The 104,488-nt window shown below is 60.5% G+C and carries 93 protein-coding genes, 7 tRNA genes and 2 pseudogenes (1 of these 102 running past the window's edge); 35 read left to right on the forward strand and 67 right to left on the reverse strand.

From position 1 onward, the window contains the following. Positions 1-140 carry the final stretch of an ATP-dependent DNA helicase RecG gene (gene recG, locus IB264_RS24075; RefSeq protein WP_025427008.1) on the forward strand. The gene continues 1,966 nt to the left of window position 1, outside the view, so only the last 140 of its 2,106 coding nucleotides appear in the window; its start codon lies off the left edge, out of view; the stop codon is at positions 138-140. A gap of 4 nt (positions 141-144) precedes the next feature. Here recG and IB264_RS24080 read toward each other — a convergent pair whose 3' ends face one another. From IB264_RS24080 to glmU, 4 genes are all read right to left on the reverse strand, one after another. Beyond that, positions 145-837 (reverse strand): DUF502 domain-containing protein, encoded by a 693-nt coding sequence (locus IB264_RS24080; protein WP_025427007.1) that lies wholly within the window; start codon positions 835-837, stop codon positions 145-147. Positions 838-855: 18 nt separating this feature from the next. Then, positions 856-1,353 carry a GNAT family N-acetyltransferase gene (locus tag IB264_RS24085; protein ID WP_025427006.1) on the reverse strand — a complete coding sequence of 166 codons (498 nt, stop codon included), beginning with the start codon at positions 1,351-1,353 and terminating at the stop codon, positions 856-858. Further along, positions 1,353-3,179 carry a glutamine--fructose-6-phosphate transaminase (isomerizing) gene (gene glmS / locus IB264_RS24090; protein ID WP_025427005.1) on the reverse strand — a complete coding sequence of 609 codons (1,827 nt, stop codon included), beginning with the start codon at positions 3,177-3,179 and terminating at the stop codon, positions 1,353-1,355. Before glmS ends, IB264_RS24085 begins: the two co-directional genes overlap by 1 nt. 146 nt (positions 3,180-3,325) lie before the next feature. Beyond that, positions 3,326-4,696: a bifunctional UDP-N-acetylglucosamine diphosphorylase/glucosamine-1-phosphate N-acetyltransferase GlmU gene (gene glmU / locus IB264_RS24095; protein WP_025427004.1), complete on the reverse strand. Its 1,371-nt coding sequence runs from the start codon at positions 4,694-4,696 to the stop codon at positions 3,326-3,328. A gap of 205 nt (positions 4,697-4,901) precedes the next feature. On the opposite strand from glmU, the gene IB264_RS24100 reads away from it, so the two are divergent. Further along, positions 4,902-6,665: a hypothetical protein gene (locus IB264_RS24100; protein ID WP_025427003.1), complete on the forward strand. Its 1,764-nt coding sequence runs from the start codon at positions 4,902-4,904 to the stop codon at positions 6,663-6,665. Positions 6,666-6,668: 3 nt separating this feature from the next. Here IB264_RS24100 and IB264_RS24105 read toward each other — a convergent pair whose 3' ends face one another. Then, positions 6,669-8,315: a Na/Pi cotransporter family protein gene (locus tag IB264_RS24105; RefSeq protein ID WP_025427002.1), complete on the reverse strand. Its 1,647-nt coding sequence runs from the start codon at positions 8,313-8,315 to the stop codon at positions 6,669-6,671. A gap of 23 nt (positions 8,316-8,338) precedes the next feature. Here IB264_RS24105 and IB264_RS24110 point away from each other — a divergent pair, with 23 nt between their 5' ends. Genes IB264_RS24110 through glp form a run of 6 tightly spaced genes read left to right on the forward strand, consistent with a single transcriptional unit; the run spans position 8,339 to position 14,167 of the window. Then, positions 8,339-8,635, forward strand: coding sequence for a hypothetical protein (locus IB264_RS24110; RefSeq protein WP_057209401.1), 297 nt, complete (start codon positions 8,339-8,341; stop codon positions 8,633-8,635). Positions 8,636-8,688: 53 nt separating this feature from the next. Then, entirely contained in the window at positions 8,689-10,581 is a 1,893-nt protein-coding gene (locus tag IB264_RS24115) for a peptidylprolyl isomerase (protein ID WP_025427000.1), read from the forward strand. A gap of 19 nt (positions 10,582-10,600) precedes the next feature. Then, on the forward strand, positions 10,601-11,614 hold the full coding sequence (trpD, locus tag IB264_RS24120; RefSeq protein WP_025426999.1) for an anthranilate phosphoribosyltransferase: 1,014 nt from the start codon (positions 10,601-10,603) through the stop codon (positions 11,612-11,614). 31 nt (positions 11,615-11,645) lie between these two features. Beyond that, the gene (trpC, locus tag IB264_RS24125) at positions 11,646-12,461 is read left to right on the forward strand and encodes an indole-3-glycerol phosphate synthase TrpC (RefSeq protein WP_025426998.1); all 816 of its coding nucleotides are present in this window, start codon (positions 11,646-11,648) and stop codon (positions 12,459-12,461) included. Further along, positions 12,461-12,949, forward strand: coding sequence for a cyclic pyranopterin monophosphate synthase MoaC (gene moaC, locus IB264_RS24130; protein ID WP_025426997.1), 489 nt, complete (start codon positions 12,461-12,463; stop codon positions 12,947-12,949). Before trpC ends, moaC begins: the two co-directional genes overlap by 1 nt. A gap of 6 nt (positions 12,950-12,955) precedes the next feature. After that, positions 12,956-14,167 carry a gephyrin-like molybdotransferase Glp gene (gene glp / locus IB264_RS24135; RefSeq protein WP_038576087.1) on the forward strand — a complete coding sequence of 404 codons (1,212 nt, stop codon included), beginning with the start codon at positions 12,956-12,958 and terminating at the stop codon, positions 14,165-14,167. A 428-nt stretch (positions 14,168-14,595) separates the two neighbouring features. On the opposite strand, the gene IB264_RS24140 is transcribed toward glp, so the two are convergent. From IB264_RS24140 to pcsA, 8 genes are all read right to left on the reverse strand, one after another. Beyond that, positions 14,596-15,888 carry a hemolysin family protein gene (locus tag IB264_RS24140; protein ID WP_025426996.1) on the reverse strand — a complete coding sequence of 431 codons (1,293 nt, stop codon included), beginning with the start codon at positions 15,886-15,888 and terminating at the stop codon, positions 14,596-14,598. A 177-nt stretch (positions 15,889-16,065) separates the two neighbouring features. Then, entirely contained in the window at positions 16,066-16,812 is a 747-nt protein-coding gene (locus IB264_RS24145; protein WP_025426995.1) for a FadR/GntR family transcriptional regulator, read from the reverse strand. A gap of 318 nt (positions 16,813-17,130) precedes the next feature. Continuing rightward, complete coding sequence (locus tag IB264_RS24150) at positions 17,131-18,201, reverse strand: BMP family ABC transporter substrate-binding protein (protein WP_025426994.1); 1,071 nt, start codon at positions 18,199-18,201, stop codon at positions 17,131-17,133. Positions 18,202-18,249: 48 nt separating this feature from the next. Continuing rightward, positions 18,250-19,170 (reverse strand): ABC transporter permease, encoded by a 921-nt coding sequence (locus IB264_RS24155; protein WP_025426993.1) that lies wholly within the window; start codon positions 19,168-19,170, stop codon positions 18,250-18,252. Continuing rightward, positions 19,170-20,264: an ABC transporter permease gene (locus IB264_RS24160; RefSeq protein ID WP_025426992.1), complete on the reverse strand. Its 1,095-nt coding sequence runs from the start codon at positions 20,262-20,264 to the stop codon at positions 19,170-19,172. The genes IB264_RS24155 and IB264_RS24160 overlap by 1 nt, the downstream gene beginning before the upstream one ends. After that, entirely contained in the window at positions 20,254-21,828 is a 1,575-nt protein-coding gene (locus tag IB264_RS24165) for an ABC transporter ATP-binding protein (protein ID WP_025426991.1), read from the reverse strand. The genes IB264_RS24160 and IB264_RS24165 overlap by 11 nt, the downstream gene beginning before the upstream one ends. A 49-nt stretch (positions 21,829-21,877) precedes the next feature. Next, entirely contained in the window at positions 21,878-22,855 is a 978-nt protein-coding gene (locus IB264_RS24170) for a quinone oxidoreductase (protein WP_025426990.1), read from the reverse strand. A 10-nt stretch (positions 22,856-22,865) separates the two neighbouring features. Continuing rightward, positions 22,866-23,591 carry a phosphatidylcholine synthase gene (pcsA, locus tag IB264_RS24175; protein ID WP_025426989.1) on the reverse strand — a complete coding sequence of 242 codons (726 nt, stop codon included), beginning with the start codon at positions 23,589-23,591 and terminating at the stop codon, positions 22,866-22,868. A 279-nt stretch (positions 23,592-23,870) separates the two neighbouring features. Between pcsA and IB264_RS24180 the strand changes: the two genes are divergently transcribed. Next, positions 23,871-25,082, forward strand: a complete 1,212-nt coding sequence (locus IB264_RS24180) for a UbiH/UbiF family hydroxylase (RefSeq protein WP_025426988.1) — start codon at positions 23,871-23,873, stop codon at positions 25,080-25,082. Here IB264_RS24180 and IB264_RS24185 read toward each other — a convergent pair. Beyond that, the gene (locus IB264_RS24185; protein ID WP_025426987.1) at positions 25,050-26,012 is read right to left on the reverse strand and encodes an AEC family transporter; all 963 of its coding nucleotides are present in this window, start codon (positions 26,010-26,012) and stop codon (positions 25,050-25,052) included. The two genes, IB264_RS24180 and IB264_RS24185, sit on opposite strands and share 33 nt — an antisense overlap. A gap of 213 nt (positions 26,013-26,225) precedes the next feature. Continuing rightward, positions 26,226-26,972 carry a cytochrome c biogenesis CcdA family protein gene (locus IB264_RS24190; protein WP_025426986.1) on the reverse strand — a complete coding sequence of 249 codons (747 nt, stop codon included), beginning with the start codon at positions 26,970-26,972 and terminating at the stop codon, positions 26,226-26,228. 191 nt (positions 26,973-27,163) lie between these two features. Here IB264_RS24190 and IB264_RS24195 point away from each other — a divergent pair. Continuing rightward, a tRNA-Lys gene (locus IB264_RS24195) sits at positions 27,164-27,239 on the forward strand. A gap of 500 nt (positions 27,240-27,739) precedes the next feature. Next, a complete protein-coding gene (locus IB264_RS24200) occupies positions 27,740-27,994 on the forward strand; it encodes a YMGG-like glycine zipper-containing protein (protein ID WP_025426985.1) in 255 nt (84 codons plus the stop codon). Positions 27,995-28,069: 75 nt separating this feature from the next. Here IB264_RS24200 and IB264_RS24205 read toward each other — a convergent pair whose 3' ends face one another. Then, positions 28,070-29,074, reverse strand: a complete 1,005-nt coding sequence (locus IB264_RS24205) for a GlxA family transcriptional regulator (protein ID WP_025426984.1) — start codon at positions 29,072-29,074, stop codon at positions 28,070-28,072. A 280-nt stretch (positions 29,075-29,354) separates the two neighbouring features. Beyond that, a pseudogene (locus tag IB264_RS35430) lies at positions 29,355-30,531 on the reverse strand (GGDEF domain-containing protein). A gap of 219 nt (positions 30,532-30,750) precedes the next feature. On the opposite strand from IB264_RS35430, the gene IB264_RS24215 reads away from it, so the two are divergent. The 4 genes and pseudogenes from IB264_RS24215 to IB264_RS34485 all read left to right on the forward strand — a co-directional run. Further along, positions 30,751-30,827: transfer RNA gene (locus IB264_RS24215), tRNA-Pro, on the forward strand. Between the two features lie 282 nt (positions 30,828-31,109). Next, complete coding sequence (locus tag IB264_RS24220) at positions 31,110-31,415, forward strand: ETC complex I subunit (protein ID WP_025426983.1); 306 nt, start codon at positions 31,110-31,112, stop codon at positions 31,413-31,415. A gap of 34 nt (positions 31,416-31,449) precedes the next feature. Then, positions 31,450-31,526: transfer RNA gene (locus IB264_RS24225), tRNA-Arg, on the forward strand. A 155-nt stretch (positions 31,527-31,681) separates the two neighbouring features. Further along, positions 31,682-31,765, forward strand: a pseudogene (locus tag IB264_RS34485) (flavin-dependent oxidoreductase); the annotation flags it as partial. A 40-nt stretch (positions 31,766-31,805) separates the two neighbouring features. Here IB264_RS34485 and IB264_RS24230 read toward each other — a convergent pair. The 4 genes from IB264_RS24230 to IB264_RS24245 form a co-directional block, all read right to left on the reverse strand. Continuing rightward, positions 31,806-32,102, reverse strand: a complete 297-nt coding sequence (locus tag IB264_RS24230) for a hypothetical protein (protein WP_025426897.1) — start codon at positions 32,100-32,102, stop codon at positions 31,806-31,808. 404 nt (positions 32,103-32,506) lie between these two features. Further along, positions 32,507-33,715 carry an arsenite efflux MFS transporter ArsK gene (arsK, locus tag IB264_RS24235; RefSeq protein ID WP_192434232.1) on the reverse strand — a complete coding sequence of 403 codons (1,209 nt, stop codon included), beginning with the start codon at positions 33,713-33,715 and terminating at the stop codon, positions 32,507-32,509. Between the two features lie 2 nt (positions 33,716-33,717). Beyond that, entirely contained in the window at positions 33,718-35,115 is a 1,398-nt protein-coding gene (locus tag IB264_RS24240) for an FAD-dependent oxidoreductase (RefSeq protein WP_025426895.1), read from the reverse strand. A gap of 56 nt (positions 35,116-35,171) precedes the next feature. Continuing rightward, the gene (locus tag IB264_RS24245; protein ID WP_025426894.1) at positions 35,172-35,492 is read right to left on the reverse strand and encodes a helix-turn-helix transcriptional regulator; all 321 of its coding nucleotides are present in this window, start codon (positions 35,490-35,492) and stop codon (positions 35,172-35,174) included. 190 nt (positions 35,493-35,682) lie between these two features. Between IB264_RS24245 and IB264_RS34755 the strand changes: the two genes are divergently transcribed. Then, on the forward strand, positions 35,683-35,907 hold the full coding sequence (locus IB264_RS34755; protein WP_239637575.1) for a GDCCVxC domain-containing (seleno)protein: 225 nt from the start codon (positions 35,683-35,685) through the stop codon (positions 35,905-35,907). Positions 35,908-35,949: 42 nt separating this feature from the next. Here IB264_RS34755 and arsH read toward each other — a convergent pair whose 3' ends face one another. Genes arsH through IB264_RS24270 form a run of 5 tightly spaced genes read right to left on the reverse strand, consistent with a single transcriptional unit; the run spans position 35,950 to position 39,081 of the window. Beyond that, on the reverse strand, positions 35,950-36,678 hold the full coding sequence (gene arsH / locus IB264_RS24250) for an arsenical resistance protein ArsH (protein WP_025426893.1): 729 nt from the start codon (positions 36,676-36,678) through the stop codon (positions 35,950-35,952). After that, positions 36,653-37,081 (reverse strand): arsenate reductase (glutaredoxin), encoded by a 429-nt coding sequence (gene arsC, locus IB264_RS24255; RefSeq protein WP_225906175.1) that lies wholly within the window; start codon positions 37,079-37,081, stop codon positions 36,653-36,655. The genes arsH and arsC overlap by 26 nt, the downstream gene beginning before the upstream one ends. Continuing rightward, a complete protein-coding gene (arsB, locus tag IB264_RS24260; protein ID WP_025426891.1) occupies positions 37,078-38,151 on the reverse strand; it encodes an ACR3 family arsenite efflux transporter in 1,074 nt (357 codons plus the stop codon). The genes arsC and arsB overlap by 4 nt, the downstream gene beginning before the upstream one ends. Beyond that, positions 38,151-38,678 (reverse strand): arsenate reductase ArsC, encoded by a 528-nt coding sequence (locus IB264_RS24265; protein WP_192434234.1) that lies wholly within the window; start codon positions 38,676-38,678, stop codon positions 38,151-38,153. The genes arsB and IB264_RS24265 overlap by 1 nt, the downstream gene beginning before the upstream one ends. A gap of 49 nt (positions 38,679-38,727) precedes the next feature. Then, positions 38,728-39,081: a helix-turn-helix transcriptional regulator gene (locus IB264_RS24270; protein ID WP_025426889.1), complete on the reverse strand. Its 354-nt coding sequence runs from the start codon at positions 39,079-39,081 to the stop codon at positions 38,728-38,730. Positions 39,082-39,615: 534 nt separating this feature from the next. Here IB264_RS24270 and IB264_RS24275 point away from each other — a divergent pair. Next, entirely contained in the window at positions 39,616-40,242 is a 627-nt protein-coding gene (locus IB264_RS24275; RefSeq protein WP_192434236.1) for a DUF1062 domain-containing protein, read from the forward strand. A 106-nt stretch (positions 40,243-40,348) separates the two neighbouring features. Here IB264_RS24275 and IB264_RS24280 read toward each other — a convergent pair whose 3' ends face one another. From IB264_RS24280 to IB264_RS24290, 3 genes are all read right to left on the reverse strand, one after another. Further along, positions 40,349-40,996, reverse strand: a complete 648-nt coding sequence (locus tag IB264_RS24280) for an outer membrane protein (protein ID WP_025426887.1) — start codon at positions 40,994-40,996, stop codon at positions 40,349-40,351. A gap of 159 nt (positions 40,997-41,155) precedes the next feature. After that, on the reverse strand, positions 41,156-41,638 hold the full coding sequence (locus tag IB264_RS24285) for a DUF192 domain-containing protein (protein ID WP_025426886.1): 483 nt from the start codon (positions 41,636-41,638) through the stop codon (positions 41,156-41,158). Beyond that, positions 41,638-42,216, reverse strand: coding sequence for a cold-shock protein (locus IB264_RS24290; RefSeq protein WP_025426885.1), 579 nt, complete (start codon positions 42,214-42,216; stop codon positions 41,638-41,640). Before IB264_RS24290 ends, IB264_RS24285 begins: the two co-directional genes overlap by 1 nt. A gap of 197 nt (positions 42,217-42,413) precedes the next feature. On the opposite strand from IB264_RS24290, the gene IB264_RS24295 reads away from it, so the two are divergent. The 5 genes from IB264_RS24295 (at position 42,414) to IB264_RS24315 (ending at position 45,419) form a co-directional block, all read left to right on the forward strand. Beyond that, positions 42,414-42,854, forward strand: a complete 441-nt coding sequence (locus IB264_RS24295) for a VOC family protein (protein ID WP_025426884.1) — start codon at positions 42,414-42,416, stop codon at positions 42,852-42,854. Positions 42,855-43,254: 400 nt separating this feature from the next. Then, a complete protein-coding gene (locus tag IB264_RS24300) occupies positions 43,255-44,652 on the forward strand; it encodes a YcbK family protein (RefSeq protein WP_025426883.1) in 1,398 nt (465 codons plus the stop codon). A 136-nt stretch (positions 44,653-44,788) separates the two neighbouring features. Beyond that, a tRNA-Glu gene (locus IB264_RS24305) sits at positions 44,789-44,863 on the forward strand. Between the two features lie 209 nt (positions 44,864-45,072). Further along, positions 45,073-45,147 (forward strand) — tRNA-Glu (locus IB264_RS24310). A 197-nt stretch (positions 45,148-45,344) separates the two neighbouring features. After that, a tRNA-Glu gene (locus IB264_RS24315) sits at positions 45,345-45,419 on the forward strand. A 207-nt stretch (positions 45,420-45,626) separates the two neighbouring features. Here IB264_RS24315 and recJ read toward each other — a convergent pair. The 4 genes from recJ to IB264_RS24335 all read right to left on the reverse strand — a co-directional run bounded on the left by recJ (position 45,627) and on the right by IB264_RS24335 (position 50,612). Continuing rightward, positions 45,627-47,429 (reverse strand): single-stranded-DNA-specific exonuclease RecJ, encoded by a 1,803-nt coding sequence (gene recJ / locus IB264_RS24320; protein WP_025426882.1) that lies wholly within the window; start codon positions 47,427-47,429, stop codon positions 45,627-45,629. Between the two features lie 126 nt (positions 47,430-47,555). Beyond that, positions 47,556-48,878, reverse strand: a complete 1,323-nt coding sequence (locus IB264_RS24325) for a homoserine dehydrogenase (protein WP_025426881.1) — start codon at positions 48,876-48,878, stop codon at positions 47,556-47,558. A gap of 83 nt (positions 48,879-48,961) precedes the next feature. Further along, positions 48,962-50,179, reverse strand: coding sequence for an LL-diaminopimelate aminotransferase (locus IB264_RS24330; protein WP_025426880.1), 1,218 nt, complete (start codon positions 50,177-50,179; stop codon positions 48,962-48,964). A 124-nt stretch (positions 50,180-50,303) separates the two neighbouring features. Continuing rightward, complete coding sequence (locus IB264_RS24335; RefSeq protein ID WP_025426879.1) at positions 50,304-50,612, reverse strand: hypothetical protein; 309 nt, start codon at positions 50,610-50,612, stop codon at positions 50,304-50,306. 109 nt (positions 50,613-50,721) lie between these two features. Here IB264_RS24335 and phaC point away from each other — a divergent pair, with 109 nt between their 5' ends. The 4 genes from phaC to radC all read left to right on the forward strand — a co-directional run bounded on the left by phaC (position 50,722) and on the right by radC (position 55,170). Continuing rightward, positions 50,722-52,563: a poly(3-hydroxyalkanoate) polymerase subunit PhaC gene (gene phaC / locus IB264_RS24340; protein ID WP_192434238.1), complete on the forward strand. Its 1,842-nt coding sequence runs from the start codon at positions 50,722-50,724 to the stop codon at positions 52,561-52,563. Between the two features lie 18 nt (positions 52,564-52,581). Beyond that, on the forward strand, positions 52,582-53,313 hold the full coding sequence (gene sfsA / locus IB264_RS24345; protein WP_025426877.1) for a DNA/RNA nuclease SfsA: 732 nt from the start codon (positions 52,582-52,584) through the stop codon (positions 53,311-53,313). Positions 53,314-53,542: 229 nt separating this feature from the next. Beyond that, complete coding sequence (gene map, locus IB264_RS24350) at positions 53,543-54,382, forward strand: type I methionyl aminopeptidase (RefSeq protein ID WP_025426876.1); 840 nt, start codon at positions 53,543-53,545, stop codon at positions 54,380-54,382. Further along, positions 54,379-55,170, forward strand: a complete 792-nt coding sequence (gene radC, locus IB264_RS24355; RefSeq protein WP_025426875.1) for a DNA repair protein RadC — start codon at positions 54,379-54,381, stop codon at positions 55,168-55,170. The genes map and radC overlap by 4 nt, the downstream gene beginning before the upstream one ends. A 107-nt stretch (positions 55,171-55,277) precedes the next feature. On the opposite strand, the gene IB264_RS24360 is transcribed toward radC, so the two are convergent. Then, positions 55,278-56,306, reverse strand: coding sequence for a CorA family divalent cation transporter (locus tag IB264_RS24360; protein ID WP_038576918.1), 1,029 nt, complete (start codon positions 56,304-56,306; stop codon positions 55,278-55,280). A 217-nt stretch (positions 56,307-56,523) separates the two neighbouring features. Here IB264_RS24360 and sthA point away from each other — a divergent pair, with 217 nt between their 5' ends. Beyond that, on the forward strand, positions 56,524-57,930 hold the full coding sequence (gene sthA, locus IB264_RS24365; RefSeq protein WP_025426873.1) for a Si-specific NAD(P)(+) transhydrogenase: 1,407 nt from the start codon (positions 56,524-56,526) through the stop codon (positions 57,928-57,930). A gap of 186 nt (positions 57,931-58,116) precedes the next feature. Beyond that, the gene (locus IB264_RS24370; protein WP_025426872.1) at positions 58,117-58,926 is read left to right on the forward strand and encodes an endonuclease/exonuclease/phosphatase family protein; all 810 of its coding nucleotides are present in this window, start codon (positions 58,117-58,119) and stop codon (positions 58,924-58,926) included. 106 nt (positions 58,927-59,032) lie between these two features. On the opposite strand, the gene tig is transcribed toward IB264_RS24370, so the two are convergent. The 4 genes from tig to IB264_RS24390 all read right to left on the reverse strand — a co-directional run bounded on the left by tig (position 59,033) and on the right by IB264_RS24390 (position 62,661). Beyond that, the gene (tig, locus tag IB264_RS24375; RefSeq protein WP_025426871.1) at positions 59,033-60,511 is read right to left on the reverse strand and encodes a trigger factor; all 1,479 of its coding nucleotides are present in this window, start codon (positions 60,509-60,511) and stop codon (positions 59,033-59,035) included. A 179-nt stretch (positions 60,512-60,690) separates the two neighbouring features. Beyond that, positions 60,691-60,775 (reverse strand) — tRNA-Leu (locus IB264_RS24380). A gap of 186 nt (positions 60,776-60,961) precedes the next feature. Beyond that, on the reverse strand, positions 60,962-61,555 hold the full coding sequence (locus IB264_RS24385; protein ID WP_025426870.1) for a GDYXXLXY domain-containing protein: 594 nt from the start codon (positions 61,553-61,555) through the stop codon (positions 60,962-60,964). Next, entirely contained in the window at positions 61,552-62,661 is a 1,110-nt protein-coding gene (locus IB264_RS24390; RefSeq protein WP_025426869.1) for a DUF2157 domain-containing protein, read from the reverse strand. The genes IB264_RS24385 and IB264_RS24390 overlap by 4 nt, the downstream gene beginning before the upstream one ends. Positions 62,662-63,601: 940 nt before the next feature. Here IB264_RS24390 and IB264_RS24395 point away from each other — a divergent pair. From IB264_RS24395 to trmFO, 3 genes are all read left to right on the forward strand, one after another. Continuing rightward, positions 63,602-63,745, forward strand: coding sequence for a DUF1127 domain-containing protein (locus tag IB264_RS24395; protein WP_067698887.1), 144 nt, complete (start codon positions 63,602-63,604; stop codon positions 63,743-63,745). Between the two features lie 442 nt (positions 63,746-64,187). Next, positions 64,188-64,331: a DUF1127 domain-containing protein gene (locus IB264_RS24400; protein ID WP_065781539.1), complete on the forward strand. Its 144-nt coding sequence runs from the start codon at positions 64,188-64,190 to the stop codon at positions 64,329-64,331. Between the two features lie 109 nt (positions 64,332-64,440). After that, positions 64,441-65,859: a methylenetetrahydrofolate--tRNA-(uracil(54)-C(5))-methyltransferase (FADH(2)-oxidizing) TrmFO gene (gene trmFO, locus IB264_RS24405; RefSeq protein WP_025426868.1), complete on the forward strand. Its 1,419-nt coding sequence runs from the start codon at positions 64,441-64,443 to the stop codon at positions 65,857-65,859. Between the two features lie 111 nt (positions 65,860-65,970). On the opposite strand, the gene IB264_RS24410 is transcribed toward trmFO, so the two are convergent. The 5 genes from IB264_RS24410 to yajC all read right to left on the reverse strand — a co-directional run bounded on the left by IB264_RS24410 (position 65,971) and on the right by yajC (position 70,878). After that, the gene (locus tag IB264_RS24410) at positions 65,971-66,438 is read right to left on the reverse strand and encodes a hypothetical protein (RefSeq protein ID WP_025426867.1); all 468 of its coding nucleotides are present in this window, start codon (positions 66,436-66,438) and stop codon (positions 65,971-65,973) included. A gap of 230 nt (positions 66,439-66,668) precedes the next feature. Beyond that, a complete protein-coding gene (locus IB264_RS24415; RefSeq protein ID WP_025426866.1) occupies positions 66,669-67,511 on the reverse strand; it encodes a phytoene/squalene synthase family protein in 843 nt (280 codons plus the stop codon). A gap of 22 nt (positions 67,512-67,533) precedes the next feature. Next, entirely contained in the window at positions 67,534-67,920 is a 387-nt protein-coding gene (locus IB264_RS24420; protein WP_025426865.1) for an Mth938-like domain-containing protein, read from the reverse strand. A gap of 1 nt (position 67,921) precedes the next feature. Then, positions 67,922-70,492 (reverse strand): protein translocase subunit SecDF, encoded by a 2,571-nt coding sequence (secDF, locus tag IB264_RS24425; RefSeq protein ID WP_057214180.1) that lies wholly within the window; start codon positions 70,490-70,492, stop codon positions 67,922-67,924. A 50-nt stretch (positions 70,493-70,542) separates the two neighbouring features. Next, the gene (gene yajC, locus IB264_RS24430; RefSeq protein ID WP_025426863.1) at positions 70,543-70,878 is read right to left on the reverse strand and encodes a preprotein translocase subunit YajC; all 336 of its coding nucleotides are present in this window, start codon (positions 70,876-70,878) and stop codon (positions 70,543-70,545) included. 239 nt (positions 70,879-71,117) lie between these two features. Here yajC and IB264_RS24435 point away from each other — a divergent pair, with 239 nt between their 5' ends. Further along, positions 71,118-71,987, forward strand: coding sequence for an ATP-binding protein (locus IB264_RS24435; RefSeq protein ID WP_025426862.1), 870 nt, complete (start codon positions 71,118-71,120; stop codon positions 71,985-71,987). A gap of 5 nt (positions 71,988-71,992) precedes the next feature. Here the strand turns inward: IB264_RS24435 and IB264_RS24440 are convergent, their stop codons facing one another. The 13 genes from IB264_RS24440 to IB264_RS24500 all read right to left on the reverse strand — a co-directional run bounded on the left by IB264_RS24440 (position 71,993) and on the right by IB264_RS24500 (position 85,994). Then, positions 71,993-73,540 (reverse strand): peptidoglycan DD-metalloendopeptidase family protein, encoded by a 1,548-nt coding sequence (locus tag IB264_RS24440; protein ID WP_025426861.1) that lies wholly within the window; start codon positions 73,538-73,540, stop codon positions 71,993-71,995. 151 nt (positions 73,541-73,691) lie between these two features. Further along, positions 73,692-74,336, reverse strand: a complete 645-nt coding sequence (locus IB264_RS24445) for a hypothetical protein (RefSeq protein WP_025426860.1) — start codon at positions 74,334-74,336, stop codon at positions 73,692-73,694. Positions 74,337-74,810: 474 nt separating this feature from the next. Beyond that, positions 74,811-75,464 carry a protein-L-isoaspartate(D-aspartate) O-methyltransferase gene (locus IB264_RS24450; RefSeq protein WP_025426859.1) on the reverse strand — a complete coding sequence of 218 codons (654 nt, stop codon included), beginning with the start codon at positions 75,462-75,464 and terminating at the stop codon, positions 74,811-74,813. Then, complete coding sequence (gene surE / locus IB264_RS24455) at positions 75,461-76,231, reverse strand: 5'/3'-nucleotidase SurE (RefSeq protein ID WP_025426858.1); 771 nt, start codon at positions 76,229-76,231, stop codon at positions 75,461-75,463. Before surE ends, IB264_RS24450 begins: the two co-directional genes overlap by 4 nt. Before the next feature lie 16 nt (positions 76,232-76,247). Beyond that, complete coding sequence (gene serS, locus IB264_RS24460) at positions 76,248-77,531, reverse strand: serine--tRNA ligase (protein ID WP_025426857.1); 1,284 nt, start codon at positions 77,529-77,531, stop codon at positions 76,248-76,250. A 47-nt stretch (positions 77,532-77,578) separates the two neighbouring features. Next, positions 77,579-78,421, reverse strand: coding sequence for a twin-arginine translocase subunit TatC (tatC, locus tag IB264_RS24465; protein WP_025426856.1), 843 nt, complete (start codon positions 78,419-78,421; stop codon positions 77,579-77,581). Beyond that, complete coding sequence (tatB, locus tag IB264_RS24470; RefSeq protein ID WP_025426855.1) at positions 78,418-79,077, reverse strand: Sec-independent protein translocase protein TatB; 660 nt, start codon at positions 79,075-79,077, stop codon at positions 78,418-78,420. Before tatB ends, tatC begins: the two co-directional genes overlap by 4 nt. A 74-nt stretch (positions 79,078-79,151) precedes the next feature. Then, on the reverse strand, positions 79,152-79,358 hold the full coding sequence (locus IB264_RS24475) for a twin-arginine translocase TatA/TatE family subunit (protein WP_025426854.1): 207 nt from the start codon (positions 79,356-79,358) through the stop codon (positions 79,152-79,154). Between the two features lie 94 nt (positions 79,359-79,452). Next, positions 79,453-80,565: an ABC transporter ATP-binding protein gene (locus IB264_RS24480; protein ID WP_025426853.1), complete on the reverse strand. Its 1,113-nt coding sequence runs from the start codon at positions 80,563-80,565 to the stop codon at positions 79,453-79,455. Positions 80,566-80,653: 88 nt separating this feature from the next. Beyond that, complete coding sequence (gene scpB / locus IB264_RS24485; protein WP_025426852.1) at positions 80,654-81,382, reverse strand: SMC-Scp complex subunit ScpB; 729 nt, start codon at positions 81,380-81,382, stop codon at positions 80,654-80,656. Next, on the reverse strand, positions 81,375-82,193 hold the full coding sequence (locus tag IB264_RS24490; protein ID WP_051509162.1) for a ScpA family protein: 819 nt from the start codon (positions 82,191-82,193) through the stop codon (positions 81,375-81,377). The genes scpB and IB264_RS24490 overlap by 8 nt, the downstream gene beginning before the upstream one ends. Positions 82,194-82,277: 84 nt before the next feature. Continuing rightward, the gene (nagZ, locus tag IB264_RS24495; RefSeq protein ID WP_025426850.1) at positions 82,278-83,294 is read right to left on the reverse strand and encodes a beta-N-acetylhexosaminidase; all 1,017 of its coding nucleotides are present in this window, start codon (positions 83,292-83,294) and stop codon (positions 82,278-82,280) included. Positions 83,295-83,435: 141 nt separating this feature from the next. Continuing rightward, complete coding sequence (locus IB264_RS24500; protein ID WP_309141670.1) at positions 83,436-85,994, reverse strand: SPOR domain-containing protein; 2,559 nt, start codon at positions 85,992-85,994, stop codon at positions 83,436-83,438. Between the two features lie 63 nt (positions 85,995-86,057). Here IB264_RS24500 and IB264_RS35435 point away from each other — a divergent pair, with 63 nt between their 5' ends. Continuing rightward, a complete protein-coding gene (locus tag IB264_RS35435; protein ID WP_245317818.1) occupies positions 86,058-86,558 on the forward strand; it encodes a hypothetical protein in 501 nt (166 codons plus the stop codon). Between the two features lie 6 nt (positions 86,559-86,564). Here IB264_RS35435 and argS read toward each other — a convergent pair whose 3' ends face one another. Together argS and IB264_RS24510 are read right to left on the reverse strand one after the other, a co-directional pair. Further along, entirely contained in the window at positions 86,565-88,325 is a 1,761-nt protein-coding gene (gene argS, locus IB264_RS24505) for an arginine--tRNA ligase (RefSeq protein ID WP_025426848.1), read from the reverse strand. A 95-nt stretch (positions 88,326-88,420) separates the two neighbouring features. Further along, the gene (locus IB264_RS24510) at positions 88,421-89,638 is read right to left on the reverse strand and encodes a deoxyguanosinetriphosphate triphosphohydrolase (protein WP_025426847.1); all 1,218 of its coding nucleotides are present in this window, start codon (positions 89,636-89,638) and stop codon (positions 88,421-88,423) included. Between the two features lie 213 nt (positions 89,639-89,851). On the opposite strand from IB264_RS24510, the gene erpA reads away from it, so the two are divergent. After that, positions 89,852-90,184 carry an iron-sulfur cluster insertion protein ErpA gene (gene erpA, locus IB264_RS24515; RefSeq protein ID WP_025426846.1) on the forward strand — a complete coding sequence of 111 codons (333 nt, stop codon included), beginning with the start codon at positions 89,852-89,854 and terminating at the stop codon, positions 90,182-90,184. 34 nt (positions 90,185-90,218) lie between these two features. Here the strand turns inward: erpA and IB264_RS24520 are convergent, their stop codons facing one another. Next, positions 90,219-91,682: a phosphatidylserine/phosphatidylglycerophosphate/cardiolipin synthase family protein gene (locus tag IB264_RS24520; RefSeq protein ID WP_025426845.1), complete on the reverse strand. Its 1,464-nt coding sequence runs from the start codon at positions 91,680-91,682 to the stop codon at positions 90,219-90,221. Positions 91,683-91,887: 205 nt separating this feature from the next. Here IB264_RS24520 and xth point away from each other — a divergent pair, with 205 nt between their 5' ends. After that, positions 91,888-92,682 (forward strand): exodeoxyribonuclease III, encoded by a 795-nt coding sequence (gene xth, locus IB264_RS24525; protein WP_025426844.1) that lies wholly within the window; start codon positions 91,888-91,890, stop codon positions 92,680-92,682. Between the two features lie 26 nt (positions 92,683-92,708). On the opposite strand, the gene exoR is transcribed toward xth, so the two are convergent. The 8 genes from exoR to exbB form a co-directional block, all read right to left on the reverse strand. After that, on the reverse strand, positions 92,709-93,515 hold the full coding sequence (gene exoR / locus IB264_RS24530) for an exopolysaccharide production regulator ExoR (protein ID WP_025426843.1): 807 nt from the start codon (positions 93,513-93,515) through the stop codon (positions 92,709-92,711). A gap of 457 nt (positions 93,516-93,972) precedes the next feature. Further along, positions 93,973-95,253: an OmpP1/FadL family transporter gene (locus IB264_RS24535; RefSeq protein ID WP_025426842.1), complete on the reverse strand. Its 1,281-nt coding sequence runs from the start codon at positions 95,251-95,253 to the stop codon at positions 93,973-93,975. Between the two features lie 453 nt (positions 95,254-95,706). Beyond that, positions 95,707-98,547 (reverse strand): valine--tRNA ligase, encoded by a 2,841-nt coding sequence (locus IB264_RS24540; protein WP_025426841.1) that lies wholly within the window; start codon positions 98,545-98,547, stop codon positions 95,707-95,709. 122 nt (positions 98,548-98,669) lie between these two features. Continuing rightward, entirely contained in the window at positions 98,670-99,488 is an 819-nt protein-coding gene (locus tag IB264_RS24545; RefSeq protein ID WP_025426840.1) for a PopZ family protein, read from the reverse strand. A 184-nt stretch (positions 99,489-99,672) separates the two neighbouring features. Continuing rightward, a complete protein-coding gene (tolC, locus tag IB264_RS24550; protein ID WP_025426839.1) occupies positions 99,673-101,043 on the reverse strand; it encodes an outer membrane channel protein TolC in 1,371 nt (456 codons plus the stop codon). A gap of 287 nt (positions 101,044-101,330) precedes the next feature. Beyond that, the gene (locus IB264_RS24555; protein WP_025426838.1) at positions 101,331-101,996 is read right to left on the reverse strand and encodes a protein-L-isoaspartate O-methyltransferase; all 666 of its coding nucleotides are present in this window, start codon (positions 101,994-101,996) and stop codon (positions 101,331-101,333) included. A gap of 234 nt (positions 101,997-102,230) precedes the next feature. After that, positions 102,231-102,656 carry a TonB system transport protein ExbD gene (gene exbD / locus IB264_RS24560; RefSeq protein WP_025426837.1) on the reverse strand — a complete coding sequence of 142 codons (426 nt, stop codon included), beginning with the start codon at positions 102,654-102,656 and terminating at the stop codon, positions 102,231-102,233. Positions 102,657-102,659: 3 nt separating this feature from the next. Then, a complete protein-coding gene (gene exbB / locus IB264_RS24565) occupies positions 102,660-103,709 on the reverse strand; it encodes a tonB-system energizer ExbB (RefSeq protein WP_057205051.1) in 1,050 nt (349 codons plus the stop codon). Positions 103,710-104,488 lie beyond the last annotated feature (779 nt).

Genomic DNA, 104,488 nt, shown 5'->3' on the forward strand with positions numbered 1-104,488 from the left:
TGCTCGAAATCGCCCGCAAGGACGCGGCCTATCTGATCGAGCGGGATCCTGATCTTACATCGCCCCGTGGGGAGGCGCTTCGAACCCTGCTCTATCTCCACCGCCGCGACGAAGCGATCCGCTTCCTGCGCGCCGGCTGAAGCCTCAGGCGCTCTTCTGCTGGGCGATCTGGAGCGGTGGAGCGTTGGCGAGCGGCTTGTAGTCCGGTGCGACGAGACCGCCAGAAATCAAGAGCTTGGCCGCATCCTCGGCGCTCATTTCAAGCGGAATGATCTTGTCGCGGGGTACGAACAAAAGGAAGCCAGCGGTCGGGATCGGTGTCGGTGGCAGGAACACGGTCACCATATCCATGCCACGCTCGGAGAATTTGGCGGCGACTTCGCCTTTGACATCCGTGGCGATGAAGACCAGCGACCAGAGGCCGGGGCTCGGATATTCGATCAAGCCCGCCTTCTTGAACGAGGACGACTGCTCCTGCAGCACCGTCTGGAAGATCTGCTTCAACGACTTGTAGATGGTGCGAACGAGCGGCGTCCGGCTGACGAGCGATTCGCCGAAGGCAACGATCGAGCGACCGACCAGATTGGCTGTGAGGAAGCCCACCAAGGTGATGACGATGAGTGCGACCAGAAGCCCGAATCCGGGAATAGCCACAGGCGAATAGGTATCCGGATTATAGAAATTCGGCAGGTAGGGCTTCACCCATCCATCGGCCCACTCGATGAAGGTGCGCACCAACCAGACGGTGATGGCCAGCGGCGCGCAGATAATCAGCCCCGTCAGGAAATAGTTCCGCAACCGGGTCGCAATATAGCCGCTCTTCGAATTTTCGCCCATGCCTCTTCCGTTTAAACCTCACTCAGTGCCGAAAGCCGGATGATAGGCAACCGTACCTGTCGGTACCGCGCCGGAGAAGGCCAGCGCCATGAAGTATTGCGGCGCACAACCTGGGAATACAAGTGAAGATTCGTGTCGGAATCTGAACTTTTGGTAATAGTCGGGATCGCCCACGACCACACAGCCCAAGGCGCCGTCAGCGGCAAGCATCGCTAGCCCTTCGCGGATGAGCCGACTGCCAATCCCGTTTGCCTGGCGCTCCCGCATGACGGCCACCGGGCCAAGCCCAAACCAGCCTGCTGCCGGCGGCGTAAGGGTCACCGGCGAGAAGGCAACGTGGCCGACGATCTGACCTTCCTCTTCGGCGACGAGCGAGAGCATCAACGCGCCCTCGCCCCGAAGGCGTTCGATGATGAAGGGTTCGCTCTGGTCGCTGTGCGGGTGCCCCTCGAATGCGGCGGCCGTCACGTCGTGGATCGCCTGTTCGTCGCCCGCTCGCTCCGGCCGTATGATGATCATTCGACCGTCACCGATTTTGCCAGGTTGCGCGGCTGGTCGACGTCGGTGCCCATGAACACGGCCGTGTGATAGGCGAGCAGCTGGATCGGCAGCGAGAAGATCATCGGCGCAATGATCTCGTCGACATTCGGCAGAACGATCGTCGCCATCGTCTCGAGCTTCGAGGCGGCCGCCCCCTTTTCGTCGGTGATCAGGATGATGCGTCCACCGCGGGCTGCCACCTCCTGCATGTTCGACACGGTCTTTTCATAGAAGCGGTCGTGCGGGGCGATGACGATAACAGGCATGTTTTCGTCGATGAGCGCGATCGGACCATGCTTCAATTCACCGGCGGCATACCCCTCGGCGTGGATATAGGAGATTTCCTTGAGCTTCAGCGCGCCTTCCATCGCCAGCGGGAAGCTGGTGCCGCGACCGAGATAGAGCACGTCGCGGCACTTCGACAGTTCGCGCGACAGCATCTCGATCTTTGGCTGGATGGCGTTCAGCACCTGGCCCATGATGCGCGGCATTTCCGCGAGGTGGCGAACGAGTGTCTGTTCTTCATCGGCCGAGACAGTGCCACGGGCGCGGCCGGCGCCGATCGAAAGGGCGGCGAGCACCGCCAGCTGGCAGGTAAAGGCCTTGGTCGAGGCAACACCGATCTCAGGACCGGCCAGGATCGGGAACACGGCATCGGATTCGCGCGCAATGGTCGATTCGCGGGTGTTGACGACCGCGCCGATCGTCAGGCCATGGTCCTTGCAGTACCGAAGCGATGCCAACGTATCGGCGGTTTCGCCGGACTGCGAGATGAACAGCGCGGCCGACTGCGGCGACAGCGGGATTTCCCGGTAGCGGAACTCGGAGGCGACGTCGATTTCGACCGGCAGGCGGGCGTAACGCTCGAACCAGTATTTGCCGACGAGGCCGGCGAGATAGGCGGTGCCACAGGCGGAGATCGCCAAACTTGGTACACCGGCAAAATCGATTGAAGCCGTTGTGGCCTTCACCCGGTTTGCGGCAAAATCGATATAGTGGCCGAGCGCATGCGAGATCACCTCCGGCTGCTCATAGATTTCCTTTTCCATGAAGTGCCGGTGGTTGCCCTTGTCGATCATGTAGGCGGCAGCCATCGAGACCTGCCGCGGGCGGTCGACGGCATTGCCGGCGAGATCGAAGATATGGGCGCCGTTGGCGCCGATCACGGCCCAGTCGCCATCGATCAGATAGGTGATCTCATTGGTAAACGGCGAGAGCGCGATGGCGTCGGAACCCAGGAACATCTCGCCCTTGCCGTGGCCGATCGCCAGCGGCGGGCCGTTGCGGGCCGCCATGATGGTAGACGGGTCGTCCTGAAACAGAATGGCAAGCGCATAGGCACCTGTTACACGCTTTAGCATCGCATGCATGGCTTCACGCCGGCCGAGGCCGTCGCGACGGAACTTTGCCAGAAGATGCGCCACGACTTCCGTGTCGGTCTGCGTCTCGAATGTCGCACCGTCGGCGATCAGTTCGTCCTTCAGCTCGGAGAAGTTCTCGATGATGCCGTTGTGGACCACGGCAACGCCATCGGTGAAATGCGGATGGGCATTGCGCTCGGTCGGGGCGCCGTGCGTCGCCCAGCGGGTGTGGGCGATGCCGATCATGCCGGCCAGCGGCTCCTCGCGCAGCCGGGCCTCCAGATTGACCAGCTTGCCTTCCGCCCGGCGGCGCTCAAGCGTACCGGCATTGATGGTCGCAACGCCGGCCGAATCGTAGCCACGGTACTCCAGGCGCTTCAACGCATCGACAAGTCGCTCCGAGACCGGCTGGTTTCCAACGATGCCAACAATTCCGCACATAGTCGTCTCCAAATTCGTCCCGCGCCGTTTCGACGCCCCAATCGACAGCGCGGAAGTCCCGCCCGGCGCGTTGCCTTGGTAACGCATTTGCCGGACGAGGCAATCCGCCCCCGATTTCACTTTCGGTTTCAGTATTTAACGCGAACCTACTCGGCTGCCTTGGCCGCCTTTTTCGCGGCCTTCTGTGCCTCGTAGCGTTCGCGCAGGATACGCGCCCTGCCCGGCTTGATCTCCTGTCGTGCGCGGCCGAAGGCCACGGCATCGGCCGGCACATCCTCGGTGATGACACTGCCGGAAGCAACCAGCGCTCCGTCACCGATCGTCACCGGTGCAACCAGCGAGGAATTCGAGCCGACGAAGGCATTCTCGCCGATGCGGGTCTCGTGCTTGTTCACGCCATCATAATTGCAGGTGATCGTGCCTGCACCGATGTTGGACCCGGCCCCGACGAAGGCATCGCCGATATAGGTCAGATGGTTGACCTTGGCGCCGGCGCCGATTTCCGCCTTCTTGACCTCGCAGAAATTGCCGACCTTCGACTTTTCGCCGAGATCAGCCCCGGGGCGCAGACGTGCATAGGGTCCGACCGTTGCGCCGGCGCGCACCGTCGCTCCCTCGATATGCGAGAACGCATGGATGATGGCGCCGCTCTCGACGCGAACGCCCGGGCCAAACACGACATTCGGCTCGATCAGCACGTCCTGCTGCAGTTCCGTGTCCCAGGCGAGGAAAACGGTCTCCGGCGCGATCATCGACACACCGGACAGCATCAGCTCATGCCGGCGGCGCTGCTGCCAGAGCCGCTCGATATAGGCGAGTTCCGCCCGGGTGTTGCAGCCGGTCAGCTCTTCCTCTGGCGCCTCGACGGCGATGGCGCGGCCGCCGATCGCCCGCACGATCTCGACGAGGTCGGTCAGGTAGTACTCGCCCTTGACGTTGGCATTGCCAATACGATCGAGCAGATCGAGCGCCTTGTGCCCATCGATCGCCATCAGGCCGCCATTGCAATAGGTGATGCGGCGTTCTTCTTCGGTTGCGTCCTTGTGCTCGCGGATCGCGATCAGCGCGCCGTCCTCGACGATCAGCCGGCCATAGCCCGAAGGATCGGCGGCCTCAAAGCCGATGACCACCACATCGTTGCCGGCGGCCAGGCCGTCGCGCGCCGCCTTGAGAGGCTCAGGCGTGATCAGCGGCGTATCGCCAAAAACCACCAGGATGTCATCAAACCCCTTTGATATCGCCTCGCGCGCCGCCAAAACCGCATGTCCCGTTCCGAGCCGCTCCTTTTGCAGGAACGAAGCGATCGATACGCCGTCGATGCCGGCAGCACCTGAAACAGTTTCGGCGTCGCGCCCGACGACGAGAGCGACGTCGGAGATCGATGCACTCGACAGGGCGGCAACCACATGGGCGATCATCGGCCGGCCGGCCACCGGATGCAGCACCTTCGACATCGACGATTTCATCCGCGTGCTTTCACCCGCAGCCAGAACAATCGCCAGGCAACTCCGTTCCATCCAATGATCTCCTTGGTCTTTTTCTTGAGAACCAGATCCGGTCGCCCGATTCGGCCCCTTCCTATCAGCAACATATTGCGGGAAGCATAATTCACACAATCACGTCACGTTAACCCGCTTAAAACCCGATGATGGCATAAGGAGAAGCGGAGCCTGCCTCGGCAACCCATGCGCGTGCCTCGCTCCCCCGGGGAGAGAAGCAGTAATGCATGCCAGCACCGATCTCGACGCAGCGGCAAAGCCGTTCAACATTGCTCGGGCTGCAATCCGGTCGCCGCTTGCAGCGCTCGTTCTGGCGCTCATCCTCCTGTCGCTGCTTCTCACGGTCACGATCCCGCAGCCGATCGGCCCGATGTTCTGGGATCATTATCTTTATCTCGACGCCGCCAATCGCCTTGCTGACGCGCAGATCCCCTCGGTCGACTTCTTCGCACCGGTCGGGGCGCTCGGCTACTATCTCTTTGCAATCTTGCTGTCGGTTTTCCCGAACGGCCATCCCTTGCTGCTGGCCAGCTGGTGCCTTCTCATCGTCACCGGGCCATTGATCGGCCTGGTGGTGCTCGACATCCAAAAGCGTTCGCGCGCGCTGGCCTACACCATCCTGTTGCCGTTCCTTCTCTTTTCCATTCTCCCGTTCAACACCGGCGACTTCTACCCCTATCCGGGATCCGACGGCTTCGGCATCTACAACCGTCAGGTCTGCCAACTGCTTTACGTGCTCGCAGCGGCGCTGATCTATGTCCGCAATCCACGTACCCTCGCTGTTGTTGCCGCGGGAGCGATGATCGCACTTTTTTTCGTGAAGATCACCGGCGCAATCGCCGGTGTCATCCTGTGCTTGATGGCATTCGCGGCCGGACGGCTCGGCCTGCGCTCGGCGGTCACCGCGGCCCTGATCTTCTTCGGCATTCTTGCCGCTATCGAACTGTCGCTCGGCGCGGTATCGGCCTATGTCGCCGACATTCTGGCTTTGGTCGACGTCAATGACGGGATCCTGTTGGCGCGCCTGCTTCAGGCTGCATCGCTCAACGCCGGACTGCTTCTGCCCGCAGGCATTCTCTGCCTCGCCCTCTTCTTTTCCGCGTTGCCGGCCTATTCCATGTCAATGCGGGACGCTTGCCGACGGCCTTCGATCGCTGCCATTCGCAAAGTCTTCGATCAGAATTTCTTGTGGCTCGGTGCCTTTGTCGTTGCCGGCATCCTGTTTGAGAGCCAGAACACCGGCAGCCAGGCCTTCATCTTCCTCTACCCGCTGCTTCTCAAGATCACACTCGATTGTGTCGCGAATGGCTCATCCAGGCGGCAGACCATTGCGGTTTTTATCCTCGCCATCGCGGCGGCGCTGCCACCTATGACAACTGTCGTCCAGAAGAGCGCGCGCGCGTGGATCGGCGCCGTCAACAATATCCGGATCGAGAGCCGCAATCTGAAAACCATGGGGGCTGTCAATGTCCGCCCGATCCTCTCGCTGCGGGCCGAACGGATGCGAGACACCTATCTTGCCGAGCCAGGCGCCTTTGAGGCACTGGCCGACATGGGCGAATTGCCGTCATTCCTGCTTTACAGCGATTTCGACTTCCAGACCGGCTGGCTGACGAATGTCGATGATGCCATCGATGCATTGCGTACCTATGAGCACGCCAATGGCGTTCGCTTCGACACGATCCTCAATATCGATTTCGCCAATCCGTTTCCGTGGCTGATGGATCGCCACGCGCCGAAACGCGTCGCCATCGGCGCAGATCCGTTCCGCGCAATCCCGCCACCGGACTTGGAGGTGCGCGCGGCAGTCGCTGCCGTGGACATCGCACTCGTGCCGACCTGCCCGAGCACAAACGTCAACAGGACGCTGCTGTCGCTCTACCTGCCGAGCCTCGAGGCTGGCCACACGCGCATCACGCTGACGCCATGCTACGACGCATTCGTCCGCAACGGCCTGCGCCCCGGCGAAACGGCCGCCGGTTCATAACGATCACGCCTGCGGCCTCAGTCTGCTCTCGGTCAGAAGCCCGCTTTCCTCCAGGATGGGATAGGCGACCGAGGCTATATGGGCGTTGATGCGCTTCAAATCACGCAGCATGTCGAGATGCAGCGAGCTGGTCTGAAGACTTTCCAGCAGTCCGTCCCGCAGCCGCTCGATATGCCGTTCGGCCGACCGCTTCTCCATGTGGCGGACATTGACCTTTACCTCGATCAATTGCCGGGCGAGATCGGCGTTGCGGGTGACGAAAATGGTCTGAGCAACCCTGAGATTGTCGATCGTCAGGTTGAAGAGGCTCTTCAGCTCCTGATAGCCGTCCTCGGAGAATTTCAGGCCGTTGTTGACCTTCTTGCCGATTTGCTCACAGAGCCCCTTCTCGATGATATCGCCCATATGCTCGAGGTTGATGGCGTAGTCGATGATAACGATCGAGCGGCGGCCATCTTCCGGGCTCAGGCCATCGCGCCCCAGGCGCGATAGGAAAATCTTCACTTCCTGCTGCAGCAGATCGACCTGCTTTTCGAACTTGCCGACATCGCGGATCTCGGACAGATCGTTGTTGTTGAAGGCGGTCTGGGCGCGGATCAGCATCATCTCGATCAGGTCGCCGACCCGCAGCACTTCACGCGTCGCGCCTGAAAGCGCCATGACCGGCGTATGGAGCACGTTCTCGTCGAGGTAGCGCGGCCCGGTTTCGTCCGTTTCGTTATCGGGGATGAAGCGGATCATCAGCCGCGACAGCAGGCCGGCAAACGGCCAGGCAAGGATCGCCACGGCTAGATTGAATGCCAGGTGGATGTCCACCGGCAGGTTCTGCTTCGGCAAAGGCAGGCTTTGCAAGAGCTCGACGCTGACACCGGTCAGAGGCAGCGCGATCAGACATCCGATGGCGCGGACCACGAGATTGCCGAGCGTGACCCGTCGTGCTGACGGCGCCGAAGACAGCGTCGCCATGACAGGCGGGATCGCCCCGCCAAGATTGGCGCCGAGCACCAGCGCAACCGTCAAGCCGACGGAGAGAATGCCGGCCGTAGAAAGGGAAAGCACCAGCATCACCACGGCAAGGCTGGAGGACGAGGCGAAGGCAAGGCCCGCGGAGATGATCAATGCCACAGGCCAGGCGCTATCGAGCATGCCGAGAAACGCGGCCAGCGCCTCGGATTCGCGCATCGGCTCGGTCGCCAGGCCAAGCAGATGCAGCGACAGCAACATCAGGCCAATCCCGACAAAGGCCGCACCAAGACCCTGCCGGGCGTTCGAGCGGCTGACGCGATGCAGCACGACGCCCACCAGAATGATCATCGGCGACAGCCATTCGATGCCGGTGGCGACGATCCAGGCGGTGATCGCCGTGCCGACATTGGCGCCAAGCAACACGATCTGCGCCATGCGCGAGCGAATGAGCCCCTTTTCCACGAAGGATGAGGTCATCAATGCCGTCGCAGTCGAGCTTTGCAGAGCAATCGTGGCGACGAGACCGGTCAGGAACGATCGGGTCGGGCCGCTCGTTCCCTGTGCGAGGCCAGCCCGCAGCTTCGCCCCGAAGGCGCGCGTGACCCCTTCCTTGACCAGGGAAAGGCCGAACAGCAGCAGTGCTACCGCTCCGAACAGGTTGACCATCACGATTGTCGATTGCATGGCATGTCTTTCCGCAGGGCCGCATGAATCGCCTCGCCCCGATACGCGCAACCATAGTTCCTAAGTGTTTTCGATCTCAATCCAACACCGGCAAATTCGTCGTTTTTTCGGTCAAATTTCTGTTGCCGGCTAATAAATCCGACATCCGTTTTGTCAGCAACGTCTTCCCGTCGATGGCCATCGACGTCGCAGACAGCGATCTCGGCTCTCAAATTCGTCAGCGGCCCGAAGTCCCTGCGAATCACATGATTGCCCGCGATCTTCGGCTGGCGCGCAATTTGCGGCATTGCGCCCTTCATTTCCTGTTTCGTTTGTTTTAAGGAACGAACTCGTTTGGCTCACAGCCACCGCACTGCAACGAGGTTTCTGCCCCATGCTCGAATTCCTGAGAAAAGCCGCCCAGACCTGGGTCGTCAAAGGCCTGCTCGTCATTCTCGTGCTGTCTTTCATGGTGTGGGGCGCATCGACATCGATGATCGCGAACCAGTCGGATGCCGTGGTCGTCGTCGGTGACGTCAAGGTCAAGGCTCCGGACTTCCGGCTCGCCTACGAGCGCCAACTTGCGCTCGTTTCCCGCCAGCTCGGCACGCGCCTGACGCCGCAGCAGGCCAAGGCATTCGGCATCGAGCAGCAGGTTTATTCCCAGCTCGTCGCGGGTGCTGCCCTCGATCAGCTAGCCGGCGATATGAACCTTGGCCTTTCGGAAGACCGGCTGGCCAAGCTCATCGCCGAAGACCCGGCTTTCCACAGCGTCAACGGTCAGTTCGACCGCCTGACGTTCTCGAGCGTGCTGCGCAATGCCGGCCTTCGCGAACAGGATTACATCAACAACCGCAGCCAGGTCGCCGTGCGCTCGCAGATCGTCGATGCCCTGTCTGACGGTTATATCGCGCCAAAGGTGCTGAGCGACGCGATCGGCTCCTATCGCCACGAAAAGCGCTCGATCGACTACGTCCTGCTGTCGAACGCCAACATCGATCCGGTAAAGGCACCGGGCGACGACGTTCTCGCCCCCTGGTACGACAGCCGCAAGGCAAACTACCGCGCGCCGGAATACCGCAAGATCACCTACCTGAAGCTTGCACCCGAGGATCTTGCCGATGCGACGGCGGTGGTCGATGCGGACGTTCGTGCCGACTACGACAAGCGCAAGGACAGCTTCCGCACCGAGGCGACGCGCACGATCGAACAGCTCGCCTTCTCCTCGCGTGAGGCGGCAGACGCCGCGGCAGCCAAGCTCGCAGCCGGCACGTCCTACGACGACATCGTGAAAGCCGAAGGCAAGACGTCTGCCGACGTTCTGCTGGGTGACTTCACCACCGCAAGCGCTCCGGACGCAAAGATCGGCGAAGCCGCGTTTGCGATTGCTGCCGATGGCGGCACGTCGCCCGTGATCGATGGTGCCTTCGGACCGGTGATCCTGCGCGTGACGAACATCCGCCCGGAGACGGTTCGCAGCTTCGACGAGGTCAAGGAAGAACTCCGCAAGGAGATTGCCCTCTCCAACGCGCAGAACGAGATCATCGGCCTTCATGACAAGATCGAGGACGAGCGCGCGACCGGTGCTTCGCTCAAGGACATCGCCGAACTGCTCAAGCTGAAGGTCGCGACCGTCGACGGCATCGATGCGACCGGCAAGGACATGAATGGCGATGAAGTCGCCGGCCTGCCGGAGCCGAAGGCTCTGCTGCCGGACGCCTTCAAGGCTGAAGTAGGCGGAGAAACCCTGCCTGTTAACATCGGCCGCGACGGCTACGTCTGGTTCGACCTCGACGAAGTGGTTCCGGCTCGCGACCGCACGCTCGACGAAGCACGTGACGAAGTCGCCGCAGACTGGACTGCAGAACAGCAGCGCACGGCTCTCGCCACCAAGGCGACCGAACTGAAGCAGCGGATCGAAAAAGGCGCGACGCTCGCCGATATCGCAACCGAGCTTGGCCTTGCCGTCGAAACAAAGACGGGATTGACCCGGTCGACGTCTGATGCGGCGCTGAGCCCGGCCGCCGTCGCTGCTGCCTTCAGCGGCCCGGACGGCCACGTCGCCAATGCCGCCGGTATCGGTGGCGATGGTCAGATCCTGCTGCGGGTCACCTCGATCGAGAACAACGGCCCGACCGATGCCCTGGAAGACGACAGCCGTCAGATCCAGGCCATGGCCCGTGCCAGCGGCGACGACATTCTCGACCAAATGGTATCGACCCTGCAGTCGGCCTACGGTGTTTCGATCAATCAGACGCTTGCCGAAACGGCTTTGGCACAGAGATAAGCGGCAAGGAAAGCAACCGATGAGTGATCTGAAACCGTTCGTCGCCAAAGTCGCCGCCGGCGAGGCTCTCAACCGCGAAGACGCACGAGCGGCTTTCGAGATCATCATGTCGGGTGCGGCCACGCCATCGCAGATCGGCGGCTTCCTGATGGCCCTGCGCGTCCGTGGCGAAACTGTCGACGAGATCGTCGGCGCCGTTGCCGCCATGCGCGGCCGCATGCTCCCCGTCGACGCGCCGGCCGATGCTGTCGACATCGTCGGGACCGGCGGTGATGGCGCCGGTACCTACAATATCTCGACACTCGCCTCGCTGATCGTTGCGGGCGCGGGTGTCCCGGTCGCCAAGCATGGCAACCGTGCGCTGAGCTCCAAGTCCGGCACGGCCGATGCCCTGTCCTGCCTCGGCGTCAAGCTCGATATCGGCCCCGAGGCGATTTCACGCTGCATCAGGGAAGCCGGTGTCGGCTTCATGTTCGCCCAGCAGCACCATTCCGCCATGCGCCACGTCGGCCCGACGCGTGTCGAGCTCGGCACCCGCACGATCTTCAACCTGCTCGGCCCGCTATCCAATCCTGCCGGCGTCAAGCGGCAACTTGTCGGCGTCTACGCACCGCAGTGGGTCCAGCCGCTGGCGGAAGTATTGCGCGACCTCGGCTCCGAGAATGTCTGGGTCGTGCATGGCGAAGGCCTCGACGAGATCACGACGACCGGCACGACGCAGGTCGCCGCTCTCGATAACGGCAAGATCACCGCTTTCACCTTGACGCCTGAAGATTTCGGCCTGCCAACGGTCACCCTCGACGCCCTGAAGGGCGGCGATGGCGCACACAATGCCGTTGCGCTCTTGGCCGTCCTCGACGGTGCAGAAAACGCCTACCGGGACATTTCGCTTGCCAATGCGGCTGCATCGCTGATGATTGCCGGCAAGGCCGCAGATCTTGGTCAGGGCATGACGCTCGCCCGCCAGTCGCTTTCCAGCGGTGGCGCCAAGGCGGCACTGCAGCGCCTGATCAGCGTTTCGAACGCTGCCTGAGACAACGCTGCTTGAGACAAGGAACCGCGCCATGACCGATATCCTGCGCAAGATCGAAGCCTACAAGCGCGACGAGATCGCTGCGGCCAAATCGCAAACGTCAATCGATGAGCTGAAGGCTCGCATCGCCGATCAATCCGCTCCGCGCGGTTTCCATGCGGCGTTGGCAGCGCGCCAACAGCAAGGCCGCTTCGGCCTGATCGCCGAGATCAAGAAGGCGAGCCCGTCGAAAGGCCTGATTCGACCCGACTTCGATCCACCGGCGCTGGCCAAGGCCTACGAGGCCGGCGGTGCGGCCTGTCTTTCCGTGCTGACGGATGGACCGAGCTTCCAGGGCGCGCCGGCGTTTCTTGAGGCGGCCCGCGCAGCCTGCGTGCTTCCGGCTTTGCGCAAGGACTTCATGTTCGACACCTACCAGGTGTTCGAGGCCCGCGCCTGGGGTGCAGACTGCATCCTGCTGATCATGGCATCGCTCAGCGACGACGATGCCCGGCGTCTGGAAGATTCTGCCTTTTCTCTCGGAATGGATGTACTGATCGAAGTGCATGACGCTGAAGAGATGGAGCGGGCGCTCAAGCTTGCCTCGCCACTTGTTGGCATCAACAATCGCAACCTGAGAACATTCGACGTCGATCTCGCCGTATCCGAGCAACTGGCGTCGATGGTTCCGTCTGATCGGCTGCTCGTCGGCGAGAGCGGTATCTTTACCCATGACGATTGCCAGCGTCTGGAAAGGAGCGGCATCACCACTTTCCTGGTCGGCGAGAGCCTGATGCGCAAGAGCGATGTCGAGACGGCAACACGTGTGCTCCTCACCGGCTCCGAAAGCGTGCTGGCGGCCGAGTGATGGGCAAGACCACACTCACGCATCTCGACAACAGCGGCGAAGCGAACATGGTCGACGTCGGCGCCAAGACCGAAACCGTCCGCATCGCCACTGCGGAGGGTCATGTCCGCATGCGTCCGGAGACACTTGCGCTGATCCTGGAGGGCGATGCCAAGAAGGGCGACGTTATCGGTACGGCGCGGCTGGCCGGCATCATGGCCGCCAAGCAGACGTCGAATCTGATCCCCCTTTGTCATCCGTTGATGCTGACCAAGGTGTCGGTCGACATCACACCCGATCCAGCATTGCCGGGCTTGCGGGTCGAAGCGCTTGCCAAACTGACCGGCAAGACCGGCGTCGAGATGGAAGCGCTGACGGCCGTCAGCATCGCCTGCCTGACGATCTACGACATGGCGAAGGCTGCGGATCGAGAAATGGAAATCGGCGGCATCCAGCTCGTCAGCAAATCCGGTGGACGCTCCGGCGATTATCGGCGCCAGGGAGACTGACCGACGATGTCGTTGCTTTCCGTTGAAGACGCGCTCAACAGGATCCTCGGCAGCGCCAGACCCCGCCACGCAATCGAACATGTGAGCCTGCATGAAGGCCTCGACCGTGTGCTGGCGCAAGATGTAACTGCACGCGTCACCCATCCCGCCTTCGACAATTCAGCGATGGATGGCTATGCGGTTCGCCATGAGGATGTCCACGCCATCGGTGCCGAACTTACGGTCATCGGCCAGTCCGCGGCCGGGCATGGCTTCGATGGCGAGGTAAAGTCCGGGCAGGCTGTCCGCATCTTTACCGGAGCCCCGCTTCCCGCGGGCGCCGATACCGTCATCATCCAAGAAGACACCGAACGGCTTGCCGACAACAAGATCCGCACCTCGTTCGCGCCGGGCAAAGGGCGGCATATCAGACTTTCCGGCCAGGATTTTGCAGCCGGCGAAACGGTGCTGCGCGCGGGAGACGTTCTGGATGCCGGTCGCCTGACGGTCGCCGCCGGCATGAACCATGCGGTGCTGCCAGTGCTCAAGAAACCGACGGTCGCGATCCTTGCAACCGGCGATGAACTGCTGACACCCGGAAGCATACCCGGTGCTGACCAGATCATTGCCTCCAACACATTCGGTGTTGCTGCCATTGCGCGTGACAACGGTGCCGACATCCTCGACCTCGGCATCGTCCCGGACAACCGCCAGGCGATCTCGGCGGCCGTCGAGCGTGCAAGGGCAGCGAGAGCCGATGTGCTCGTGACGCTCGGTGGCGCCTCGGTCGGCGATCATGACCTTGTGCAGTCGACATTGCTTGCGAGCGGGATGACGCTCGATTTCTGGCGGATCGCCATGCGGCCCGGAAAACCACTCATGGTCGGACAGCTCGGCGACATGGCGGTGCTCGGCCTGCCTGGCAATCCTGTATCGAGCCTCGTCTGTGCACTCTTGTTCCTTGAGCCGCTGGTCCGCAAACTGGCGAGACTACCTGATAGAGATCGGCTGACGACGGCCTGCCTCGCCTCGCCGCTGCCTGCCAACGACAAGCGCCAGGATTATGTGCGTGCACGGCTTTCGAGCGATGCGGACGGTTCGCTCGTCGCCCACCCCTTCCCGCGGCAGGACTCGTCGATGATGAAGGTGTTCGCGCAGTCCGATTGTCTGATCGTTCGCGCGCCGAACGCTGAAGAGGCGCCCGCCGGTACACCCTGCGAAATCGTCCGGCTCAGATAGCTTCCGGCGAAATCATCGGGATAAAACAGGCACCCCTTTTGGTCGACCGGACCCGGCGTCAGCAGAAACAAAGAATATTTGCTGTTCCATTGTCATATGCCCGACATGGAGACCCATTAATAACAGGATCATTCAATCATCGCTCAAGGCGGATGACTACGGATGTACTAGCAGGCGCCGTGATGATTTGAGGGAAAGGTCGGGTATTGCCCGACCTTTTGCTTTTCTACGGTTATTTGCTTTCCGGAACGATCATCGTTGCTGCTGCGACGGTGGCAGAGGGGGCGATCAGCGACGCCTACTGCATGTTTCCTAAATCGTATTCGATTTAAGGATAAAACATGACGCAATTCAAAGTGCTACAGCGACCTTTGCGCGCCTAGTAAGACGCGCGGCCCTGTAGGCAGCGTCGCGTCCCCAGCAAGGTTTCAGGCGGCAGTGTTCTCGCAACGGCTGACGAGGATCTTGTCGATGCGGCGGGAATCCATATCGATGACCTCGAAACGGTAACCGTGGGCGATCGCGATGTCGCCCTCTTCCGGCGTCTTGCGCAACTGCTGAACGAGAAAGCCCGCGATCGTTTCAAAATTTCCGTCGGCATCGATGCCTTCGATACCGATGGTCAGGTGGATCTCATCGATCGGCGTGCGTCCGTCGACCAGGTAGGTTCCATCCTCGCGCTGGCGGATCAGTGCGTGCTCGAGATCGTCATAGTTCGACGGCAGCACGCCGACGATCGCCTCTAGAATATCGGCGATGGTGATGATGCCTTCGGTGCTGCCGTATTCGTCGACGATCATCGCCATGTTGATACTCGACGACTTGAAAGCATCGAGCGCCTTCAGGCAGGACGCGGTTTCCGGCAAGGTATGGATCTCGCGCACATACTTGCGAACGTCGAGCGGAACGGACGTCGGGGCATTGAGGATTTCCTTCGCCAGAACCGCGCCAAGCACATCGCCGCTCGGCCCGTCGACCACGGGATAACGGGAGTGGCCGTATTGGCGGATCTTCTCGCCGATGGTCTCCAGGCTGTCGTTGATATCGATGAAGCTCATTTCGGTACGATGCGTCATGATCGATTTCACGTTGCGGTCACCGAGGCGGATGATGCGACGAAGCATCTCGTGCTCCGACTTTTCGATCGCGCCGCTCTCGACGCCTTCCGCCATGATCGCGTGCACTTCCTCTTCGGTAACATGGTCCGGATCATCCGGACGTATGCCCAGCAGCCGCATCATCAACGCGGCCGAGGTCTCGAAGAGATAGACGACCGGCGCCACGATGCGCGAAAGAAGCGTCATCGGCCGCGCCACGAACATCGCGAAGCCCTCGGAGTTCTTCAACGCCAGCTGCTTGGGGATCAACTCGCCGATAACGACGGAGAGGAAGGTGATGAGCGTTACCACGATCGCCACCGCCACCGGATGACCGTAGGGGCTGATCCAGGCGATGCTGTCGAAGAAGGGGGCGAACTTGGCCGCGATCGTCGCGCCACCATAGGCGCCGGCGAGCGTGCCGACCAGCGTGATGCCAACCTGAACGGTGGAAAGAAACTTGCCGGGGTCTTCCGCCAGCTTCAGTGCCGCTTCGGCGCGGAGATTTCCCTGTCTTGCCATCTGGCGAAGCAATGGCTTGCTTGCCGAGACGATTGCCATTTCCGAAAGAGCAAAAAATGCGTTGATCAAAAGCAGGACGAAAATGACAAAAAATTCGGACATGGTCTCCAAGTCACCGTTGACGAAAAGTCGCCCAATCGAGAGCGACCGTTCACCAGATAAGGCCAGCAGGCGATCCGAGCAAGCGCAGTTCTCGAAATCCGTGTCACCAAATGCGCTTCGCCCGTATTTCGCGAGGCGAGAGCGGACCGAAACTCGGACACGTCCGACGAAGGTGGCTCAGTTTTCGCCCGACCTGAGGGCGCCGCGCACGCGCTCGCGCCCGATCTTGATGACATTTTCCATCGCTGCGCGCGCGCCCGCTTCGTCGCGCCTGCCGATTTCCTCGACGATGCGGATGTGATTGCGGGCGACCTCGTCGACGCCGCCCTTTTCTTCGACGGGTGAACTCAGTTTGAAAATGCCGACCAGCGCCGCCTCGATCAGCCCACCGACCGTCCGCATGAACGGGTTGCCCGAAGCTTCCGCAATCGACAGATGGAATTTCAGATCGGCAAAGGCGAGGCTCTCGGCAGTATGGCCGGCCTCACCCATGGCGACCGCGAGGCGCATCATGCGGCTGATCTCGGCCTCAGAAGCGTTGCGCGCAGCAAGAGCCGCAGCGTGCGGCTCGAAGGCGAGACGCACTTCGGAGAGGTGGTAGAGGAACTCCTCGTCCACACCACATTCAAAATGCCAGGTCAGGATGTCGTTGTCGAAGAGGTTCCAATCATTTCTGGGCGTGACGCGCGTGCCAATGCGAGCCCGTGGCACGACCAGACCCTTTGCGGCAAGCGTCTTCATCGCTTCGCGAAGAACCGTGCGCGACACCTTAAAGCGCGCTGCAAGCTCCGGATCGCCGGGCAGGATCGACCCGATCGGGAACTCGCCTGAAACGATCGCCTTGCCAAGCTGGTCGACCACATGCGCATGACTGGTGCGCTTCCGCGTCCCGGAAAGGACAGTCTCCAGCAAGCTCCTGTTCAACCCACCTCCTCCAGGCACTCCCTTGCCTGACAGCGCCAAATGCAGCGCCTCAAAATGCCATATCTCGCCGGTCCACCCATCCCCACGAACAGGATGAGCAGGCCCAGGAATGGCCAACCGATTCCTCAAGCATTACACGAAATGCCGCCAAGCTGCACTATGGTTGAAACCGGCCCGCACGACCGTTGATTGCATCAATCTCGGCTGATTGGGTCATGCCGCAATAATGCGCCACCAAGCCTCGGCCCAATATATCGATAACGACAAACCCCGCCGTAACGGCGGGGTTTGAACATTTTCTGCGTTCTTCCGTTGTGCTTACTTCGGCAGCTGGTCGTCGACGCCTTCGACGTAGAAGTTCATGCCGAGCAGTGTGCCGTCATCCGACGATGCGCCTGCGGCCAGCCACTCGCTGCCATCCTGCTTCTTCAGCGGACCGGTGAACGGCTTCAGCTCGCCCGACTTGATCTTGGCTTCCGCTTCTTCGGCCAGCTTCTTCACGTCGTCAGGCATGTTGGTGTAGGGCGCCATAGTCAGGATGCCGTCCTTCAGGCCGTCCCAGCTCGACGTTGTTTCCCATTTGCCGTCGAGGAAAGCCTCGGTGCGCTTGATGTAGTAGGCGCCCCAGGTGTCGACGATCGCGGTCAGCTGGGTCTTCGGGCCGGCAGCGATCATGTCGGATGCCTGGCCAAAGGCCTTGATGCCGCGTTCTGCGGCCACCTGCATCGGCGCCGTCGTATCGGTGTGCTGGGTCAGGATATCGACGCCCTGGTCGACGAGCGCCTTGGCGGCATCGGCTTCCTTGCCCGGGTCAAACCAGGTGTTGGCCCATACGACCTTGATCTTGAAGTCCGGGTTGACCGAGCGCGCGCCGACGACGAAAGCGTTGATGCCCATCACCACTTCGGGGATCGGGAACGAGGCGATGTAACCGGCAACCCCCTTCTCGGACATCTTGGCAGCGATCACGCCCTGGATGTAGCGGCCCTCGTAGAAGCGGCTGTTATAGGTCGCCACATTCGGGGCGGTCTTGTAGCCGGTGGCGTGCTCGAACTTCACGTCCGGGAACTTCTGGGCGATCTTGATCGTCGCATCCATAAAGCCGAAGGACGTCGTGAAAATCAGGCCGCAGCCGGAACGTGCCATGCGCTCGATCGCGCGCTCGGCATCCGGGCCTTCCGGCACACTTTCGAGGAATTGCGTCTCGATCTTGTCACCGAGCTTCTTTTCCAGTTCCAGGCGACCGATATCGTGTGCCTGGGTCCAGCCGCCGTCGGTCTTGGAACCGACATAGACGAAGCAGACCTTCGCCTTGTCCTGAGCGGCAGCGGCGCTGGCAAAGCCGATGACGGCAGCGGTACTTGCGAGAGCGAGCAGTAGTTTTTTCATTTTCTTGACCTCTGTCGGTTTGAGAAACGTCCGTCTGGGTTGTTATTGTCACCGATCTGGCACAAACGGCTTACCGAGCGATGCCGGCGTATTGATCAGGGTCGTGCGCCGGTTATGTGAAATGAGGATGAGCACGACGATCGTCGCGAGATAGGGAAGCGACGACAGGAATTGCGACGGAATGCCGATGCCGAAGGCCTGCGCATGAAGCTGGCTGATGGAAACGGCACCGAACAGATAGCCGCCGGCAACGAGACGCCACGGACGCCAGGACGAAAACACCACCAGCGCAAGCGCGATCCAGCCACGGCCGGCAGACATGTTTTCCACCCATTGCGGAGTGTAGACCAGCGACAACTGCGCGCCGGCAAGGCCCGCGCAGGCACCGCCGAACATCACCGCGAGATAGCGCGTCCTGATGACGTTGACGCCAAGGGCATGGGCGGAGGCATGGCTGTCGCCGACCGCGCGCAGCTTCAAACCCGCGCGGCTCCTGAACAGGAACCAGTGAACGCCCGCGACCAGGGCAATCGACAGATAGAAGATGATGTCCTGCCGGAACAACAGCGGCCCGAGGACCGGAATATCAGCCAGCACCGGGATGACGATGGGTTGCAGCTTGATGCCCTGCATGCCGAGAAAGCTCTCTCCGAGCATACCGGAAACGCCAAGACCAAGCAGCGTCAACGCCAGGCCGGTCGCCACCTGGTTGGCAACCAGCGTCAACGTCAGGAATGCGAAGAGCTGTGAGAACACAGCGCCGCAGACGACCCCGGCCAGAATCCCGAGGTAGGGCGACCCGGTGATCCGGGTTGCGGCAAAGGCGCAGACGGCGCCCATGACCAGCATGCCCTCAACACCGAGATTGAGCACGCCAGAGCGCTCCGTCACCAGTTCGCCGAGGGCGGCAATGACAAGCGGTGTTGCGGCGGTGATGACGCTCAACAGTATGGCTTCGACGATCCCCATCAACGGCTCCCGTCCGTGTTTGTCTCGGCAAACCGATACCAGACCAGCCGGATGCGATAATGAATGAGCGTGTCGCAGGAGAGCACGAAGAACAGCAGCAGGCCCTGGAAGACGCGCGTGACCTTGTCCGACACGCCAATCGAGAGCTGCGCCGCTTCGCCGCCGAGATAGGTCAGCGCCAGAACGAGGCCGGCGGCGATGATGCCGAGCGGATTGAGCCGCCCGAGAAACGCGACGATGATCGCGGTGAAGCCATAGCCGGGCGAAATCACCGGGCGCAGCTGCTGGATCGCGCCGCTGACCTCGGAGATCCCGGCCAGACCGGCAAGCGCACCCGAGAGCAGCATCGAAAACCAGATCATCCGCCCCGACGAGAAACCGGCAAAGCGTCCTGCCCGCTCCGACTGACCGAGAACCGCGATCTCGAAGCCCTTCAGCGTATAACGCATCATGAACCAGACGAGGATCGCCGCGATGATGGCGAAGGCAAAACCCCAGTGGGTGCGCCCCGACGCGATCAGTTCCGGCAGGATGGCGTCAGCCGCAAAGCTGCGCGTCTCCGGGAAGTTCATGCCCTGCGGATTGCGCCAGGGGCCGCGCACGATCCAGTCGAGAAAGAGCTGGGCGACGTAGACCAGCATCAAGCTCGTCAGGATCTCGTTGGTGTTCATGTGCGCCTTGAGGAAGGCGGGAATGGCGGCAAACAGCGCGCCACCGAGCATGCCCATCAGCATCATCAGCGGCAGCACGAGCGGCGACTGCCACTCGTAAAACACCACCGGCAGGATCGAGCCGGCGATCGCTCCCATGATGAACTGCCCCTCGGCGCCGATGTTCCAGTTGTTCGAGCGGAAACAGACCGAAAGGCCGACGGCGATCAGGATCAGCGGCGCGGCCTTGATCGCCAGTTCGTGCAGCGACCAGACCTCGCTCAGCGGCTCGACGAAGAAGCTGTAGAGCGCCATGACCGGGTTCTTGCCCAGTAGTGCAAACATGATGCCGCCGAAGATGATCGTCAGTAGAAAGGCGATGAATGGGGACAGGATCGAGAACAGCGCCGATATCTTGGCGCGCTTTTCCAGTTCAATGCGCATGCACAGCCCCCGTGTCTTCCGTCTTGCCGTACATGCCACCCATCAGCAGGCCGATCTTCTCGCGCGAAAGCTCGCGCGCCGGATATGGATCGGAAAGCCGTCCTTCACTGATCACCGCGATCTCGGTCGCCACCTCGAAGATCTCGTCAAGGTCCTGGCTGATCACCAGCACCGCGGAGCCCGCCTTGGCGAGATCGACAAGCGCTTGACGGATCCGGCTCGCAGCGCCCGCGTCGACGCCCCAGGTCGGCTGGTTGACGACCAGGACGGCGGGCTGGCGGTCGAGCTCGCGACCGACGATGAATTTCTGCAAATTTCCGCCGGAAAGCGATCCGGCCGGAGGATCTTCCCCGCTCTTGCGCACGTCCATCGCTTCGGAGATGCGCATGGTCGCCGTGGTCACCGCGTCCCGGCGGATGATCTTGAGAAAGCCGCCGCCGAGGAAGGCCCTGGCGTCGGACCGGCTTCTGGCCAGCACGAGATTGTCCGAGAGCGGCATCGCCGAAACCGCAGCGTGGCCATGGCGCTCTTCCGGAACGAAGCCGGCGCCCATCAGCCGTCGCGCGTTGATGTTCCTGTTGCCGACCGGCCTTTGCCTGATCTGCACCGCAGCATCGTCTGCAACCGGATACTCGCCGGACAGCGCGTCGAAGAGTTCGCCCTGGCCGTTGCCGGCCACACCGGCGATCGCCAGCACTTCGCCGGCACGCACCTTGAGACAGATGTTCTTCAGCGAAACGGCAAACGGCGTGCGTGCGGAAACGGAAAGGTGGCGCGCTTCCAGCTGCACCTCGCCCTTGGTGCTGGTGCCCTCGGCGGTCACCGCCGCAACGTCGCTTCCGACCATCATACGCGCCAGCGACGCCGGCGTTTCCACCTTGGGGTCACAGGCGCCCGTGACCTTGCCGTGGCGCAGCACGGTGGCGCGGTCGCAGATGCGCTGCACTTCCTCCAGCCGGTGGCTGATATAGAGAACCGAACGTCCCTCCGCCTTGAGCTTGTTGAGCGTCTCGAACAGTCGATCGGCCTCCTGCGGCGTCAGCACCGATGTCGGTTCGTCAAGAATGATCAGACGCGGGTTCTGCAAGAGGGCGCGGACGATCTCGATGCGCTGGCGTTCGCCGACGGAAAGGTCGGCCACATGCGCCTTCGGATCGAGCGGCAGGCCATAGGCGTGCGACAGGCGTGAAGCTTCCTCCGCGACCTCGGCCAGCGAAATGTTGCCGTCCATCGACAGCGCTATGTTTTCCGCTACCGTCAGCGCCTCGAACAGCGAAAAGTGCTGGAAAACCATGCCGATGCCGAGCTTGCGGGCCGCGGCCGGGCTGGCGATGCGCACGCTGCGCCCTTGCCACACGATCTCGCCTACCGTCGGCGCGAGAACGCCGAACAGCATTTTCACCAGCGTCGATTTTCCGGCACCGTTTTCGCCGAGAAGGGCGTGGATTTCGCCCTGGTCTATCTGCAGGTTGATTTCATTGCAGGCCGCAAACGAGCCAAACAATTTCGTCAGGTTGCTCACAGTCAACAACGGACCGTTCGCAGTTGCTCCCTCAACAGGCACGCTGCCCTCTTTTCCCCTCTGTCGATCCCCGTCCGCCTTAAGGCTTCGATCAAGGAATCAGCAGTGTTGTTCCACTCGTTTTTCTTGTCTCAAGATCCGTATGCGCGCGACCGGCGTCGGCAAGCGGATAAGTCTGATTGATATTGATACGCACTTTGTTGCTTTGCACAATATCAAAGAGGGAATTTGCACACGCTTCAAGCGCAGGCCGCGTCTGCACATACCCGAAGAGTGTCGGACGCGTCGCAAACAGCGAACCCTTCTGTGCCAGAATGCCGATGCTGAAGGCATCGACAGGACCGGACGAATTGCCGAAGCTCACCCAGAGGCCGCGCGATTTCAGGCAATCGAGCGAGGCCGGATAGGTGTCCTTGCCGACCGAATCATAAACGACATCAACACCCTTGCCGTCGGTCAGTTCCTTGACCCGGGCAACGAAATCGTCCGTGCGGTAGTTGATGACGTGGTCATAGCCATGGGCAAGCGCCAGATCGATCTTGTCCTGCGATCCGGCCGTACCAATGACGGTTGCACCCAGAGCCTTTGCCCATTGGCCGGCAATCAAGCCGACGCCGCCGGCAGCAGCATGGAAGAGCAGCGTCGTTTCAGGCCCAACCTGGAATGTCTGATTGAGCAGATATTGCGCGGTCATACCTTTCAGCATCATCGCCGCCGCCGTCTCAAGCGAGATGCCGTCCGGCACCTTGACCAGTTGCGAGGCTTCGACGTTTCGCTCGCTGGCATAGGCGCCATCCGACGAGGCGTAGGCCACCCGGTCGCCAACACCGAAGAGGCTGACGCCATCACCGACAGCCGTCACGATCCCCGCACCTTCCTTGCCCGGGACAAAGGGCAGGCCCGAGGCGGACTTGTAGAGCCCGGTGCGGAAATAGACGTCGATGAAATTCAACCCGACAGCCACCTGGCGGATCTGCACCTCACCCGGCCCCGGCGGCGAGAGCGTAACGCCCTCCAGCTTCAGGACTTCAGGTCCACCGAGTTCGCGTACGACAATTGCCTGTGCCATCGAAGAGCTCCTAGGTCCGGCCGAGCTTGGGGAGGATCTGCAGGACGAAACCAATCACGTAGAGATAGATGCCTGTTGCAAGAACACCGGTCACCACCCAGGCCGGTGTCACGAAATGCAGAAGCAGGGCGTACATGCTGAGCGCCGACCAGAGGAAAAAGACACCGAGGTTGAGCGGTCTTAACCGCTGGACGCGCACCGGATGCAGGAAGTTGATCGGCAGGAAGGTCAACACTACCGATACGAAGACGACGATCGAGGCGGTCAGCTCGCTCGCCTGGATGACGAACAGCGTAAAGACGACCATGTTCCAGACGACGGGAAAGCCCGAGAAAAAGTATTCGTCGGTCTTCATGCCCATGTCGGCATAGTAGATCGCGCTTGAGACAACGATGGCGCCGGCCGCAACGAAGGACCATGGCTCGCCGATCATGCCGCTCTGGTAGAGCGCAAACGCCGGCAGGAGCACGTAAGTCACATAGTCGATGACGTTGTCGAGCGTGTCGCCCGACCAATTGGGAAGCACTTCCTTGACCCGCACCTTGCGGGCGATCGGACCATCGATGCCATCCACCAGCAAGGCCAGGCCGAGCCACCAGAACATATCGACGAAGCGGTGTTCGGCCGCGGCGACGACGCCAAGAAAAGCGAGGAATGACCCGGAGGCGGTCAATATGTGCACGGAGAAGGCGCGGATCTCGGCGTAGGGGACTCGTTTGTAGTTGAAAAACTTCATCTGCGGACGCCGCCTATCCCCTTCTGCATTTCCCCAGACAGAGTTTTACTCTCTGCCTCAACCGCTGTGGCGGCGCATTGCGCGTAATATGCACCCTTTGCAACGCATCGCCAGCAAAATTCAAGCACGACTTTGTCCGGCGAAGATTGTTCTGTGGACACTTTCAAATTGCTTCTGCGCTGATTCAACCCATTTATTTCGCCTCTGCCCAAGACTAGAAGTAAGATGAGATGAAAGCAGCAGGCGCTTGATGGCGCGAGCGAAAGGGTTCTTTCCATCATGGATCATTACGACATCGCCGTCGTCGGCGCTGGCCTCGCGGGTTCTCTGGCAGCGATCGCTCTCGCGGAGAGCGGCTACCGCGTCGCGCTGATCGGACCGGAACCGGCATCATCAGACGGACGGACGACCGCGTTGATGGACCAGTCGATCGACTATCTGAAGAAATTGAACCTCTGGGAGAAGGTGCAGCCGCTGACGGCGCCGCTATCAACGATGCGCATTCTGGATGGGACAAACCGCCTGCTGCGCGCGCCGACAGTGAACTTCCGCGCGTCGGAAGTCGGCCTTGCGGCCTTCGGCTACAACATTCCGAACGCCCCCTTCCTCGACATTCTGCGGGAGCGGGCATCCGAGACGGAGACGCTCGATCGCATGACGATGTCAGCGTCCGATTTCGACCTCTCCGGCGACAAGGTGCGGATCTCGCTCGATGACGGGCGCGACATCACCGCCGATCTGGTCGTCGGTGCCGACGGCCGTCGGTCGCCGGTGCGGGAAGCCGCCAAGATTTCGGTCAGCACCTGGTCCTATCCGCAGACGGCCGTCGTCCTCAACTTTTCGCACGAGCTTTCCCACCAGGACACCTCGACGGAGTTTCACACCGAGAGCGGGCCCTTCACCCAGGTGCCCCTGCCCGGCAACCGCTCGAGCCTCGTCTGGGTGCGCAAGCCCGACGATGCCGCAGCCACGCTGGCGCTCGATCTCGCCGCACTCTCGCGCGCCGTCGAAGACCGGATGCAGTCGATCCTCGGCAAGGTCACGGTCGAAGGCAGCCCACAGTCCTTCCCGCTGTCGGGCATGAGCGCTCATCGCTTCGGCAAGGGCCGGGTCGCGCTCGTCGGCGAAGCGGCGCACGCCTTTCCGCCAATCGGCGCCCAGGGTCTCAACTTGAGCCTTCGCGACGCGATGACGCTGGTCGATCTGATCGGCGCAAAGACGGACGACAATCTCGCGGGCGACATCGGCGACCGGTTCGACAGTCGGCGCCGCCTCGATATCGTTAGCCGCACGGCGAGCGTCGATCTGTTGAACCGATCGCTGCTGTCGAGTTTCCTGCCGGTTCAGGCGCTGCGCGCCGTCGGCCTGCACATCCTCTCGGCTGCCGGACCGCTGCGCAGCCTGCTGATGCGCGAAGGCGTGCACCCCGGCAGCGCGTTTCACGCGTTGAAGGACAGCTTACGGGAAAAGATCGGCCGGAAGAGCGCCTGAGCGGATCAGATAGAGCAGCCCGGTCACGGTTGCGACCGAAAGCAGCGTCGTGATCAGGATCGTCGCAGAGGCCCGCTCCTGCCAGACGCCATATTGGTGGCCGATGACAAAGACATTGGTCGCTGTCGGCAGCGCCGCCAGCAGCACGGCCGTCTGCACCCACACCGGATCATAGTTGCCCGTCAGGCCGAGCGCCGTGAACACCAGCACCGGATGCAGGATAAGCTTGGCCGGCACGATATAGCCGATCTCGACCGGGATGCGTTTGATCGGCCGGAGCGCCAGCGTCACACCCATCGCAAACAACGCGCAAGGAGCGGCGGCCTGCGCCAGATAGTCGATCAACCGCTGCGCCGGCAGCGGAGGCTGGACCGCGAAAAACGCCGCGATGACGCCGGCAAGGGTCGACAGAATGAACGGATGCAGGATGATCTTGCGGGCGATGCCAAGGGCCAGAACCGCAGGCTTTTCCTTTCGCCCACCGGAAAGCGCCATCATCGCCGGCGCCACGGTAAAGTGCGCCGCATTCTCGAAGCAGAAAATCAGTGCGACCGGCACCGCCGCCGCGTCACCCAGCGCCAGCAAGGCGAGGCCCGGCCCCATATAGCCGATATTGCCATAGGCCGCGGCAAAACCCTGGATCGTCGCTTCGCCAACGGTATTGCGCCGGACGTAGAGCCCGATGATGAAGATCAGCGAAAAGACCACATAGGTCGCACCGACGCTCGTCAGGATAAAATCTGCTCGTGTCAGTTGCTCGATCGGCGTTCGCGACACCAGCTTGAAGAACAGCGCCGGCAAGGCGAGATAGATGATGAAGGTGTTCAGCCACCCCATCGCTTCGCCTGGATGCTCGACGAAGCGGGCGGTGAGATAGCCGAGAAAGATCAACCCGAAGAACGGCAATACCAGGCCAGCAATTTCCGTCATGCCTCTCCCCGACCATGCTCATGCGACACATTGAGCGGGCACGTAATCCCCGCTCATAACCCGGTCGCTGTCGCGGTACCCACGCGTTGGGCACGATGCACACGCCCCTCACGCAATCGGGCCTGTTCAACCCAATATCATCAACCCGATCGATTCCAATAGGTTGAGGCGCACTTGGCTAGGGCCAACCCCGTCCATTGACCCGCTGATGACCTAGCCGATTTTCATCAGAATCGGGAAGGTCTGCTGGAACCAGATGGCGACGGAGCTGATGAAGCCGAAGAGGAAGGCAAGGCCGGCCAGCACCAGAAGCGCGCCCATCAGCTTTTCGACGAGACCGAGATGGCGACGGAACCGCAGGAGAAAGCGCATGAACGCACCGGAAAAACCGGCGGCGATCCAGAACGGGATCGCAAGCCCGAGCGAATAGACGGCCAGAAGCATGGCGCCGTCCGTGACCGTATCGCGCGCAGCTGCAACGCCGAGAATCGTGCCGAGCACCGGACCAATACACGGCGTCCAGCCAAAGGCGAAGGCAAGGCCCATGATATAGGCGCCCGACAGCGTCGCCGGCTTGCCGCCGCCTTGAAACCGCGCCTCGCGGGCAAGCAGGCCGATCTTGAACACGCCAAGGAAATGCAGGCCCATGATGATGATCACCACGCCGCCGATACGCGACAGGAGATCCATGTGCTGGCGCAACAGCAGGCCGATCGAGGATGCGCCGGCACCGAGCGACACGAACACGGTCGCAAAGCCGAGCGTAAACAGAAGCGCCGCCGGCAGAACGGCGCGCCGGGTGCTGCGGGCAGAAACCACCTCGCCGCTGCGGAACTGGTCGACCGACACCCCGGCCATATAGCAGAGATAGGGCGGGACAAGCGGCAGAACACAGGGCGAAAGAAAGGACAGAGCGCCAGCGAGAATGGCGGTCCAGATCGAAATATCGGCAATCGACAACGGCAAGAACTCCGGCATGCGGTATTTGGGCCATTCCTTAGCCGCATGACCGTGACGATACCAATCACCTTTTGGCGATCATTGCGCCATGCACCATTTCTTCACGAAAGCCGTAATTTTTGGGTTGACCGGCGGGAAGCTCAAGTGCATATGTCCGCCCACTTCCGCCGGGCTTCACCGCCGCGGCCAGGGAGCGCGTAGCTCAGCCGGTAGAGCAACTGACTTTTAATCAGTAGGTCCAGGGTTCGAATCCCTGCGCGCTCACCACTTAAATTCAAGCGCTTAGCTAAAAATCACTTGATCGCTGCTCCTTAGTGAGTCGCCACCGTACATCGAAATCCCTCAAAATCGCCGTGCCCTAACTGGAACGCCCTTGCCTTCCGCGTTGCTAAGATATGGGAATGCTTCGCCAGAAACACAGGTCACCGTACCGGCCGGCGCTGCTTGTACAGACGCAGGTGGTGACCGTGCCAGCCATTGGCATTCGGTAGCGGGCAGGAAAGTCGACAACCTCGTGGATCTTCTGAACTGGCTGTACGTCCGCCGACAGGCGGGATCGGTGCATTGGTCAGAAATGCAACTTTCTTGCCGGCGTAGTTGGAGCTTTCCCAGCGGCCGCGCGGATGAGAGGCCAAGCAGCGCGCCGGCCGCCTTTGAGAATCGGCACTATCGACAATTGCAAGCATTGCGTAGATGCTGAACCTCACGCCGTGGATGCAAAGACGTGCACCAGGCCCCGGGTTGATATCGAGCAAAGGGATGAAAGCATGAGAAAGCTTGTCATTGCGGTTGGAATGATTGGTACCCTCGCGTCCTGCACTCAGACAGAGCGAGGGACTGCAATCGGTGCAGGAACCGGCGCAATCATCGGAGGCGTGGTGAGCGACAGCTGGGGCGGCGCGGCTATCGGCGCTGTGGCCGGCGGCATTATGGGCAACCTGATTGGTCGTTCCCGGGAGCGTGACGGCTATTGTATCTATCGGGATCGCTATGGCCGCCGCTTCGAAGCACGCTGCCAATAGCAGCAGCCCAGGCGTCCGATAGCGCGACCGCCAAACATAATAATGGCTGGCAAAGGTTCGGTGCGCTCACAACCTTCAGATCCCCTCGCCACCTTCCGACGTCGCACCCGCGCCGCGGTGCCTGCTACGCATCTTCAGCGGGCTCGTCCCATATTCGCGGCTATAGGCGCGGGAAAAAGCCGACAGGCTGTCGAAGCCACAGCGCAGCGCGATCTCGCGGATCGGGCTGCCCGAATCGCGCACCAGTCGATGCGCCACCTGCAGGCGCAGGCGCAGGTAATAGGCGCCGGGGCTGGTCGATAATCCCTTTGTAAACAGCAGTTCCAGCTTCCGCTGCGAAATGGACAGCCGGCGTGCAAGCGCCGACACCGTCAGCGGCCGTTCGAGCGTTCGCTCCATCAGGCGGATCGCCTCAGCCAAACCGGGATCGCGGGTCTCGATCCGCCCGAGAGACACCACGGGCTGGATGTCCGTCGCGCTGTGGGTCTGGTCGTAGACGAAGATGCTGGCGACATCGAGCGCCAGCGCCGAGCCGAGGCGCTGGGTGATGAGGTGCAGCATCATGTCGAAGGTCGGTGACGCACCACCGGAGGTCCAGAACTTTCCATCGGTGACGAACCGATCCCCCAGCACCGTCAATGCTGGAAATGCCTGGCTGAAATCCTCCAGCTCCTCCCAGTGGGCGGTTGCCTTGCGGCCGTTGAGCAGACCGCTGCGGCCGAGCAGCCAGCAGCCCGATTCGATGCCGGCCACAATGCCAAAATGGCGGGCGCATTCCTGAAGCGTGGCGATGAACCGGCGCCCGACATGCCGATCGAGATTGAAGCCACCGATCGCCAGCAGGACATCGCCTTCAAGCGGCAGCGAGAACGTGCCGTCGACCGCGATCGGTATACCGCATGTCAGGATGACCGGCTCACCGTCGGCCGAAAGCAACCGCCAACGAAAGACCTGGCGGCCCGAGACGCGGTTGGCAGCGCGCATCGGATCCAGCACGGAGGCCAGCGACATGATCGACGATTCCGGCAGCACGACCACCACGACATCGATCATAGATTGTATTTTCTCAGTGCCAGACATGCGAGAAATGTCAAATTTCTGGCGTAAAATGTCAATTGGGCGGACCGCATTCAGGCATTATCAGGTGGCAATCGATCTCCCTTCGCGCGGTGCTGCAGCCCCGCGCAGAGACGTTCCCCTTTCCGCGATATTGCCGGAACGGGCCGGCCGGACCTAGATCCGACCGGCCCGTTTTTTTATCCAAGGTTCTTAAGGAGACAAAAGGCCAGCGATGTGCCGGCTCCCGAAATAGCGACGCGCAAGGGCGGACAGCCGGATCATCGACTGCCTCGCGTCAAACTCAACCTGTCCGTGCGATTGGTATGCCAATTGCGAACGAAGCCGGTGGCGGGGCATAGGCGACTATGCAGTTACGGCCAGCATCCTTGGCCTGATAGAGTGCGGCATCTGCCATACTGAAGAGCTCTTCCCAGCTGCTTTTCGCATCCTGTCCGACGACAAACCCGATGCTGACACTGACGGCAATGCGCTGGCCGTCGCAATGGATGTGCAATTGTTCGGTGGCAAGCCGCAACCGCTCGACGATCGCTCGCGCCTGCACCTCGTTCGTTTTCGGAAGGTAGAGCCCGAACGCCGCCGAGCCTTGCGAAACAATCGGTCGCGCGCAGGTTTGCCCGCACCAGTTCGGCAAAGGCGATCAGCACCTGGTCGCCCGCCTGATGGCCGTAGCGATCATTGATGCGTTTGAAGAAATCGAGATCCATGACTGCAAGGGCGTCGCCCTTCCAGCCGAAACGCGGCAGTTGCGACAGGAACCACCGACGGTTTCCCACACCGGTCAGCATGTCCGTGTCGGCCGTTCGCCGCAATGCCGCCTCCGCCCGCTCCTTGACCAGCACCAGTGCAAAGAGCGCAATGGCGAAGTGGCTGATGATCAGCAGGAAGAAGGCGTAGGTCGTGGTGATCGGCAGGATATCCGGCTTGAGCAGGCCAACCACGACGGCAAGGCAGAGCGTGGCGCCGATTGCGAGTGAAGCCGCGAAGATGGTCCTGACCGGCAGCGGCTCGCTTTTCCGATCTGCGACGACTGCAAAGGCGGACGCGGCGAGAAACAGGAAGGCACCGGTATTGAATGCACTTGCGCGTATAGAATTGATGACGTGGAAGTGCGTGATCAGGCCGGCAATCGCGCCGGTCAAAGGAATGGCAAGCGCCAACCAATCCGCCCGGTGGCGCCTTTGGCCGCTCAGCCGGCGCAAACCGATCCAGAACAGGGCGTAGCCGCCAAGACCAAGTGTAAAACTGGAAAGCGTCCATAGAATAGCGGGTAGCAGCTTCTGCTCGCCATACCCTGAGAGCGTCGAGGCCAGAGCGAGAAAAAGAAACCCGGCTGCCAGAATGCCGAGCCCCTCGTTCCGGGGTGACTGCCACCGGAGATAAAGAAAGCACAACGCACCGACCAGAAACGACGATTTGTGAAGCAGCAGCACAGTTGCGAGGTCAAGTTGGGCGGTCATCGATCCGGCTCGGCGTGTTTGTTTGTCGCTGCGCCTCTATCGCATGGAGTTTAGGGAGTACTAAATGAAAATGAGAAATCGGCACCAGAGCCTGAAATTCCGGCATATTGGCCGCCAAGGCGCCCTCTCATCGCATCACATTTGGCCTCCCGTGTCGGTCAACGTGAAATTTCATGTTGCAGGGCGTGGGTGAAGCGTGTATCTCCGGCGCCGTTGGCACGGAGTGTAGCGCAGCCTGGTAGCGCATCTGGTTTGGGACCAGAGGGTCGGGAGTTCGAATCTCTCCACTCCGACCAACGAAATCCCTTGAAAATCTTATGTTATTAGTTGCCCTCGATGTTGGTTGCCGCCAATATGTGGGCATATCGGGCATTTTGTGCCCCGGATCGCAGGATGCGGTGATGCCATTGCCACCTCATGGTAAATCGACCACTCACCTTGCACTGACAAAATACGGACGAAAAGCCAGATTTATCCGTCTGAAAGTCATTCCGTTTTAAATCATTCTGCGCTATGGGAAGACGCATGTCGGGGCCGCAAAATGCTCCACCAGCGAAATAACGGAGCCGTTCGAGACAATGTCCGCAAAGATCTATCGTCCAGCAAAGACCGCCATGCAGTCTGGTAAAGCCAAGACGAATCTGTGGTTGCTGGAGTTCGATCAGGAAAAGCCGCGCACCATCGATCCGATCATGGGCTACACCAGCTCCGGCGACACGTTGCAGCAACTGCGACTGACTTTCGAAAGTGCGGAACAGGCAATCGCCTACGCTGAACGCAACGGCATCGAATACCGCGTGATCGCGCCGAAAGAGGCGACGCGCAAGACTGTATCCTACCCGGACAATTTCCGTTTCAGCCGGATGCAGCCCTGGACCCATTGAGGTCCTGCCGTTTTCGACGGGCCCTGCCCGGAACGGCCCCTTAGCTCAGTTGGATAGAGCACCTGCCTTCTAAGCAGGTTGTCGCAGGTTCGAATCCTGCAGGGGTCGCCACCACTTTTCCATCTAGTTGATACTCTTGGTCTTACCTGAAATTGGGTGCGACCAAAGACTGTGCGCCAACTGTTCTCACCTCGCCGCATGCTGTCGGCATAGGGCTAAGCTGGCGCGCCGCCAGGCGAGACAATCGATGAGGCCGACACGGCCGTCCCAATCAGCTGGGCGTCGACTACAGCGCACACGTTATCGAGGCGACCCTACATCGCGTCGCACCGACTCTCGGCTGGCGCTGAGCCGCAGCTGCTCGTTTCCTCATGCTGAACGATCGGGCGCTCAGGGAACTGGTGGCGGGTGCGCGATCCCCTGGTAGTAATCACCTTCACCGGGCCCCATGAACTCATTCGTATAGCGTTCGCGTTCGTCACCCAACGTCCGGGCCGGCGGACGGTAGTAACCGTAAGCGCCGTACATCGGCATCGGCTCCACATACACATTGCCCGTCGGCATGGGATCAACATAGACGCCGCCGGGTGCAGGCTCGTAATAGTAGTTGTCGGCAAAAGCCGGTGCGGTGTTCCCGGCCAAGGTGACGACAAATGCGACGCATGACATTTTCGTAGAAATTCTCATGGCGCTGCTCCTATCTCCGGTCGGGATTCAGTCCCACCTGACGAGATACCAGGCAGCCTCTGCCTGCGGGCTTACGCTGCCTGGTAAGAATAACGCTTGATCGCTGCAACCGTTCCACCAGGCAGTCGGTTTCGACACGCAGTCGGTCGACTTGAAGCCTGGATCGGCGATCCTAGAGCGTTTCCGATTTATGCGGAACCGCACAAACGCTCTATCTCTTTGTTTTTACGCATATCCTGACGGAAAACCCGCTTCGCACTTTTCCTGGAAATGCTCTAGACGAAGCGGCCGAATAAAGGCGACCGACGCACGACCCAATTGCTCCCTGGACGACCTTAGGCTGACTGGGCATGAGGTCGTCCAGTATCAGCGGCAAACCGTGACGAAAGAACGAACGTGAAGCGTTAAGCCGGTCGGGGCAGTCCGGCAGGACCCTGCACGACTGCAACGATGGCTAAGAATGCCACCACCCCGGCTATGCCAATAGCCACAGTCATCCAGATGGACGGCACGACGCCGATCCCGGCCATCGACATGGACATGGCGAGCGGCGCAATCGCCGACATCATCTGTTTGGCCGACGTGGCCCAGCCGAGACGACTGCCGTATCCCTTTGGTCCGAACAGTTCGAGCGGCAATGTCCCGCCGACAATGCTTGTCAGACCGGAGCCTAATCCGAAGCAGATAGCGAACATTACCGCTCCGGGCACCCACGGTGTCGTCATCAGGAGGATCGTCAAACCGATTGGCAGGAGCCCGGTCGCGATAACAGCCAGCCATTTCTGCGACAGTTCACGGCCGAAGAGCAGGTTGATCAAGCGACTTGCGACCTGAGCCGGACCGAACAGCGAGGCTACCAGGAGACCTGCGGCACCAAACCCGAGCGCCTGTGTGAGCGGAACCATATGAACCAGGATCGCCGACAGCGCATAGCCTTCGATGGCAAAGCCAAGCAGCATGAGGGAGAATACAAGCGTTCCGTTCGCAAGTGGCCGGTGTTCGCCAACGGCCGCGACGGTACCCCTGGAAGCGAACACCGCAGTCGTCGTCAGCCGCGCCAGCGCCAAATGCACTGGAAGACAGACGAGGAGGTTCAACGCGGCAAAGAGCAGGTAGACTTCTCTCCAAGACAGAAAACCATGCAGCCAGGATGTCAGCGGCCAGAACAGCGAAGAGGCGAAACCAGCGATCAGTGTCAGGTGAACAATCGACTTCTGGGCTTTGTGTCCTCCAGTCTGAACGATAGCCGTGAAGGCAGTGGCATAGAGGACAGCGACAGAGACGATTTCGGTCAGCGCCAGTGCGACAGCGAAGGTGATTGGCCCGGTGGATACCGCCATCAAGACGAGTGTCGCGGAGGCTAACAGCGATCCTGCCGCCATCAATCGCCCCGCACCGATCCGGTCGGCAAGGTAGCCTGAGAGGGGTGCGGCAAGGCTGCCAACGAGCAGAGCCACCGAAAAGGCTCCGAAGACCCATTGCTGCGATTTGCCGATGTCTTCGGCGATTTCTGGCACCAGGATGCTGAAGGCATAATAGAGCGTGCCGTATCCGATAATTTGTGATGCGCCGAGGCCCGCCAGCGCCCATGTAGGAAGCTTCCGTCTTTCCATGATCACGCTCGCTCTTCTTCAACGACCGACGCCGAGCAACCACATCCGGACTTTCCCTCGGATTTGGCGGTCGCGTCGGCGACACAACAGGCATCCGTTTCTAAGGGCGCAGGTCCCCCACAGCATCCGGATGATGTGGCATTCACTGCGAGGTCGACAGAGCACACTCCTGTCTCGGGAAGGACAAGTTCGACCCGTCTGGCGGCGAGATGATCCCCTGCAAGCTCGGCGACCACGGAACGAACCTGTTCGTAGCCGGTCTTCATCAGGAATGTTGGAGCGCGGCCATAGGACTTCGAGCCGACGATGTAGAAATCCTTCTCCGGATGGGCCAATTCATCGACGCTGTGGGGCGGGACGGTACCGCAGGAATGAAGGTTCGGATCGATCAGTGGAGCCAGGGCTGGCGGGGCCTCCACGGCAGGATCGAGATCAATGCGGAGTTCTCGAAGAAACGATAGGTCAGGCCGGAAACCAGTCGTGACCACCACATGGTCGAGCGCCAGTGTGATAGGCTCTCCATTTGACACGGCTTCGACCACCACCCCTTCGCCTTCTGATTTCACACTTCTGGCAGCAAAGGACGTCAGCATTTTGAGGCGACCCTCGTCCATGGCCTTCTTCGCAGCCAACCCGAGGGCACCGCGCTCGGGTAGCTGGTCATTGAGACCGCCGCCAAGAAGGCGAGCTACACCATGGTGACGGAGCGCCCAGAAGATTTCAGTCGCAGGATCACTTTCCTGAAGTTCCAATAAGGCCAAGGCGACATTGATTGCGGAGTGACCACTTCCGACGACCAATGTTCGCTTGCCAACGAAGTCAGCCCGCCTGGTCCCGGCAACATCTGGAATGCCATAGGAGAGCCTGCCGGAGGCAATTTCACCAACAACAGGCAGCCCGTTGATCCCCATCGGGTTCGGTTGCGTCCATGTGCCGGATGCGTCGATAACGGCCTGTGCCTGGACGTCGTGCTCACCCGTTGCATCGTTGTAGCGGACCACGAAGGGCGCAGCCTCACGACCATTTGATGAGACCTTGTCAAACCCCGCACGCGTAATCGCCTTGACCGTAGCACTGAGTTTCAGGTTGTCAGCGATCTGAGGGATAGCAGATAGTGGAAGCAGATAGTTTTGAACGATCTCCCGACCCGTCGGCACACCATCTGCTCGTGGAGCGCTCCAGCCGTGGTCATCGAGCAATCGCCGCGCGGCATCGTCGATGTTGTATTTCCAGGGTGAGAACACGCGGACATGGCCCCAGTCAACAAGTGCTGAGCCGACGGAAGCCCCCCGTTCCAGGATAAGCGGTGTGATGCCTGCCTCGACCAGTCTCGCGGCAGCTGCGAGGCCAACAGGACCAGCACCAATCACTGCCACAGGAAGGTTACTATCTAAAGCCATCTGCATATCCTTTCGTATTTCTGGAAGTTTCGAAATTAGAGTGCGAAAAAAAGCCCTCAGGCTACGGTTTCGTCGGTCTGCTTTGAGCAAGCTGCGTCGGCGCAGCACTCATCGGCAAGGTAGCCAATCAGCGCGTTCATGTGCTTGTAGTTCGCGGTACAAATCAGTGTCGTCGCCTGACGATCCTGGATAACAAGGCCTGTATCGACGAGCCGCTTGAGGTGGTGTGAAAGGGTCGATGCCGGAATTTCCAGCTTCTCCTGCAGCTTCCCGACCGGCAGGCCATCTTCACCGGCACGCACAAGCGCACGGTAAATCTGAAGGCGGGTAACGTTGCCAATCGCTTCGAGCTGCGATGCTGCTTTTTCGATAATCATGGAAATAAGCTATGGCGAAAACCGCCTCCGGTCAAAGAGTATTTCGGCATTTGTGGAAATACGGTGCGCGTAGAAGTATACCGTCAATCTGGGTGCTCGTACCGCCCGCACCGGGCATGATGTTTTTAGTTGTTGGGCTCACGTGCCGTGCCAAGTAGAATCACCCTGTCTACTAAAGCAAGGAACGATGGTGCAGCTTCAATCGACCCTTACCTGTCCGCACTGCGGGCAAACGGCAACGGAAACGATGCCCGTCGACGCTTGCCAGTTTTTCTATGAATGTATCGGATGTGGCACGATGCTCCGGCCAAAAGCTGGTGACTGTTGTGTGTTCTGCTCCTACGGTGACGTACCTTGCCCGCCGGTCCAAGAAGACAGGCAAAATAGAACAGGATCGTGTTGCTCCGCCTCCTGATAGGTCTTCATCCCCTGGTGGAGCTTCGAACAAGGCGTTTGTTCAGATGGCCTTGAGCTGAACCCGCTTCTCCAGCTTCTCCGCATCCTCTTTCCGCTCACTGTAGCGGTCAGTGAGGTACGACGACGCATCTCGGGTAAGCCACGTAAACTTCACCAGCTCTTCGCAGACGTCGACGACGCGGTCGTAGTAGGACGACGGCCTCATCCGGCCATCGCCGTCAAACTCCTGGTAGGCCTTGGCAAATGAAGACTGGTTCGGGATCGTGATCATCCGCATCCAGCGACCGAGAATGCGCATCTGGTTGACCGCATTGAACGACTGGCTGCCGCCGGACACTTCCATGACCGCCAGCGTCTTGCCCTGAGTCGGTCGAACGGAGCCGAGGGAAAGCGGGATCCAGTCAATCTGGGCCTTCATGATGCCGGTCATCGCGCCATGTCGCTCCGGGCTGACCCAGACCTGGCCCTCGGACCACTCGGAAAGGTCGCGCAGTTCTTTCACCTTGGGATGGCTGATCGGCGCTTCATCGGGGAGTGGTAAGCCCTTGGGATCGAACACCTGTACCTCGCAGCCGAAGCGCTCCAGCAGGCGGCGAGCTTCGTGTGCCAGAAGACGGCTGTAGGAGATTTCCCGGAGTGAACCGTACAGGATCAGGATGCGCGGCTTGCGTGTCGAGAACGCGGGATGCAGCGCATCGAGATCGAGCATACACAAGTGTTCACTGGCGGCGGCAGGAAGTGTTTCAGACAATGCGCCGTCCCTTCTCATCGAGGACGCGCTCGCCATCCTCCTTCGTGAACGCACCCTTGTGAGTGTCTGGAAGGATATCGAGGACGAGTTCGGACGGACGGGAAAGACGGGTACCCATCGGCGTGATGACGAACGGACGGTTGATCAGGATCGGGTCCTTCAGCATGGCATCGAGCAACTGATCATCGGTCAGCTCCGGATTATCGAGGCCCAGTTCCGCATAGGGCGTGCCTTTCTCGCGGATCGCCTCACGGACCGTAAGCCCCGCATCGGTGATCGTCTGCGCGAGCCGGTCGCGTGTTGGAGGCGTGTTCACGTAGTCGATGACAGTCGGCTCGATACCCGCGTTGCGGATCATTTCCAGCGTGTTGCGCGACGTGCCGCAGGCCGGGTTGTGATAGATAGTGACGTCCATGATCATGCCCTTTCGGCAACGGCTTTTTCGACGATGGTGTTCTTGGCGACGGCAGTGCCTGCTTCGTACCAGCCCTTCGAGCGGTTCACGATCCAGACGACGGACAGCATCACCGGGACCTCGATGAGGGCCCCAACGACGGTTGCCAGCGCAGCACCCGACTGGAAGCCGAACAGGCTGATGGCCGCCGCGACCGCGAGTTCGAAGAAGTTTGATGCCCCAATCAGTGCGGACGGTCCCGCAACGCAATGCTGTTCGCCAGTCATCCGGTTCAAAAGGTATGCCAGGCCGGAATTGAAGTAGACCTGAATCAGGATCGGAACTGCAAGCAGTGCGATAATCGTCGGCTGGGCGGTAATCTGTTCACCCTGGAAGCCGAACAGCAGGACCAAGGTTGCCAGAAGCGCCAAGAGCGACAGAGGCTGCAGCTTGGTGAGAAGCCCATCGAGAGCCCTCGTCGTGCCGTCGGCCATCAACATCTTGCGAAGGACCTGCGAGATCGCCACAGGGATCAGGATGTAGAGCGCGACCGAGATCGTCAGCGTGTCCCAAGGGACCGTGATTGCCGACAGTCCGAGGAGTAGGCCGACAATCGGCGCGAACGCGACAATCATGATGGCGTCGTTGAGTGCGACCTGGGAAAGCGTGAAATGCGGCTCACCCTTTGTCAGGTTCGACCAGACGAAGACCATGGCCGTGCACGGCGCTGCGGCGAGAATGATCAGGCCCGCGATATAGGAGTCGATCTGGTCTTCGGGCAGCCACGAACGAAACAGGTAGCCTACGAACAGCCAACCGAGCAGCGCCATTGAGAACGGCTTGACCGCCCAGTTGATGAACAGGGTGACGCCGATCCCGCGCCAGTAGCTGCCGACCTTAGACAATGATCCGAAGTCGATCCTCAGCAGCATGGGGATAACCATCAACCATATCAGGACGGCGACGGGGATGTTCACCTTGGCGATTTCCGCTGCCCCGACGACCAGGAAGACGCCTGGCATCAGATGACCAAGCGCGATGCCGACAACAATGCAGAGAAACACCCAGACGGTAAGGTAACGTTCAAACGTCGACATCAGCTTGCCTTTTCCTGAGGCTGCGTGGAGCCTTCCATCCTGCCGATCTGGCGCAGGTGCTGTTCGAGGGCGAGCTTGTCGATGGAGGAATGCGGCAGGCTGAGAAACGCCGATATGCGGTTCTTGACGAACCTTGCAGCTTGAGCGAAGGCCTTTTGCACCTCGACTTCTGTCCCTTCGACGACTGCCGGGTCTTCGACACCCCAATGTGCGGTCATGGGATGGCCAATCCACACAGGGCACGCTTCGCCTGCTGCGCTGTCGCAGACGGTGAAGATGAAGTCCATCTGCGGTGCGCCTGGCTCAGCGAAGACGTCCCAGCTTTTCGAGGAAAACCCCGTGGACGGATAACCGAGTGCGTCTAGCTCCCTGATGGCGTGAGGATTGACCTCGCCCTTTGGATTGCTGCCCGCGGAGTAGGCGCGGAAGCTGCCCTTGCCCTCGGCGTTGAGGATGGACTCGGCAAGAATAGAGCGAGCGGACTTGCCCGTGCACAAGAAGAGCACGTTATAAACACGTTCAGACATTGGAGTTGTCCCTAGTGGTGTTGGTCCGACTTTAGAAAAATAAAGCCAGTCATGCGCTCACTCCCACGGGTGGGCAGCACGGCATGAGTTCGGCAATCAAAGGGGTGCAAATCTCCGCATTGCCGCCACAGCAGTCCTTGATCAGGAACAGTGTCAGTTCGCGGAACACATCGAGCTTTGCACGGTAGATGATTGAACGGCTGTGGCGCTCACCGGAGATCAAGCCAGCCTGTGTCAGCGTTTTGAGATGCGCAGACATGGTGTTTTGCGGCACGTCGACGATCTTCGCCAACTCGCCAACGGGCAGCCCGTCAGGCTCATGTTTGACGAGCAGCCGGAACGTGTCCAGACGAGTGCTCTGTGCGAGTGCGCCCAGCGCAGTGATGGCTTCCAAGTTATCCATATATCCAACCTATTGGATATATGGATACGAGTCAACGCGTTCTTCGAACTTTGAGCGCCTAGTACCTCTTAACAAGAATTTCTATGCCGGCACGACAGCCCGGCCTTCCCGACTGGGTCATCCGGTGTCCGACGGCACATAGAAAAACTCAATCAGAGAAACTCGTCCTCACACGCCACGACAAATCCAAAAACGCGACTATCACAAATACTACTACTTCCCGTAGCAACAATATTCGGCTAGGACGGTTGCGCAACAAATTGCGCTGCCTTTTCCTGGAGTTCCGCTTTGCCTTTGTAAACCCCGGTCTCGCTTGTTTCACCACGTACGCCCGATAGCGATCGTCGCTGTCGGATCGCAACTCAATGCGTTCGTCGAGGTGACGGTTCGAGACCGGAATGGCATTGCCGACCTGTCGCCGCACAATTGCTTGTGCGGATCGAACCATCACCAACAACGCTGCCAGACCGCGTCCCCTGAACGGGTGCTCAAACCGTCGTCTTGATGGACTTCCAATCGGAAGAACCAGACGACATGTCTCACACATACCTGGTCCAGTGGACCATCAAACCCAAAATCGCGCCGCGTCCCTGGCTCGCCTGCAACCGTTGCCGAGCAGCACGTCCATTCGAGCCGAGCGGCAAGACACGGCTCAATGCCAATGGTCGGCGGCTGGATGCCTGGCTGATCTATCGCTGCTGCAGTTGCGACAGCACCTGGAACCGCCCCATCTTCGAACGCCGCCACATCCGCGATATCGATCCGCACACGCTCAACGCGCTTCAGACCAATGACGAAGCCTGGATCGAGAAGGTCTCTTTCGATCTCGACGGGTTGCGCCGGGATGCGGGGCAGATCGAGGAGTTTTCCGAGGTTCATGTGCAAAAGACGATTCTGAACCCGGCCGCCGAATCATCCCCGCCTCTGGAGATCGTTCTTGACCTGGCGATGAAAACATCGCTGCGAACGGAGCGGTTGCTATCCATGGAACTCGGCCTATCACGCAAGCGTATCGCCATACTTGAAGAGGCAGGCCGCCTCTCCACAGCACCATCGGGCAAGAACGCTCTACGGCGACCGGTGAAGGATGAAATGCGCATCACCATCGATCTTGCAGGCGAAGCCGATCGTAATGCAATCCTCAGCAGCGCCGGGCCTTAGCCGAAGATTGGCTGGGGTCTCGGCCCCGATCAAAGCGTGAAGAGCACGATGACGACAGCAAAGAGGGCTCCGTGCCATCGGCGCCCTCTCCTCGCATTCACAATCTTTAGAACTTTACGCCGATGCCGACGGTGAATTGATGCTGGTCGAAATCGACGTTGTAGCCGCCGACATCCTTGTCGCCATAGTCGTTGTAGCGATATTCGGCCCGACCGAACAGGCTGTCGGTGAAGGCGTAGTCGACACCGGCACCGATCGTCCAGCCATTGAAGGTTTCCTTTTCCTTGGAAGCCCCAGGCACATCGACAAAGCCGCGCGTAATCGCCCAGCCGCTGGTCGCATAGACAAGTGCCTTGTCGTTGACGACGTAACCCAGACGGCCGCGGACGGAACCGGATACATCGGTTCCGGCTTCCGGAGAGGCGCCGAAGATATCGAAGGTCTTGTCGTTCCAGTTATAGCTGACATCGCCTTCGATACCGTAGACCCAATCGCCTTGTTGGTAGTTGAAGCCGGCGAAGGCACCGAGAAGGCCGCCATTGAAATCCTGTGAAGCGCTTCCGCCCGGCGTACTGAAATCGCCATTAAGCCAGCCGCCGCCACCCTGTAGACCGACATAACCGCCGGTCCAGACAAAGGTAGGCGCTGCTTCCACGAGGGGCGCCGGCTCGAGGTTTTCGGTCAGATCGGCGGCCGATGCCGCGGGCGCGAAGGCGGCCGCAGCAATGATTGCAACAAGCACATGCCTGATCATCACAGATGCCTCCTGTTGGTCCGATAGAAAGACTACCAACTTATGTAGGGCGCGTCTGCCGAAAAGGCTCGCTGCAGTGCAAGAATAATGAATTGCGCTTTTAAATCAGCTGGTTGGAAACCGTTAACCGGGCCACGTCGGACACCGTGCCCTGCATCATCAGTTACCGACGATACGAGCGCCTTCCAGCCGATCACCCGGCTTGATGCCGAGCCGTTTGACGGTTCCGGCATTGAGTTCCAGCACATAGGCCACCGGCTCACGCGAATCGATGATCGCCTCGGAAAACGGCACGGCATCCTGATGGATCGTCCGCACAGTACCGCTCTTGTCGATGAACAGCATGTCGAGCGCCAGATAGGTGTTCTTCATCCACATCATCACCCGACGGGTATCACCGAAATCGAACAACATTCCGTGATCGGGTGCCATTGAGCGCCGAAACATCAGCCCCTGCTCCCGCTGATCGGCATCGATGGCAAGCTCGACCGTGAACTCATGGATCTTGTTGTCGGCCGTCACCAGCCGCATCCGGTCGCTGGTGAATTGCGCTTCCGCTAGCGCAAAGGCTGCAAACAGTAGCGCCGACAAAAAAAGCGCCGTGGCGGCGCTTCTTGCAGAAAAGGTTCGAGCCATCGACATCAGTGCGAACGGCTTGTCGGTGTTGGGCCATCGGGATGGATCTCGGCCGCCATCAAGCCCTTTTCACCGTCGCCGAAGCGCACGAGAACCACTTGGCCGGGGCGCAGTTCCGTCAGACCGAAACGGCGCAACGTTTCCATATGAACGAAGATATCCTCCGTGCCCTCGCCGCGCGTCAAGAAGCCGAAGCCCTTGGTCCGGTTGAACCACTTGACCAAGACACGTTCGAGGCCGCTCGTCGGCGTTACCTGCACGTGGGTTCTGATCGGCGGCAGTTGCGAGGGATGAATGGCCGTCGACTGATCCATCGACAGAATGCGGAAGGCCTGGTAGCCACGGTCGCGCTTCTGGATGAGAGCCACGACGCGGGCCCCTTCGAGCACCGTCTGATAGCCGTCGCGCCGCAGGCAGGTCACGTGCACCAGCACATCCTGCATGCCGTTATCAGGCACGATGAAGCCAAACCCCTTGGCGACATCGAACCATTTGATCACGCCGGTGATTTCGACGAGGTCGAGGGCGTCGCTGCCAAAGTCGTCATCATGCATGACGTCTTTTGAAGATGTCCTATCCGCCATTCTCTCCCAGCCCCTCGTTTACGCGCGACTACCGACTACGGTTAACTGATTCTTATTGACCAGAATAACATCGTCCCGCCGCTGGTGCGCAAGACCCTCGGCGTATTTTGGCCTGGATCCAATGTAGGGACGCAGCCTTGCCTCTGGCTTGCTGGCAGATAAGTATACGCCATCTTCTTCGAAACAGGGACATTGCAATGCGTTATCTGCACACGATGGTTCGCGTCAAAAATCTGGACGAGGCCTTGAACTTCTATTGCACGCTTTTCGGCCTCAGCGAAATCCGTCGCTACGAGAACGAGAAGGGCCGCTTCACGCTTGTCTTCCTGGCCGCCCCAGGCGATCTCGACCGGGCAAAGGGCGAACTCTCGCCGTGCCTCGAACTCACCTACAATTGGGACAGCGAAGATTATACAGGCGGTCGCAACTTCGGTCACCTGGCCTATGAGGTGGATGACATTTATGGCTTCTGCCAGCACCTGATGGACAACGGCGTAACCATTAACCGCCCGCCACGCGATGGGCACATGGCCTTTGTGCGCTCACCCGACGGTATTTCGATCGAGATCCTGCAGAAGGGCGAGAACCTGGCGGCGCAGGAGCCCTGGGCGTCCATGGCCAACACCGGCGCCTGGTAAGCCTCGCGCAATTCTGGCCGCCGATGATTGACGTCTGCAGCCGGGAGTTTCGGCTTGGCACAGTCGAGTCGCGGATCCGTTGAATTGACGAATGATCCGGGGCCCGGCATCGACACCGGGCCTTCGCATGCTTGGCGCATGTGGGCTCAAGGTTAGCGCCAGTTTACAAATCACGTATCGTTCAGTAACTTTCCGCGCGAAACGTTGATACGGGGTTCTATCCGCGATGTCTCGTGGCGACGCCCCTAACTGTATTTGGCCTAATCCTTCCCGCGGCGATCCGATTGGTCGCCGCGCGAAATTCGTGTTTGTTTGTTCTGGGCGATGTTTCGGAACTGAGACTTAATGCATGGAAAGGCGACGATCTCGCCGATCATGCACGGAGAGCGGGGATAGGACGTTGCAACATCGGGAAACAAGGGGAGCGCTGCTGGCAACTTTCAGCCGCGCAGCCGCGATATCCGTTTCGCTGTTCGCGTTGAGCGGCTGCGTGTCTGCCGTCGCTGATAGCGAAGCAGCAAATGCGTTGAAGGTAGAGGAAGCGCAAGACGCTCTGCAGGTCGCCGATTCGCCCCAGACCGGCGCGACCGTTCGCGACGCTCAAGTGTCGGCGGTTGGCAGCAACCCGCAGGCAGCCCAAGGCAATAGCGCTCTCGCGCCGGGTCAGGCCCCCGCGCAACAGGGTGGGCCGCTGACCATGCAGAGCACGGGCCTGCGTGCGGCCTCATCGAGCATCTATGGCCAGGCTCCGGCCGCGGCCGGTCAAGCGGCGATGGCGGGCGCACAGCCGCAGGCGACGGGCTCCGTCCCGGCCACAGGCGCTGCCCAGCCGAGCATGAACGCAACGACGAACAGCCTCTTCAGCGGCAGCCAAGGACAGGGGCAAATCCAGCCTCAGCCTCAGCCGCAACCCCAGCCGATCATCCAGCCGCAGCAAGGCGCATCGAATGAGACTTCCGGCGCCCCGTCCGATACAGCAGTGATGGCCTATGCCGCCCCGGAAGGCGCTACTCTTCCCGCCTCGGTACCGCTGCCCTTGAGCGCGCAAGCCGCCCTCGGCGGCAAGACATCGCGCGTGCTTCAGCCCGTACAAGCTGTTGAGCAGGCGCAGGCGGCAACAGACGTGGCGACCCAGGCCGCCACGGCCACGCCGAACGCCAAGGCCAGCGAAAGCGGCTCCAAGGAAGTACCGAAGACCTGGACGCTTGCGAGCCTGTTTGCGGGAAAACGCAAGGAGAAACAGCAGCAGGAAACGGCGCGCGCAGCGCAGCCGGCTGAGAAAAAAACCATCACCACCAGCAACGCCAGCCAGCCGCAGATGGCCTCGCTCGCCTATCAGGGCCTGCCCGGCGTCAAGATGAGCCCGCTGTTCAGCGTGGCGCATGAAGACCACGCGGCGGACGAAGAGGACGCACCGGTTCAGGTCGCCTCCCTTTCCGGCTTGGCCCGTCTGGCACCAAGCGGCCTTATCCTGCAGACCGAAAAGGTCGAGGCCGGCTGCTTCAAGCCGGAACTGATGCAGATGCTCAAACAGGTTGAAACGCATTACGGCCGCCAAGTGATGGTGACTTCGGGCCTGCGCCCGATCAAGGTCAACCGCGCAAAGCAATCCCTCCATACGCGCTGCGAGGCGGCAGACATCCAGGTGAAGGGCGTCAGCAAGTGGGAGTTGGCAGATTTCCTGCGCAGCATTCCCGGGCGCGGTGGCGTTGGAACCTACTGCCACACGGAATCGGTTCATATCGACATCGGCGCCCAGCGCGATTGGAACTGGCGCTGCCGCCGCGGCAAGGGCTGAAGGCAAGCCCTTGTTTCCATGAGCTAATCCGCAGGATCCGTCCATCTTTTCCGGCTTTTGCATTTTTTACAGAAAAATGAAAATTGCCGCTTGCGGTAATCAAATCGCCTGACTATAAGACGCCCACACAGCAAGTGCGCCCTTCGTCTATCGGTTAGGACACCAGATTTTCATTCTGGGAAGAGGGGTTCGACTCCCCTAGGGCGTGCCACTGTGACCCTCCCCTTCAGATGATTTTGTTATTGGTGATCGGCAGTTTCTTGCCGAGAATTCAGCGTGCGCTCGAATATGCGATGCGCACATGCACGCCGAACGGGTGCAGATTTTTCCGTTTCTTTTTCACGGGAAAAGCACACGAATTTTCAGATTCACGCTTGCAGTCTGCAAAGGCGCTGCCTATAAGGCGCCCACACAGCAAGTGCGCCCTTCGTCTATCGGTTAGGACACCAGATTTTCATTCTGGGAAGAGGGGTTCGACTCCCCTAGGGCGTGCCACTGTGATCCCCTCCCCAGCACATTCGTTTCCGTTTTGGCGCCGATTGCATCGACCCATGCCCCTCGGCTTCAGGCATCTGCGCCATGTTCTTAGCCGTTGATTTTTCCTGCATTTTCCCCAGAAAAACCTCAAAAATCCTGACATTAGCGCTTGCAGCCGGCAAAAGCGCTGACTATAAGACGCCCACACAGCAAGTGCGCCCTTCGTCTATCGGTTAGGACACCAGATTTTCATTCTGGGAAGAGGGGTTCGACTCCCCTAGGGCGTGCCACTGTGACCTTCCCCTCGACATTGTTGATGTTCGGCCTGCACGTCTTCGCAGGACCAAAAATAGTCATGCTCCGTCCCGTGGCGCGGAGTACTTCTGCCCCGTCTCTGACGCAGGTTCACAGGAGATGACTGGACTCGATCCCGGCAGATAGTCATGCATTCCAAGCGGCACCGCAGAGCTTGACGGAATATAGATTCAGGCTGCCGGCTACATTGCCTTGGCAGCGTCGCTTACACGCAACTGCACGCGCCGCTGGCCTTGCCAAAGATCGGCCGAAACCGAACCCGCAACATGAATGGATGCGCCACGGCTGGCGAACAGGAAGTCGCCGAGCGGCGTCTCCACGGCCCGAAAGGCGATACCTTCGAGGCGGCTGCCGTCTTGCCCTTCGAGGGTCACCTTGATGTGGTTGGCTCCAACCTGGCGGCAGTCGCGCAGCCGATGCAGGGGGAAGGCGAAGACCGGCTGCGGATGGGCGGAGCCGTAGGGGCCGGCCTGCTCCAGCAGATCGATCAGTTCCAGCGTTGCGCCAGACGCGCCGAGCGCGCCGTCCACCTTCAGCGTCTGCACCGCAACGAGGTCCCGCACGGCTGCTTCAGCCTTCTCCTCAAAGAATTGGCGCAACCGGCCGAGCTTTGCCCGCTCGACCGTCAGGCCTGCGGCCATGGCGTGGCCGCCGCCTTTCACCAACAATCCGCCGTCGACGGCGGCACGAACCATCTTTCCCATGTCGAAACCAGCAATCGACCGACCCGATCCGGTGCCGCGACCATTCGGATCGAAGGCAATGGCAAAGGTCGGGCGACGGAATTTCTCTTTTATTCTCGCCGCGATCAGCCCGACGATACCGGGGTGCCAGTTCTCCCGCGCCGTCACAATGACGGAGGCGCCCTCGCCCGTGCCGTACTCAGCCAGAACCTCGGCCTCGGCCTCGGCCAACATCGCCGCTTCCATCGCCTGCCGCTCGCGGTTGAGCTCGTCGAGCCGTGCCGCAATCGTTTCAGCCGCAGCACTATCGTCCATCGTCAACAGGCGGCTGCCAAGCGCCGCGTCCCCGATGCGCCCGCCCGCATTGATGCGTGGCCCGACCAGAAAGCCGAGATGATATGGCGTCACGGGACCGCCGATCGCCGCCTTGCGCAACAGCGCGGCCAGCCCGACATTGCCCATATGCCGGGCTGCAATCAGCCCCTTGACCACATAGGCGCGATTGAGCCCCTTCAGCGGCACCACATCACAAACGGTTGCGAGTGCCACGAGATCGAGTTGCGCCAGTAGATCGAAAGTCCCAACGCGCGCATCACCAGCGGCGCGCAGCACACGCACGGCATTGACGAGAACGAGATAGACGACGCCGGCAGCGCAAAGGTGCCCCTGGCCGGAGAGATCGTCCTCGCGGTTGGGATTGACCAGTGCATGGCATGGCGGCAACGTCGAGCCGACCTGGTGATGGTCGATGACGACGACGTCGATACCGCGTTGGGCCGCGACAGCGAGCGATTCATGGCTGGTCGAGCCACAGTCGACGGTGACGATGAGCCTGGCCCCGTTATCGATCAACTGTTCGATCGCCTGTGGGTTGGGGCCATAGCCTTCAAAGATGCGATCGGGGATGTAGATCTCGACCTCGAGCCCGAAATGTTCGAGGAAGCGCGCCATCAGCGCCGAGGATGCAGCGCCATCGACGTCGTAGTCGCCGAAGACCACTACCTTCTCGCGCCTGGATATTGCCAGCGACAGGCGCTCTGCCGCTTTGCAGCAGTCGGTCAAGGTGTCGGGGTCCGGCATCAGCGAGCGAAGCGTCGGGTCGAGGAAGGTCGCGGCATCGTCGAGCGAAACGCCACGGCCGGCCAGCACGCGTCCAATGAGATCGGAATAGCCATGAACCTGGCTGATCGCCAGCGCGCGGTTCTGCCCGGCCTGGTCGAGACGAGAGACCCAGCGCTGACCGCTGATCGATCGCTCGACGCCCAGAAAAGCTCGCTGTATCGGGTCTACCGGTTCTTCCATGCTGTCCACCTGCCTCAATCTCTTCGTTATTAGCGAACAATGCGCGCACGCAAAACCCGGCATGAAAAAGGCCCCACCGACGCCAATGGTCGATGGGGCCCGTTCTCAACAGCTTTGCACCTTGAGCTAGGCTGCCTTCGGCCGCTCGATGCGGATCACCTGCGGCTCGCCGACCAGATAGCCCTCGCTCTTGATCGCGACGATCGCATCGCGCACCGAATGCTCGGCGGTCGCGTGCGTCACCAAAATGATCGTCTGCGGCTCGTCCGATTCCTTCGGGTGCTTGGAATGCTGCATGATCGATTCCAGCGAAATGCCGTTTTCGGCCATGCGCGAAGCAATGCTCGCAAAGACGCCTGTGCGATCGACGACCTTCAGGCGGATGAAGTAGCCGCCTTCGTGGCTCTGGATCTGCGCGCGCTTGTAAGGCAGCAGCGCATTGGTCGGACGACCAAATGCGGGCACATGCTGGGCGCCAGGGCGGCTCTTGGCGATATCGGCGACGTCGCCGAGAACGGCCGACGCCGTCGCGTTGCCGCCGGCACCCGGACCGACCATCAGCAGCTCGCCGAGAATATCGGATTCGATCGCGACCGCATTGGTGACGCCATCGACCTGAGCGATCACCGAATCATAGGGAACCATCGTTGGATGTACGCGCTGCTCGATGCCGCTTTCGGTGCGCTGGGCGACCCCGAGAAGCTTGATCCGGTATCCGAGATCGGCCGCGGCATTGATATCGTCGATGGAGATATTGGTGATGCCTTCGAGATAGATGTCGTCGGCCGCAATCGCCGTGCCGAAGGCAAGGCTCGTCAGGATCGATAGCTTGTGGGCGGTATCGTTGCCTTCGATGTCGAAGGCCGGGTCGGCCTCAGCATAGCCGAGCCTCTGGGCTTCCTTCAGGCAGGCCTCGAAGGACAGACCCTCCTTCTCCATCTTCGTCAGGATGTAGTTGCAGGTGCCGTTCATGATCCCGTAGACGCGCGAGATCGTGTTGCCGGTCATGGATTCGCGCAGCGCCTTGATGACGGGAATGCCGCCAGCAACGGCAGCTTCGTAGTTGAGCAGCGCGCCGTTGTTCTCGGCAATGGCCGCAAGCTCGATGCCATGTGCTGCCAGCAACGCCTTGTTGGCGGTGACGACATGGATACCACGGCCGAGCGCCGTCTTGACCGCAGCATAGGCCGGGTCGCCGGAACCGCCCATCAATTCGATGAAGACATCGATATCGGCATTGGCAGCGAGCGAGACGGCATCGTCGAACCAGGTGGTCTTCGACAGATCGACTCCACGATCCCTGGAGCGGTCACGCGCCGTTACGGCTGTAATTTCGATTGCCCTGCCACATGTCGTTGCCAGCATCTCGTGACGATCCTGGAGGATTCGCACGAGCGAGGCACCGACGGTACCCAAGCCCGCAATGCCAATTTTGAGGGCATCTGCCATAGCCATTTCCTAACATGTGAGGGTCCCCGCCAGAACGGCGGGGCCGTTGCGGTAGGGGCGCGCGCCTGGCACGCCCCCGTCTTTTACCGATGCGCGTTGAGCGAGATGACGTTGTGCATCGTCTCGTCAGCCGTGGACAGGAACTTCTTGATATTGCGTGCCGCCTGACGAATGCGGTGCTCGTTTTCGACGAGCGCCAGACGCACATAGTCGTCACCCTGCTCGCCGAAGCCGATGCCCGGCGCTACGGCCACATCGGCCTTCTCTACAAGCAGCTTTGAGAATTCGAGCGATCCGAGATGACGGAACTTCTCCGGGATCTTGGCCCAGGCAAACATCGTGGCTGCCGGCGGCGGCACGTCGAAGCCGGCCTTGCCGAAGCTTTCGACCATCACGTCGCGACGGCGCTTGTAGATGTTGCGGACCTCGGCGATGTCGCTGCCGTCACCGTTAAGTGCCTGGGTGGCGGCAACCTGGATCGGCGTGAACGCACCATAGTCGAGATAAGACTTCACGCGCGTCAGCGCCGCGATCAACCGCTCGTTGCCGACGGCAAAGCCCATGCGCCAACCGGGCATGGAAAACGTCTTCGACATCGAGGTGAACTCGACCGCGATGTCGATCGCGCCCGGCACCTCGAGCACGGATGGTGGCGGCGCATCGTTGAAGTAGATTTCCGAATAGGCCAGATCCGACAAGACGATGATGTCGTGCTTCTTCGCGAATGCCACGACTTCCTTATAGAAATCGAGCGTCGCAACCTGCGCCGTCGGGTTCGACGGGTAATTGAGGATCAGCGCCAGCGGCTTCGGGATCGAATGGCGAACGGCGCGCTCCAGCGGCCCGAAGAATGTGTCGTCCGGCTCGACCGAGATCGAGCGGATGACGCCACCGGCCATCAGAAAGCCGAAGGCATGGATCGGATAGGTCGGATTAGGGCACAGGATCACGTCGCCCGGCGCGGTGATCGCCTGAGCCATGTTGGCAAAGCCTTCCTTGGAGCCAAGGGTGGCGACGACCTGCGTGTCCGGGTTCAGTTTGACGCCGAAGCGGCGGGCGTAATAGGCGGCCTGGGCACGACGCAGCCCGGGAATGCCCTTCGACGACGAATAACGATGCGTGCGCGGGTCCTGAACGGCCTCGCAGAGCTTGTCGACAATCGACTGCGGAGTGGGAAGATCCGGATTGCCCATGCCGAGGTCGATGATGTCAGCACCGGCCGCTCGCGCGCTTGCTTTCAAACGGTTGACCTGTTCGAAAACATAAGGCGGCAAACGCCGGACTTTGTGAAACTCTTCCATCTCCAAACCTCGTTTGGCGCACGTATCCGCCAGCGGTTGGCCGTCGCGAAAACATGCGCTTTGGTGAACGGCCGTCATTGCGGCCATTGAACGCTTTGCGTCCAAATCACCTGAAACGCAAGTGCTAATTCGTGATCTGTTTCAACGTGTCGGAGCCGTGGTCTTCGGCAAGCTTTCGCATTTCCTTCATGCGACGCTGATACTCCGCTTCGGAGATGGAGCCGGATTTGCGCGCGGCACCGAGCGCGGACAGCCGCGCCTGCATATCGGCGGCTTCCTGATTGGTCATCTGCTGCGTTGCCGCAGGCTTCTGACCGTAGACGGAGGGATAATTTTCGAAATCGGTCTTCTGGCTGTTGCAGCCCGCAAGCGTGCCGAGGAGAATGATCCCGGCAACCCAGGTGATGGAGCGCTGTTTTCCGACGGCGAGCATACTGGCAAAGACCTCTGTTTTCGTGGCGCGACGATGCGCTAGCCCTTGTAATCATTTTCGGGCAGAATGTAAAAATACAAAACAAACAAGATGCTGTGGAGGAAACCGGGTGACAGCAGACAGGAATGCCGAAGGCAAGGACGGCTTTGCTGGCTTCGACCCGAAGTCCGTTGAACCCTACATCGTCAAGGATCCCGAAGGCCTCGCGGTCAACCTTGCCCGCGCAATGGAGCAGCTCGGCAAGGCGGCCTCAGCCTGGCTTGCGCCGCGCGAAACCGGCGAAAAATCCGACGTCTTCTCCGAACCTGTCACCGACATGGTCAAAACCCTCTCCAGGGTTTCCGAGTATTGGCTTTCCGATCCACGCCGGACGCTCGAAGCCCAGACCCATCTGATGGGCAGTTTCTTCGAGATGTGGTCTCGAACCTTGCATCGCATGTCCGGTGATGTTGTCGCCACCGATCCCGTGAGCTTGCAGCGCACCGACAAGCGCTTCGCCGACGAGGACTGGGTAAAAAACCCGTTCTTCGATTTCGTCCGGCAGGCCTATTTCATCACGTCGGACTGGGCTGACAAGATGGTGCGCGACGCGGAAGGGCTGGACGACCACACCAAACACAAGGCTGCCTTTTACGTCAGGCAGATTTCGAGTGCGCTCTCTCCGACCAATTTCGTCACCACCAACCCTCAGCTCTACCGGGAAACGGTTGCGACGAGCGGCGCCAATCTCGTCAAGGGCATGCAAATGTTTGCCGAGGACGTGGTGGCCGGTCGCGGCGATCTCAGGATGCGCCAGACCGATACCAGCAAATTCGCGATCGGCGAAAACATCGCGATCACCCCCGGCAAGGTGGTCGCGCAGAGCGACGTCTGCCAGGTGATCCAGTACGAGGCCTCGACGGAAACGGTGCTCAAGCGTCCGCTGTTGATCTGCCCGCCCTGGATCAACAAGTTCTACGTGCTCGACCTCAACCCGCAGAAATCCTACATCAAGTGGGCGGTCGATCAGGGACACACGGTGTTCGTCATCTCCTGGGTCAATCCGGACGAGCGGCATGCGGCCAAGGATTGGGAAGCCTATGCCCGCGAAGGCATCGGCTTTGCGCTCGACACCGTCGAACAGGCGACCGGCGAACGGGACGTGAATGCCATCGGCTATTGCGTCGGTGGAACGCTATTGGCCGCAACACTGGCGCTCCATGCCGCAGAGGGCGACGAGCGCATCCGCTCGGCAACGCTGTTTACCACCCAGGTCGACTTCACTCACGCCGGTGATCTCATGGTCTTCGTCGACGAAGACCAGATCAGCCAGATGGAAGCCAACATGCGGGTGGCCGGCTATCTCGACGGCTCGAAAATGGCGACCGCGTTCAACATGCTGCGCGCCTCCGAACTGATCTGGCCCTACTTCGTCAACAACTACCTCAAGGGGCAGGAGCCCCTGCCCTTCGACCTGCTCTACTGGAATTCCGATTCGACCCGGATGCCGGCGGCCAACCATTCGTTCTACCTGCGCAACTGCTACCTGGAAAACCGTCTGTCGAAGGGCGAGATGATGCTGGCCGGCAAGCAGGTATCGCTGGGTGACGTCAAGATCCCGATCTACAACCTGGCAACCAAGGAAGACCATATCGCTCCGCCGCGCTCCGTTTTCCTCGGCAGTTCCTCCTTCGGTGGCAAGGTCACATACGTGCTTTCCGGCTCGGGCCACATCGCCGGCGTCGTGAACCCACCGGACAAGGGCAAGTACCAGTTCTGGACCGGCGGTCCTCCCAAGGGAGAGTTCGACGATTGGGTCAAAACGGCCACGGAGACCCCCGGGTCCTGGTGGCCGCACTGGCATCAGTGGATCGAAAAGCTGGACAAGAAGCGCGTGCCCGCGCGCAAGCCCGGCGGCACGCTCAACACGCTGGAAGAGGCGCCCGGCTCCTATGTGCGCGCCCGCGCCTGACCAAAGTGTGAACAGATCTTGATTTTCGATCGGCCACTCGTGCCCGCCACGCTCGTGCAGCGCTACAAACGCTTTCTATTCGACGCTCTCCTCGCCGATGGTACGGCATTGACCGGCTCATGCCCCAACACCGGGTCGATGCGCGGACTGACGACGCCGGGTTCGCGCATCTGGATGTCGGAGCATGATAGCCCGACGCGCAAGTACCGGCAGATGCTCGAAATCGTCGAGGCGGATGGTACGCTGGTCGGCATCAACACCGGCCTGCCCAACCGTCTGGCGGAAGAGGCCATTCGGCTCGGACTTGTCGCCGACCTTCATCTCTACGAGAACCTCGCCCGCGAGCAGAAATACGGGCGCAATTCGCGAATCGACATTCTCTTGAGCGACAGCCTGCGCGGTCTTGCCTATGTCGAGGTGAAGAATGTGCATTTCAGTCGCAACCCTGGCGTGGCCGAGTTTCCCGACAGCCCGACTGCACGTGGCGCCAAGCACCTCGAAGAACTGGGAGACATGGTCGAAGCCGGCCATCGCGCGATCATGGTCTACCTAGTGCAGCGCAGCGATTGCGATCACCTGCAGATCTGCCGCGACTACGACCCTGTATATGCCGCTGCCTTCGATCGTGCCATGACCAGAGGTGTCGAGGCCTATGCGGTGAAATGCCTGGTATCGCCCTCCGAGATAGCACCGATCGGCTTGATCGCAATCGATGAGGCAGGTGCCAGCGCTATTCGCAACTTCGCCTGAGTTACCGATTTGGCACGCACGGCATCGCCAACCCTTAGCAACCTGCAACATTCTACGGATAGGCGCAGGCATTGATCCGCGTTAGGCTTGCCGATCTGCTTAGCGGAAGATCGCGGCTGCGAAATACTGTGCGCTGCGCCCTATATCAGTCCCTCAAGGTGCACGGCAGTGGACGAGGCTGCCCCTGCTGGATTATGAAATTCGACAGGAAACAACTGAAAGTTCTGGAATGGTGACTTACATCGAGGCAGGGGCCGCGCCCTATAAGAACACCGGCGTCATCCGCCTCTACGGACCGGAGGGGTTCGAAGGTATGCGCAAGGCCTGTCAGGTGACGGCGCGTTGCCTCGACGAACTGGTGTCGCGCGTTCGGCCCGGGGTGACGACCGAGGAGATCGACCGCTTCGTCTTCGAGTTCGGCATGGACAACGGCGCGCTTCCGGCAACGCTGAACTACCGCGGCTATACCAAGTCGTCCTGCACCTCGATCAACCACGTTGTCTGCCACGGTATTCCGAACGACAAGCCGCTTCGCGACGGCGATATCGTCAATATCGACGTGACCTATGTGATCGATGGCTGGCACGGCGATTCCAGCCGCATGTATCCGGTCGGCGAGATCAAACGTGCCGCCGAGCGGCTTCTCGACGTGACGCATGAGTGCCTGATGCGCGGCATTGCCGCCGTGCGTCCTGGCGCCCGCACCGGCGCGATCGGCGAAGCCATCCAGGCCTATGCCGAAGCCGAACGGTGCTCGGTCGTACGCGACTTCTGCGGACACGGCGTCGGCCGGCTTTTCCACGACGCTCCCAACATCCTGCATTACGGCCGCGCCAACGAGGGGCCGGAACTGCGCGAAGGCATGATCTTCACCATCGAGCCGATGATCAATCTCGGTCGCCCGCACGTGAAGGTGCTTGCCGATGGCTGGACGGCGGTAACACGCGACCGTTCTCTCTCGGCGCAGTACGAGCATACGGTCGGCGTCACGGCTGATGGCTGCGAGATCTTCACGCTCTCGCCGGCCGGCCTCTTCAAGCCTGACATGGCCGCCATGGGCGCCGCATGAAGAAAAACTCCCGCTCATCCGCAGGCGATGCGACGCAGCCGGCGGACGAACGGTCGTTTTTTGCGGATCTGCAGCCGCAGGACGCGCATGTCTCAGACGCGGCAGCTCAGGCGGTCGAGGCGCACTATCTTGGCCACCGTGATCGGCTGCGAACACGGTATCGCGAGCACGGCGACGCCGCGCTTGCCGACTACGAACTCCTCGAAATGCTGCTGTTCCGGCTTATCCCGCGCAAGGATACCAAGCCGATTGCCAAGGCGCTGCTGACGCGCTTTGGCACGCTTGCCGGTGTATTCGGCGCACCGCTCCCGTTGCTGCAGGAGGTCAAGGGTGTTGGCGAATCGGTCGCGCTCGACCTGAAGCTCGTCTCGACGATCGGGCACCGAACGCTGAAGAGTGACCTGCGCAAGAAGCACATTCTCTCGTCCTGGTCGGCGGTGATCGAATATTGCCACGCGGCTATGGCCTATGAGACCAAGGAGCAATTCCGGATATTATTCCTCGACAAGCGTAATGCGTTGATTGCCGACGAGGTCCAGCAGACGGGCACGATCGACCACACGCCTGTCTATCCGCGCGAGGTCGTCAAGCGCGCACTCGAATTGTCGGCAACCGCGATCATCCTTGCGCATAATCACCCCTCAGGCGACCCCACGCCGTCGCGGGCGGATATCGACATGACCAAGCTGATCGTCGAGACAGCCAAGCCGCTCGGCATTGCGGTGCACGATCACATCATCATCGGCAAGGACGGCCATGTAAGCCTGAAGGGGCTGCGCCTCTTCTAGAGCGTTTCCGATTTGGACGGAATCGCACAAACGCTTTTTTACGCATTTCCTGATGGAAAACCGCTTCGCACTTTTCCTGGAAATGCTCTAGCCGCCGGGCTTTGCAATCAAAGCCATCGGGCGCGGCGGAAGAAGCGATACAGCGTCAGGCAGAGCCCGATGATCACGGCCAGCACCACGAAATAACCGTAGCGGAATTTAAGCTCCGGCATGTCGTCGAAGTTCATCCCGTAGATACCGGCAATTGCCGTCGGCACTGCAAGGATAGCTGCCCAGGAGGCAAGCTTGCGGGAGATCTCCGTCTGCTCGGATTGGCCGATCATCAAGCTGGCTTCAAAGGTGAAGGCCAGAACCTCGCGCAACGCATCGATATCTTCCTGCACGCGGCGGACATGGTCGGTCACATCGCGAAACAGCGGTTGCAGTGCCGCCTCCATGCCGGGCAGATCGATATGCTCGTGCCGCCGGCAGACATCGACCAGCGGCACGGCGGCATTGCGAAGCCTGAGCAGGTTGCGCCGGAGCAGATAGAGCCGTTCGATATCCGCCTTCTCCAGCCGTTGGCGAAGCAGACGATCCTCGAGCCGTTCGACTTCCTCGTGAATGGCCTCGATTACCGGCATGTAATTGTCGACGATGAAATCGAGGATCGAATACAGGATATAGTTCTCACCATGAGCAAGGGCAGCGGGTGACGCTTCGCATCGCTGCCGCACGGCCATATAGGAGGTCGAGGCGCCGTGGCGAACCGAGACGACGTAGCCGCGCCCGACGAAGAGATGCGTTTCGCCGAACGCGATTTCGACTCCGACCATATGAGCGGTGCGGGCAACGACGAAAATCGAATCGCCATAGATCTCAAGTTTAGGACGTTGATGCGCCTTGCAGGCGTCTTCGATCGCCAGGTCATGCAGATCGAACTCGCGCTGCACCTGGCGAAGCAACGCAGCATCCGGTTCATGGAGACCGATCCAGATGACGGCATTCGGGCGGTTTCGCCATTTGCTCGCATCTTCCACCTGAATGTCCTGGATGCGCACGCCGTTTTCGTAGACCGCAGCGGCGATCACGCCCTGCCTGTCCTCCCCATGCGGCGGTTCCGTGGTGCGCGAATAGTCCGAGCTTGGCTCGTTCATCAGGTCGAACGCCATAGAAGACCTCCCATGCCCGCATGAATTCCATGCACCGGTATGCTATTGGGTCATCGAGCATACGCGTATTTCGTCATATTCGCACCCAACAGGTTTCAAAGACGAAAACCACTTCATCAAACTGTGCGATTGACGATATAGACGCATGCGAGCGAGACTTTTCGCAGCGCACAACGATTCTTCCTTTTTTACGGAAATGCCCATGAACCAGTTCGATCTCATCGTCGTCGGAAGCGGACCCGCCGGCCGCCGTGGCGCCATCCAGGCCGCCAAGCTCGGCAAGAAGGTTCTCGTCATCGAACAGGGCAAACGCGTCGGCGGCGTTTCCGTGCACACGGGCACGATCCCGTCGAAGACCCTGCGCGAAACGGCGCTCAATCTCTCGGGTTGGCGCGAACGCGGCTTTTACGGCCGCTCTTACCGCGTCAAGGAGGAGATCAGCGCCGAGGATCTGCGCCAGCGACTGATCATCACCCTCAATCATGAGGTTGAGGTTCTCGAACACCAGTTTGCCCGCAACCGCGTGCAGCAGATGCGCGGCAAGGCAAGTTTCGTCGATCAGACCACGCTTGAAGTGGTCAAGGACGACGGCGAGACTTTGCTCGTTTCGGCGACCAGCATCATGCTTGCCGTCGGCACGAAGCCATTCCGTCCGGACTACATGCCCTTCGACGGCAAGACCGTGCTCGACAGCGACGAGCTGCTCGATATCTCGCAGTTGCCGCGCTCGCTCGTGGTGATCGGCGCCGGCGTCGTCGGCATCGAATATGCGACGATATTCAGTGCGCTAGACACGCAAGTGACGGTGATCGACCCGAAGACGACGATGCTCGACTTCATCGACAAGGAGATTGTCGAGGACTTCACCTATCAATTGCGCGACCGCAACATGAAACTCCATCTCGGGCAGAAGGCGGAAAAGGTCGAACGGCTCGACGATGGTAAGGTTCTGCTGACGCTCGACAACGGCCGCAGGATCGTGACCGACATGGTGCTCTTTGCCGCCGGCCGCATGGGCGCGACCGACACGCTCAATCTTCCGGCCGCCGGGCTCGAAGCCGACAGCCGCGGTCGGCTCAAGGTCAATCCCGAAACCTTCCAGACCTCAGTGCCCAACATCTACGCCGCCGGCGACGTGGTCGGCTTCCCGAGCCTTGCCTCGACTTCGATGGAACAGGGACGCATTGCTGCTCGCGTCGCAGTCGGCGCCATCGCCATGGAGCCGCAAAAATACTTCCCTTACGGCATCTATGCCGTTCCGGAAATCTCCACCTGCGGCCTTTCAGAAGAGGAGGTCAAGGAGCGCGGCATTGCCTATGAATGCGGCATTGCGCGCTTTCGCGAAACCTCGCGCGGCCACATCATGGGGCTCGACTCCGGTCTTTTGAAGATGATCTTTTCGCTAAAGACGCGCCGCCTGCTCGGCGTGCACATCCTCGGTGAAGGCGCGACCGAGCTGGTTCATATCGGCCAGGCCGTGCTGAACCTCAAGGGCACCGTCGAGTACTTTGTCGAGAACACGTTCAACTATCCGACGCTTGCCGAAGCCTACAAGATTGCCGGCCTCGACGCCTGGAACCGCATGGGCGAGATCAAGCCGACGGCTTAAAATGCCGCGAGGCCGGCCAGGTCGGCCCCGAACAAACCGCCGCGAATCAGATAGCCTCGCCGCCCTGACGTCGCCAAATCCGGCCACTTGAGAACGGCATCAAGTGATCGGCCTGGGCTTCGTTTTCACGCATACGGCCCGAATATGCTGCGCATCGTCGGGCCGTGTTTTGGCGAGCGATTGAGCATGGCACTACGCATCCTCTCCCTGAATGCCTGGGGCGGCAAGCTGCATGCGCCGCTGATACCGTATCTTGTCGAAGTCAACGCAGACATCCTGTGTCTGCAGGAGGTCGTGCGCTCTCCGGAGACGAGGTCAGAGTGGCTCCTTTACCGCGATCGCGATGTCGAGCTGCCGCAGCGCGCCAATCTCTTCGACGAGATCTGCGCAGCCCTGCCTGATCATGACGGGTATTTCTGCCCGACGTCGAGAGGCGAGCTTTCCGATGGCGATCGTATGGTCCATTCCGAATTCGGATTGGCGACATTCGTGCGCAAATCCTTTCCCGTCATCGGCCAGGCGCTCGATTTCGTCCATGGCGAGTTTTCGCCCGACGGTTGGGGCGAACATCCGCGCGCCCGAAATGCCCACTGCCTCCGCCTCTTCAACTATGAGCATGGCTTTTCCATAACCATCGCGCAGATGCACGGCCTGCGGACCACGAACGGCAAGGGCGACACGCCGGAGCGGCAGGCGCAGGCGGATGCGCTGGTACAACTTATCGGCCGCATTTGGCCCGGAAACGAAAGGCTCGTCGTCTGCGGCGATTTCAATGTCCTGCCTGAAAGCGCAACCTTTGCGGCGCTCGGCAGTCTCGGCCTGTCCGATCTCGTCACCGGTCGAGGTCACACGGATACACGCACATCGCACTACGGCAAATCAGGGCGTTACGCCGATTACATGCTGGCCACGCCGGATGTCGATGTCATCAGCTTCGACGTTGTCGAACAACCGGAAGTCTCGGATCACCGGGCGTTGCTGCTCGATCTTCGGTAAAGCAAAACGTCTCTGTGCACCCACCACGCACGACAAACATTTCCCCAACAGAAAAGGCCCCGCCGTAAACGGCAGGGCCTCAATTTGTAAGCAATCGAAGAAGTGATTACTCGGCGCTGTCGTCAGCAGCCTTTTTCTTGGCCGGAGCCTTCTTCTTCGGAGCAGCGGCTTCTTCGCCTTCAGCGGCGTCAGCCTTGGCAGCGGCCTTCTTCTTGGCCGGAGCCTTCTTGGCAGCCTTGCCTTCGGTTTCTTCGTCGTCAGCCGTCAGCTCTTCCTTGGAAACCGTCTTGTCGGTTACCGAGATCTCGGAGAGCAGGTGATCGACAACCTTTTCTTCGAACAGCGGAGCGCGCAGCGAAGCGGCGGCACCAGGCGTGTTCTTGAAGTAGTCGAGGATCTGCTTTTCCTGGCCCGGGAACTGGCGGAGCTGTTCGAACAGCGAACGCTGCAGTTCGTCGTCGCTGACCTGAACGCCGGCCTTTTCGCCGATTTCCGAGAGAACGAGGCCGAGGCGAACGCGACGCTCAGCGAGCTTGCGGTATTCGGCGCGTGCTTCTTCTTCGGTGGTTTCTTCGTCAGCGAAGGTCTTGCCGGCCTGCTGCAGATCGGTGTTGATCTGACGCCAGATGTTTTCGAATTCGGCTTCGACGAGGCGCTCCGGCGTATCGAACTGGTAGAGTTCGTCGAGCTGGTCGAGGATCTGACGCTTCACCTTCTGGCGGGTCAGCGAGCCGTACTGGCTCTCGATCTGGCCGCGAACGATTTCCTTCAGCTTGTCAGCCGATTCGAGGCCGAGCTTGGTGGCCAGTTCGTCGTTGATTTCGATGTCCTGGGCCGAAGCAACGTCCTTGACGGTGATGTCGAAGGTGGCTTCCTTGCCAGCGAGGTTCGCTGCCGGGTAATCGGCCGGGAACGTCACGGTGATGGTCTTCTCGTCGCCAGCCTTGACGCCGACGAGCTGCTCTTCGAAGCCCGGGATGAAGCGGTTGGAGCCGAGAACGAGTTCTGCGTCTTCGTCCTTGCCGCCGTCGAAGGCTTCGCCGTCAACCTTGCCGAGGTAGTCGATGGTGACGCGGTCGCCGTTGGCGGCCTTGCCCTTCTTCGATTCGTAGGTGCGAGCGCTTTCAGCGATACGCAGGATCTGCTCGTTGACTTCGTCTTCGGCGATCTCGACGACTTCGCGCGTCACCTTGATGCCGCTGACGTCCTTGAGTTCGATCGCCGGGATGATTTCGTAAGCGACGGTGAACTCGAGGTCAGCCTCAGCGTTGAGGATCTTGTCGGCTTCGGACTCGTCCTCGGTCATCGCGATTTCCGGCTGGGTCGCCGACTTCTCGCCACGGCCCGAAAGGATCTCGGTCGGCTTTTCGCGGACGATCTCGTTGACGAGATCTGCCATGATCGACTTGCCATAGACCTTCTTCAGATGCGCGAACGGCACCTTGCCCGGCCGGAAGCCGTTGATCTTCACACGGTCCTTCACTTCGGCCAGACGCTCGTTCATCCGAGCTTCCATGTCCTTGGCCGGGATAACGACCTTGAGTTCGCGCTTCAGCCCTTGAGCGAGCGTTTCGATAACCTGCATGTTCAAACCTTCATTTCACGTTGACTGTGCTCTTCCCCTTAGAAAGGTCTGGCGAGCACGTGAGCCGATCCATTTGCCGGGAGTGGCTTTACGCAGTTCCGTAACCGTTTTGCAAGCAAAATGGCACTCCAGCCCCCTTCATCATAGCAGAATCCGGACTTTTGGCGCGATGCTTGTCTTGGTGCGGGTAGAGAGACTTGAACTCCCACGCCTTGCGGCACCAGAACCTAAATCTGGCGTGTCTACCAATTTCACCATACCCGCGTTCAGACAATCGCACCGCCTGATCGTATTCCCGCAAGACCAACCAACGGAAATACCGCAGATAGAATGGGCATGCTGAGGTTCAGGGCTTTCCCGAGCGCGGCGTCTCTATATCACTCGTTTTCGCGGGATCAAAGGGAAAATGCGGTTACCCACGACAGATCGATCCGATCCCGCAGCAAGCGGTCAATAGAGCGTCTCTTCGTAGACAGGCGTGCCTTCGACGGCGATCTGCCTTATCTGTGCGCGCCCCGCATTATTGACGCGAACATTGACCGAAAGCGCCTCGGCATTGCGCGCTTGCTCCAGCACCCGGCCCTCGCCCTCCGGAACATAGAATCGCTCGATGCCATATGCGACGTTTATCGATGACGGGTTTTCACTCGACGAAGGGTAATAGGTGAACGGTTGCGATTGAAGCACGACACTGTCATCCGTCGGCGCAAGGGGCTTGAAGGACGCTTGCGCCGCACCCCAGAAGCCGTCCGGTTGTTTTGCCAGACGCACGAAAACCGTCGCTTCCGCCGGCGCCGTCGGCAATCCGTCCTTGAAAAGTGCCGGCGGCAGCCAGGAAATGTCATAGCTCAGGATGACGTAGTCGCCGCGCAGCAGATCCCTCGGATCAACCGGCACGGTCTTCAGCAGGACTTCCTTGCCGTTGCGCAGGATCGAAGCCCGGCTTTCGACCATGTAGCCAAGCGCTGCCGTCTGAAGGACGGCGGCAATCAGCGCGGCGATGAGCGGCGGCAACCAGCGACGCTTTGGCGAGAGACCAGTCATGGCGAAACCTCCTCGCGTCGCGTCCGCATCAGGCGCCCTTCGATCCGGATCACCAGCCAGGCGATCGCCGCCACCAGCAGGCCGGAAATCAGGAAGAAGCCCGAGGTTCCGAGCATTGAGCCCAGCGTCTCGAATGCGAGATAGAGAAGTTCACCAGCAAACGCCGCATAACCGAGGTAACGCACTGCCCCGTTCTGCGCGCCGGCAAGTGCGATCCCAAGCAGAGCGACGATGAGCACGGCCGCGCCGGCGGCCACTTCACTGGTCAAACCGTCAGCTTCAAACTGCAGCACCGAGAAACCGATGAGTGCCAAGGCGAAGGAATAGAATGCGGGCGCGGAGCCGGCTTCAAGCGCGATGGGGCGAAGCGGCGAGCCCGGCATGGCTGCCGCAAGGAAGGCGACAATGCCGCCGCCTGCCAGCGTGCCGGCAAAACCCAAGGACGAGTTCTCGATATAGAGCCAAATCAGCCATCCCGTGACGAGAAGATAGGCGAGGTGCCGCGCGCGACCTGCATCCGTCACACGCACCAGAATGACCACGAGGATGGCGAGCGCCGGGACGAGCCAGGTCTGCCATTCGACGATATCGCCAAAACCGCCCTCCGACAGCAACGTCAGGAAATAGGCCCAGGCCAGCCCGCCGCACACTGTTGTGACAGCCGCCGATCGAAAGGCGAGCGCCGTCACGCAAGCGCCGGCGATCCAGAGCAGGATCGCATCGGCTGCATCACCCGAGAGATGATACATCTGCCCGACCAGGGCAATGCCGGCACCAAACGACATCGCCGCCAGCACCAGAGCCGCCGCGGCCAGGCCGCCATTGCCTCGCCGGAGAAGCAACGCACCGGCAAGATGAAAGCCCCAGATCAAGGCGACAATACCGATCAGGCGGGCAAGACGCGGCAGTGCTTCCCAATTGGCCGCGACAAGCAGCAGGACGGAGGCCGACAGCAGCAGGGCGGCGAGCACCAGCAGAACACGCCCCGCCCGAAAGGTGGATTCGCGACCATCATACTCCGCAAGCATCTGTCGCGCGGAAGCCTCCGGCAGAAGCCCCATGCCAACCCAATGCTTGAAGTCCTTTTCCAGACGACCGCGATACATGCTGCCCCACCTCCTTCGGCGGCCCTGCCCTTGAAGACAAAAACCGAGGCGCTTACCTAATCACGCAATGGCGGAAAAACACAACCATTCGATCGCTCGGACCAGACGTTGGTCCGCCAGGATCTGACGGCTTGCGCAATGCGCATATCTTCCATGCGGATATTGCACTGCACAAATCGATTTAAACACCCTATATTCAAATCATCAGAAGCGAACGAAGGCAAACAGCCAAGCGGACGCTAGCGGCAATGGTCAACCGCCCCGGAGTGCCGGGAAAGACCCGGACGAAAGTTCGATGGAATTCGGAGCGGCGCACTCCTCCTCCCAGCGCCCCTCCGATACGATTGGCAACACTCCTCCTCCCAGTTGCCAATCACCTTCAATGACGCTCGCTGGACCTCCTCCCCCAGCGGGCGTTATTTCTTTTCAGCCCCCCCGTTTTTCATCCATCGCGACCAAGCGAAGCAATTGCACAATATTTGCGCAGATATCTGTCGACTTCACATCGAGGTATGCGCCGCATGCATAGGTGCCATGAGGCAACTGATCTACCCAAATTCGGCAGACTGAAGTACCTTCAACTCATCGATCGGGGCGGCGCACTCCTCCTCCCAGCGCCCCTCGATTTGGATTGGCAGCACTCCTCCTCCCAGTTGCCGATCAGAATAAAACGACGCTCGCTGGATCTCCTCCCCCAGCGGGCGTTGTTTGATTCAGCCATCCTCTTCTCTCTGCAGTCTCTTACGGTTCTGTCGGCATCCGGCAGCACATTGGTGGTATGGCGTCGACATCCCGGCCACAATGAGACTTGCAATATCTGCATGGGTGCGATGCAGCATTATCTCTGTAACTTCTGCTAAAATCGATTATATTTCGGGTCATCAGATGACGGCCAGCCGAGAGATAAGCGCTGGCACACGACCCTAGAAAGGATAGGATCATGAACCTCGCACGCTCTTTCAACAATTGGCGCAAGTATCGTCAGACCTGCAACGAACTCGGCCGCATGAGCGACCGGGAACTGAGCGACCTCGGCATCGGCCGCGGCGACATCCAGTACGTTGCACGTCAGGCCATCAAGTAATTCCAGGAGCGCTGCTTCGCGCAGCGCGCCGGACATTACCAACGCCCTCCGGTTCATTCCGGGGGGCGTTTTTCGTTGTCGAAATGCTGCCGCAAAATCACCTTCGCAATTGCGAAAGCGCGTCACCGATCGAGTTCTGCTTATAGCCAAGCAATCGTGCCTGGATTGAAGCTGGGAACCGCGGCGACACCGTCGGGCATCCGCGCAGAAAATAGCGCGATTACAAATCCTTAACGGGCCGCGCACGCACTTTAATCAATCTTTAAGTGATGGCGCGTTTTCGAGCGGGTGCAAATGTTGCCCAGCAATTTGGCGATGCACTGCACAAATGCATAGCAGCTGCATTTTCTTTGCACTCCACCTTCCAATTAGACAAGCGTATAAGAACCTCAACGACGCAGACAGATGGCTGTCGCGACAAACCGATCTTGAGGAAAAAGTCATGAACCCGATTCGTATCGCAAAAAGCTGGATTAACTACCGCCGCACCGTTAGCGAGCTCGGCAACCTGTCGAACCACGCTCTCAATGACATCGGCATCACCCGCTACGATATCCGCAACATCGCATCGCGTTCCTTCCGTTAATCGGAACGAACGACCAGACTTCCAAGACGGCGCCTTCAGGCGCCGTTTTCGTTTGTTCCCGGCGCAACGACGGTTGGAACGACAGGACGAGCATGGTAGGAAGCCGACCATGAGCAAAGACACCTCCTCCCACTCTCCCATTCATGTCATCGGCGGCGGCCTTGCCGGCTCCGAAGCGGCCTGGCAGATCGCCGAGGCCGGCGTTCCGGTCGTGCTGCACGAGATGCGCGGCGTCCGCGGCACCGATGCACATAAGACGGACGGCCTTGCCGAACTCGTCTGTTCCAACTCGTTCCGCTCCGATGATGCGACCAGCAATGCCGTCGGCGTACTCCACGCCGAAATGCGCCTTGCAGGCTCGCTGATCATGAAGGCGGCCGATGCCAACCAGGTTCCGGCCGGCGGCGCGCTTGCCGTCGACCGCGACGGCTTCTCCGACGCCGTCACCGCGGCGATCGACGGCCATCCGCTGATCACCGTGGTACGCGAAGAAATCCGCGGCCTGCCGCCGAAGGAATGGGACCTTGCAGTAATTGCAACCGGTCCGCTGACAGCGCCTGATCTCGCCGAATCGATCCGCCAGGAAACGGGCGCTGATGCGCTTGCCTTCTTCGACGCCATCGCGCCGATCGTCTATACCGAGACGATCGACATGGACATCTGCTGGTACCAATCACGCTATGACAAGGTCGGCCCCGGCGGTACGGGCAAGGACTATATCAACTGCCCGATGAACGAAGAGCAGTACAACGCCTTCATCGACGCACTCGTGGCCGGCGACAAGACCGGCTTCAAGGAGTGGGAAGGCACGCCTTACTTCGATGGCTGCCTGCCGATCGAGGTGATGGCGGAGCGCGGACGCGAGACGCTTCGCTACGGACCGATGAAACCGATGGGGCTCACCAACGCCCACAATCCGACGGTCAAGGCCTATGCCGTCGTCCAGCTTCGTCAGGACAATGCGCTCGGCACGCTCTACAACATGGTCGGTTTCCAGACGAAGCTGAAGTATGGCGCGCAGGCGGAAGTCTTCCGGATGATCCCCGGTCTCGAGAACGCCGAGTTCGCGCGCCTCGGCGGCCTGCACCGCAACACCTATATCAACTCGCCGACCCTGCTCGACGGCACACTAACTCTCAAGTCGCGGCCAGGCCTGCGCTTTGCCGGTCAGATCACTGGCTGCGAGGGTTATGTCGAGAGCGCAAGCATCGGCTTGCTGGCCGGCAGGTTCGCCGCGGCGGAACGCAAGGGTGAAACTTTGGCTGCACCGCCGGCAACGACGGCCTTCGGCGCGCTGCTCAACCACATCACCGGCGGTCACATCGTTTCCGACGACGAGCCGGGCAAACGTTCGTTCCAGCCAATGAACGTCAACTTCGGCCTGTTCCCGCCGCTGGAACCCGGCGCCATCATCAAGCCCGAAGGCGCCAAGCGCTTCCGCGGCAAGGAAAAGGCCGCAGCGAAGAAACAGGCCACGGCCGCCCGAGCGCTCGGCGACTGCGCCGCCTGGCTGAACGGATGCGCCTGAGAGCCAAACATTTCCTCGCAAACCGGATCCACTCCGGTTTGCGAGGGCTTTCCTTTTACAGAACTAAACTGATGTCATGAATGCCCGCAGCGTTTGCTAGCGGAGCGCCGGCTATTCGCTCGCCTGCGCCGAAGACGGCACATTTGCCTCGTCTGCCGTAAACTCGGACTTCGGGCTGAAACTGCCCAACAGCCACAACGATACCTCGGCCGCCTCGGCAGCGTTGTGAAATTCGAACGCGTTGTCGAGATAGGCGAAATCAGGGAAATGGACAATCAGACCGCGGCCGCTGTCCGAACTGTTGACCCGGACTTTTCCCGGCTGAATGACGTGGCAGACATAATGCGTGCCGTGCGACTGGATGAAACCAGCCTTGCCGTCATGCAGCCGCAGAAAAATTGCCTTGCGGTCCGCCGTCGAATGAAGTGCACGGATCGCTTCGTCCGGAAAGGCGCGCCCGAACTCGACCATTGCCGAGCCAGCATCCGGATCGTCCCAATCCCGCTCGGCCCGTGCGTTCATCCACATGTAGAAGGCGCCGGCGAGAATGGCGATGATGATGAAAAGCAGCCAGAGCATCAGACAGGCCCCCTAAGTCGGTAATGAGTCGATAGGGTGTGTTTATACGATGCGAGCCTTGCGCCAATTTGACCAGCCTCGTGCCGTGGCTAGCTGGCCTACAACATGCCGCGCAGGTCTCGGCACCAAAGCGCGCCGCCATCTTTCGCTAACGTTTGACTTCGCTTCAAGCTCTGGTTTTTGTGCAGGTCGTTATAGCAAAGCCATTGAACACATTTGCGCGGCCGGCTTCAAAACCGCTTGCGCCTGCTCGCCCACCACATCCACCACTGCCGCCGCCATTGCGCCGGCCTTATCGGATTGCGCAGCAACTCTGCGCCGACAGCATCCGCGCGATTGAAGATCGGCTCGGCGAGGGCCAGGGGAACGAAGGCGGCGAAATTGTCGGGTGAGATCGTGTCGAGCCGGGCGCGCGCCTTGGCCAGATGATCGCGGCCGAAACCGGCGAAGGCCCGGATCGCCCGCCCGATTGCTTGCCCGTCTTCTCCGGCGAGCAGCGCTTCGCGGTCAAGCCCGGTTGCTCGCAGAAGCTCGGCCGGCAGATAGACCTGGCCGCGGCGGGAATGTTGCGGCAGGAGCAGAAGCAGGCCTGCGACGGTCTGCGCGACGCCGGCATGACCGGCTGCCTCCGCAGACCTTGCGGCGTTCTGCGGATCGAGGACGAGCGACGACAGCTGAATGAGCGCCGAGGCGGTCTCGCCGGCGTAACCTTCGAACGCCGCCCTGTCCTCCATCGGATCATCGTAGAGGTCGAAGATCCGTGCATCGATCATGTTCTGAAATACAGCGATCGGAAGCCGATGCTTACGAATGCACGCGAGCAACGCCCGCGCGAGCGGATGCCCCTCGCCCGTCGCCGCTTCGTTCTCCAACAGCTCCCGCCACCATTGCATTCGGATTTCACCGGGGATGGGCTCGTGCACGAGTTCGCGAATGCGGGCGAGCTCGGCGTTGAAGGCATAGAGCGGAGCGAGTGACGGCTGGCTGGCCACCGGCGCCAGCAGACAGGCGAGGTAACGGTCGCGATCCGTGTCCCTGAGGTCGGTCAGGATCTGGGCATCAATGTCTTGCACGCAAGTCTTCCCCTGGCCGCGATCAGACGGCAATCAGCGCGACGGCGACCGCACGCGCTTCGGCCAGCATCACGTTGTAGGTTCTGACAGCTGCTCCCGTGCTCATCGGATCGGACGAGATGTTCAATGCACGCAGGGCCGTTTTCAGCTCGGCCGGCAGTTGCCGGATATCGAGGCCGGTGCCGACCAACAGCACCTCGATGTCACTCGCTTCGTCCAGCACGCGCTGGAACTTCTCGACCAACAACGGATCGCCTTCAACAACGTCCCACGCATAGACGCCCGATGGCAGCATCAGCACGGAGCCGCGGTGCGACATATCGGCAAAGCGGAAGCCGCCATTGCCATAGGCATCGATCGGGGCGCGCCCCGGAAAATGCGCTTCGCGGATCTCGATACCCTTGGGCATTTCAGACTGAACCCTTTGCCGTTTGCGCCGCTCCGGCGCCCGGGCCGGAGGAATTCTCCCCGCCCTGGAAATGGTCCGTCCGCTTGCGGAAGAGAATGAGGATCGGACCAGCGATATAGATCGAAGAGATCGTGCCGACGATGACGCCAAACAAGAGGGTAACGCTGAAAGAGCGGATAAGACCGCCACCGAAGAGGTAGAGCGCCGCCAGCGCCAGCACCGTCGTCAGCGCCGTCAGGATCGTGCGCGACAGCGTCTGGTTGATCGAGGCGTCGATCAACACCGACAGCGGCATCTTCTTGTAGCGGCCGAGGTTCTCCCGGATACGATCATAGATGACGACCGTATCGTTCAGGGAGTAACCGACGATGGTCAGAACGGCGGCGATGCTGCCGAGATTGAACTCGATGCCGGTTATCACCAGGAAGCCGATCGTCAGCAGCACGTCGTGCAGGGTTGCGATGATGGCGCCGAGCGCGAAACGCCATTCGAAGCGCAGCCACACGTAAAGCAGGATCGCAGCAAAGGAGACCGCAAGCCCAATAGTGCCGGCGCGCGTCAATTCGCCCGAGACAACCGGACCGACGACTTCGACGCGCTTGAACGCATATTCGTCGCTGAGCTCTGCCCGGATGACGCCGATCGCGGTCTGCTCGGCGTTGTCGCCGGCTTCCTGTGACGGCACGCGCACCAGGACATCGTTACCAGAACCCAGATGCTGTACCTGAACTTCGCCGAGGTTCAACTCATCGAGCCGCACGCGCAGATCGGCGATATCGACATTGCCGGCCTTGCTTTCGAGTTCGATGATCGAGCCACCCTTGAAGTCGACCCCCAGATTGAGACCGAGACTTGCGAGCAGCAGTACGGAAGCAACCGACAAGGCGGCCATGACGATGAAGACCGGGTTGCGGATCGCCATGAAGCGGATGTCGAGATCGCTGAAGCGTCCCGTACGAATACCCTTCGGCAGATGCTGCGCCTTCCAGCCGCGCAGCCAGGCCTTGGCGATCCTGCGGGTGATCGTGTAGGCGGTAAACAAGGTCGTGAAGCTGCCGATCGCAAGCGTGACGGCGAAGCCGCGCACGGGACCAGACCCAAGGTAGAAAAGGATCGCACCGGCAATCAGCATCGTTAGATTGGCATCGAAAAGGCTGCTGAACGCGCGCGCAAAGCCCTTGTTGACCGATTGGACCAGCGGTTGACCACCGCGCGCTTCCTCGCGGATGCGCTCATAGATCAAAACGTTGGAATCGACAGCCACGCCGATGGTCAGAATGATTGCGGCAATACCCGGCAATGTCAGCGTCGCACCGGTGAGTGAAAGTGCGGCGATGATCAAAATGAGATTCACGGCCAGAGCCGCGACGGCGAAGATGCCGAAGACGCCGTAGAAGAAAATCATCGAAACAGCGACTGCAACGGCAGCGATGAAGCCGGCCTTGAGGCCGTCACCGATCGCGTCATCGCCCACGCCCGGCCCGACGGTCCGCTCCTCGACGACAGTCAACGTCGCCGGTAGTGGCCCGGTTCTGACGAGGGCTGCGAGATCGGTGGCACCCTCCTCCGGCAGATCGGCGGTAATGATTGCCGTATCGCCCTTGACGGCAGCCGCAAGTGTCGGCGCAGCGACGACCTGGTCGTCGAGAATGATCGCGACTTTCTGGTCGGCGCCCTTTGCCTGAAGTGCGGCAACACGGCCGGTTGCCGCCGGTGTCAGCTTGATCGCGACCGACGCCTCGGCACTTGTCGCGTCGATATCCGGCTGCGCGGCGGTGAAGTCTTCGCCCGACAGCAGCCGGGTCTTCTCGACGAGATAGGGTATCGGCGGATCGTCGAAGGAATAAAGAACTTCGCTGCCGGCCGGCGGCTGCGCTTCAACAGCCTGCTCAACGGGCACGGCGACATTCAGCATCTGGAAGGAAACGCGGGCGCGCTGGCTAAGCAGGTCCTTCAGGCGCTGCGGATCCGCCAGACCCGGCACCTGGACGATAAGCCGATCATCACCCCGGCGCTGGATCAGGGGGTCTGCCACCCCGACTTCGGCAATCCGGCGCCGAACGACGTCCATGGTCTGTGCCAGAGCCTGCGACATCCTGTAGTCGATGCCTTCGTCGCTCAGGCGAAGGCGGATCAAGTCGTCTGCCTCGGCGCTGTCGAAGGCAAGTTCGGTAACTTCGTCGCTGACCAGACCACCAGTTTCCACCGGTGCCATGAGCGGAGCAAGCGCCGCACGCGCTGTCGGCAACTTGGCTCGGTCACGAACCCGCAGCGAGATCAACTGACCTTCGCCCGACAGGCCGAAATAGGCAATGTCGGCATCGCGCAGCGCTTTGCCGACATCATTTGTCACCGCTTCAAGCCGCTCGGCGAGAATGTCCTCGCGCGAGGCCTGCAGCATGAAATGCGAGCCACCCTGGAGGTCGAGCCCCAACGCCACCTGACGGTGCGGAAGCCACGAAGGCAGCGCATCCGCCTGTTCCTTCGTCAGGAAGTTCGGCATCGCGAGCGCGACACCCAAAAGCACTGCCAGCCAAACAAGAGCGCTCTTCAACGGCTTCAGATTGGACATGCCTCAAACGCTCCGTTTCCCGGACACATCCGGTTGTGGCTGGACTTCGATTATTCCTTTACGGGTTCGCCCTTGACGCGAACTTCCGATACGCCGCTGCGAACGACGCGAATCTTGATGCCTTCGGCAATTTCGACTTCCAGCTCGCTATCGTCGACCACCTTCGTCACCTTGCCGACGATGCCGCCGCCGGTCACGACCTGGTCACCGCGACGGATGTTCTTCAGCAGCTCGTCGCGGCGCTTCATCTGTGCACGCTGCGGGCGAATGATGAGGAAATACATAACAACAAAGATCAGCAGGAAGGGCAGAATGGACATAAGGATGTCCGCGCCGCCGGTCGACGGGGCGCCGGCTGTCTGCGCAAAAGCTTCGGTAATGAACATCGATCACTCCTTGAGTTCAAAATATGCGGCGGTTCCTCCGCGCCAAATCGGCCGGAATATAAGGGCGCGCAGCCGCAATGCAAAGCGACGGCACCCGTATCCGTTCCAGTGCCTCTGACATAATTTGGGCAAGAGGAGAACCCCCTCTCCCACCCAGTGCGGCCTTTTCCAGCGCAAACCTGCGTGCTACCCGGTTAAACCGAAGCCAAGTGACTGATTCAGCAAGCGGAGATGGACCGATGAGTGAAACAAAGATCGACGTTCTCATCAAGGAAATGCAGAAGCTTTCCGCGGCGATCGAACGCATCGCCGGCCCCGCTGCCGCTGCCAACGATTGGGACGCGGCAGAGTGCTTCGTCTGGGCGCCGGCAAGCCACCACTTGCAGCCGGTCAAAAGACCGAACCGGATCGAACTGTCGCTGATCACCGGCGTCGACCACGTGCGTGATATCCTGGTCGACAACACGTTGCGCTTTACCGAAGGTTATCCGGCAAACAACGTGCTTCTGTGGGGCGCGCGCGGCATGGGGAAATCCTCGCTGGTCAAATCGGTTCACGCACAGGTCGCACGCGATACGGGCATCGCCGTGAAGCTGGTGGAGGTTCACCGCGAGGATATCGCGACGCTACCGGCGCTGATGGAAATCCTGAAATCCGCGCCGGTGCCGGTGATCGTTTTCTGCGACGACCTTTCCTTCGACCATGACGACACGTCCTACAAGTCGCTCAAAGCCGTGCTCGACGGTGGCGTCGAGGGGCGTCCGACCAACGTATTGCTCTACGCCACGTCCAACCGGCGTCATCTTCTGCCGCGGCACATGATGGAAAACGAGCAATCGACCGCCATCAACCCATCGGAAGCAGTCGAAGAGAAAGTATCATTGTCGGATCGCTTCGGACTGTGGCTCGGCTTCCACAAATGCAGCCAGGAAGATTATCTGGCGATGATCGACGGCTATGCGGCTCACTACGGCCTTGCGGTGGACAAGGATATTCTGCACGCCGATGCGCTGGAATGGTCGACGACGCGGGGAGCAAGGTCCGGCCGCGTCGCCTGGCAGTTCATTCAGGATCTGGCCGGTCGCCTGCGCCACCGGCTGGAAGGCTAAGCCGCCTATTCCAGGAACGTGGCCGGGTTCACGGCGCTGGCGTTCTTGCGCACTTCGAAGTGGACTTGCGGCTGGCTTGCGCGGCCGGTCATACCGGATGCCGCTAGCGTCTGGCCGCGCTGCACCTTCTGGCCGCGCTGGACTTTCAGTTCGGAAGCATTGCCGTAGACGGTGACCGTGCCGTCGTCGTGACGGATGAGAACGGCGTTGCCCAGTTCCTTCAGGCTGCTGCCGGAGTAGATGACCACACCATTTTCAGCTGCCTTGATCGGCGTGCCCTCGGGCACGGAGATGTTGATGCCGTCGTTGCGGTTGCCATCGACATTGGCGCCGTAGCCGGCAACGACCGCGCCGCGTACCGGCCAGCGATACTTGCTGATACCCGTCGACTTCGGCGATTCCTCGTCAACGTCAGGGGTCTTGCTGGCGACTTCGGACACGCTCTGCTTGGCAACGGGAGGCTGGTACTCGGCGGGCTTGCTCTTGTCGAGCGCGGCGACCTGACCTTCGGCTTTCTTGGGCGGAACCGATGCCGTCTTCACCTGGTCGGTCGCTGCGCCCGGCACCTTCAACGTCTGGCCGACACGGATCGATTCTGCCGTCAGGCCGTTGGCCTGCTTGAGGGCGCCGACCGAAACACCCGTTGCCTTGGCGATACGATTGAGGGAATCACCCGGCTTGACGGTGTACGAGCCGTTGCCGCTGCCCTCGCCCGTCGAAGCGACCTTGCCTGCAGCAACATCCGTCTTGCCTGCACTCTTATCGCGGGACTGCGACTGACCGGGCAGGATTGCGACATCGCGCTGATCGGTCGGCAAGGGCGATGGCTGGCGCTTGCTGCCATCCAGATCGGTCATCGTGTTGGACGCGGCAGCCTTCGCGGCACTGCTCGCAACACCGAAGGTCGGGATCACCAGGCGCTGACCGGGCTCGACCTGTCCAGCGGTCTTCAATCCGTTGGCCTTCAGGATTTCCTTTTCAGGAACACCGAAACGCTTGGAGAGAATGGACACACTGTCGCCCTGGCGAACCATGATCGAGGGAGCATTCTGCGTCGTCCAGCCGCTCTTGCTCGCAGTATCGTTGACGGCAGCGGGCAATGCCTGACGCGTGGCCGTGGAGACCTGCTCGACCTGGCGTGCGGCTGGGAACGGTTGCGGATCAATACGCTGGCTGGAGGCCGCCGTCGGATCGGCGAGGGTCGAACGCTGCACGCTCATCGGCGTCGAGGCGGCGCGGGCGCTGGAGACCGGCGTCGACGCCGTATTGACCGGATCGTAGCCACCGTTCGCCGCGGGATAAGGCTGCCCGAGAGCCGAGTTGCGCGTATCGGCCGGAGAGACAACAGCCATCTGGCCGCTGTCGACATCGCCGCGCGGTACCGGCGTGGTATTTCTCTGAATTGAGCTGGTCGTCAGCGTGTCCGATCGCGAAAACAAGCCGTCGAAACGGCTGGCGTCGGAGCTGCACCCTGTGGCAACGCCTGCCAGCAAAACTGCTGCACACAGGCGGATCGTGGACTTTCCAACCTTGGGAGATACAAACTGACGCATGACGCTTACCCACTCCGAACGCAACTCGATGTGGGATGATTAAAGCGTATTAGAGTTACCGCACGGTTAAGGGCGACACCACCAAAGACCTAGTTTGACAGAATGCTAACCATAGACCGGTGCAAAGGCTCGCCTTAGCGGCGCTGCAAACTTAGATCAGTTCGGAATAGAGGCGTTCGATCTCGGAGACGGCACGCCGCTCGGTTGGCTCGCCCTCATAGCTAATGCTTGTCAGATCCCAGGCAAAAATCTGGCGTCCAGCCGGCGCTGCGGGAGCTTCCGACTGCGCAGTCTTGTCTTCCTCGAGAAGCACGCTCACCAGCGTCTGGAACGTCGTCTCTCCATCAAGGCCGCTTGCCTGATCGTATTCGAGCGAGCGTAGCCCGGCGACAGCCGCCTCACGCGTCCCGAAATAGCGCAGGCTATGCTGGTCCTCGGACCGCAGGCCATCATAGTACTCGATGAAGCCCTTGTAGTAGCCACTGTGATCACCGGTCTCCAGGAACTTTCCGAACGCCTGGTATTCCCGCAAGGCCAATTGCGGCGACAGGCGGTTGTTCCACTCGTCGCGCGTCAGGGCCGGTTGGCCGTCGGAGGATCTTCTGTTCTGACTGAGATAAAGCAGCGCATCGGCGGAAAGCGAAATCCGCGGCGTCGGATCGAAGAACGTGGCCTGCATCGCCTGAGCGGCATTTTCATCCTTACCGCCTGCGCCGGATTGCCCCGCCGCACGGCCGGCAAGGTTGCCCAGTCCATCGCCTGATGCCGCGGCCGTCAGCCTGTTCGCAATCTGCATGTGCCGTCTCCGTCAACCGCACGACCAGATCGCCTTTCCGAACCGCATAGAAATTCAGCGACTCGCAAGGCCAAACCTTTCGTGCAGCCGAAGGCGTATGGCGCGAAGCTTGCGCGAAACTGGAGAGATTAGGATTTTGTTAACCAATAGACGGTCGTCGGGGCGATCCGCCCGCCCTCATCACGTGGCCACGACGAGGATCTCTGCGTCGCACTTTTAAAAGAGCCGCCATGCCTACTGCATGTTTTCTTAAATCGCATTCGATTTAAGGATAAAAACATGCAGCAATTCAAAGTGCTACAGCGACCTTTGCGCGTCTAATAAGACGCGCGGCGCTGTAGTGTCCTGAGACGTCACGATCCGTGAGCACGGCTCTGACGAGCCGCGCCATGCTCCAATTCCCCCACATGAATGTGCATGGTTGGGCTCCAAGCCGTAGCGGGACAGCACAGATCACGCAAGTGGGTTGCTAACCTAGAGGTAAGACGCCAGTTGCGGAACGATCGGAAGGTAAGGCGCGTCGAACAGATCCTCACGATCGAAGCGGCTGCCGGTGCGGCTGACACGAACGATGCGACAATGCGTTTCGCTCATCATGATCGGAACGACCAGCGTTCCGCCGGACACGAGATGGTCGGAGAACATGCGCGGCAGGCTGTTGAACGCAGCGGTAATCAAGATGCGATCGAACGTGCCCTCGCCCGGTACTCCGGCACTGCCATCGGCATGGCGGACGATGACATTGCGCACACCCGACTTTTCCAGGCTTTTCTGCGCAGTGGAGACGAGTGTCTGGTAGCGGTCGATTGTCAGCACGCGCTCGGCGATGCGGCCCATCACTGCAGCGGTAAAGCCGCTGCCGGTTCCCACCTCGAGGATGCGCTGCCCGGACTTGAGGTTAAGGCAGTGCAACAGCCGGACGGCGAAGTCATAGCCTTCCATGAACGAGCCGCAGTCGAGTGGGATCGTCCGCTGCGAATGAGCGTCCGCCTGGAACTGCGGCGGCGCGAAATGGCCGCGCTGCGTCTGCTCGACCGCGTTCAGCAGGCCCTGGTTGCTGATGCCTTCGGCGCGCAGCCGCAAGACCATCGCCGCAAAGCCTTCCTGTTCCGAAACACGTCCGCTCAAGCGACGGTCCCTTCGCTCAAGGCCCGTGCCAGACGGTCCTGCACTGAATAGTCGGTCAGGTCGAGCTTGAGCGGCGTCACCGAGATCCGGTTTTCACGAAGCGCGTGGATATCGGTACCGGCGCGAAAATCACCGAAGCGCTCGCCAAAACGCAGCCAGAAGTAGGGAAAGCCGCGACCGTCGGCACGCTCGTCGATGGAAAGACCGAAGTCGAGCTTGCCTTGCGAAGTCACTTCGGTGCCGGCGACGGCATCGGCGGAGCACTTCGGGAAGTTGAGGTTGAGCAACGTACCATCAGGAAGATCAACTGCCAGCAGGCTGCGGATCAACGCAGGCGCGTGACGCTCGACCACGTCCCAGGCCACCGCCTCGCCGACGACGTGGCTGTAGGCCTGGCTCAACGCCATGGAGCGGATGCCCTGCAGCGTTCCCTCGATCGCACCGGCGACGGTGCCGGAATAGGTGACGTCGTCAGCCATGTTGGCGCCGATATTGACGCCCGATAGGACGAGATCCGGCTTGCTGTCCAGCACCTTGCGCACAGCCATGATCACGCAATCAGTCGGCGTGCCCCTGAGCGCAAAACGCTTCTCGGAGATCTGACGCAAGCGCAGCGGTTCCGACAACGTCAGCGAATGGGCAAGACCGCTCTGATCGGCCTCGGGCGCCACCACCCAGACATCGTCGGAAAGCGTCTTGGCTATCCGCTCGAGGACCGCAAGGCCTTCGGCGTGGATGCCATCGTCGTTTGTCAGCAGGATCCGCATTGCGATTTCTTTCCCGTCAGGCAGCTTTTTCGATACGTTTCTGGCCGCCCATATAGGGAAGCAATACATCCGGCACCGAAACCGAGCCGTCGGCGTTCAGGTAATTTTCGATAACGGCGATCAGGGCGCGGCCGACGGCGACGCCGGAACCGTTCAGCGAGTGAACGAACCTTGTGCCCTTGTCTTCCTTGTTGCGGTAACGCGCATTCATGCGCCGCGCCTGGAAATCGCCGCAGACCGAGCAGGACGAAATCTCGCGATATGTGTCCTGTCCCGGCAACCAGACCTCGAGATCGTAGGTCTTGCGGGCGCCAAAGCCCATGTCGCCGGTGCAAAGCGTCATCACGCGGTAGTGCAGACCCAGACGCTTCAGCACTTCTTCGGCGCAGGCAGTCATGCGCTCATGCTCGGCAACGGACGTCTCGGCATCGGTGATCGACACGAGTTCGACCTTGTTGAACTGGTGCTGGCGCAGCATGCCACGCGTGTCGCGGCCCGAAGAACCGGCCTCCGAACGAAAGGACGGGGTCAACGCGGTAAAGCGCAACGGCAGCTTTTCGCCATCGAGGATCTGCTCGCGCACGATGTTGGTCAATGGCACTTCCGCCGTCGGGATCAACCAGCGATCGTCGGTTGTGCGGAACAGGTCTTCGGCAAATTTCGGCAGTTGGCCGGTGCCGTACATCGCATCGTCACGCACCAATAGCGGCGGCTGTACTTCGGTATAGCCGTGCTCTTGGGTGTGCAGGTCGAGCATGAACTGGCCGAGCGCGCGTTCGAGCCGGGCGAGCTGGCCCTTCAGGATGGTGAAGCGGGATCCGGCAATGCGCGCGGCTCCCTCAAAATCCATCAGCCCGAGCGCCTCGCCGACTTCGAAATGCTCGCGCGGCTGGTGGTTCCAGGTGGGTTTGGCACCGATAACCCGTGTCACGACATTGCCCGCCTCGTCCGAACCAACAGGGACGTCGTCGAGCGGAATATTAGGAAGACGCGACAGGGCGTCGTTCAGTTCGGCTTCGACCTGGCGGCTCTCTTCCTCGAGCGCCGGCATTGAATTCTTCAGTTCGGCAACTTCGGCCTTGAGCTTTTCGGCGAGCTCATTGTTCTTCTGTGCCATGGCCGCGCCGATATCCTTCGACGCCGCGTTGCGGCGCGACTGCATGTCCTGCAGCGACTGAAGGATTGTGCGGCGACGTTCGTCGATGGCGATCAGCGACGCAGACGATGGTTCCGCGCCCCGCTTCGCCAGGGCGGCATCCAGCACATCGGCATTCTCACGGATCCATTTGATATCAAGCATTGTCGTTCCACGCGTTTTGCAGGTCACGGCGCGGAACCGTCGAATGCTCAGCCCTTTGCGGGGCCAACCTCTTCGGAAGTTTCTTCCTGCGACTGGGCAGCCTCACGCTTGAGCGCATCCGCTGCCCGCTGTCTCTCGACGAGTCGCGCCGTATAGATCGAAATTTCGTAGAGAAGGATGGCGGGCAGTGCAAGGCCGATCTGGGAGACTGGGTCCGGCGGTGTCAGGACGGCCGCGACAATGAAGGCAATCACGATCGCGTATTTGCGCTTCTCGGCAAGTCCCTGTGCGCTGACGAAGCCAACGCGGGCCAGAAGCGTGGTGACCACCGGCAGCTGGAACACGAGGCCGAAAGCAAAGACCAGCGACATGATCAGGCTCAGATATTCCGAGACCTTGGGCAGAAGCTGGATTGCAACATGCCCCTCGTCACCGCCCTGCTCCATCGCCAGGAAGAACCACATGACCATCGGCGTGAAGAAGAAATAGACGAGCGCGCCACCGAGCAGGAACAGGAGCGGCGAGGCAATCAGGAACGGCAGGAATGCCGCACGCTCGTTCTTGTAGAGGCCGGGGGCGACGAACTTGTAGATCTGCGACGCGATCACCGGAAAGGCGATCACGAGAGCGCCGAACATCGCCACCTTGATCTGGGTGAAAAAGAACTCCTGCGGAGCAGTGTAGATCAGCTCGACATTGCGTTGATCCATCCCGGCCCAACCGACCGCCCATTTGAACGGCAGCACCAGAAGGTTGAAGAGACCCTTGGCAAAGTAGAAGCAGACGAGAAAGGCGATGAAGAACGCGCCAACGGCCCACATCAGCCGCTTTCTGAGCTCGATCAGATGTTCGATCAGCGGCTGCGGCCGGTCCTCGATATCGCCGCTCATACGTCACCTTTCTTGCGCGTTGCCGCGCGTGTCTTTTGTGTTTTTTCTTTCGGCTGCTCTGCCTCGACCTTGGAAGGCCTCTTTGCAGCCGTCTTGGCGGGTGCAGATTTGGCGGTTGCCGCCTTCGCCGGTGAGGCCTTCTTGGGCGCGGGCGTAGCGTCTGCCTTGGCCTTCGTTACCCGTTTCGGCTTTGCCGCAGGCTCAGAAGCTTCGGCACGCTGCATTTGCCGGCTGGCAGAACCAATCGCCGCGGCCGCAATGCTGTTGGCTGGCTTTGCCTCGGCCGCGCCAACGGCAACCGGTTCCACGGAGGAAACTGGCGGCTCTGCAGCGGATACGGGCGCCTTGTCTGGTGATGCGGCCTTCTGGAGATCGGATTTGATCTCGTTGCCGATCTGGCGCAACGGGTTCATCGCGTCACGTAGCGCATTTGCCGGATTGAGGCTTTGCGCGTCGCTGATCGTTTTACGGACGTCTTCGAGATCCGCCTCACGCAACGCCTCATCGAATTGCTGGCGGAAATCCGACGCCATGCCGCGCAGCTTCGACGTCATGCGGCCAAAGGCGCGCAACATCGGCGGCAAATCCTTCGGTCCGACAACAACGATCAGTACGATGGCAATGACGACTAGCTCGGTCCAGCCGATATCAAGCATTCGATATGTCCTGCAAACCCGTGGTGCGGCCGGCCGGGAGGTAATCCCAGCCTGGCCCTATCGGTGCTCGATCGTTAGCGAACTTCGTCAGACTTGTGATCAACAGTCTTGCCGTCGAGCGGCTTGTCGGCGGAAGCGACGTCGTCGTCGTTCATGCCCTTCTTGAAACTCTTGATGCCCTTGGCAACGTCGCCCATCAGTTCCGGAATCTTGCCGCGACCGAACAACAACAGCACCACGACCAGAACGATCAGCCAGTGCCAGATACTAAAGGAACCCATGCGTTTACTCCCTCTGAGCCTTCCCCGATTTAGGCCCTATTCGCGTGTCAATTTTCAGGCGCGCCACCAGCACAGCCTCTTTTCGCCACAGACCCTAAGATGTCGGAACATCTTTTTCAAACAGCAATATATCCCGCTCGTTAACTGAAAGCATTACATCGCGCAATCCTTGCGGCAATTGGTCCGCGCGGATACGGGCGCGCACGGTTCCATCGCAGCCCGCCACAGCCAGTTCGAGCAGTTCGACAACGCCGATGAAACGGCGCGAGACGATCCGCGCCTGTATGTCGCCTTCGTCCTTGCCGACACGCAGCCCCGAAAGCCGCACGGCCACGGAAAGGCGCTGGCCATCGCGGTACTTGCTGGCATCCACGCCGCCGAGCGGCGTATCGACGCGACCGTTGCGCACCTGGGCGTCGAACACGTTGATTTCCGAAAAGAAACCGGCGGCAAACAGGTCCCGTGGCTCTCGATAAAGCTCGTCGGCGGTGCCGACCTGGACCAGGCGCCCATCCTTGAGCAGAGCGATCCGGTCGGCCATGCGCATCGCTTCCTCGGCATCATGCGTGACGACGATCGCGGTGGCACGCGTCTCTCTGAGGATGGCGAGCGTATCGGCGCGGATCGAATCCTTGAGCCGCGAGTCGAGCCCGGAGAACGGTTCGTCCATCAACAGCACAGCAGGCCGCGGCGCGAGCGCACGGGCGAGCGCCACACGCTGCTGCTCGCCACCCGAAAGCACATGGGGATAACGATCTCCGTAATGCGAAAGACCGACCCGTTCCAGGGCTGCGTCGGCCTGGATCAGCGCTTCTTTCTTCGGAAGCGCCGTCAGCCCAAAGCGAACATTGTCGCGGATCGTCATGTGCGGAAACAGCGCAAAGTCCTGGAACATCAGACCGACACCGCGCTTTTCCGGCGGCAAGAAGACCGACGGGCCAGAAATCTCCTGGCCGTTAAGCAGGAGGCGGCCGGCGCTTTGCATCTCGATGCCGGCGGCGATCCGCAGCAGCGTCGTCTTGCCGGAACCGGAGGGGCCGAGCAGGCAAAGGACCTCGCCGGCCTTGGCCGCCAGGCTGACGCCCTTGATAGTCTCCTTGGAATGGTAGTTGTGGTGGATATCCTCGAATGTCAGGCTCGCCGCGAAAGATACGCCCGCCGTCCGTCGCGTTGCCATGACGGGCCCGTCCTGCGTATCTGAAACCATGCTGCGTATTCCTTGACACCGGTGGCACCGCGGCGACCATGCCGGGTGCAGGCTCGATGGAGAAAGCCGATATCTCCAATCAGGTTTTTTAATCGGCCTCTTCGCCCTTCGGAGTCAAGAGCCCCAGTTCTTCCAGATCGAGCTGGGTGATCGGATCCTCGTTTTCCGCCAGGTCATCTTCGCCGACGGGCACGGGAATATGCAGGTTGGACGGAACGCGGCCGGAGAGAAGCCCCGCTCCCTTCAACTCCTCGATGCCAGGCAGGTCGCGCAGTTCCTCCAGGCCGAAGTGGTCGAGAAAATCGCGTGTCGTTCCGAAGGTGACCGGACGCCCGGGCGTGCGGCGGCGGCCACGGAAGCGGACCCAGCCCGCCTCCATCAGCACATCGAGCGTGCCCTTGGATGTCTGCACACCGCGAATGTCTTCAATTTCGGCGCGGGTAACCGGCTGGTGGTAGGCGATGATCGCCAGAACCTCTAGCGCGGCGCGCGACAACTTGCGAACCTCCTTCTCATCCGTCTGCACGACGAAGGACAGGTCGGCGGCCGTGCGGAACGCCCAGTGATCGGCCACCTGCACCAGATTGACGCCACGGCCTGCATAAAGCGCCTTCAATCGCGCCATGATGCGCGGGACATCGGCACCGCGCGGCAGGCGGGTGGCGATGTAAGCCTCGGAGATTGGCTGCGCGGAGGCAAACACCAGCGCTTCGGCAATTCGCTCGGTTTCCTGCTCCATGCGCGGATCGAACACAAGGCCGTCGTTCTCGCCGTCTTCGTCTGTCACGTCCGGGAGGTATTTCTGCGGCTCAGCCACGGGCTGCCTCCATATCGGCGAGCGTCGCCGCATCGATCGGGTTCGGCCCACGCCGCAGATATATCGGCGCGAACGCTTCTTCCTGGCGGATTTCCAGGCGCCCCTCACGTACCATTTCCAGCGAGGCGGCAAAGGAACTGGCGATGGCCGTCGCCCGCTCCTTCGGCGTCGTCATGTAACGCAACAGGAAGTGATCGAGCGCGGTCCAATCGTCCAGATGGCCGATCATGCGTGCCAGGATCAATCGCGCATCGGCGAGCGACCAGACGTGGCGCTTTTCGATCGTCACTTGCGTGATCGCTGTCCGTTGCCGCAAGCTCGCATACGCGGTCAGCAGATCGTAAAGCGAAGCGTCATAGTCCGACTTCCGCTCGGTGACGATATGCTCCGGCGCACCACGCACGAAAACATCGCGGCCGAGGCGGTTTCGGTTGATCAGCCGGGTGGCGGCCTCGCGCATGGCTTCGAGGCGCTTCAGCCGGAACGCCAGCGCCGATGCCATTTCCTCACCGGAGGGACCATCATCCTTCGCCTGCTGCGGGATCAGCAGCCGCGACTTGAGATAGGCAAGCCAAGCCGCCATGACGAGATAGTCGGCGGCCAGTTCGATGCGGATGCTGCGCGCCCGCTCGACAAAGGCGATGTATTGTTCGGCCAATGCCAGCACCGAGATGCGAGCAAGATCGACCCGCTGGCTGCGAGCAAGATGGAGGAGTAGATCGAGCGGGCCCTCGAAGCCGGCGATGTCGATGACCAGCGCCTCTTCGTGCAATCCGCGCTCCGCAGTCTCGTCCTGCCACAAGGGATCCATCGGCGCTTTCGCCCCGGACCTGCCTTGCTTTTCACCCGCGTTGCTCACGACAGCCTGATCCTTTCCCGCCGGCCGTACCCGTCCTCAAACCGTCGCGAACAGGCTGTTGAATTCGGCACGTAGTTCCTGCTCGTTCGCATTATCAGGCTTGCGGAAGGCGGCCTCTGCGGCCCTTGCCCTGCGCAATGTCTCTCCGGCCAGAACCGGGACGACATCCGCTACAGCCTTCATCTCGTCCATTATGCCATGACAATGCAAGACGAGATCAAGTCCGGCGTCGATGATGTTGCGCGCGCGGGTGGACATGTCGCCGGCCAGCGCATTCATCGAAACGTCGTCGGACATCAACAACCCGTCGAAACCGATATGGCCGCGGATGATCTCACGCACAACCTTGGCCGAGGTCGTTGCCGGATTGTCCGGATCGATCGCCGTGAAGACCATGTGCGCCGACATCGCCATGACCTCGTCCTTCATGGCGATGAAGGGCAGGAAATCGCTCTTGGCAAGCTCGTCGAAGGTTTCGCTGACCACCGGCAGGCTGTGGTGGGAATCGACGAAAGTGCGGCCATGGCCGGGCATATGTTTCATTACCGGCAGCATGCCACCGGACTTAAGGCCTTCCGCCATCGCCCGACCGATCGCCGTGACACTCTGCGGATCGTGTCCATAGGCGCGATTGCCGATCACATCGTGACTGCCGGGAACCGGCACGTCGAGCACCGGCAGGCAATCGACGGTGATGCCGAACCGCATCAGATCGAACGCATGCAGCCGCCCCATCAACCAGGCCGCACGCAAACCGCCCTCGGCATCGCGGCGGTAGATCTCGCCGATCGCCGCACCATTCGGATACTGCTGAACAAGCGGCGGCCGGATGCGCTGAACACGTCCGCCTTCCTGGTCGATCAGCACGGGTGCCGCGGGATTGCCGATACTGTCACGTAGCGCCGCGACCAGATCGGAAATCTGCTGTTCCTCGCCAATGTTGCGGCCAAAGAGGATGAAGCCCCAGGGCCGCTCGCCATCAAAGAAGCTGCGCTCTTCGCTCGAAAGAGAAAGACCCTTGCAGCCGGAGATAAATGCTTTTGATTCGCTCATGCCAAAAGCATAATGCGCGGCTTGCCCACAGCGAAGCGAGAATAGCTATCGGTGCGCGTCATGCACAGACTACTGTCACTGAAACGTGAAAGGGCGCGGCATCTCTGCCGCGCCCCTCTGGGGATAATATTGCTGCTGTGACTACTTGGTCACGAGGCAGCTGCCACCAGCGCCCTTGTAGCGCGAGCAAAGCGCATTGGCCTCTTCGCGCGAACCGGCCGGGATGCGGACACGATAGTAGGTGCCCTTACCCGCGATCTCCGCCTTGCGGATATCCACGCCGCGACCACCGATAACGCTTCCGAACTTGTTCGAAAGGCTGTTGTAGGACTTCTTCGCTTCGGCCTCGGAGGGCAGCGACGCCACCTGGATGAAGTAGGTGCCAGCCGGCACTGATGCCGTCGAAACCTGCTGGGTATCCGTTGCAGGGTTGGCGGCGGCCTGCGTTTCCGCCGGACGTGCGCTTGCGCTTTCAGGTACGGCGCCAGCCACGTTGCCAGCCTGCCCGGTCGGGCGGGTCTGAGGCAGCGGTGCCTCAACGCCAGCGGCGTTTACCGTGGCGTCGCTCGCGGCAGCAAGTGCGACCTGGTCGGCACCTGCAAGTGCCTCGCCGGCTGCGCGAAGTTCGGAACCGGCGCCCGTGGCTGTCGCCTGGCCCTCAGTGCCCGACGCCGCAACCTGACCCGAAGCCGTTGCCGGAACCGGCTGGGTGTTGCCAGCAACTTCCGTCGCCGGTTCAGCAACCGGCTCTTCGCGGGCGACGAGCGTGCCGTCCGGCTTGACGATCATCGTGCGTACTTTTCGCGGCGCGACTGCGGGAGCCTTGTCCTCTTCCTGATCAGCCGGCACGGCAGCACCGTCACCAGGCAGAAGGCGGGCAGACTCCTCGTCCGCATTCGGTGAAGCACCCAGAGCATCCGCTTCATCGCTGCCGTCATTCGGCAGGTTTTCCGGTGTCAGCGTCCGCTGGACGACGTCCATCGGTTCCTCGGTCGAGGAGACGAGTGCCTCCTGCCGAGGACCCGTGCCCTGAGCACCGGCAACGCGGTCATAGACGGCCTTGTCCTGGTTCGGCACGGTCTTCCCGCCCTTTTCCTCGGGCACGACCTTTACCGGGGACTTGTCGGCGAGAATGATCTTCGGACCCTCGCCGGACGAAACGGCATCGCTGCCACCCATCCAGGCGTAGACGCCTGCACCACCGAGAATGATGATGCCGGCGACGCTTGCAGCGAGCAGCATTGTGCGCTGCGAGCGGCGACCGGAGCCGTATTCGTTATAAACACCGGCGTCGGCCTGGCCGGACATAGGCTGAGCGCGCTCGGATTCGCGCGGCGTGTTCTGACGTTCGACCATCGAGCGACGGAAGTCTTCTTCCATTGCCTTCTCGAACTCGTCGAAATCATCCATCGGTGCTGCGCCGAGCGATGCGGCCGGCTTGGCTGCCGGCGCGGAGCGTGCAGGTTCACGAGCCTCGACGGGGCGAGCCTGCGTCTCCCTGACGGATGGTGCCGGCGTCCCGAAGAGCTGGGCCATTTCCGCGTCGATATCGAGATCGTAGTCGGCGGGATAAGCGACCGGCTTTTCTGTCTCGATGACCGGCAGTTGCGGTACATCCATATCGGCGATCGGTGCGACGCCGGTATCGGCTTCAGCGATCATCGACGGATCGAACGGCAGAACGCTTTCAACCGGCGGCTCTTCGATTTCTAAGGGCGCAGCTGCGACCGACGGTGCTACGAAGGGCTCTTCATGCTGTACCGGCTCCTGCTCGATAGCGGCGAAAACCGGCTGCTGCACTGCGGCGGCGATATCCTCAGAAGCGTCGAATTCCGGAAGCTCCATTTCCATCGCCACATCCGAGAGCTCCATTTCGAAGTTCTCGATGTCGAAGCTCGGCTCGTTCTCCGGCTCGGTAGCCGGAAGAGCGGGCTCGACGACAGCCTCTGGCGCAACCGCTGCGGCCACCGGTGCGGCGGCTACAGGTGCTGCGGCAGCAGGGATCGACGAGACGATCGGACCAGCAAAGGCGCGCTGCTGGCCGGCACCCGAGGGCGAAGCGACCGGGGTGGCGCGACTGAACGTCGGCGTGAAGGGATAGGGGCTCTTCTTGACAGGTGGCGCAGCCACGACAGCCGGCTCGGCCCGCGCATGAATCGCAGGATGAGTGTGAACTGCAGCGGCGACCAGGCCGGTCGCAGCCGGTACCGGAAACCGCTCGATATCGGCAAGAAGCTCATCGACGGCGTTATCTGTTGTCGGCTCTGCCGCAACCGCAGCGACCTGCTCGATCACTGCCGGTTCGTACGAGTAGGCATTGTCCGACGCATAGGCGTTGCTGCCCTCGGCAGCCGGAGCCGGTTCGAAAGCCGGCTCTACGGCAACCGGAGCGACCTGCTCGATCACTGTCGGTTCGTACGAATAGGCATTGTCCGACGCATAGGCGTTGCTGGCCTCGGCGGCCGGAGCCACTTCGAAGGCTGGCTCGACGGACAGCGAGGCCTGCTCTGTTGCCAGTTGATCGGCGAAATCGGGAACGTCGAACGAAATGTCCTCGACCGGCGCATGCCATTCTTCAGGTGCACCAACGTGCTGTTTGATCGGCGCAATCTCGGCCGTCGGAGAAAGATCGACGTCACCGAGCGAGAGCTCGAGTTCGCGTTCCAGATCGAAGGTCGGCTCGACCGCTTCCGAAACCACGTCGTATCCCGTTACGTCAGTGATCGAAGTGGACGTCGCCTCGGGAACCGCAACGAATTCGGCGTGGCCGCGGTCGACTTCTTCAAGAGCGGCCTCTGGCCATGTCTCTGCGAGTTCGACCGGCTGATACTCCGGTTTAATCGCCGGCGCATCTTCGATTGGCGCCGATTCGGCCACAGCAAACTCGGCTGGCGCAAATTCAAGCACCGGCTCGACCTGCTGAAGCTCTTCTGCGGGCGCAGCTACAGTTTCAACTGGATCGTTGTCCGGCTGAACATCTGCCGCGCGCGGCGCATCATAGGTATCGAACTCTCGAAGGAGCTCTTCCTCGAGATCGAACGTCGGATCTTGCCGGACGGCTTCCTGGTGGCGTTGCAATTCCTGCAACTGCTGGACAGCCGGCCGGGCATCGTAGCCGACGATCCGGGCGAGTTCGGCCAACGGATCATCGTCTGCCAATACATCGAATTCAGCCGGCCCGCTTCGTGCGAATTGTTTGTCTGCCATGCTCTCCACTCACAATTGCCTGCATTCACTTGCCAGTGCATTGTGGGAAAATGGTGACAATACTTATCGCATTTCTTCCGGTGCAGAGGTGCCTGTAATGGACAGGCCCGACTTCAGTACGGAAGCGACAGCATGCACCAGCCCGAGTCTGGCAGTACTTAATTCTCTATTTTTATCGTTAACAAAACGTAATTCCGGATTCTCTTTACCTTTGTTCCAGTGTCCATGGAAGGCAGCGGCAAGATCGTAAAGGTAAAACGCGATGCGATGCGGCTCTTGCGCCAGTGCCGCAGCCTCCACGACGCGCGGATATTCTGCGAGCTTGGCGACCAGCTGCAGCTCCGCCGGATCGACGATCAGGCCATTGATTGCGCCGGCAAAATCGACGGTGGACAGGTCGAGTTCGGGGAAAGCGTCCGCAGCCTGACGGAAGACAGACCGGCAACGCGCATGTGCGTACTGCACGTAGAAGACCGGGTTGTCCTTGGACTGCTCTGTCACCTTCGCAAAATCGAAATCCAACGGCTCGGAGTTCTTCCGGTAGATCATCATGAACCGGACCGGATCGCGTCCGACTTCATCAACGACGTCGCGCAACGTCACGAAGTCACCGGAACGCTTGGACATCTTGACCGGCTCACCCTCGCGATAGAGCTTGACCAACTGGCAAAGCAGTACAGTCAGCTTCGACGCACCGCCAGACACCGCGCGTGCCAGCGCCTCAAGCCGCTTGACGTAACCACCGTGGTCGGCGCCGAGCACATAGATCATTTCGTCGAAGCCGCGGTCAAACTTGTCCTTGAAGTAAGCAACGTCGGCAGCGAAGTAGGTATAACTGCCATCCGACTTGATCAAAGGCCGGTCGATATCGTCGCCGACCTCGGTCGAGCGGAACAGCGTTTGCTCCCGGTCTTCCCAGTCCTCCGGCAGCTGGCCCTTCGGCGGTGGCAGCGTGCCCTTGTAGACGTGGCCCTTGAAGGTCAGGTCGTTGATCGCGGTGCGGATCTTGGCAGCGCCATTGGCATGCAGGGTCCGCTCCGAGAAGAAGACATCATGGGTGACGTTCAGGGCGGCAAGATCCTCGCGGATCATGACCATCATCGCATCAATAGTGCGCTCCTTGACCAGCGGCATCCACTTGTCCTCGGGCATCAGCCGCAGGCTCGTGCCGAACTCGTCGGCCAGCGCCTCGCCGACGGGTACGAGATAATCGCCGGGATAGAGGCCCGACGGGATCTCGCCGATCTCCTCGCCAAGCGCCTGCCGGTAGCGAAGGAAGGCCGAACGCGCCAACACATCGATCTGCGAGCCGGCGTCGTTGATGTAATATTCCTTGGTCACCTCGTAGCCGGCAAAGGTTAGCAGGTTCGCAAGCGCGTCGCCGACGACGGCACCGCGGCAATGGCCGACATGCATTGGCCCGGTCGGATTGGCCGACACGTATTCGACGTTGACCTTGCGGCCGGCACCGGTCGTGCTGCGGCCGTAGTCCGCACCGGTGCGAACCATCGCGGTCAACAGCTTCTGCCAGTAGGAGACGGAAAGCCGCACGTTGATGAAGCCTGGACCGGCAACGGAAACATCGGTGACCTCAGGGTCCTGCTTGAGCTTCTCGACGATCAGATCGGCAAGCGCGCGCGGATTCATGCCCAGCGGTTTGGCAAGCACCATCGCGGCATTGGTCGCGACATCGCCATGGCTGGGGTCGCGCGGCGGCTCGACATTGATACGGGCGAAGTCAAGTTCGGATCGCTTTTCTCGAACGACATCAAGCGTTTCGAGAATATCCTTAATTCTTGATTCGAAGTCCGTGAAGAGATTCATCTGATCCGTCCGCTTTTCCCGACAGAATATGGTCGGTGCAAAACTCAAAAGGAGGCCCGGTTCGGTTGAACCAAAAGCCTCCGGGCGGGGCGTCCCTACCGCAAATCGGGCGTATGGTCAAACAAACGGCGGTGGACACTGATGGCGAAGGTATCCGTCATTCCGGCCAGATAGTCGCCGACATGACGCGCCCGCGCCGGCTCGGCCATACCAGGGATCTGGTCGATCCAATAATGTTCGCGCATCAGCAAAGGGTCGGCCATGAAGGCGCGATAGAGATCGCAAACGATCGACGCAGCTCCTTCGCGCACCCGCATCACCTCGGGATGGCGATAGATCCGCGTCATCAGCAGTCTCTTGATCTGTTTGTCGGTCTCGCCCATCTCGTCCGAGAATGTCGCTATGACCCTACCAGCCTGCCTGACATCCATGGCACTTTCGGGCCTGATATCCCGGAGGCGCGTCTGCGCGACCGCAATCACGTCCTCGACCATCGCCGTGATCTGGCGGCGCATAATCTCATGGGTGAAGCGGCTCGCTTCAAGGCCGGGATAACGATCGCTGACCTCGCGCATCAGGCGGGCGAGAAACGGCACGTCCTCCAGCATCTCGAAGGTCAGGTAGCCGGACCTCAGACCGTCATCGATATCATGGGTGTTGTAGGCGATATCATCGGCGATCGCCGCCACCTGTGCTTCGAGGCTCGCAAAGCTTGCAAGCTCAAGGTCGTGAATAGCGCAATAGTCCAGGATCGGCTGCGGCACCGGGCCGTGGGTGCCCTGCCCGTCAAGGCTCAGAAGCGGCCCATTGTGTTTTACCAGCCCCTCCAGGCTTTCCCAGGTGAGGTTCAGGCCGTCAAACTCGGCGTAGCGCCGCTCGAGTTTGGTGACGATACGCAACGATTGGGCGTTGTGATCGAAGCCGCCATAGGGCTTGAGCATCTCATGCAGCGCATCCTCGCCCGTATGCCCGAACGGCGTGTGGCCGAAATCATGGACGAGCGCCACGCCTTCGGCGAGGTCCTCGTCCAGCTTCAGCGCTCGCGCCAGCGCGCGTGCAATCTGCGCCACCTCGATCGTGTGGGTCAGGCGGGTGCGATAGTGGTCGCCGTCGGCGGCGATGAAGACCTGCGTCTTGTGTTTTAGCCGGCGAAAGGCGGTCGTATGCACGATGCGGTCGCGGTCACGTTGAAAATCGGACCGCGTCGGGCTTGTCGCTTCCGAGTAGAGCCTGCCGCGCGTCGCCCAGGGATTCGACGCGAATGGCGCATGTTCACCGTAACCGAAGCCGAGCGCATTTTTGTCGAACGTCATTTCACACCTGCGTGGTCGCCCCATTGACGGGACATTCAAGCCTTCATACCTATAGTGAAAGCTACGGGAAAGCGTCGACCAAACATCGACCGATTCCGGAAGTCAAAGCAACGGTTTGGCGCTCGACATTAAAAGACATGTCGAAACCGGCCAAGTGCCGAATATGCAATGAAAACGAATCTCTCCGGTTCTTGACCCCGGCAGGAGGCAAATATGACACAGGAAACAGTGACCCTTTCCGACGCGGCCGCCAAGCGGATCGCCACCATTCTGCATTCGGACGGCCATAAGAATGCCATGCGGGTTTCCGTCGAGGGCGGTGGCTGCTCGGGCTTCTCGTACAAATTTGATCTGGTCGACGATGCGAACGACGACGACCTCGTGCTTGAAAAGGACGATGCCAAGGTCCTGATCGACAGCTTGTCGCTCGTCTATATGGGTGGCTCGGAGATCGACTTCATCGACAACCTGCTCGGCCAGTCCTTTCAGATAAAGAATCCGAATGCTGTCGCAAGCTGCGGATGCGGAACGAGTTTTTCCATCTGACCCAAGCGGGCGCATTCCCGTGCGCCGCTCATTGCTACAGATATGGCGATCCCAGCCAGAGCAGGCGGTTTGCCAAGCGCGCAGCTAAAGGCTGGGCATTCAAATCCTTTAGCGTCACCTCTTCCGCAGACTCCGCGATTGCGGCGATGCGGCTGCTGACATCGCGTGCGAAGCCGTCATCGAGCACTTCGAGATCGAATTCGAAGTTGAGGCGTAGCGACCGCGGATCGAGGTTCGTCGAGCCGACATAGGCCCAAGTCTCATCAACGGCGAGCAGCTTGGAGTGATTGAAGGCACCCTTTGCGCGCCAGACGCGGCAATGCCCCTTCAACACCTGATCGAACTGCGCTGTCATGGCGCGGTCGACCAGCAGCAGATTGTTGACCGCGGGCACGACAATATCCACCTCTACGCCACGGCGGGCGGCCGTCACAAGCGCGCTGATCAACTCCCGGTCAGGAAGAAAATAGGGCGACATCAGTCGAATGTTCTTTCGCGCCACCGAGAACGCACCCATCAGCATCTTGTGATTGGTTTCATTCGTTTTGTCGGGCCCCGACGGTACAGCGCGCATCAGAATGCCGGGCGCCTTTGCCGCCGGCGAGGTCGGCTCGATTTTCCACGTGTCACTTGCCAGAAGTTCACCCGTCGAAAACTGCCAATCCTCGGCAGAAACCTGGAAGATGTCGGCAACGACAGGCCCGGTGATGCGGAAATGGGTGTCATAGGCCGCTTCGGGACCGGCGATTTCGGTGGTGAAGCCGGCGCGGATGTTCATGCCGCCGGCAAAGGCGACCTTGCCATCGACGACCAGGATCTTCCGGTGCGTGCGCAGATTGGCATAGGGCAATCTGAGCCCCATGATGATGTTGCCGTTGAAGACGGCCGTGGGCACGCTCGCAGCCTTGAGATAACCGACGATGCTCGGTACGGAGTAGCGTGCGCCCACCGCATCGATCAGCACCCGTACCTCGACCCCTCGCCCACGCGCCGCTATCAATGCATCGGCGAAGCGCAAGCCGAGCGCGTCTCGATCGAAGATGTAACTTTCAAGCAGGATGCTGCGGCGCGCGTGGGTGATCTCATGCAGCATGGCGGTATAGGCCGCATCCCCGCCCTCGAGCATGCTTATGCGGTTGCCTGTGGACATCGCATGCCGCGACACCCGGTCACCGAGGATTTTCATTGCCGAGAATCGTTGGCCGAAACGCGTGCCAATCTCGGCATCGGATACATCGAAGCGCCCGAACTGATCGGGGCCGCGGCCGCGCAGCAACGAGCGTTGCATGCCGATGGACGAGCGGCGGATGCGGTTAATGCCGGCAACACCATAGACGACCGCCCCAACAATCGGTGACAGCAGCACGACGCCGACCCAACCGGCTGCCGCCCGAACATCGTCCTTGGTCATGGCGGCATGGATGGCCGCCGGCACGCCCAAGACGAAAGACAGGAAAACGAGGAAATGCGGCCAATAGTTCTGGATGAGGTCGATCATGTGGGGGACTATAGCCTTCGGCGGGTGGGAATCAATTCAACGGCATGCCCGCATACGGCAAGTGCGTGAAAAGCGCTGCCCGTTATTGATGTACGGGGCCTTTCTCCGCGAAAAGACCGCAGGTATCGGATTTGTCAAACGAATCCCGAGTCGTTACAAGAAGCCGTCCGGAAGGATTCACTGACATGGAAGGGCGTTTCGAGCCATGAAGATTGCCACCTGGAACATCAATGGCGTCAAGGCGCGAATCGACGGCCTGCTGGCGTGGTTGAAAGAATCGAACCCGGACATCGTCTGCCTGCAGGAGATCAAGTCGGTCGATGAAAACTTCCCGCGCCTTGAGATCGAAGCGCTCGGCTATCACGTCGAAACGCACGGCCAGAAAGGCTTCAACGGCGTTGCGCTGCTTTCCAAGCTGAAACCTGACGAAGTCAACCGCGGTCTGCCGGGCGACGACGCGGACGAGCAGGCTCGATTTATCGAAGGCGTCTTCTCCGTCTCCGGCGGCGTCATCCGCGTCTGCTCGCTCTACCTGCCAAATGGCAACCCGGTCGATAGCGAGAAGTACCCTTACAAACTGCGCTGGATGGAGCGCCTTTCCGCCTACGCGCAACGTCGGCTGGAACTGGAAGAGCCGCTCATTCTTGCCGGCGACTACAATGTCATCCCCGAGGAACACGACTGCTGGGACGTCAAGGTCTGGCAGAACGATGCGCTGTTCCTGCCTGAGACACGCCAGGCTTTTCGCCAGTTGCGGAATCTCGGCCTGACTGACGCAGTGCGCTCGACCACGGATGACGTTCCGCTCTACTCATTCTGGGACTATCAGGCCGGATGCTGGCCGAAGAATTTCGGGATACGGATCGATCACCTGATGCTATCGCCGGAAGCGGCGGACAGGCTGGTCTCGACGTCGATCGAGAAGCACGTGCGGGCCTGGGAAAAACCATCCGACCACGTACCGGTCGCGGGCTATTTCGCGTTCGAACGTCCGCTTTGAAGCGGAGGTGACGCCAAGGGCAGCGCCTAGTCGTCGTCGCCCTGCGTGTGCATGTTCTGCGACAGGTTGATCGCCTTACGGCGATCATCTTCGGTTGCCAGAGAAAATGCCTGTTCCTGCATCGACTGCAGCCATGGCCGATCCTTCGGCGAACATTGATCGAGTGCCGCGGTCATGTAGGCGAGACCGCGGATGGTCTGACCTTCCTGGAAAATGACATTGCCGAAAACGCCCATGGCGCCGGCATGACCGTTCTTGCGTGCGCGGTTCAGCCACTTCTTGGCCTGCTGGACGTTGACGTTGCCGCCCTCGCCCGAAAGCAACATGCGCGCCAACTGGAACTGCGCCTCCGATACGCCGAAGGTCGATGCAGCCTGAAAGTAAAGCTGACGTGCCTGCGACATGTCGGACTTGATGGGGCTGTCCGGAATACCGCGACGATAGTAGCCGGCAAGCGAGATCAGCGCGTTGACAAAGTAGCCCGTATCCTCGGAGCCAGGTTCGACACCCTGCTGGGCAATCTCGCTGTAAATCTTGAAGGCTTCGAGGTCGTTTTCGGCGACGCCGTCGCCGTAGGCATACATATTGGCAAGCGCCCAGCGGGAGCCGGTATGCCCCTTTTCGGCGGCATAGCGGTAGGCTTCGACCGCTTCGTCCTTGCGGCCGTTCTTGTAGGCGGAGAAGCCGAATTTGAACAGGGCAAACGGACCGGATTCCTTGCTGACACCGGTGCCCGGATCAAAGGCACGTGCCGGACCAGCCGTAGCGCCGCCGACCACCAGCGACACGCCGAGCATCGCAACCTTCAGAGACTTCAGTTCACCCGCAAGCATCACAGTCTAATTCTTCCGTTCCAGCCGGCCACGCCGAACTCATCACCGCTGCAAACACAAACGCCTGAATGACTCTTTGCCATTCACTTGTTCACCGAAACCGCCGAAAACACCGGCTCACTCAGTCCAGAATGAAACTCCATTGTGTGTAGCCTTACCGAACCATTTCCGCGGAAGTGCGGCAGTTCGTTCAAGACGACACATGACGTCATTTCGTTACAAACATTGCGGGCCCGATCCTCAAGTCGCACGTTTGTCCTTAACATCGCTGCTCCCTGTTTGTGGCGGGAAATGGACATACTGACCTTGAGTCCGACCCTAGCAAACTCTAGCATTAAATGTGTTGCTGAATCGTCACATTGGCGTCGAGCGGAACAGTCACCAACAGATGTCGCTCAAGGCAAAAAGAAAGGCCCGGTGATGAAACCGGGCCTTGCGCGTCCTGATCAATGGAGGATCAGAATTTTACTTTGATCGCTGTCGAAATCGCACCGAAGAAGTCGTTGCCATAGTCGTAGGAAACATCGTCTCCGATGACCTGGCCGTCGAAGTTGACGGCGCCAGAACTGCCGCTCGTCAGGATACCGACAGCACCTGCAAGGCGGAACTCAACATTCTTCGTGGGCGAATAGGCAACACCGGTGCCCAGCGCCCAAGTGTCGGACTGTGTGCCATAGCCATGGCTCGTGCCACGATCCCACGTTAGGCTGACGGCACCGCTCCACTGTTCATTGAACTTGTGACCAACGCCGCCAGAGATCGTCCAGCCGTCGCGATAGAGCAGGTCGAGCGAGGTGCAAGGCTGCTCCAGGGTACCGCCGGAAGGCGGGCAGAACTTGAGAACCTGAAGCTGGCTCCAGTCCGTCCACTTGACCGAACCGAACGCGACCCAGCCAGGTGCAATACCGGATTGAACTTTGAGCTCGAGCGAGTCCGGCATGGAGGCGAACCCGGCCACATCGTAGAAGTTGACCGGCGCCGGTCCGCGCACATTGCGCAGATCGATCGTACCCGCCAGATTATCCAGATCAACGGCACTGTTATAGACCAAGCTTGCGCGTACCGCGTACTCCGGTATTTCGTAGCCGACGCCGGCGCGCCAACCCCAACCGTCACCTTGGAGATCCAGCCTGCCGATGCCGGATTGCAACCCGCCGAATGCCGGCGGCACACCCGTGAAATCCTGTACCAATCTCTCCTTGAAGCCGCCGACCTCTTGGTAAAAGACGCCGCCGATGACGCGGAACTGGCCCTGCCCCATGTCAAACTTGTATGAGCAAGTCGCGGCGTAGTTGTCGCTCTCGACCTTCGTCTCAATGTTGTTGTTGGCGCCGGCCCAATTTACGCCCGGATTTGTATGAGCTCCCCATGGCTGCGAATAGTCAGCCATGCAGTCGACGTCCTCTCCGAAGCGGGCCTTGATGCCCACACGCGGCACCCAATAGCTCTCCGTGTCTTCGACAGAATTGGGACGGGAGTTCAGATTGCCACCGCCAGTACCGGGTCCGGTTCCGTTGAATGGGAAGGCTGCAGACGTCGTATTCGTATCCCTGACGTTCTTCAGTTCGCGCTGCGGGTTGACATAGGTTGTCGTCGCTTCCGCTGCATAGTCCGACGGGTCGAACAGCAGGTCGATATTGTAACCGCCGCGTTCAAGACCGCCAGCGTGCGCCGCCGATGCAACCAGAATTCCGGCCGCCAACGCAAAGACGCCCCGCTTCAAATTCTCATGAGCCATTAAGCTCCTCCCCCTGCATTTCAATCTGCGACAATCCACCTCACGTCGCCTGTGCGAAAAGTATTCTCACGATCGTGTGAAATCGCAAATGCCGCTTTCCAGGGGTATTGTGCTCATGTGCGCCATAAAATTTACGTAAGATTCTCATCATCTGAACACAATCCAAACAATTTGAAATATTTTTGCGCACTACGGGTATTCATCGACTAATGTTAGGATATTTTACCAGCATAACCCGAAAGTGTTACTCAACAACAACAGCATTGGTTTTTGCAGGAAAAAACGCGAATTTGGGTTTGAAAGCGGGGCTCTAACTCCCAGGTCGGTGCGTCAGAAAGCCACTGTTTTGGCCGAACGAATCGGCTTGGCGACACCTCTAGCGATCTCGCCAGAAAATGCGAAATCCGCGACGTTTCCGCCGCGGATGACACAAGATCAGAGCTTGCAGTACCCTCACCCGGCTTCTGCAACCCGCGCCAAGGCGATGCCGAGGGAGTCCTTCTGCAGATCCAGTTCAACGAGACGTTCACGCTCGGCTTCGACCAGCTCCGGCTTTGCATTGGCGACGAACTTCTCGTTGGCCAGCTTGCTGAGGATACGTTCCCGCTCGACTTCGACCTTGGAGATCGCTTTTTCCAGACGCGATTTTTCGGCCGAGAGATCGATCAGGTTGCCAAGCGGCAGGCAGAACGTTGCCTCCGCAACGACGATCTGCGCGCTGCCGCCCGGCGCCACCGCCACATGGTCGATATGCTCGACGCGCGCCAGGCGACCGATGGCCGAAGCATGCCGCTCTAGCCGCTCGCGCGTCAGTGCGTTGGCTGCGACCACGATGAGTGGTGCGGTCGCTGCCGGCGGGACGTTCATTTCCGAACGGACCGAACGGATGCCGGAAACCAGATCGATCAGCCAGTTGATCTCGTCAGCTGCGGCATCGTCGGCGTAGGAGGCAGACGGCCATTCCGCGTGGCAGAGCAGGCCCGCGCGCTCACGCCCCTCGCCCGCCGTCTGATCCCAGAGCTCTTCGGTCATGAAGGGCATGAAGGGGTGCAGCAGCTTGTAGATCCCATCGAGAACATAGGCGACACAAGCTTGGGATTCGCGTTTTGCCGCTTCATCCTCGCCGCTGAAGACCGGCTTCAGCAGTTCGAGGTACCAGTCGCAGAACTGGTTCCAGACGAACCGATAGAGACTGCCAGCGGCCTCGTTGAACCGGAAGCCTTCGAGCGCTTCGGTGACATCGCGGATCGTCCGTGAGAGCTCGGTCAGGATCCAGCGATTGATCGTCAGCGACGATGCCTCGGGGATGAAGCCGTCACTATTGGTGACGCCGTTCATCTGGGCAAAACGCGTGGCGTTCCAGAGCTTCGTTCCGAAATTGCGGTAGCCGGCAATGCGAGCGGTGTCGAGCTTCACGTCGCGCCCCTGGGCGGCCATGATCGCCAGGGTAAAGCGCAGCGCGTCGGCACCGTATTCGTCCATCAGTTCCAAGGGGTCGATGACGTTGCCCTTGGACTTCGACATCTTCTGCCCATTCTTGTCGCGAACGAGCGCGTGGACATAGACGGTGTGGAACGGCTCGACCGGCGTACCGTCCGCATCCTTCATGAAATGCAGACCCATCATCATCATGCGGGCGACCCAGAAGAAGATGATGTCGAAGCCGGTGACCAAAACATCGGTCTGATAGTATTTTTCGAGTTCCGGCGTTTCGTTCGGCCAGCCGAGCGTCGAGAACGGCCAGAGCGCCGACGAGAACCAGGTGTCCAGCACGTCTTCGTCACGGGTCAGGATCTCGCCCGGCTTGAAGTTTTCAAGCAGGTCTTCGACATAGGCCTTCATTGGACCTTCGTGCGCCAGATAGTGCTGGATCGCGGCGTGCAGCGCCTCTTCCTCGGTCTTCTCTACGAAGACCTGGCCGTCCGGGCCATACCAGGCCGGGATCTGGTGTCCCCACCAGAGTTGGCGCGAGACGCACCAGGGCTGGATGTTCTCCATCCATTCGTAATAGGTCTTCTCCCAGTTCTTCGGGACGAAGTTGGTACGACCTTCCTTGACCGATGCGATCGCGGGCTTCGCCAGCGTCTTCGCATCGACATACCATTGCTCGGTCAGGCGCGGCTCGATCGGCACCCCGCCACGGTCGCCGTGCGGGACCATGTGCTTGTGCGGCTCAATCTTGTCGAGCAGGCCGCCTTCCTCGAAGATCCGAACGATGATCTTGCGCGCTTCGAAACGGTCCTTGCCCTCAAGCTCATCCCAGGCGCCATGCAGGGCCGCGGGGTCGCTGAGGCCCTCGAGGAACTCCTCATTGTCCTTGATGGTGATCCGACCTTCGATGGTCAGGATGTTGATGGCTGCGAGGCCTGCACGTTTGCCGACGTCGAAATCGTTGAAATCGTGCGCGGGCGTAATCTTGACGGCGCCCGTTCCAGCGGTCGGATCGGCATAGTCGTCACCGACAACGGGGATACGGCGGCCGACAATCGGCAGAATGACGTGTTTGCCGATGAGCGGCTTGTAGCGCGCGTCTTCCGGATTGACGGCAATACCGCTGTCGCCAAGCATCGTTTCCGGCCGCGTGGTGGCAACGACCAGGTAGTCGCGAGTTTCCCATTCCGTCGCCTTGCCGTCTTCGTCGAAGGCGACCGGATGCTGATAGGTGACACCCGGCTCGAGTGGATAGCGCAGGTACCAGAGGTTTCCGTTGATTTCGTGCTGCTCGACCTCCAGGTCGGAAATCGCCGTCAGCAGCTTCGGGTCCCAATTGACCAGACGCTTGTCCTTATAGATCAAGCCTTCCTTGTAGAGCGAGACGAACACTTCGAGGACGGCCTCCGACAGACCATCGTCCATGGTGAAGCGCTCGCGCGACCAGTCGCAGGAAGCGCCAAGCCGCTTCAGCTGGTTGAAAATCAACCCGCCGGATTCGGCCTTCCACTCCCAGACCTTCTCGATGAAGGCTTCACGGCCCATCTGGCGGCGGTGCTGCTGTTGTTCCATCAGCTTGCGCTCGACGACCATCTGCGTGGCGATACCGGCATGGTCCATGCCCGGCTGCCACAGCACGTCCTTGCCGCGCATGCGCTCGAACCGTACCAGCACGTCCTGCAGCGTGTTGTTCAGCGCATGGCCCATGTGCAGCGAGCCCGTCACGTTCGGTGGCGGGATCACGATACAGAAGCTGTCGGCGCCGGGCTTTGCTCCCGCACCCGCACGAAACGCGTTTTCTTCGTCCCACTTCTTGGCGATACGTGGGTCGACGGATGCGGAATCGTAGGTCTTATCAAGCATTTTGAAGCCAATTTTGGAGATTGATGTCTATGTCTTGTAAACCGGAACGACCGGTGCAAGTCAACACGAACGCAAAAAGGCCGCGACTGTTCCGCGGCCTCTGTATCGGAAAGGTTCAGATCCTAGCGCCGGGGGCCGCGCGCGACGCGTTCGATCTCTTCACGCACCAGCCGTTCAACCAAGGTCGGTAGGTTGTCGTCCAGCCATTCCTGCAGCATCGGGCGCAGCATTTCTTCGGCAATTTCGTCGAACGACCGCCGCGTGCTGAGGTCGACCGCCTGGGCAAGATTGTCGAAGGACTGAGCGACCTGACGACCAACCTCGGGTGAAAGGATCGCAGGCGCGGCCTTTTCGGTCACGGGCTCTTCGGCAATAACAGCCACCGGTCCGGCCGAAACGGCTACGGGTGCCGGGTCTGCTACCTTCAGCGCTTCAACAGCTACCGCCCGATTGACGGGCTCTTGTACGGCGCTCACCGAGAGACGATCAACCGGCGCCGGCGGCGCGGACACTGCTGCCATACGTGACGTGATGACCGGACTATCCTGAACGCTGCGCGAAGGCACATCCTTGACCGGCTCTTTGGCGGTATAGCTCATGGTGTGGCGCTCGGAGGCCGCCCTTACTCGGGCTGCAACGTCCGCCAGCGAAAGCGGCGGCTGCGCGATGCTCGAATGCGGCTCCGAAGGAATGACGGCCACCTCGATCTCCGGCGAAGGTGTAGCGAGCTTGGACGCCTCGCCATGGTCCTCCCGCCTGCCGAAAGCGGCAGCCTCGATTTCGCTGTCGATCGTCAGTTCAATCTCATCCGAGCCGTCGTCCTCGTATTGGTCACGCGAGGAGAAATCGGTCTGCCCCGGCTCATTGCTCTCGATGATCTTGCGAATGGATGCGAGAATCTCATCCATCGAAGGTTCACGCGCGACATTGAGCTGTGCCATTTCTATCCCCGTTTGACGCGGCAGAGCATGTGTCCCGAAACGACGCATGTGCCGATAACAAACAAACCTTAAGTGAGTCCGCGGACGAAACATACGCCACGAATCAGACACTTGGATTGTTGCACAGATTTGTTTCGATCGGCAGAAGCAGAAACGCCCCGGTTTCCCGAGGCGTTTTCTTTGATCAGCGGCCGTCGACGGTTCGAAGTCCGAACCATTTGTCCTTGACGGCTTCGTAATGCTCTTCGGCGCGATATTCCGCGACCTGCAGGCCCTGGCTCTTGACGCTCAGTGTCGCGGTGGCAGCGAGCAGACCGTAGCTTGCGACGACGGCGTCGCGCTGGGCGATAGCCAGCTGTTCCTGCGCATTCAGAACGGTCTGCTGCGAATCGAGCACGTCGAGCGTAGTGCGCTGACCAACATTGCGCTCTTCGATGACGCCGGCAAGCGCCATGTTAGCCGCCGAGATCTGCGTCTTGTTGGCGCCGATGCGCGCAATTGCCGCCTCAAGTTGGGCGTGTGCGCTCACGACGTTCTGCTGAACGGCGGCGCGCTGCGAATCGACGAGGATGCGCTGCTGGCCCAAGGTCTCCTTCGCTTGGCGAATCTGACCGTATTCCGCGCCACCCTGGTAGATCGGCACCGTCAGGCGGGCAGTAACGCTCGACGCGTTGCTGTCAAGACCGTCGCCGGAGTTGCCGGTCACGCGTCCAACCTGCCCCTGAATGCTCACGCCGGGCAGCATGGTGCCTTCAGCAGACTTCACCTGGAAGCCGGCCGTATCGACGTTGTACTGGGCGGCGAGAATGGTCGGGTGCTGACGCAATCCCAGGGCAACAGCCTGATCGAGCGAACGCGGAAGCCCCTTGGTGGCCGGCCCCGGCTGCTTGATACCCGTCGGCGCAACGCCGACGATCTGCACGTAGACTGATTCGCTCTGCTTCAACTGCGCAATGGCGGTAATCAGAAGCGACTGCGCGTCGGCAAGCGATGCCTCGGAAAGGCTGACGTCCGTGCGGGTGCCTTCACCCACGTCAAGGCGAGCCTGGGATGCGTTCAGCTGTTCCCTGAGGAAGGCGAGGTTCTGCCGGCGAATAACAACGATCTGCTGGTCGCGCGCGATGTTGGCGTAGGACGTGGCTGCTGCGAGCAGAATCTGGATCTCGTTTGCGCGAAGCGATTCGCGGTTGGCGAAGACATTCGATTCAGCGGCGCGAACATTGTTCAGCGTCTGAAAGCCATCAAAAATCATCTGGGTTACGGTGATACCGATCTGCCCCTGATGAAAGTCCCGGCTTCCGGTAAGCTCGTTGTCGACGTTTGAAAGCGTTCCGTTTGCAAAAGCCGAAACCTGTGGACGAAACCCGGACTTCGCGATCGGCACCCCTTCGTCGGTCGCCCTAAGACCAGCGCGCGCGGCGTTCAGATCCGGGTTATTTTCATAGGCTTTGGCCATTGCGCCGAAGATCGTCTCCGCCAGCACGGCCTGCGGCGCAAGCAGTACACTCGTCGAGACGGCAGCCCAAAAGGCTGCTTTGCGGACAATCGACACCATACTTCCCTCTCCGATCGGGGCGGCAAAGCCAGCCCACTATTTCCTGCGGCACCATTCCGACGTCGAAACCGGGCCGCCCTAAATACGGCGATGAAGCGCTCACACCGCCCACCGGTGAGCAAATCACTACCTCAGCACTCTTTGAAACCCGGATTCGGCCTGATCACAACTGTACACCGATACTGCGCACGATCATTTCAAAAAGAAACAGGTGGTTCGTTGCCAATTGGCAACATTGCTATTTTAGCAGCACAATCAAATGTTGAGATACCTCAATAAGTGGCACCTCAAAAAACAAAAGTCTGCTCGCGGCGGAAGCCGGGAAGCGGCTTGACCGCAGTGTTGAAATCCGCCCTTTCGGACGTCTTCCCATGCTCATGGACATAAAGCTTAGCACGCGAAGCGTTACCGAAGCCTTCAACGGCAATAAGCCGGCCGCCGTCGCGCAACTGCTCGAACAAGGCCGGAGGAAGCACTTCTACCGAACCATGAACGAAAATGACATCATAGGGTGCCTCGCCGGCATATCCCTTGCCAAGATCGCCGGTGACCACGGCAACGTTGTCATAGCCCAGCCGTGCCAAGGTTTCCGTCGCAGTTGCGGCAAGCGCTTCATCGCTTTCGAGTGCGACGACCGAACCGGCGATCAACGAAAGCAGCGCCGAGGCGTAACCGGTGCCACAGCCGATCTCCAGCACCACGTCTGACTTCGAGATTTCGGCGAGTTGCAGCAGCTTGGCGAGCGGCGACGGCTCCATCAGGTACCGCGGGCTTGCGCCCTTAGCGCCGTCGAGTTCGATGTCGGCATCGATATAGGCGAGTTCCTTCATCCGCGAAGGCACGAATTCTTCGCGCGGTACGGAGAGGAAAGCGGACAGGATCGCATGGGACGTCACATCCGTCGTCCGGATCTGGTTGTCCACCATCTTGGTGCGCGCCGCTTCGAAATTCATCATACTGCCCTCGTGTCCGGATGGCACGGCACCGGTATCCCGGATGACCGCGCAGTCGTCTTCTGGCTGCCAAATATGGCGCCTTTATATAAGCTCATAAATCGCCCTCCCGCTGGTTTCAAGCGACAGCGACATCTTGCAGCGGAAAAAGGAACGAGAAACACCGAAGCGACGTTTGCACGGCCCGGCACGGGCGGCGGCGCTGGCTGCCGCCAGAACAGAGAGAGCCTGACGTCAGCGGCCAGGCGCCCCTTCGAGCCCAACGAGGGCAATCTTCGTATAACCGGCGTTCTGGATGAGGTTCATGACCGTCATCAGCTCGCCGTAGTCGACGGCCTTGTCCGCACGCAGCAGAACGCGCGTCTCGGTGTTACCCTCCGTCAGGCGCTGAAGCTCCACCGCAAATTCCTCACGGGCTGTTTCTTCGTTGCCAATCGCCAGACCGAGGTCGGCGTTGAGCGTGACGAAGACCGGCTTATCGTCGCGCGGCGTCGGCTTGGAGGCCGATTGCGGCAGATCGACCTTCATGTCCACGGTCGCAAGTGGTGCCGCGACCATGAAGATGATCAGCAAAACGAGCATGACATCGATGAATGGGGTGACGTTGATCTCGCTGTTCTCGTCGAGATCGCCGCCGCTGTCGGTAACCTTGCCGGCCATGTCTCACCCGATCCTTGCGATCGACGCGTCTGCCGGATGGGCAAAGCCATCCTGGCGACGCGGTTGCGCCTTGCGGACCAGGCGATGATCGAGATCGCGGCTGACAAGCCGTTCGACGGCGGCTGCCGCGTCGGCGAGGATCACCTTGTAGCCACCCACCGCGCGGGCAAAGTAGTTGTAGATGATAACGGCGGGGATAGCGGCAACGAGACCGATTGCGGTCGCCAGCAGCGCTTCGGCAATACCGGGAGCAACGATCGCCAGGTTGGTCGTCTGCGCTTTGCTGATGCCAATGAAGGAGTTCATGATCCCCCAGACGGTTCCGAACAGACCGACGAACGGGCCGACGGAGCCGATCGAGGCAAGGATGCCCGTTCCGCTCGTCATGCGCTTGCCGGCGCGAACCTCGATACGCGTCAGCAGCGATGCGACGCGTTCCTTGAGACCAGCTGCCGGTGCGTGATCGAGCACAGCCTCCGAACGCACCATCTCATCGATCGCAGCGGCAACCATTTCCGCGGCAGGGCCCGCCTTGCCGTTGAATGTGGACTTAAGCTCTGCCAACCCGTTTGCAGCGGAGAGCTGACGGACGGCGCGGCTGAGGCGCGCCTTTGCGGCGAAGAGTTCAAACGTCTTGGCCACGAAAATCGCCCAGGTGATGACCGAGGCGAGCGCCAGCCCGATCATCACTGCCTTCACCACCATGTCGGCGGCAAGGAACATGCCGATAGGCGAAAGGTCGTGTGGCAGGACTGGGTTGGCCGCCGCTTCTGCTGCGGGCGTCTCAATCGACACAGCCGGTGTTTGTGCGCCGGCTTCAGACCCGGTGGCCGGAAGACCGTCGACAGTCGGCTGCTCGCCACGGGCCGCTGCATTGGCATTGGCCCGTGCCGTTCCCGCAGGTCCCGCGTCTTGAGCCTGGCTGACCGCAGGAGCGGTCGTTTCGGTTGAGGTTGTCGCCTGTGCAAACACGACCGTCGAGGGAAGACCAGAAGCCAGCACCAATGTCGCTGCGGCCAACAAATTCAGCTTCGATCGTGTTCGATTGGGCATCTTGTTCCTCGCGTACTGGTCCGTTTCGCCATCACAAAAATCACAGGGCAGCCGGAATTTCGGCCACCTCAACGTGCATTGGCCGCTCTTTACGACAAACTATGAACGAAACACAAGGATTTGTGGAGTATAAAGATCAAGAATAATTTCATGCCTGCGTTTCAATCGAGATCTCAAAGGGCGGGAGAGTTATCGACGAAGCCGTCACTTCTCCAGTCATATGCGCGGTGCCGCTCCCAAGGGCGTTGCAGCGACGTGAACGACGTCTTGAAGCGCATTTTCGGAAGCTCATCGCCCGCAACCGGCTCGGCGAAAATCTCGATCGCACCTACCAATCGCAGCAGGCGTCCACTCAGGATCCGCGCCCGGCCGGATGAACAGGTCCGCTCGGTGCTTCCCGGCACGATCAGCAGATCGACCTGATTGCACAGCACCTCAAACAGGTAGGGGTTTTCGACGAGAGCAACGGTCCAGCCGGCATCGCTTCGAGCGATGCACCATTCTTTCTCGCGGCACGAAAAAGCATTCGGCGAAACTTGGCCGAGCGCGGAGTTGATATCGTGACGGATGGCGGCGGCTGTCGAGGCATCGATGGTCCTCGTGACCTGAGACCCATCTTCCCTCCATTTTTCAGGAGAGTCGTTGGTTTCAATGCTCTGAGCCCAAACCTTGGATCGCCGGGGATTAGAGTTTCCGGGCTTTCATCACGATGACGGGCTGGTGGCGCCACCGGGATTATGTATGGCAATCGGGACGTTATATCCGATTGCCGAGTGAGG

It is taken from the genome of Ensifer sp. ENS11 (assembly GCF_014851895.1).
Taxonomy (GTDB): domain Bacteria; phylum Pseudomonadota; class Alphaproteobacteria; order Rhizobiales; family Rhizobiaceae; genus Ensifer; species Ensifer canadensis.

Coding starts and splice junctions, on each gene's coding strand:
- IB264_RS24480 (WP_025426853.1), bottom strand. CDS start 80,565: ATGGTTTCAGATACGCAGGACGGGCCCGTCATGGCAACGCGACGGACG.
- tatB (WP_025426855.1), bottom strand. CDS start 79,077: ATGCTTGATATCGGCTGGACCGAGCTAGTCGTCATTGCCATCGTACTG.
- IB264_RS24275 (WP_192434236.1), top strand. CDS start 39,616: ATGTCTCACACATACCTGGTCCAGTGGACCATCAAACCCAAAATCGCG.
- IB264_RS24510 (WP_025426847.1), bottom strand. CDS start 89,638: ATGACGTTCGACAAAAATGCGCTCGGCTTCGGTTACGGTGAACATGCG.
- xth (WP_025426844.1), top strand. CDS start 91,888: ATGAAGATTGCCACCTGGAACATCAATGGCGTCAAGGCGCGAATCGAC.
- IB264_RS24390 (WP_025426869.1), bottom strand. CDS start 62,661: ATGTATCGCGGTCGTCTGGAAAAGGACTTCAAGCATTGGGTTGGCATG.
- erpA (WP_025426846.1), top strand. CDS start 89,852: ATGACACAGGAAACAGTGACCCTTTCCGACGCGGCCGCCAAGCGGATC.
- IB264_RS24205 (WP_025426984.1), bottom strand. CDS start 29,074: ATGTCTGGCACTGAGAAAATACAATCTATGATCGATGTCGTGGTGGTC.
- IB264_RS24230 (WP_025426897.1), bottom strand. CDS start 32,102: ATGAGAATTTCTACGAAAATGTCATGCGTCGCATTTGTCGTCACCTTG.
- IB264_RS24245 (WP_025426894.1), bottom strand. CDS start 35,492: ATGATTATCGAAAAAGCAGCATCGCAGCTCGAAGCGATTGGCAACGTT.
- IB264_RS24540 (WP_025426841.1), bottom strand. CDS start 98,547: ATGCTTGATAAGACCTACGATTCCGCATCCGTCGACCCACGTATCGCC.
- IB264_RS24200 (WP_025426985.1), top strand. CDS start 27,740: ATGAGAAAGCTTGTCATTGCGGTTGGAATGATTGGTACCCTCGCGTCC.
- IB264_RS24220 (WP_025426983.1), top strand. CDS start 31,110: ATGTCCGCAAAGATCTATCGTCCAGCAAAGACCGCCATGCAGTCTGGT.
- IB264_RS24115 (WP_025427000.1), top strand. CDS start 8,689: ATGCTCGAATTCCTGAGAAAAGCCGCCCAGACCTGGGTCGTCAAAGGC.
- IB264_RS24330 (WP_025426880.1), bottom strand. CDS start 50,179: ATGGAAGAGTTTCACAAAGTCCGGCGTTTGCCGCCTTATGTTTTCGAA.
- IB264_RS24490 (WP_051509162.1), bottom strand. CDS start 82,193: ATGGATCCCTTGTGGCAGGACGAGACTGCGGAGCGCGGATTGCACGAA.
- IB264_RS24520 (WP_025426845.1), bottom strand. CDS start 91,682: ATGATCGACCTCATCCAGAACTATTGGCCGCATTTCCTCGTTTTCCTG.
- IB264_RS24325 (WP_025426881.1), bottom strand. CDS start 48,878: ATGGCAGATGCCCTCAAAATTGGCATTGCGGGCTTGGGTACCGTCGGT.
- IB264_RS24440 (WP_025426861.1), bottom strand. CDS start 73,540: ATGCGTCAGTTTGTATCTCCCAAGGTTGGAAAGTCCACGATCCGCCTG.
- tatC (WP_025426856.1), bottom strand. CDS start 78,421: ATGAGCGGCGATATCGAGGACCGGCCGCAGCCGCTGATCGAACATCTG.
- tig (WP_025426871.1), bottom strand. CDS start 60,511: ATGCAGGTTATCGAAACGCTCGCTCAAGGGCTGAAGCGCGAACTCAAG.
- IB264_RS24155 (WP_025426993.1), bottom strand. CDS start 19,170: ATGGGGATCGTCGAAGCCATACTGTTGAGCGTCATCACCGCCGCAACA.
- IB264_RS24555 (WP_025426838.1), bottom strand. CDS start 101,996: ATGAATTTCGAAGCGGCGCGCACCAAGATGGTGGACAACCAGATCCGG.
- argS (WP_025426848.1), bottom strand. CDS start 88,325: ATGAATCTCTTCACGGACTTCGAATCAAGAATTAAGGATATTCTCGAA.
- recJ (WP_025426882.1), bottom strand. CDS start 47,429: ATGGAAGAACCGGTAGACCCGATACAGCGAGCTTTTCTGGGCGTCGAG.
- IB264_RS24435 (WP_025426862.1), top strand. CDS start 71,118: ATGAGTGAAACAAAGATCGACGTTCTCATCAAGGAAATGCAGAAGCTT.
- IB264_RS24295 (WP_025426884.1), top strand. CDS start 42,414: ATGCGTTATCTGCACACGATGGTTCGCGTCAAAAATCTGGACGAGGCC.
- arsC (WP_225906175.1), bottom strand. CDS start 37,081: ATGATCATGGACGTCACTATCTATCACAACCCGGCCTGCGGCACGTCG.
- surE (WP_025426858.1), bottom strand. CDS start 76,231: ATGCGGATCCTGCTGACAAACGACGATGGCATCCACGCCGAAGGCCTT.
- IB264_RS24335 (WP_025426879.1), bottom strand. CDS start 50,612: ATGCTCGCCGTCGGAAAACAGCGCTCCATCACCTGGGTTGCCGGGATC.
- exoR (WP_025426843.1), bottom strand. CDS start 93,515: ATGCTTGCGGGTGAACTGAAGTCTCTGAAGGTTGCGATGCTCGGCGTG.
- glmU (WP_025427004.1), bottom strand. CDS start 4,696: ATGGAACGGAGTTGCCTGGCGATTGTTCTGGCTGCGGGTGAAAGCACG.
- sthA (WP_025426873.1), top strand. CDS start 56,524: ATGAACCAGTTCGATCTCATCGTCGTCGGAAGCGGACCCGCCGGCCGC.
- moaC (WP_025426997.1), top strand. CDS start 12,461: ATGGGCAAGACCACACTCACGCATCTCGACAACAGCGGCGAAGCGAAC.
- radC (WP_025426875.1), top strand. CDS start 54,379: ATGAAGAAAAACTCCCGCTCATCCGCAGGCGATGCGACGCAGCCGGCG.
- exbD (WP_025426837.1), bottom strand. CDS start 102,656: ATGGCCGGCAAGGTTACCGACAGCGGCGGCGATCTCGACGAGAACAGC.
- exbB (WP_057205051.1), bottom strand. CDS start 103,709: ATGCCCAATCGAACACGATCGAAGCTGAATTTGTTGGCCGCAGCGACA.
- tolC (WP_025426839.1), bottom strand. CDS start 101,043: ATGGTGTCGATTGTCCGCAAAGCAGCCTTTTGGGCTGCCGTCTCGACG.
- IB264_RS24265 (WP_192434234.1), bottom strand. CDS start 38,678: ATGTCTGAACGTGTTTATAACGTGCTCTTCTTGTGCACGGGCAAGTCC.
- trpC (WP_025426998.1), top strand. CDS start 11,646: ATGACCGATATCCTGCGCAAGATCGAAGCCTACAAGCGCGACGAGATC.
- IB264_RS24240 (WP_025426895.1), bottom strand. CDS start 35,115: ATGGCTTTAGATAGTAACCTTCCTGTGGCAGTGATTGGTGCTGGTCCT.
- IB264_RS24105 (WP_025427002.1), bottom strand. CDS start 8,315: ATGCAATCGACAATCGTGATGGTCAACCTGTTCGGAGCGGTAGCACTG.
- IB264_RS24080 (WP_025427007.1), bottom strand. CDS start 837: ATGGGCGAAAATTCGAAGAGCGGCTATATTGCGACCCGGTTGCGGAAC.
- trmFO (WP_025426868.1), top strand. CDS start 64,441: ATGAGCAAAGACACCTCCTCCCACTCTCCCATTCATGTCATCGGCGGC.
- IB264_RS24160 (WP_025426992.1), bottom strand. CDS start 20,264: ATGCGCATTGAACTGGAAAAGCGCGCCAAGATATCGGCGCTGTTCTCG.
- IB264_RS24400 (WP_065781539.1), top strand. CDS start 64,188: ATGAACCCGATTCGTATCGCAAAAAGCTGGATTAACTACCGCCGCACC.
- IB264_RS24140 (WP_025426996.1), bottom strand. CDS start 15,888: ATGTCCGAATTTTTTGTCATTTTCGTCCTGCTTTTGATCAACGCATTT.
- IB264_RS24475 (WP_025426854.1), bottom strand. CDS start 79,358: ATGGGTTCCTTTAGTATCTGGCACTGGCTGATCGTTCTGGTCGTGGTG.
- IB264_RS24370 (WP_025426872.1), top strand. CDS start 58,117: ATGGCACTACGCATCCTCTCCCTGAATGCCTGGGGCGGCAAGCTGCAT.
- arsK (WP_192434232.1), bottom strand. CDS start 33,715: ATGGAAAGACGGAAGCTTCCTACATGGGCGCTGGCGGGCCTCGGCGCA.
- IB264_RS24150 (WP_025426994.1), bottom strand. CDS start 18,201: ATGAAAAAACTACTGCTCGCTCTCGCAAGTACCGCTGCCGTCATCGGC.
- IB264_RS24445 (WP_025426860.1), bottom strand. CDS start 74,336: ATGCAGATTGCGAACAGGCTGACGGCCGCGGCATCAGGCGATGGACTG.
- IB264_RS24535 (WP_025426842.1), bottom strand. CDS start 95,253: ATGGCTCATGAGAATTTGAAGCGGGGCGTCTTTGCGTTGGCGGCCGGA.
- IB264_RS24170 (WP_025426990.1), bottom strand. CDS start 22,855: ATGGCACAGGCAATTGTCGTACGCGAACTCGGTGGACCTGAAGTCCTG.
- arsH (WP_025426893.1), bottom strand. CDS start 36,678: ATGAGAAGGGACGGCGCATTGTCTGAAACACTTCCTGCCGCCGCCAGT.
- IB264_RS24420 (WP_025426865.1), bottom strand. CDS start 67,920: ATGCCCAAGGGTATCGAGATCCGCGAAGCGCATTTTCCGGGGCGCGCC.
- secDF (WP_057214180.1), bottom strand. CDS start 70,492: ATGTCCAATCTGAAGCCGTTGAAGAGCGCTCTTGTTTGGCTGGCAGTG.
- IB264_RS24100 (WP_025427003.1), top strand. CDS start 4,902: ATGCATGCCAGCACCGATCTCGACGCAGCGGCAAAGCCGTTCAACATT.
- yajC (WP_025426863.1), bottom strand. CDS start 70,878: ATGTTCATTACCGAAGCTTTTGCGCAGACAGCCGGCGCCCCGTCGACC.
- arsB (WP_025426891.1), bottom strand. CDS start 38,151: ATGTCGACGTTTGAACGTTACCTTACCGTCTGGGTGTTTCTCTGCATT.
- IB264_RS24110 (WP_057209401.1), top strand. CDS start 8,339: ATGAATCGCCTCGCCCCGATACGCGCAACCATAGTTCCTAAGTGTTTT.
- trpD (WP_025426999.1), top strand. CDS start 10,601: ATGAGTGATCTGAAACCGTTCGTCGCCAAAGTCGCCGCCGGCGAGGCT.
- IB264_RS24285 (WP_025426886.1), bottom strand. CDS start 41,638: ATGTCGATGGCTCGAACCTTTTCTGCAAGAAGCGCCGCCACGGCGCTT.
- glp (WP_038576087.1), top strand. CDS start 12,956: ATGTCGTTGCTTTCCGTTGAAGACGCGCTCAACAGGATCCTCGGCAGC.
- IB264_RS24395 (WP_067698887.1), top strand. CDS start 63,602: ATGAACCTCGCACGCTCTTTCAACAATTGGCGCAAGTATCGTCAGACC.
- nagZ (WP_025426850.1), bottom strand. CDS start 83,294: ATGAGCGAATCAAAAGCATTTATCTCCGGCTGCAAGGGTCTTTCTCTT.
- IB264_RS24410 (WP_025426867.1), bottom strand. CDS start 66,438: ATGCTCTGGCTGCTTTTCATCATCATCGCCATTCTCGCCGGCGCCTTC.
- serS (WP_025426857.1), bottom strand. CDS start 77,531: ATGCTTGATATCAAATGGATCCGTGAGAATGCCGATGTGCTGGATGCC.
- IB264_RS24385 (WP_025426870.1), bottom strand. CDS start 61,555: ATGACTGGTCTCTCGCCAAAGCGTCGCTGGTTGCCGCCGCTCATCGCC.
- IB264_RS24545 (WP_025426840.1), bottom strand. CDS start 99,488: ATGGCACAGCTCAATGTCGCGCGTGAACCTTCGATGGATGAGATTCTC.
- IB264_RS24270 (WP_025426889.1), bottom strand. CDS start 39,081: ATGGATAACTTGGAAGCCATCACTGCGCTGGGCGCACTCGCACAGAGC.
- IB264_RS24185 (WP_025426987.1), bottom strand. CDS start 26,012: ATGACGGAAATTGCTGGCCTGGTATTGCCGTTCTTCGGGTTGATCTTT.
- glmS (WP_025427005.1), bottom strand. CDS start 3,179: ATGTGCGGAATTGTTGGCATCGTTGGAAACCAGCCGGTCTCGGAGCGA.
- IB264_RS24280 (WP_025426887.1), bottom strand. CDS start 40,996: ATGATCAGGCATGTGCTTGTTGCAATCATTGCTGCGGCCGCCTTCGCG.
- IB264_RS24180 (WP_025426988.1), top strand. CDS start 23,871: ATGGATCATTACGACATCGCCGTCGTCGGCGCTGGCCTCGCGGGTTCT.
- IB264_RS24360 (WP_038576918.1), bottom strand. CDS start 56,306: ATGAACGAGCCAAGCTCGGACTATTCGCGCACCACGGAACCGCCGCAT.
- IB264_RS24290 (WP_025426885.1), bottom strand. CDS start 42,216: ATGGCGGATAGGACATCTTCAAAAGACGTCATGCATGATGACGACTTT.
- map (WP_025426876.1), top strand. CDS start 53,543: ATGGTGACTTACATCGAGGCAGGGGCCGCGCCCTATAAGAACACCGGC.
- pcsA (WP_025426989.1), bottom strand. CDS start 23,591: ATGAAGTTTTTCAACTACAAACGAGTCCCCTACGCCGAGATCCGCGCC.